Genomic DNA, 90,098 nt, shown 5'->3' on the forward strand with positions numbered 1-90,098 from the left:
GCCTCGCGTGCGACCATCTCGTCCTGCTGGAAGAAGATGTGGTCGATCCGCGAAGGCGCTTGGTAGTAGTGGCGATTGAGCGTACTGACCCCGGCCAGGTCGGTGTTGACATGCACGCTGCCGTAGCTGTCGCCGTAGTGGCTGCGCAGCTCGCTCAGGTCGCCAGCGTCCACCAGCGCATTGAAATCGCCGGCGATCACCACCGGTGCACCGGCCGAGGTTGCAGTGATGAAGCGCAGAAGGTCCTCCACCTGGGTGCGACGGATGCGCTGCCCACTCTCGTCACTGCGCTCGTTCAGATGCGTGGCGTAGACGTTCACCGGCGCGCCGTCGACGTCGATGCGCAGGTGAGCAACGGTGCGGTAGTCGTCCAACGGCTGCAGCAGATGATCCCCCTGGGCGAGGATCGGCCGCCGGGTCAGCAGCGCATTGCCGTAGCGCTTCGGTGCGCCCACCGGATCGGTAGACACGAACACGTACCTGTAGCCGAGTTGGCTGGCCAGCCATTGCGCCTGGTTGCGCACGTTGCGGCGCTGGATCACCTCCTGCAGGGCAACCGCATCCGGCTGCAGACGCTTGAGCTCGGCCAGGATGGTGCGGCGCCGGCTCGGCCAGTCTTCGCGGTCATGATGCAGGTTGAAGGTGACCATGCTCATGCCCGGCGCGCTGGCAACGTCGGCCGCCGCAGTCGTGGCAACCGGTACGGCCGCCATCATCACGCCCGGCAATGCCAATGCCATTGCCAGCCCCAGGGCACGCACGGTCGTGCGCACCCTCTCCCCCTGCTGCTTCATCGTTACTGTCCCTTGCGCTCGGCGCGGCGCACCGCGTTCGGCACTTCGACCTCGACCCGCGCCGGCAGCTGGTGCACGTGCAGTTCCTTGTTGACCCACTCGGCGGCTTCGCCGTTGACCGTCGCCTCGCCCGGATCACCCGCGTACGGCCATGGCAGCACCACGCCACCGGCCGGTGGCACCAGGCCCGGCTGCAGCTCCAGCACCAGCTGCTTGTCGCTGCGCTGCAGGCGGTAGTTGAGCTGGCCCTGCGGCGTACGCAGGCCCTGAACGGCGATGCCCTCGCCCTGCAGCCACGCGGTCGGTACACCGGCGGCCAGCACCAGCGCATCGTCCATGTCGCGGTTGTAGGCGAACATGTCCAGCGCCGAGCGCACGAAGTCCGAAGCCACCCAGGCATGCGGCAGGTCACCGACGAAGAACGGCTTGCGCGGCGTGCGCGAAACCACCTCGGCCCACTGGTTCCAGGCCTGCGGTGCGCGATCCTTGAAGAAGAACTCGGTGGCCTGCCAGGCGCGGTCGCGCCAGCCCAGGCGCACGAACGCGGCCACGTTGCGCCACTCGTACGGGGTGTAGTCCTTCCACTCGCGCTTGCCATCGCGACGCGCCACGAACTCCTTCCAGTAGCGATCGAAGGTAGCCTCCAGTGCCTGCTGCGGCAGCCTGCCCTGCTCCCCGCCCGGCGCCAGCGCGATGGTGGTCGAGGTCGCGTCGAAGTCGCCCAGCTCGGCCGAGCCCGGCAGGTAATCGATCTTGTGCTGCTGCATCGCCGACAGCAGCGAGGCCTGCAGGTCAGCACGGAACTGGTCTCGCGATTCGGCCATCTGCATCGACTCGACCTTGCCCAGCTGGGTCGCCAGCAGCGCCGCGTCCTTGTAGCCGCGCAGCGCCCAGAAGTTGTCCCAGTACGAGTGCATCGGCTTGGCCGAATAGCCTTCGTGGCTGATCGAGGCCGGCATCATGCCGTAGAAGGCCGGATTGCGTGCGCGGTTCTCCTCGGTGCGCTCGCTGGACCGCAGCTGCTCCATGTAGCTGTAGGCGCCCTGCACGTGCGGCCACATCAATTCGACGAAGGTACTGTCGCCGGTGTAGCGCCCGTATTCGGCAATGCTGTAGATCAGCTCGCCATGACTGTCGTTCTCCGGCACCGGGTCGCTGCCACGTGCATCGACACAGCACGGCACCTTGCCGTTCTCGAACTGGTAGGGCGCATACCAGTTGATGTAGTCGCGCACCGCATCGCTGCGGCCCATGCGCAGCAGGCCCTCGGAGATCATCGCGCCATCGCGTATCCAGCTGCGCGCATACGAGCGCGTGCCCGGCTGCAGGCGCGGCCCCACGCGCGAAATCAGCATGTGCGCGACTGCCGTACGCAGGGTGTCGACCAGCGGCCGGCCCGCAGCGGGCACCTGCAGCGAGACCACGCCCAGCTTCTGCCGCCACTGCTCGGCTACCTGCGCCTGCGCCTTGGCCACGTCCAGCGCCTGCGGCGCCCAGCCACCGGTCTGCGGCAGTACTACCGCCACCTCGCGGCTCTGGCCGGGCTCGAGCGTGATCGTATAGATCAACGCGCCCGACGCCATGCCGGTGTTGTCCTTCACTGCAGTGGTGGCCGGATACTTTCCGTCCGCCAGATGCATCGCATCGAGCTTGCCGTCGAACGTACTGGCAAAGCGTGCGTCCGGCACCTGCAGCGGGTAGATGCGTGGCTCACCGTTGACCCGCACGAGCTGCTCGCCCACGTCCAGTGCATCGATGCGGCTGAAGCCACCGACGGTGTTGAGGAACTGGGTGGGCGGATTGACCTGCCACGGACGGATCGCCAGTGCCAGGGTGTACTCGTGCGCGACCTTGTCCGGATTGCTCAGCCGGTAGCGACCGATCAGCTGCGCGCGCTCCGGCGTGCCCTGCACGAAACTCGTCACCGCCAGGCCGGCCTTCTCATGCACCCAGTCGACGTTGGCGATCGGCAGGTAGTGATCCTGCAGCGACTGCGTGATAGCCACCTTCGACCAGTCCAGCAGCTTGCCGTCTAGGCGGATGAACGGCTCGATGCTGAAGCTGCCCTTGGCCGGCTCCAGTGCGCCGTCCTCACTGATCAACGCCTGTTCCTGGCCGCCATCAAGGCCCAGCAGGGTCCAGTACGGCTGTTCGCCCACGTAGGCACGCGGCAACGACCCGCGCGGCAGGTCGGCCGCCACCGAGGACAGGAACGCGTTCGGCGTGGCCGCGAAGGCCAGCGGCTTGAGCGCGATGTCACGGATGCCGTAGCGCCAGTTCGGGCCATCCTGCAGATCGAAGCGCACGTAGCGCGCATCGGTGTCCGGCAGGGCAAGCCAGTCGCGGCCACCCGCACCGCTGGTGACTTCGCGCACGGTACGCCAGTCACGGCCGTCCTCGGAGGTGCGCACGGTGTAGCGACGCGCTTCCAGGTTCGGCAGCCAGTCGATCACCGCACCGCCGATCTCGCGGCTCTTGTGCAGGTCCAGGCTGATGGTCTGCTGCTTGACGCCACCGCTGATCCAGAACGTATCGCTCTTGCCGTCGATCATGCGGTCCTGCAGCGCGGTAGCGGTGTCGGCGATCACCGACGGCATCAGCGCCGAATCATCCTGCGGCGGCAGGCCCTGCAGGGTCAGCTTGTCGAAGCACACCGTGCCGCGGCCGCCGACCTTGCTGTAGATGGTGAATTCGACGGCGGCGCTGCGTGCCATCTCCTTCTCGGGCGAGGGCCCCCATGCCTTGTCGATCTGCCGACGCCGGTACTCGACCGGCGTCCATGCCTTGGGGAAGCTGTAGCCGGGACGGTTGACCCACCAGACGTTGTCGCCGCTGGCGTCGATCAGCTTGAACTGCAGGTCGTTGCCCGGTGAATCACCGCGCAGCTGGAAGCCGAAGCGGTAATTGACCGGGTACTCGACGTTCAGCGCACGACGGATGCCGACGTAGCCGGAGACATCGTGGAAGTCATAGTCCAGGCACAGCGCGCGGCCGCCACCAGCGCCACTGACCGGTCGCAGAGAACCACTGACCTGGTCGGACAGCACCAGCTTCCAGGCCGCGATGTCGTCGAAATCGTCCAGCACCTTCGGTGCCGGCAGCGCCGGAGGTGCGGCGATCGCCAGGGAGGTCCACAACAGGCCCAGTCCAACGGCGATCGCTCGCTTCATCCTTTGACGCTCCCCAACAACAGACCTTGGATGTAGTACCGCTGCAGCACCAGGAACAGCGCCAGCACCGGAACCACGGTGACCACCGCGCCGGCCATCATCATTTCCACGTCCATGATGTGCTCGCGCGAGAGGGTGGCCAGCGCCACCGGCAAAGTGTAGTGCTCCTGATCGGTCAGCACGATCAACGGCCACATGAAATCGTTCCATGCGCCCATGAAAGTGAAGATCGCCAGGGTCACCAGCACCGGCTTGAGCATCGGCAGCACGATCTGGAAGAAGATGCGCAGCTCCCCTGCCCCGTCGATGCGGGCCGCTTCCAGCAGTTCGTCCGGAATCGAACGCGCGTACTGGCGCACCAGGAAGATGCCGAACACGCTGGCCAGCGCCGGCACGATCACGCCGCCGAAGCTGTTGACCAGGCCCAGCTGCTTCATCAGCAGGAACAGGGGCAGCATCGCTACCTGTGCCGGGATCACCAGCGCCGCCATCAACACCTGGAACAGGCGCTCGCGGCCAACGAAGTTCAGCTTGGCGAAGGCGTAGCCGGCCATCGTGTTGAGCAGCAGCGAACCCAGGGTGATGCCGACCGACACCAGCAGGCTGTTGGCGAAGTTGCCGCCCATGCCAGTGCGCGCGAACAACTCATGGTAGTTGCGCGTGGTGATGCTGGACGGCAGCAGCGGCGGCGGGAAGTGGGTCGCCTCGCCCTGCGGCATGAACGAGACCGAGAGCATCCACAGCAACGGCGCCAGGCTGACCAGGGCCAGCACCAGCAACGCACCATTGATCAACCACGGGTACCAGCGCGACTGGCCGATTTCACGACTCATACCAACTGCCTCTTGCGGCCGAAACGCAGCATCACGGTGGTCACCGCCAGGATGATCAGGAACAGCAGGAACGCCACCGCGGAGGCGCGTCCCAGGTTCCACCACTTGAAGCCTTCCTCGAACATGAAATACAGCACGCTGACGGTACTCTGCAGTGGGTCGCCGCGGGTCATCACGTAGGGCTCTGCGAACAGCTGGAAGTAGCCGGACACGGTGATCACGCCGACCACCAGCAGCACCGGGCCGAGCATCGGCAGGGTGATGTGCAGGAACTGCTTCCAGCGCGAGGCACCGTCGATGCGGGCGGCCTCGTACAGGTCATGCGGGATCGCCTGCAGGCCCGCCAGGAAGATCACCATGTTGTAGCCGAAGTTCTTCCACACCGCGAACAGCATGATGGTCGGCATCGCCCAGTTGGGATCGCCCAGCCAGTCGATCGGACTGATGCCCAGATGGCCCAGGCCGTAGTTCACCAGCCCGTAGCTGGTATGGAACAGGTAGCGCCAGATCACCGCCACCGCTACCAGCGTGGTCACCACCGGCGCGAACAGCGCGGTGCGGAACAGCGCCTTGAAACGCGCGGCCGGTGCATTCAGCAGCATCGCTGCGCCCAGCGACACGCCAATCGACAACGGCACGCCGATCAACACGAAGTAAGTGGTATTCCACAACGACTTCCAGAACATCGGTGTCTGCAGCAGATCGATGTAGTTGCCCAGGCCGACAAAGCGCAGGTTGCTGCTGTCAGCCAAGGCATACAGGTCGAAGTCGGTCACGCTCAGCGCCAGCGCCGAAGCCACCGGCAGGCCGAAGAACATGCCCAGCACGATCAGCGAGGGACCGGCAAAAATCCAGCCGGCAAGTGAAGTACGTTTCATTGGGCGCTCCCGGCGGCCACGGCACTGCTCGATTGCGGCGCCGGCACGCGCTGCTGCAGGCGTTGTTGTTCATGCATCCAGCGGCGCTTGGCCAGCACCTTGTCCACGCGCTGGTCCAGCTCTTCCACCGCCTTGTCCTGCGGCAGGCCACCGCGCACCACCTTTTCGGTGACGATGCGCATTTCCTGCACGATGCGCTCCCATTCGAGCACCTTCGGGGTCGGCTTGACCCGCTCCAGCTGGTCACGGAACGCCGCTGCCAGCGGATCATTGGCCAGCGACGGCGCGCTCCAGGTGCTGCGGCGCGGCGGCAGGTCGCCGATGATCGAATGGAATTGCGCCTGGATCCGCGGCCGCGACAGGAACTCGATCAGCTTCCAGGACGCTTCCTTCTGCTGCGACTTGCGGAAGATCACCAGGCTGGTGCCACCGGCGATGCCGGCGCCAGGGCCCTCCGGGCCGGGAAGCGCCGCAGTGCCCCACTGCCCTTCCAGTTCCTTCGGCTGCAGCTTCTTGAACTCACGGATGTTCCAGGGCCCGGAAATGTAGAACACGTTGAAGCCGCGGAAGAACTCATCCCAGACGTTGGAAATCTGTGTCTCCGACATCTTCGGCGCCCAGCCCTGCTCGAACATGTTGGCGTAGAAGGCCAACGTGCGGCGGAACCCCGGGCTGGCGAAATTGCCGCGGGTGTCATCGTCGCGCAGCAGCGGATCGGGCTGCTGCAGCGCCAGCGACAACTGCTGCTCGAACTCGTTGATCGGCATCAGCACCGCATAGCGGTTCGGGCCCTGCATGCGCTTGATCGCCGCCATCTGTTCGTCCCACTCCGCCCACGTGCGCGGCGGGTGGTCGTAGCCGGCCTTGGCCAGCAGATCCTTGCGGTAGTAGATCAGACGCGTGTCGACATACCACGGCACGCCGACCAGCTCGCCATGGATCACATTGGTATCCCAGATGCCCTGGAAGTAGTCCTTCGGGTCGACCACGGCCGAACGCTGCACGAACGGCTGCAGCGGGGTCAGCGCATCCAGCTCGGCGAACTCCGGCACCCAGGTGTTGCCGAGCTGGCACACGTCCGGCAGACCGTCGGCGGCGAACGCGGTCAGCAGCTTTTCGTGCGCAGCGGTCCACGGGATGTTCTGCACATCCACCTTGATGCCCGGGTTCTCGGCTTCGAACTCATGGATCAGTTCGCTGACCACCTCGGCTTCGCGGCCCATCGCCCAGAAGCGCACGGTGGTGGTGCCCGGTTCGGTGCGGGCGCAGCCGGCCACGGCCAGTGCGGCCAGGGCTGGCAGTGTCCAGCGGCGCAGACGGTCGATCCAGTTCGGCATCGGGTTACTTGCCCTGGCCTGTGTTGCGGTTGGCATTGTTCTTCTGTTCCTGCGCGGCAGCCGCGCGTGATTCGGCGATACCCACCGCGCGTGCCGCTGCGGCCTTTTCGTCTTTCTGCAGTTCCAGCGGCTGGAACGAACCTTCCGGCGCCAGCCAGCCGCCACTGAACCCCGCCCGCTCCAGGCCCTTGCGGATGTACGGGTTCTTCTTCATCACTTCCCAGACGAAGTCATTGCGGTAGTTGGCGATCATGGTCAGGATCGGCCCCTGGTCGATGGCGATGTAGTCGCTGGCGACCCAGCCACGATCCGGCACCACGCGGCCGGTCTTGATCGGGATGTCGTAGTTGAAGCTGGGATTGAACGAATCCAGGAAGCCGTAGCTGGAATAGATGTAATCGCCGTAGCGCTTGTGCATCTCCAGCGTGGCCGGGATCACCTGTTCCGGCGCGAACACCACCGACGCGATCGCGGCAGTGGGGGCGATGGTGCCGTCATCGAAATTCTCGCGCAGGCCAGCGCCGCGTGAAGAGTAATGGCGGAACTGGCGCTGCTCGCCGCGATAGTCCTGGGTGGTGTTCTGTGGTCCGTCGCTGGCGGTCAAACCCCACACGTTTTCGCCGTACTCCTTCCACTGCATCGGATTGGCGATGGCATACTCGCGCTGGGCCAGGGCGGCCGAGCGGCTGTTGAGGAAGTAGGTGCTGCCACGCTCGCGCATGTACGCGTCCTGGATGTCGCGGAAGTCGATCCAGACATGGCTGTACTGATGGCCGAACAGCGGACCGAAGGACAGGTACTCCTGGCCTTGGTAGACGCCCCAGTCGTTGTCATAGGTACGCGTCCACACCGTCCACGCATCCGGGCTGACCGGGTGCGTCGGCGAACCCAGGGCGAGGATGTAGACCATCATCGCCTCGTTGTAGCCCATCCAGTCGTGGTCGATGAAGCCGCTCTCGGGGAACCAGCCCATCGAGATCAGCGGCGCGCGCTGCTGCAACCACGGCCAGTCGACCTTCTTGTACAACGTATCGGCGATCTGGCGGATTTCCTTTTCGCGCGGATCGTCACCGTCGTAGTACGACTGCGCGAACAGCACGCCCATCATCAGCAGCGCGGTATCCACCGAGGACAGCTCGACCCAGCTGTCGTAGCGGCGGCCTTCCTGCATGTCCAGGAAGTGGTAGTAGAAGCCCTTGTAGCCGGCCTTGCCGGTGCGCTGCGGGCCCATCGGCACGTCGCGGAAGAACTTCAGGGTGGTCAGGGTGCGGTCGATCGCCTGGTTGCGGCTGACCCAGCCGTTCTCGATGCCGATCGGATAGGCGGTCAGCGCGAAGCCGACCGAGGCGATGCTGGCGAACGGCCGCGACGGGTAGCGGTCCGGGGTCAGGCCGTTGATCTCGTTGGTGGTGTCCCAGAAGAACTGGAAAGTACGGCGCTCGATGTCATCGAACAGCGGCGGCAGCTCCGGCTTCATCGGCCGCGGCGGTGCATCGGCCTCGATCAGGATCACCGGCGGCCGCGGCTTGGCAGGCTCCTGCTGGGCCGGCTGGCAGGCAGCAGCGGCCAGGCTCAACGCCGCGGCGGACAACAGATGGCGTGCCTGCATGGCGCGATTCCTCCGGTGGTCTGATCGATGGGAAAGCATAACGTCCAATGATCTGAAATCGTTTACAAGCTGCGTTCAAAAAAAACCACGAAAAACGTGGTTTGACACCGCGATCATTGCCCACGCCGCTGCCCCCTGCCCGGCAGCGGCGTGGGCAATGGACCGGCACGAAGCCGGCCATTGCCGTTTTCACGCGACCGATGCCGCCGGCGGAGCGGCGGCATCGGGTCGTGCATCTACACCCGGGCTTAGAAGCGGAAGCCCACTTCGGCCTTGATCTGACGCGGCGTACCGATGATGTCGCCGGTCTCGTTGTAGCTGGCCTGCAGCTTGCCGTTGGTCTTGACGTAGTTGTAGGTGGAGAAGTTGTCGAAGTTGAAGACGTTGATGATATCGATACGTGCGTACAGCTCGGTATCGCCCGGCATCTTGAACGTCTTCGTCGCCTGCAGGTCGACCGAACGGTAGCCGAAGATCTTGCCGCCCACCAGGAACTTGCCGGTGGCGTTGGGCACGGCCGCCTGCGGCGTCGGCAGGGTGTAGCCGCTGGCCTGCATCACCGGGTACCAGTCGTTGACGGCGGTCGGGGTGGCCAGGGTGATCTTGCCGCCGAAGGTGATGCCCCAGAAGCCCGCGTACGAACCGGTCACCACCAGGCGGTGGCGCGGTGCGCCGTTGGAGCGGATGGTCGGATAGTCGCCGATCAGACCGCGGTCAAACGCGTACTTCTCGTTGATGTCGCGATTGTGGCGGGCGGTGGTCCAGGTATAGGCGATGGAGGTACCCCAGCCGCTTTCCTTGGTGAACGGCTTCTGCGCCGACAGCAGCACCTGGGTGGCACGGGTCTTGATGCCCTGCTGGCCGATGATCAGGCTGCCGAAGCCCGGCACGTTGCAGCTCCACGCCTGGCTCAGGCCCGGGTCGGTGCCACCGCACAGGCGCGGGTCATCGAAGAACTGGCCGGTCGGGTAACGGTTGCCCAGGGTGAAGGCGAAACCGTCGTAGCTCAGGGTGCGAGCGATGGTGGCATCGGTCAGCCACTCGCCGATCCGGTTGCTCATGCCCAGGCTGAACTGGTCCGAGTACGGCGCCTTCAGCTTGTTGTTCAGCAGGTCCACTTCCAGACCGGCATTGCTGGTCGCGCCGACCAGGGACTGCAGGTTGCCGATGCCGTTGAGCAGGTTCGGGTTCCAGTCATAGCAGGCGGCCTGACCGTTGATGCAGGTGCCGGTGGCCGGGTTGCGGAAGTAGATGGTCGGCTGCGGCAAAGCCAGCTTGGTGGTTTCCAGCTGCAGGTTGTCGAACAGGTCGCGGTCGTAGGACCGGCCGGCACCGCCGTGGATCACGTGCTGCTCGTCGGCATTGATGTCATACGAGAAGCCCAGGCGCGGCTGCCAGGCATCCTTGAACGCCTTGCGGTTGTGGCCGTTGCTGATGTAGTCGCTGATGTCCAGGCCACCCAGTGCCAGCGAATCGGCGTAGGTCTGGCCGGCGGGCGCACGCGGATCCTGCGAATAGATGGCGTCGACCACCTGCTGCGGGGTGACGAAATTCAGGTAGGTCGGGGTCTTTTCGTAGTCCCAGCGCAGGCCGATGTTCAGCTGCAGGTGGTCGTTGACCTGCCAGTCGTCCTGGATGAACACACCGTACTGCTTGGACTTCGAACGCACTTCGCCGGACACGCCCGACACGCCGGTCACCGGCTTGACGAACTGCGCCTTGTACGGAATCGAATCCGGGAAGTCCGGGTCTCCCAGGGAATAGGTGAAGGTCGGGTTGATCTGCGCCGCGTCGGAAGCGTACAGGTCGATCTGCTTGTACTTCACGCCCATCTTGATGGTGTGGTCACCGGCCCACTGAATGCCATCCAGGGTCAGGTTGTCTTCGATCGACCAGCCCTTCTGGCCCTTCACCTGCGAATCCAGAGCCGATGCACCGCCGATCTTCACCACGGTGCGGTCTTCGGGACCGTCCGGCGCGGTGTAGGTGATGCCGTTGGCCAGGGTCAGCGGGGTCGGATTGTTGAACGAATCCTCGTGGGTGACCATCAATTCGTTGTAGTAACGCTCACCGCTGTGGTTCCAGCGCAGGGCGTAGCGACGGTCGGTATTGACCACTTCGCGCCCGGCCTGCGGCGAGGTCTGGCCACTGAACTGCGACTGGGTTTCGTCGCGGTCCTGGAAGGTCAGTTCAATGCGATCGTTGTCGGTCGGCTCGAAGTCGATCTTGCCGAAGATCAGATCCTGCTGGAACGGCTGGCTGGCCGGGCCGAGGCCGGCGGCGCCGGCCGGCGGCAGCAGGCCCGCAGCGCCGGTGACCGCGCCGTCCGGCGCGATGGTGACCGGCAGATCGAAGCGCTTGGCTTCGTAGGTGACAAAGAAGTGCGCCTTGTCCTGGATGATCGGGCCGCCCAGAGCGAAGCCGTATTCCTTCTCGGCCGAGACCATCTTGTCCTTGCCGCCCTGACGCTCGGCCGGGGTCTTGGCACGCATGTCCTCATCGGTGTAGCGGTAGAACGCCTCACCCTTGAACTCATTGGTACCGGACTTGGTCGCAGCAGTCACTGCGGCGCTCGACACCTGGCCATACTCGGCCTTGTAATTGCCGCTGATGACCTTGTATTCACCGATGGCGAGCTGCGGGAACGGGTTGCCGGCGCTGCCGGACTGGCCGGCCACGCCGCCACCCTTGACGTAGCTCTTCTGGCCCACGCCGTCGATGTACACATTGGTGCCATCGGCATTGGTGGCACCGCCGCGCAGCGAGGTATTGCCCTTGGCGTCACGGGTGAAGATCAGGCCCGGCACCGCATCGGCGAACTCCAGGAAGTTGCGCGAGACCTGCGGGGTGGTCTGGATCTGCTGCAGGCTGACGGTCTTGCCGACTTCGGAGGTGCGCACTTCCTGCAGCAGGGTCGGCGCGACGACGTTGACAGTGTCCAGGTTGGTGGCCGCGGTCGAACCCGGAGTGCTGCTGGCAGCGCCGGCAAAGTTCAGGGTAGCGGTCGAGGCCACGGTGACGGTGACCTTCTGCGACTGGCCGTTGGCAACCACGTTGTAGGTGCCCGGGTCCAGGCCCATCAGCGAGTAGCTGCCATCGGCACGCACGGTGCCGCGACGGACGGTACCGGTGGCCACGTTGGTGGCGGTGACTTCGGCGCCGGCCTGGGCGCCGGAAACCTGGCCGCGCAGGCTGGCGTTGGCCGACTGCGCCATGACGTTCGGAGCGGCGGCCAGCATCAGGCAGCTGACCAGTGCGGTGCTCAGCAGCCGGCGTGCCGGCGTGCGGAAGGTGGTGTGCATCATCAAGTCAATCTCCGGGTGGCGGTAACCGCTTGCGCGGTACCTGCGATCAATCAAAAAAGAAGGAACGCCTCTGGCTTCAATGGCCCGATGGCGGAGTGGTGGAATCGCGAACTATCAAGCGGGGAACCAGGGTCTGCTTGTCCCCTGTCCCGTCCGTGGAGGTGCCGTCCATCAACTGCAGCAGGCGCGTCATGGCCCGGTCGCCGAGCTCGGCGATGCTGACCTGCATGGTGGTCAGCGACGGGTGGACGAAACGCGCCAGTGGAATGTCATCGAAACCCGCCAGGGCGACATCGGCCGGAACACGGACCCCTGCCTGCGTGAACGCATACAGGCAGCCCAGGGCCATCATGTCGTTGGCGGCGAACACGGCATCGGGCAGCGCTCCGGCTGCCAGCAACTCCTGACCGGCGCGATGGCCGGAAGCTTCGTCGAAATCACCGGGCAGCTCGATGCCCTCGGCGCCACTGCCAAAAGCCACCAGCGCGTCACGGAAGCCGCGCAGGCGCTCGCGCGCGTCGAAGTTGAGGTCCGGGCCAGAAATGAATGCAATGCGGCGGTGGCCGGCGTCCAGCAGGTGGCGGGTCATCGCCATCGCACCGGCATGGTCGTCAATGCTCAGCACCGGGTGGTCCTGCCCGGGCAGATAGGTGTTGATCAACACCGTCGGCAACGACTGCGGCAGGTTGTCGGTCAGGAAACCGGGGCTCTCGGCATAGGGCGAGAGCACCAGCAGGCCGTCGACGCGACCGCGCATGGCGCGCAGGGCCGCGCCCTGCTGTTCCTGGTCGCCGTGATAGCTGGACACCAGCAAGTGCTGGCGGCGGCTACGGGCGACGTTGTCGATGCCACGCATCAGCTCGGAGAAGAACTCGCCGTACAGATCCGGCAGCACCACGCCCACCGTATTGGTGCGGCGGCTGCTCAGGCTGCGGGCGGCGGCGTGCGGGGTGTAACGCAGCCGTGCGGCGACCTCCAGCACAAGCTGGCGTACCGGTTCGGCGACATTTTCATGCCCGTTGAGCGCGCGGGAAACCGTGGCCACGGAGACCCGGGCTTCGCGAGCGACGTCTTTGATTGTGATAGCTGCCTTGTTCACGAAGCCGCCCTCCACGGCTTGGACCTACCAGCATTGGCGCGGAATGTAAGCGTTTCCATCTGGGCTTGTAAACAGTCCGTTAGGCGAATGTCCCGAAATGGACATGAAAATCTGTCCGTGGCGAGGCTCGTGCGGACCGGCCAGGACAGTGCGGGACAAGGGCTCAGCCCTGTTCTGACGGGGTATGTGCGCGGATGGACAGCGCGTGGATATCGGTCTCCATCATCGACCCCAGTGCGGCGTACACCGCGCGATGCCGGGCCAGCGGGCCCAGTCCGGCGAAGCGTTCACTGACCACATGCACGTTGAAATGGCCGCGACCGTCGCGCGCACCGGCGTGGCCGGCATGCCGATGGCTGTCGTCTTCGATTTCCAGCACGCTGGGGACCAGCGCCTGTTGCAGCGCATCACGCATTCGCGAGATCCGTTCCGCGTTCACGGCAGCACCTTGCGGAACGGACGCACCTGTACGCGGGTGTAGACGCCGGCCGCAACGTAAGGGTCGGCGTCGGCCCAGGCCTGGGCCTGCAGCAGCGATTCGAACTGCGCGATCACCACCGAACCACTGAAACCGGCCGGGCCGGGGTCTTCACTGTCCACCGCCGGGCACGGCCCGGCCAGCAGCAGGCGGCCTTCGTCACGCAGCGCGTGCAGCCGCGCCAGGTGCTCCGACCGCGCCTGCAGCCGCTGCGCCAGCACATCCTGGCCGTCATAGCCTTCAATCACATACCACACGGCATTTCCTCGCTTGCGTTGTCGGGTGCGCAGATTCTAGCCAATGCGGCCCCCGCCCCGGCCCGGCTGGACACTGGCGCGACAAAGGCTTACCCTAGGCTCCATTGCACGTGGCTGGATGCAGCAGCCCGTCGGTTTTTGCGGCCAACGCAGCCCCCGACGACCGTCCCGCTGCTTCAAACCGGTCCACCTGGCCGGGCCACGTAGACGACCTCCCCGTAGTTCCGTCGCTGCCGTTTCCTGCGGCGCGTCCTGCTGTTTGATATGTGTGGAATCGCGCCGATCCCGGCGTGTCTGGTGCCCTGGGGCTCCGTGGCGTTGGCCCGGCGAACCCGGTGCCGCGACTGGTCCGTTGCAATCCTGATGTCCATTAGATGACTTCCGAACTCGCGCTCGACGCGAACCCGCCAACCCGGCCGCCCGCCCCCCAGCAGCAGGAAATGCCGCTGGCCGTGGTGCATGGGCAACCGGTCCTGCAGATTCCGCAGGACCTGTACATTCCGCCGGACGCGCTGGAAGTCATCCTGGATGCCTTCGAAGGCCCACTGGACCTGCTGCTGTACCTGATCCGCCGCCAGAACCTGGATGTCCTGGACATTCCCGTTGCCGAGATCACCCGGCAGTACGTGGAATACATCACCGTGATGCGCGAGCTGCGCTTCGAGCTGGCCGCCGAGTACCTGGTGATGGCGGCGATCCTGGCCGAGGTGAAGTCACGCATGCTGCTGCCGCGCCCGGTCAGCGAGGAAGGCGATGAGGCCGACCCGCGCGCCGAACTGGTGCGCCGGCTGCAGGAGTACGAACGCTTCAAGCAGGCCGCCGAGGACATCGACGCCCTGCCCCGCCAGGATCGCGACACGACGGTGGCGCATGCCTTCATGCCCGAACGCGCCACGGTGAAGCTGCCGCCGCCGGTGGACCTGAAGGAGATGCTGCTGGCGCTGCACGACGTGCTCAAGCGCGCCGAGCTGTTCAGCGGCCACGCCATCAAGCGTGAGGCACTGAGCGTGCGGCAACGCATGGGCGAAGTGCTGGGACGCCTGGAAGATGGCAAGTTCTATCGTTTTGAAGGGTTGTTCACGGCCGAAGAAGGCAAGCTGGGCGTGCTGGTCACGTTCCTGGCGGTGCTGGAGCTGGCCAAGGAACAGCTGCTGGACATCGTCCAGGAAGAACCGCTGGCGCCGATCTACGTGAAATCGCTGGCCGCCGGCAACACCAATGCCCCGCTGCAGTTCAGCAGCGAATTCGACGACAACGACGCCGCCAATGCAGACGAGTGAGCGCTGACTGCCGATGGATCAATTGCTGATCAACCGCATTGTCGAGGGTGCCCTGCTGGCCTCCAGCCAGCCGCTCACCCTGGCCCAGCTGAAGGATCTGTTCCCGGAAGAGGAACCGGCACCTCCGGGTAGCATCGAACGCGCACTGGAACGCCTGCGCGAGGCCTGCGACGGGCGCGGCGTGGAACTGGTCGAGGTCGCCTCCGGCTTCCGCTACCAGGTCACCGGCGAAGTGCATGGCTGGATCAGCCGGCTGTGGACCGAACGCAAGACCCGTTACACCCGCGCCACCCTGGAAACCCTGGCGCTGATCGCCTACCGGCAGCCGATCACCCGCGGCGAGATCGAGCAGGTGCGCGGCGTGGCGGTCAGCAGCAACATCATCCAGGCGCTGGAAGAACGCGAGTGGATCCGCGTGGTCGGCCACCGCGATGTGCCCGGCAAGCCGGCGCTGTTCGGCACCACCAAGGGCTTTCTGGATTATTTCGGCCTGAAGCGATTGGATGAGTTGCCGCCACTGTCGGAACTGAAGGACCTGGGCGAACTGGAACCCCAGCTGTCCCTGGACCGCGATGCGCCGGCAGCAGCGAGCGCCGACGGCCCTGACATCTCGGCCGGCGACGAAGGCGCCGCCGCGAACGATGATGCCGGCCTGGCCGGCAGTGACACCCCCGATTCCGCCGACGCAGCTCCTGCAGCGGCTTCCGATGAGCAAGCACCTTCGCCCCTCGATGATGGGCACCCCGATTCCGCGCCGGGCGAGCGCGCGGTGCCAGTGAACGAACGCGAAGACAACGCCGTCGCGATGACGACCGTGGCTGTTGACCAAGCCGATTCCGAACCAGAGGCCGACCTCGAAACCGTCGGCCGGAGCAAAACTGATGAGTGACACCCCCCGTAACAAGCTCTCGCTGAAGCGCGAAGCCACCTCCGAACAGTTCAAGCTGGAAGAGCGCCTGCACAAGGTGCTGGCCCAGGCCGGCCTCGGCTCGCGCCGCGCGCTGGAACAGCGCATTGCCGAAGGCCTGGTCAAGGTCAACGGTGAAGTCGCGCAGACCGGCATGTCGGTCAAGAGCGGCGACAAGATCGAACTGGATGGCCGTGGCTTCGTCGCCACCGCCCTGGCCGAGCCGTCGCGCGTGCTGGTCTACAACAAGCCGGAAGGCGAAGTGACCACCCGCGATGATCCGGAAGGCCGCCCGACCGTGTTCGAATCGCTGCCGCCGCTGAAGGGCGCGCGCTGGATCGCGATCGGCCGCCTGGACATCAACACCACCGGCCTGCTGCTGGCCACCACCGACGGTGAACTGGCCAACGCCATGATGCACCCGTCGTTCGAGGTCGAGCGCGAGTACGTGGTGCGCGTGCGTGCGCCGGAAGGCGAGGAAAAGGTCTCCGACGCCATCGTCGACCGCCTCACCCGTGGCGTGGCGCTGGAAGACGGCCCGGCCAAGTTCGACGAGATCGAACGCATCGGCGGCACCGATTCGCACGACTGGTTCCGCGTCGTGGTGAAGGAAGGCCGCAACCGCGAAGTGCGCCGCCTGTGGGAATCGCAGGGCTGCCAGGTCAGCCGCCTGAAGCGCACGCGCTATGGCAAGGTGAGCCTGCCGCGCGAACTGGCCCGTGGCCATTCGGTGGAACTGGGCACCGCCCAGGTGGAAGCCCTGCGCGCGCAGCTGAAGCTGGAAGAAGGCGCACCGTCGGCACTGACGCTGCAGCCGGTGATCGGCCAACGCCGCGCCGCCAAGACCACCGTGCGCGTGCGCGAAGGTGGCCGCGGCAATGCCTACGTCAACGGCCACAACACCGCGGACGAAGGCCGCGAGCTGCGTCGTTTCGACAACGTCCGAGAAGACCGCGGCCGTGGTCGCGGCGGCAAGGGTGGCGGCTTCAAGGGCGGCCTGACGGTCAGCGGTGAAGCGGCAGCCAAGCAGTCGCAGAAGCCGTTCAAGCAGCGCGCCCAGAAGAACGATCGTTCGCTGCCGGAAGGCAATCCGGCAGCGTTCCGCACCTGGTACGTGCCGGATGGCGTGAGCACCGGCCCGAGCGGCCATCGCAATGCCGGTCCGGGCGCACGTGGCCCCGGCGCCCGTGGTCCGGGTGCAGGCGGCCAGGGCCGTCCGTACGGCAAGCCGAAGGGTCCGGGCGCAGGCGCCGGTGGCGGCCAGGGCCGTGGCGGTTTCGGCGGCGAAGGCCGTAGCGGCGCAGGCGGCCAGGGCCGTCCGGCCGGTGCAGGCAACCGCTCGCAGGGCCAGGGCAACAAGCACCCGTACGGCCATCCGGGCAATGCCCCGAGCTTCCCGTCCGACCACGCCACCCCGGGCTTCAATCCGTATGGCAGCCCGAAGCCGGCGCAGGGCGCCCGTCCGGGCGGTCGTGGTCCGGGCGGCGGCAACCGTGGTCCGGGCGGTAATCGCGGCCCGGGCGGTCCGGGTGGCAACCGTGGCCCGGGTGGCCCCGGCGGCAACCGCGGTCCGGGCGGCCCGCGCCGAAGCGGCCCGCGCGGCGGCTGATCACCGACCCGACTGAAATGAAAAACCCCGGCTCCGGCCGGGGTTTTTCGCTGAAAAGGGGACGGAGGGGATTAAGTCGTTTTTGCCACTGTGTGTGTCGAAGGGGCGAAAGCGACTTAATCCCCTCCGTCCCCTTTTGCGTGGCGCTGGAACGCGGCGGGCGTGGTGCCGGTCATGCTGCGGAAGAAGGCGATGAACGGGCTCTCGGCGGAGAAGCCGGTGTCCTGGGCCACATGCGCGACGCGACGGCCGAGCAGCAGCAGCTCCATGGCCCGCATCAGGCGCCATTGCTGGCGCCAGGCCTGATAGCTCATGCCGGTATCACGTTGCATCAACCGGCCGACGGTCCGCGCGCTTAGGCCCGTGCGCGCGGCCAGCTCCCCCAGTTCGGGCGGCAGCTGTTCGGCCAGCGGCAGGCAACGTGTGATTCGTGGATCACGCGGTAAAGGCAGGTCCATCGGCGCCACCGGTGCAGCGGCGATTTCCAGCACGCACAACGCCAGTTGATGGTGCGCGCGCGGCGACTGCCAGTCATGGTCGAACGCTGCCTGCGCGATCGGCTCCAGCAAGGCCTGCAGCAGCGGCCCCACGCCGATGATCGCCGGCTGCCGGGGCAGCTGGGCCGACAGGGTGGCGTCGAAGTACAACGAACGGTAGTCGACCGCCTGCCGCATCTGCGCGCGATGGCGCAGCCCACCCGGAATCCACGCGGCGCGCGCGGGCGGCAGCAGGCTGATGCGATCACCGTAGGTCAGGCGCGTACAGCCCTGCCGGGTGTACAGCAGCTGCGCGCGTGCGTGCTGGTGCCAACCCGAGTCGTGATCCGCCAGTGAGGCCGCGATCCCCAGCACCGGAGCGCTCCAGGCGTCGGCGTCGAAGTGCGCGTCCGGCTGCAACCAAGCCATGTCTGATTTCATATATCTGATGACAGGATAGACAGGGTGCGCCATTGCGGACGCGACCACAATGCGCGGCCCTGTTCCTGGAGCGCCCACATGTCGCGCCGCCTGTTGTTGCTCACCATTGCGCTGCTGATGTTTCCGCAGTTGGCACAGACCCTGTACAGCCCGGCCCTGGCCGATCTGGCCGAACGCTTCGCCCTGCCGCCGAGTGCCGCCAGCCAGGCCATGAGCCTGTACCTGTTCGGCTTCGCTGCAGGCGTGCTGCTGTGGGGGCGCCTGGCCGATCGTATCGGTCGTCGCCCCGCCCTTCTCTGTGGCCTCGGCGTCTTCGCAGTGGCTGCACTGGGCGGGCTGATGGCTGGCAGCTTCGGCCAGGTGCTGCTGGCCCAGGCGTCGGCCGCAGTCGGCGCCGCCGCCGCTTCGGTGGTGACCCAGACCGTGCTGCGCGACCATCTGCAGGGGCCAGCGTTGGCCCAGGCATTCTCCTGGATCGGCATGGCCCTGGCCCTGAGCCCGGCCATCGGTCTTGCACTGGGCACGCTGCTGGTCACCGCCCATGGCTATGTCGGCGTACAGTCCGGCCTGCTGCTGATAGCTGCCCTTCTGGCAGTCGCGTGCCTGGCTGGCCTGCGCGAAAGCCGCCCTGCACAGATTCCGCACGCGCCCATGCTGCCGCTGCTGCGTGAACTGCTGCGCGATCGCTGGATCTGGTCACACGCGTTGCTGGTGATGGCCTTCAACGTGGCGATGTACAGCTGGTATGCACTCGGCCCCTTCGTGTTTGCGCGCCTGCACTGGCCAGCCACCTGGTTCGGCGCCAGCGGCGCGGTGCTGGCACTGGGCTCGGCCCTGGGCGCGTGGGGCAATGGCTGCCTGCTGCGTGCAGGCGTTTCCACAACCGCGCGTATCCGCATCGCCGCAGGCCTGGTTCTGACGGGAGGCCTGCTGGCTGCGCTGCTGCATGATCACCCCGCCCTGGTCGCGGCGATGGTGCCGGTAGTGACGGGCTTCGGCCTTGCCATTCCCAATGTGCTCGGCCAGGCCCTGCGTGGCTATCCACACTGTCTCGGCAGCGCAGGCGCGCTGTTCGGCCTGCTCTACTACCTGTTGATCGGTGCGGCGATGGCGCTGGTCGGTGCAGTGCAGCTGCTGGCACCGACCCTCATCGTGTGTGGCCTGCTGGCCTTGTGGCTGCAGCGGCGGCGTCCCGTTGCAGCCTAGGAATTGCTGCAAAAGCAGCGCACTGTGCGCGCCTTCCGGGAATGGCTTTGATTCCGCGGCTATCGTGCGCGCTCTCCCACACAAGACAGATGCCCGTGATCACCATCACCGCCGAACAGGCCCGCGCCAACGCCGATGCTGCCAAGCGCCCGATCGAACTGTTCTACCGCGATCTCGACAACGCTATCCAGATCGGCTCGGAAAATGGCCGCCGCTACATCGTGTTCGGCTTCAACCAGGTGATGGCCAGCGAGCAGCTCGTCGAAGACGTGGTCGCGCAGCTGCTGAAGAATGGTTTCGGTGTCGAACGGTTGTTGAGCGATTCCGAACAGCACTACATCCGCATCAGCTGGGGATCTGCCGAGCCGTCGCGCCTCAGCGCCGGCTGAGGGTGAACGCGGTGCCGTCCACGCCCAGGTCCCAGCCTTTGCCGGTACCGGACAGGGCCAGTGAGATGTCGCCCTTGGTCATCACCTGCGCATTGCTGGATTTCATCGCACCGGCATGTGCACCGACCGACGCGTAGGTGCCCAGCAGCTGATCGATGCTGATCGCGCCGGTGAAGTTGCCGCGCCCATTGGTGATCTTCGACTTGCCCACCGTCAGGCCACCGCCCTTCATCTGGACGTGCACCGGCATGCTGGCGCCGTTGCTGCAGGTGACCGTGCCATTGCCGGAGGCAGTCTTGTAGATCAGCGACCAGCCGGACAGGCTGTAGCGCAACTCGCAGTCGAGATTGCCGGCAGCCTGCGCAGCCGGAGCGAGCGACGCGGCGGCCAGGGCCAGCAGCAGGGCGAAGGGCGATTTCATGGCAGGACTTCCAGTTCGGGCGGTCTGGCGGCGAATCTAGCAGCGCGCGCGTGCAGGTTGAATGCAGGCGCGAGCCCTGGTGCAGCGGCGTTCAGGCCGTCGCTCAGGCCTGCTCGTCCAGGTGGAAGGCATCGGCATCAAGCATGGCCGGGAAGCGCGCGCGATGCGCGGCCAGCGCCTCGGCCGAAATAGTGGTGGTGACCACCTGTTCGCGCTCGCGGATTTCCACCTGCGGCTGGCCGAGGAAATCCAGAACCGCGCTGTCGCCAGCGTAATGGAGCTGGTTGCCATCAATGCCGACGCGGTTCACCGCAGCAACGAAGCACAGGTTCTCGATCGCGCGTGCACGCAGCAGTGTCTTCCACGCATAGGCGCGTGCCGACGGCCAGTTGGCGACGAAGATCTGCAGGTCGAAATCCAGCTGCTGCGGACGCTCCACGTTGTAGCGGTTGCGGCAGAACACCGGGAAACGCAGGTCGTAGCAGACCTGCGGATTGATCCGCCAGCCTTTCCATTCCACGCTCAGGCGCTCACGGCCGGCGGCATAGCGCTCGTGCTCGCCGCCGTAGCGGAACAGGTGGCGCTTGTCGTAGTACTGCAGGTTGCCATCGGGCGTGGCGAACAGCAGGCGGTTGTAGACGCCTTCGCCATCACGCAGCTGCACGCTGCCGATCATCGCTGCGTTCAAGGCTCGGGCCTGCTCGCGCACCCAGGCCACGGTCGGGCCGTCCATGCCTTCGGCCTGGGCAATGGCTTCGTTGGAGAAGCCACTGGTGAAGGTCTCCGGCAGGATCACCAGATCGGTGCTGCCGGCCAGCGGCGCCAGCAGCGCACCGTAATAGGCGCGGTTGCCCGCCGGGTCATGCCAGCGTGTGTCGCCCTGGACGAGGGAAATGCGCAGATCCTGCATGTTCAGCCCTCCGCTCACAGCAGGCGCAGGCGTTCGATCGCCGCGTCCATGGTCGCTTCGTTCTTGGCGAAGCACAGGCGCACCAGGCGCTGGCCGGTCGGCGGATTCTCGTAGAACGGCGACAACGGAATGGCCGTGACGCCCTTCTCGATGGTCAGCCACTTCACGAACTCATGGTCCGGCAGGTCGCTGATGGCCGAATAGTCGACCAGCTGGAAGTAGCCACCCGGCACCGGCAACGCCTTCAGGCGGGTGCCGGCCAGCTGCTCGCGGAAGCGGTCGCGCTTGGCCTGGTAGAACGCGCCCAGCTCCAGGTGGTGCTCGGGCTCGTCACGGATCATCGCGGCGAAGCCGTACTGCGCCGGGCCGAAACTGGTGAAGGTGTTGTACTGGTGCACCTTGCGGAACTCGGCGGTCAGCGCCGGCGGTGCGATCGCATAGCCGATCTTCCAGCCGGTGCAGTGGTAGGTCTTGCCGAAGCTGGAGATCACGAACGCGCGCTCGCGCAGTTCCGGGTAGCGCAGCGCCGATTCATGGCGGCGGCCGTCGTAGATGATGTGTTCGTACACCTCATCGGAGATCAGGTAGATCTGCGTGCCACGCAGCAGCTCGGCCAGTGCCTGCATGTCCTGCGCCGACAGCATCGCGCCGGACGGGTTGTGCGGGGTGTTGACGATCAACATGCGGGTGCGCGGGGTGATCGCCGCACGCACGCGGTCCCAGTCGACGGCGAACGTCTGCGGATCGAGCGACACATGTACGGCCTTGGCACCGGCCAGGTCGATCGCCGGTTCGTAGCAGTCATAGGCCGGGTCGAGCACGATCACTTCCTCGCCGGCACGCACCACGGCGTGGATGGCGTTGAAGATGGCCTCGGTGCCACCGCTGGTGACAGTGATCTCGCTGTCCGCATCGACCTGCGCGCCGTAGCAGTCCAGCGCCTTCTGCGCGATGGCCTGGCGCAGCGGCGCCACGCCGGTCATCGGCGGGTACTGGTTCAGCCCGGCGGCCATCGCCCTGGCGGTCTCGTCGATCAGGCGCTGCGGCGCCGAAAAGTCCGGGAAACCCTGGCCCAGGTTGACCGCGCCGTGTTCGGCGGCGAGCTGGGACATCACGGTGAAGATCGTGGTACCGACCTTGGGCAGCTTGGTGTTCGGTTGCATCGGCCTGGGCTGTGGGGGAACAGACCTGCGAGTTTACGCAATCCGCGCGACGGTAGTGCCGGCCGCTGGCCGGCAACTTCGGCTGGCAGGTGGCGAAATTGCCGGCCAGAGGCCGGCACTACCATCGGCATTCACCGCTACAATTGCCGCCGCACTCCGGCATGAAGACCTTTGCCCCTTGAACACCCCTGCATTGCTGGCTGCCAGCGGCCTGAGCTTCTCCCGCAATGACGAGCCGGTGTTCGGCCCGCTGGACTTCCATGTGGACGCCGGCGAAGCCCTGCTGGTGCAGGGCGGCAACGGCGCCGGCAAGACCACGCTGCTGCGCGTGCTGGCTGGCCTGGCCCGGCCCGGGGCCGGGCAGGTGCGGATCGACGGCAAGCCGGCCAGCAATGCCGAGCGTGCACGCTACGTAGCCTACCTCAGCCACCTGCCGGCACTGAAGCCGGACCTGGACACGCTGGAGAACCTGCACTTCCTGTGCGGCCTGCACGGCCGCCGCGCACGGCAGATGCCGGGCAACGCGCTGGCCATTGTCGGCCTGGCCGGGTATGAGGAAACCCTTGTGCGGCATCTATCGGCCGGGCAGAAGCGGCGGCTGGCACTGGCGCGCATCTGGCTGTCGCCGGCGCCGCTGTGGCTGCTCGACGAACCCTACGCCAACCTCGACCTGGAAGGCATCACTCTGGTCAACCGGATGATTTCCGCGCACCTGCGCGCCGGTGGCGCTGCGCTGGTCACCACCCACGGCGCCTATGCCGCACCGCCGGTGCGGACCCGCCAGCTCGACCTCGGCGGTGCCGCATGATCGCGCCGGGCACCGAACCGGGCCTGTGGCAGACCGCAGGCGCCCTGCTCAAGCGCGACCTGCGCCTGCTCTGGCGCCGCCGCGGCGACGCGCTGCAGCCGCTGCTGTTCGCGGTGCTGGTGGTGGTGCTGTTCGCGCTGGCCCAGGGCCGCGAGCCAAACCTGCTGGCCGCCACCGCAGGCGCAGTGCTGTGGCTTGCTGTGCTGCTGGCCGGGCAGCTGTCGCTGGATTCACTGTTCCGCTCCGATGCCGAAGACGGCTCGCTGGAACAATGGCTGCTGGCGCCGGTGCCGCTGGCCTGGCTGGTGCTGGTGCGCGTGCTGCTGCACTGGGCCACCACCGCCCTGCCGTTGATCGTGGTCAGCCCGCTGCTGGCCGAAATGCTGCATCTGCCGCATGACCAGCTGCCGATGTTGCTGGCATCGTTGCTGCTGGGAACGCCGTTGCTGAGCCTGATCGGTGGCGTGGTCGCCGCGCTGACCGTGGGCATCCGACGCTCTGGTATTCTCGTGGCGTTGCTGTCGCTGCCGCTGTACGTGCCGGTGCTGGTGTTCGGCGCAGGCAGTCTGGTGGCAGCCGGACGCGGGCAGGATCCGGTCGGTGCGCTGCTGATGCTGGGCGCCGGCCTGCTGGTCGCGCTGGTGCTGGCACCGCTGGCCACTGCCGCTGCAATACGTATTTCTCTGAGTTGACCGAGCTGAGAGCCAATCCACCCCTGCTGGATAGCCGCCACGCATGAATCCGATTGTCCGCTGGTTCCACCAACTCGGTTCGCCTCCCACGTTCGACCGCTTCGCTGCCCGCTGGTCGCGGGTGTTCTACCTGGCTGCGGTGCCGGTGCTGCTGGTCGGCATGTGGCAGGCACTGCTGGTGGTGCCGCCGGAAGCCAAGCAGCTGGACAGCTTCCGCATCCTCTACATCCACGTGCCCAGTGCCTGGATGAGCCTGTTCGTATTCGCGCTGATGGCGCTGTATGCCGCCATCGCCCTGATCTGGCGGATCAAGGTCTGCGAGATCCTGGCCATGGCGTGTGCGCCGATGGGTGCCGGCTTCACCCTGATCACCCTGTTGACCGGCAGCATCTGGGGCAAGGGCACCTGGGGCACCTGGTGGGACTGGGACCCGCGCATGACCAGCGAGCTGGTGCTGCTGTTCCTGTACCTGGGCGTGATCGGCCTGTACCACGCCATCGAGGACCGCCGCAGCGCCGCGCGCGCGGCCGGCCTGCTGGCCATCGTCGGTGTCAGCCTGCTGCCGGTGATCCGCTATTCGGTGGACTGGTGGGGCGGCCTGCACCAGCGCCAGTCGATCAGCGTGTTCGGTGAATCGGCGATCAGCAGCACGATGATCGCGCCACTGTGGTGGATGGTGATCGGCACCAAGTTCTGGTTCGCCGGCTCGGTGCTGGCCAAGGCCCGAGCCGACAATCTCGACCGCGAGGCCGGCAAGGCCTGGGTCGGTGGCCGCGTCGATGCCGCACGTGCGGCCGGGGAGGCCCGATCATGACCCACCTGCCCTATGTGATCGGCGCCTACGCCGTGTTCGTACTGGTGCTCGGCGCCGACGCCATCGGTTCGTGGCTGCGCCTGCGTGTGGCACGCCGGTTGGCGCTGGCCCGCCAGCAGCGGCAGCAGACCCGCGCCGTCAAACAGGATGCTGCAGCGCCGCTGTCGACGGAGCTGGAACGATGACGCCGGTACAACGCCGTCGCCTGGCCTGGGTACTGCTGGCCCTGCTCGCCTCCGGGCTGGCCACCGCGCTGGTGGCGATGGCGCTGGAACGCAACATCGCCTACCTCTACACACCTTCGGAAGTGCTCCGCGGGGATGTCGATGCGCAGTCGCGCTTCCGCCTGGGCGGCATGGTGGTGAAAGGTTCCTTCAACCGACCGGTCGGCTCGCTGGAAGCACGATTTGAAGTGACCGACGGCGATGCCCAGCTGGCAGTGACCACGTCGCGGATCCTGCCGGACATGTTTGCCGAAGGCACCGCGGTGGTCGCCACTGGTCGCCTGCAGGACGGCACCTTCGTCGCCGACGAGGTGCTGGCCAAGCACGATGAGAAGTACGTGCCGAAGGAAGTGGCCGACAAGATGGGCGACGCCCATCGCAAGCACGACGTGCCGGTAACGGCACCCGAGGTGCGCTGAGTGCTGCCCGAACTGGGCCAGATCCTGCTGTTGTGCGCGTTGCTGGCCTCGCTGCTGCAGGCCGGCCTGCCACTGGTTGGCGCGCATCGCAGCAACACGGCATGGATGGCGGTGGCACGGCCTGCTGCCTTCGCGCAGCTGCTGCTGCTCGCCGGCGCGTTCGCGGTGCTGACCGCCGCGTTCGTGCAGCAGGATTTCTCGGTGCGCTACGTGGCAGAGAACTCCAATTCGCTGCTGCCGATGATCTACCGCTACTCGGCGGTGTGGGGGGCCCACGAGGGCTCGCTGCTGATGTGGGCGCTGGTGCTGGCCCTATGGACCGGCGCGGTGGCGCTGTTCTCGCGGCACCTGCCGGCACCGGTGCAGGCGCGCGTGCTGGCGGTGATGGGTATCGTCAGCGTCGGCTTCCTCGCCTTCCTGATCTTCACCTCCAATCCGTTCCTGCGCCTGAACCCGGCGCCGCTGGAAGGGCGCGATCTCAACCCACTGCTGCAGGACCCGGGGCTGATCATCCATCCACCGATGCTGTACATCGGTTACGTGGGTTTCGCGGTGCCGTTCGCATTCGCGGTAGCGGCGCTGCTGGAAGGTCGCGTGGATGCGCGCTGGCTGCGCTGGACGCGACCCTGGACCAACGTCGCCTGGGGTTTCCTGACCCTGGGCATCGCGCTGGGCAGCTGGTGGGCCTATTACGAGCTGGGCTGGGGCGGCTGGTGGTTCTGGGACCCGGTGGAGAACGCCAGCTTCATGCCATGGCTGGTCGGTGCGGCACTGATCCACTCGCAGGCCGTCACCGAAAAGCGCGGCACCTTCGGCAGCTGGACGCTGTTGCTGGCGATTGCCGCCTTCGCGCTGTCACTGCTGGGCACCTTCCTGGTGCGCTCCGGCGTGCTGACCAGCGTGCATTCGTTCGCAGCCGATCCCTCGCGCGGCCTGTTCATCCTGGTCTTCCTGTCGGTGCTGGTCGGTGGCAGCCTGCTGCTGTACGCCCTGCGCGCCAGCCAGCTGAGCGTGGACGCCGACGATCCACGCCGAGGCTTCACCGCCACCTCGCGCGAGACCCTGCTGCTGGCCAACAACCTGCTGCTGGCCACGGCCTGCGCGATGGTGCTGCTCGGCACGCTGTATCCGTTGCTGGCCGATGCGCTGTCGCTGGGCAAGATCTCGGTCGGCCCGCCCTACTTCGGCAGCCTGTTCCTGCTGCTGATGGCACCGATGATCCTGCTGCTGCCGTTCGGCCCGCTGGTGAAATGGCAGCGTGACCAGCCCTCGCGCGCCTTCGCGCTGCTGGCACCGTGGCTGGGCCTGGCGCTGCTGCTGGGCGCGCTGGCCTGGTGGCAGGCGCCGCAGAACGGCTGGAAGGCCGGCATCGGCGTGGCCGCTGCGGCCTGGGTCGCACTCGGTACCGCACGCTTCGTCTGGCAGCGACTGCGCGGCAACGGCCGCTTCACCGCCGAAATGCTCGGCATGATCGTTGCCCACGCCGGCATCGCCGTGTTCCTGGCCGGCGCGCTGCTGGTGGAAGCCTTGAACGTGCAGCGCGAAGTGGCGCTGGCCCCGGGCCAGCAGCTGGTGGTCGGTCGCTACGAAGTGCGCTTCGAAGGCGTGGACCATCGCGAAGGCCCCAATTTCATCGCTGACCGCGGTCACCTGCGGGTGTTCCACGACGGCCGCGAACTGGCCCTTCTGCACCCGGAGAAGCGCCAGTACGCCAGCGGCGGCCAGGTGATGACCGAGGCCGGCATCGATGCACGCTTCGACGGCGATGTCTACGTGGCATTGGGCGAGCCGCTGGGCAACAATGCATGGGCGGTACGGGTGCACATCAAGCCGTTCGTGCGCTGGATCTGGCTGGGCGCGCTGCTGATGGCCCTGGGCGGATTCATCGCCGCCGCCGACCGCCGTTTCCGTCGTCCGTAGGAGTTTCCATGTCCGAGTCCCCCGCCCCGCGCCCCTCCCGCCCGCTGCCGCCGGTAGCCATCGTGATCGGCGTGCTGTTCTTCTTCGGCCTGCTCGGGCTGATGATCTACGGGGTGATGAAATCAGGTGACCCGCAGCGCGACGTGCTGCCATCGGCGCTGATCGACAAGCCGGCGCCGGCGTTCGCCCTGCCGGTGCTGCACGACCCGGAAATGATCGTGCACAGCGACGACCTGCGCGGCGCGCCCTATCTGCTGAATGTGTGGGGTAGCTGGTGCGCGGCCTGCCGCGAGGAACACCCGGTGCTGACCCGCTTCGCCGAGAGCAAGCGCGTGCGCGTGATCGGCTACAACTGGAAGGACGACCCGACCGATGCACTGCACTGGCTGGAACAGCTGGGCAACCCGTTCATGGTCGTGCTCAGCGACGTCGAGGGCCGCACCGCGATCGACTGGGGTGTGACCGCCGCACCGGAGACCTTCCTTGTGGACGGCAGCGGTATCGTGCGCTGGAAGTACAGCGGTGCGATGTCCCAGCGCGTGGTCGACGAGAAGCTGATTCCGGCGCTGGAAAAGATCGAGAAGGCCCAGGGCAATGCCGGCAGCACGCTGCACACGGCGCCCTGAGCCCATGCGCTGGCTGCTGGCGCTGCTGCTTCTGATGCTGCCGCTGGCCGCGGTGGCACAGCAGCCGCTGCACGATCCGCAGCCGCTGCAGTTCCGCGATGGCGCCGAAGAACGCCGCTTTCACGACCTGGCCGCGCAGCTGCGCTGCGTGCAGTGCCAGAACCAGTCGCTGGCCGATTCCAACGCGCAGATCGCGCAGGACCTGCGCCGCGAAGTGCTGCAGCTGATGCAGCAGGGCCACGACGACGCGCAGATCAAGCAGTTCCTGGTCGCGCGCTACGGGGAGTTCGTGCTCTACCAGCCACCATTGCAGCCGGGTACCTGGCTGCTGTGGGGCGGTCCCCTGCTGATGCTCGGTGCGGGTGCTCTGGTGGTGCTGGGCATCGTCCGCCGCCGTGGCCGTACGGTTGGCGCCGCAGCGGCCGGCAAGGCCGATGAAGGAGACGGATGGTGAGCCATTGGCTGCCGGTGCTGGCCGGTCTGGTTGCTGCGTTGATAGCAGTGCTGGTGCTGTGGCCGCTGCGCCACTCTGGCCGCCGCGGCTTCGTGGTCGGCGTGTTCGCACTGGGCGTGGCCGGTGCCTGCCTGTATCTGCTGGTCGGTGATCCGCGTGCAGCACAGGTGCAACCGACGCCTTCGGTAGCCACCCTGCGCGATGGCGTGCAGGCCCTGCAGGATGCACTGAAGCGTGACCCGCAGCGGGCCGATGGCTGGGCGCTGCTGGGCCGGTCGCAGGCCGAACTGGGCAATGCCTCGGCTGCGGCGGACGCGTTCGCGCGGGCCGCCACTCTCGCCCCGGAAGACCCCGGCGTGCTGGTGGAAGCGGCGCAGGCACGTGCGCAGGCCGATGCCGGCAAGCAGTTCGATGACACCGCAATGGCCTGGTTGCAGCAGGCGCGTGCACAGGCGCCCGATGCCGAGCGCGCCAGCTGGCTGCTGGGTATCGCCCTGCGCCAGCGCGGAAAGAATGCCGAGGCTGCCGACGTCTGGAGCGGCTTGCTGCCGCGCCTGGAACCCGGGGCCGCACAGGCGCTGCAGGCGCAGATCGCCATCGCCCGTGAAGCCGCCGGCCAGACGCCTGATACTGCCCCTGCGGCGCCACCGGCGCTGCTGCAGGTCCGCGTGCAGCTGCCTTCGCTGAAGAACGCCGAGTGGCCCGCCAGCACCCAGGTGTTCGTACTGGCGCGGGCCGTGGGTGGACCGCCGATGCCGGTGGCCGCTCGCAAGCTGCCCTTGGCCGGCCTCCCGGCCACGGTCGGGCTGGGCGACGGAGACAGTCCGATGCCGACCGCGCCGTTGTCCGCACATCGCGAAGTGGAAGTGCTGGCACGCATCTCGCGCACCGGCAGCGCCAACCGCAGCGAGGATGACCTGCAGAGCGTTCCGGTGAAGGTGAGCCTGCCGCATGAGGGCGTGGTGGAGCTGCGGTTCCCTTGACCCGTAGAGCCGAGCCATGCTCGGCTGCGGAATGCTGGGAAACCAACGGCAGCCGAGCATGGGCTCGGCTCTACAGTAGATCCGCGCCATGCGTGAATGTGACGATCCGGTCCGGGTGCATCGCCGATGGAAACCAGCGTGTCGCCAGCTCCACATGCGGCCCCGCTAGAATGCCTGCATGACCGAATTCATCCCGCCCGGCACCCGCTTCCACGCCCTGCCCTCGCCCTTCCCGTTCAAGCGCGGCGGCGCCCTGCACGGCGCGCGCGTGGCCTATGAAACCTGGGGAACACTGGCGGCCGACGCCAGTAACGCGATCCTGATCGTGACCGGCCTGTCACCGGATGCACACGCGGCAGCCAACGACGCCAACCCGGCAGCGGGCTGGTGGGAAGGGATGGTGGGCCCCGGCAAGGCGATCGATACCGACCGCTGGTTCGTGGTCTGCGTGAACTCGCTGGGCAGCTGCAAGGGCTCGACCGGTCCGGCCTCGATCAACCCGGCCACCGGCCAACCGTATCGTCTCGACTTCCCCGAACTGTCGATCGAAGACGGCGCGCGCGCCGCGATCGACGTCGTGCGCGCCCTGGGCATCGAACAGCTGGCCTGCGTGGTCGGCAATTCAATGGGCGGCATGACCGCGCTCGCCGTGCTGATGCTGCACCCGGGCATCGCGCGCAGCCACGTCAACATTTCCGGTAGTGCGCAGGCGCTGCCGTTCTCCATCGCGATCCGCTCGCTGCAGCGCGAAGCGATCCGCCTTGATCCACGCTGGAATGGCGGCCACTACGACGATGCCGAATACCCCGAGTCCGGCATGCGCATGGCGCGCAAGCTGGGCGTGATCACCTATCGCTCGGCCCTGGAGTGGGATGGCCGCTTCGGTCGCGTGCGGCTGGATTCCGACCAGGCCGACGATGATCCGTTCGGGCTGGAATTCCAGGTGGAAAGCTATCTGGAAGGCCACGCACGGCGCTTTGTACGCTTCTTCGATCCGAACTGCTACCTCTACCTGAGCCGCTCGATGGACTGGTTCGACCTGGCCGAGTACGCCGACGGCGACGTGCTGGCCGGGCTGGCGAAGATCCGGGTGGAGAAAGCGCTGGCGATCGGCGCCAACACCGACATCCTGTTCCCCGTGCAGCAGCAGCAACAGGTCGCCGACGGCCTTCGTGGCGGCGGCGCCGATGCGCGCTTCATCGGCCTGGATTCGCCGCAGGGCCATGACGCCTTCCTCGTCGATTTCGAGCGTTTCGGCCCGGCCGTGCGCGGCTTCCTCGACGCGCTGTAAGTGGCATGGCGGCGTAATCTCGCGCTGGCCGCGTTCGGCGCGTTGATCGCGCTGATGGTCAGCGGCGTGCTGCCACTCTGGCTGGGTGGCTGGTGCCTGCTGGCCAGCGCGGTGTCGTTCGGCCTCTACGGCCACGACAAGCGCGCGGCGCAACGAAAGCAGTGGCGTATTCCCGAGCGTACATTGCAGTTGCTGGCCTTTGCCGGCGGTTGGCCCGGCGCGCTGCTGGGCCAGGCGATGTTCCGCCACAAGCACCGCAAGGCCGCGTTCCAGTGGGTGTTCTGGCTGTGCGTGCTGGCCAACGTGGCCTCGATCGCGGTGATGCTGCGCGAGTTTTCCCATTGACCGGCTCGGCTGACTTGCTTCCGAAGCCGAGCATGGGCTCGGCTCTACAGTAGATCCACGCCATGCGTGGATGTGCCGACCAAGGTCGGCATCTACCGAAGCACTTCGCGCACCAACACGCCATCACGCAACCGGTACTGCGCATCGACCACGCCTTCGGGCAGGTCGTCGTGGGTGATGATCAGCAGGCTGCGTCCGTCCAGCAACCCGGAAAGGTCCTGCAGCAACGCACGTGCGGTATCCACGTCCAGGCCTTCGGTCGGTTCGTCCAGCAGCAGAATCGGCGCATTACGCAGCAGTGCGCGCGCGAGCGCCAGACGTCGTGCCTGGCCGGCCGACATCGTCGCGCCGTTCTCGCCCACCCAGGTCTGCAGGCCGCCGTTGCGCTCGGCCCATTCGCCCAGGCGCACGCGACGCAGCACCGCCCACAACGCTGCGTCACTGGCATCGGGATCACCCAACCGCAGGTTCCCGGCCACAGTGCCGGCAAACACCGTCGCGTTCTGCGGCAGCCACGCCAGTTGCCGGTGCCAGTCGGCCTGGGCGAAATCACGCAGATCGCGGCCACCGTAGGTCAGCCGTCCCTGCTGCGGATCCCACAGCCGCAGCAGCAGGCTCGACAGCGTGGTCTTGCCACTGCCGCTGTCACCGCGAATCGCGATGCGCTCGCCCGGCGCCAGGGTCAGCTGCAGACCGCACAACACCGGCCGCGCAGCACCCGGCCACTGGAAATGCACGTCATCCCAATGCACGCGCGCGGACTGTGGCACCGCCTGCGGTGCCAGCGGATCGTCCACCGTCGGCGGTTGCTCGACGATGGCCTGCAGGCGACCGGCGGCGATGCGCCCGGACTGCAGCGACTGCCAGGCCAGGCCCATGCCCGCCCACAGCTCGATCAGCGCCACAGTGAGGAACACCAGCCCCGCCGCCATTTCCGGCGCGATGCGCTGCTGTTCGGCCGCATGCAGGGCCAATGCCAGCATCGCCACCAGGCCCATCCCGGCCACCAGGCCATGCAGGGTCGAGGCCGCGATCAGGCGCCAGCGCCGACGACGATCCCGCGAAGCCAGTTGCTTGGCGGCCACGCGTACCTTCAGCTGCCACGCCGCATCGGCGTGCAGCGCAGCCAGATCACCCGCGCCTTCCAGTCCTTCGAAGGCCGCGGTACGCAGGGCAGCGCGGTGCGCGGCGCGGTCGGCCTCCTCATCGTCACGACCACGCACGCCCAGCCACGGCACACCGAAGGCGATCAGCAGCGCCAGCACCGCCAGCAGTACCGCTGCCGAGGGCAGGATCAGCGCTGCCGAGGCGACCGCCACCAGTGACAGCGCGCCCAGCGCCACCAGCGGCCCGATCGCACGCACCAGCAGCCCATCCACTTCGCCGATGTCCCCCAGCAGGCGCGCCAGCAGCTCGCCGGTGCGCGTAGCACCCAGCCGTGCCGGCGCCAGCGGCAGCGCGCGGCGGAAGAACCACACACGCAGGTCGCGGGCGATGCGCAAGGTAGCGTCGTGGCCGACCAGCTTTTCGAAGTAGCGCGACACGATGCGCGCCATGGTCAGGCCACGGATGCCGGCCGAGGGCGAGAAGAAATTGAAGCCTTGGCCGAGCCCCGCAGCACCTGCCAGCGCGGCCGCAGTAAGGAAACCACCGGACAGGCCCAGCAGGGCGGTGCCGGCCAGCATCGTGATCCACAGCAGCAGCACGGTCAGCAGCAGGCGCGGACGATGGCGCAGGAACACCGCGCGCAGCGAATCAGGCGAGCGACTCATGCGCGCACCGCCTGTGCCGGTTCCACCAGCCGGCCTTCCGGCAACAGCAGGCAACGGTCGGCCCAGGCGATCACCGCCGGGCTGTGGGTGGCAACCACTACGCTGCGTCCACGTGCATAGGCTGCCAGGCTGCGCAGCAGCGCCGCTTCGGTATCGGCATCGAGGAACGCGGTGGGTTCGTCCAGCAGCAGCACCTGCGGGTCGCGCAGCAACAGGCGGGCCAGGCCGATACGGCGCGCTTCGCCACCGGACAGGCCAAAGCCGCGTTCGCCGATCACCGTATCCAGGCCCTGCGGCAGGCGCTGCGCGAACTGCAGCACCTGCGAGGCCTCGGCCACCGCGCGCAGGCGCGCATCGCTGGCACCGGGATCGGCCAGGCGCAGGTTGTCGGCGATGCTGCCATGGAACAGGTACGGTCGCTGGCTCGCATAGGCCACCTGCACGCCGGGCCGCAACTGCAGCTTGCCGGCACGCGGCGGCAACCAACCGGCCAGTGCTTCCAGCAGCGTGCTTTTGCCGGATCCGCTGGGACCGACCAGGGCCAGCCGCTGGCCCGGTTCCAGCAGTACATCCAGATCCTGCAGCACATCGTGGGGGGCGCCCAATGGGCGCAGTACCAGCCCCTGCGCCCGCAACGGCGGCAAGGCGGCCTCGGCCGGCTCCACCGCCAGCGGTGCAACCTCGTTCTCGATCAGGCCCTGCTCGTCCGGCAACGACTGCAGCAGACGCTCAACCTCGGCCGCCGCTGCCAGTGCATTGGCGCGGTCATGGTAGTGCGCAGCCAAACGCCGCAGCGGCGCATAGAACTCCGGCGCCAGCAGCAGGCAGAACAGGCCCGCGCCCAGGGTCGGCACCGTCGAGTGCAGCGACATCATGCCCAGGTAGCTCAGGCCCAGGTACAGCGCGACCATCGCCACGCTCACCGAGGCGAAGAATTCCAGCACCGTGGACGACAGGAAGGCGATGCGCAGCACCTTCAGGGTGCGCACGCGTACGCCTTCTGCAGCCGCCTCGATACCTTCCAGTTCGGCCTCGCCACGGCCATACAGGCGTAGCAGGCCCAGGCCCTTGATGCGGTCGGCGAAGTGGCCGCTCATCCGCGCCAGCTCGCCCAGTTGCGCACGGCCGGCGGCTTCGGCGCCCCAGCCCACCAGCATCATGAAGAACGGCACCAGCGGTGCGGTGAACAGCAGGATCAACGCCACCACCCAGTCCACCCAGGCTACCGCGGCCAGGATCAGCAGGGGCACCACCACCACTTCGGTGCGCACCGGCAGGAAGCCGCTGTAGTAGCTTTCAATCGCGTCGCCGTGATGCAGCATCAGCTCGCCCAGCTCGCCGGTGCGGCGCTGGCGCAGCCACAGCGGCCCATGGCCGAGCAGACGCGCGAACACACGCTCGCGCAACGCCAATCGCGCGGCATCGGCCACATCACCGGCAGCCGCCTGGCTGGTACTGCCCAGCAGCGTGCGCAGCACCAGGATCACAGCCAATCCAGCGAGCACCGGCAGACCCGACGCCAGCGGTGCGCGCTCCACCAGCACCGTCTGCACCAACCAGGCAATGGCCGCAGCCTGCCCGACCAGCAACCCGCCGGACAGGCTGATGCACACCGCCGCCAGCCGCTGGCGGCTCCGGGCGGACCGTGCCAGATCGGCCAGCCAGGCCGTACGAACACGCCGCTGGCGGGCGGTTTCAGCTTCCGGGGGAAGGCCGTCAGGGGTCGTTTCGGCAGCGCTCAAGGGGTCTTCACGGGCAACGGGGGAGACACGGCATTGTAGGCGCAGGCAACAGCCCGCCCCTGCGGCCGGCGGTCGCAGTCTTCATCAGGTTGGCATACGATCAACCGGGGCACCTGTTCATACATTGATCTGGATCAAGGCTGTTTGAAGTAGTCGGTCACATCATTCACGTCGTAGACCACCCTTCCCGCCACCTGCAACGGCACTATCCAACGAGGTAGCCAGGCCATGATTGATCAGACAGTCGTAGAACTGTCGCGGCTGCAATTCGCTCTGACCGCGATGTACCACTTCCTATTCGTCCCGCTCACGCTTGGCCTGTCGTTCATGGTGGCCATCATGGAGAGCGTGTATGTGATGACCGGCAAGGAGATCTGGCGCAGGATGACCCTGTTCTGGGGCGTCCTGTTCGGCATCAACTTCGCCATGGGCGTTGCCACCGGCATCGTCATGGAATTCCAGTTCGGCATGAACTGGTCCTACTACAGCCACTACGTGGGTGACATCTTCGGTGCGCCGCTGGCGATCGAAGGCCTGATGGCGTTCTTCCTGGAAGCCACCTTCGTCGGCCTGTTCTTCTTCGGCTGGAACCGCCTGAGCAAGGTCAAGCACCTGATGGTGACCTGGCTGATGGCGCTGGGCACCAATCTGTCGGCGATCTGGATCCTGATCGCCAACGGCTGGATGCAGAACCCGACCGGCGCGGTGTTCAACCCGGAAACCATGCGCATGGAAGTCGTCGACTTCATGGCCGTGGTGTTCAACCCGGTGGCGCAGGCCAAGTTCGTGCATACCGTCAGCGCCGGGTACGTGACCGGCGCGGTGTTCGTGATGGCGATCAGCGCCCTGTTCCTGCTGCGCAACAAGCACAAGGACCTGGCCCGTCGTTCGTTCGCGGTGGCCGCAGCCTTCGGCCTGCTGTCGTCGCTGTCGGTGGTGGTGCTGGGTGACGAGAGCGGTTACGCCGCCAGCGAACACCAGAAGATGAAGCTGGCCGCGATTGAAGCGATGTGGGAGACCGAGCGTGCACCGGCCGACTTCACCGCCTTCGGCATCCCGAACCAGGAAACCCACCAGAACGACTACGCGGTGAAAATCCCGTACCTGATGGGCCTGATCGCCACCCGTTCGTTGAACCAGCCGATCCCGGGCATCCTGGAACTGGTCGAGCGCGCCGAGCACCGCGTGCGCGGCGGCCAGCTGGCCTACGGTGCGCTGGAACGCCTGCGTGCCAACAAGAACGACGTCGAAGCGCGCGAGATGTTCGACCGCCATTGGCAGGACCTGGGCCACGGCCTGCTGCTCAAGCGCTACCGCGATGACATCCTCAACGCCACCCCGCAGGAGATCTCGCAGGCGGCGATGGACACCGTGCCGCGGGTGATGCCGCTGTTCTGGACCTTCCGCGTGATGGCCGGCCTGGGCTTCTACCTGATCGCCTTCTTCGCCCTGGCCTTCTACTACTCCTGCCGCAACAACTTCCAGGACAAGCGCTGGTTCCTGCGCCTGGCCCTGTGGACGCTGCCGGCACCGTGGATCGCGATCGAATGCGGCTGGTTCGTGGCCGAGTATGGTCGCCAGCCGTGGGCGGTCGATGGCGTGCTGCCGACCTTCTATGCGGCATCGGGCCTGGCCCTGCATGAAATCGTGCTGACCCTGGCCGGCTTCACCGCGATCTACACCGCACTGATCGTGGTCGAGATCAAGCTGATGCTCAAGGCGATCCGCAAGGGTCCGGACGAGGTGCTGCCGTCGCTGCAGTCGCCCCAGCCACATGCTTCCCACAATGCCTCGGCGCCGGCCGCCGGCCAGGCCTGAGGCAGGAGAACCAAGATGGATTTCATTCTTCTGGACTACACCACGCTGCGCGTGATCTGGTGGCTGCTGCTCGGCATCCTGCTGATCGGTTTTGCCGTGATGGATGGTTTCGACCTGGGCGTGGGCACCCTGCTGCCCTTCGTGGCCCGCAACGATGCCGAGCGCCGGCTGGTGATCAACACCATCGGCCCGGTCTGGGAAGGCAACCAGGTGTGGCTGGTGCTCGGTGGCGGTGCGATCTTTGCTGCCTGGCCGCCGCTGTATGCGGTCAGTTTCTCCGGGTTCTACCTGGCGATGTTCGTGATCCTGTTCGCCCTGATCCTGCGCCCGGTCGGCTTCAAGTTCCGCAGCAAGATGCCCAGTGAGCGCTGGCGCAACACCTGGGACTGGGCGCTGTTCATCGGTGGCTTCATTCCGGCACTGATCATGGGCGTTGCGGTGGGCAACGTGGTGCTGGGTGTGCCGTTCCACTTCGATGACAGCATGCGCATCTTCTACACCGGCTCGTTCTTCGGCCTGCTGATGCCCTTCGCACTGCTGGCCGGCCTGCTCAGCGTGTCGATGCTGGTCGCCCACGGTGCCGCCATGCTGGTGCTGAAGACCGATGGCCCGGTGGCCGAGCGTTCGGCCCGCTTCGGCAGCATCGCAGCGATCATCGCCTTCGTGCTGTTCGCCGTCGGTGGCGCCTGGGTGGCCTTCGGCCTGCCGGGTTACCAGATCACCTCGCAGGTGGTCACCGATGGCGCCACCAATCCGCTGCTGAAGACCGCTGAACTGGGCGCCTCCGGTGGCTGGATGCGCAACTACAGCGCGATGCCCGCCACGATCCTGGCCCCGCTGCTCGGCCTGGCGGGCCTGCTCGCCAGTGCAGTGCTGCTGCGTGCCCGTCGCGGCGGCTTGGCCTTCATCGCCTCCGGTGCGGCCATCGCCGGCATCATCCTGACCGTCGGCTTCGCCATCTTCCCGTTCCTGCTGCCGTCCTCGAGCCAGCCCACGTCCAGCCTGACCGTGTGGGATGCCTCGTCCAGCCATCTGACCCTGTGGATCATGCTGCTGGCCACGGCGGTGTTCCTGCCGATCATCATCGGTTACACCACCTGGGTGTACCGCGTACTGAAGGGCAAGACCACCACCGAAGAGATGGGCAACAACCCGAACGCTTACTGATTGCCGGTGTGCCGGCCCACGGTCGGCACACTCTTGAACAAAGGAGATTGACCATGTGGTATTTCGCCTGGATTCTCGGCGCCGGCCTCGCCTCGACGGTGGCCATCCTCAACGGCATGTGGTTCGAAGCCCGCGAGCAGAACCGCATCGAGAAAGAAAATCGTCGCTGAGCTGTAAAAAAACCTTGCCGCCTGGGCCTTCACACGGTATCTTAGGCGGCTCCTTCGGGGTGTAGCTCAGTCTGGTAGAGCGCTACGTTCGGGACGTAGAGGTCGCAGGTTCGAATCCTGTCTCCCCGACCACTCACGTGGTCGCATTGAAGCCTGGTGAAGTCGTCCAGGCTTTTTTGTTCCCTGAAGTGGCACTGCTTCGGCAGTGTGAAGAAAACAGCATTCACCCCTTGCCGCCATCGGGGTGAATCGCTAGAATAGGCGGCTCCCTTCGGGGTGTAGCTCAGTCTGGTAGAGCGCTACGTTCGGGACGTAGAGGTCGCAGGTTCGAATCCTGTCTCCCCGACCACTTCGGTGGTCACCAAGAAGCCTGGAAGACGACAGTCCTCCGGGTTTTTTTGTATCCGGCGCCCGGCACGCCCGCATGACGGGACCTTGCCGGACCGCACACGTACAATGGGCCGCGCTGCCGGCCTGCACGCAGCCACTCCCCCACCTGCCGCTTCGGCGTAGACCGATGCCGGCGCTGCATGCCGTTGCTGCGGCATGCGACACCTGCAAGGACCACCGATGAGTTCCTCCACTTCCGATTCGCCGTCGCTGCTGCACGGACGCGTGCTGGCGTTCGCCGCCATCCTGCTTGCGGCGATCAACCTGCGTACCGCAGTCACCTCGATCACCCCGCTACTCGACGTACTGGGCCAGCAGTTCGGCTTCGGCACCACCATGACCGGCGTGCTGGGCATGCTGCCGACCGCCTCGTTCGCACTGTTCGGCGTGGCCACGCCGGCGCTGGCGCGGCGCCTTGGCCTGGAACGCACCACCCTGCTGGCGATGGTGATGGCGATGGCCGGCCTGCTGCTGCGCTCCAGCGCCGGCAACGTCGGCACGCTGCTGCTCGGTTCGGTGGTGGCACTTGCCGGCATGGGCATCGGCAACGTAGTGGTGCCGCCGCTGGTGAAGCGTTACTTCGCCAACAAGGTCGGCACCATGAGCACGCTGTACATCAGCGTGCTGCAGCTGGGCACGATGCTGCCGGCCCTGCTTGCGGTGCCAGTGGCCAACGCTGCAGGCTGGCGCGTGTCGCTGGGCATGTGGGCGCTGCTGGCGCTGGCCGCCGCGCTGCCGTGGCTGCTGCTGGCCAGGCGTGCGCCGAAGCCGCAGGCGGATGCCACCGGTCCCGCTGCGCAGCCGCACGGCAAGGTCTGGCGCACGTCGCTGGGCTGGAGCATGACGCTGATGTTCGGCATGACCTCGCTGATGACCTATTCGATGTTCACCTGGCTGCCGCGCATCGTGGTCGAGGCCGGTGGCACACCCGCGTTCGGCGGTGTGATGGTGGCCGTGTTCTCGGCCTTGGGCCTGCTGCCGTCGCTGGTCATTCCGTCGATGGCGGTGCGCCTGCAGAACCCGTTCCCGCTGGTGCTGATTGGCTTCTTCTCGTTCGTGATCGCCTTCACCGGCCTGCTGCTCGCCCCCATGAAGGCGCCGCTGTTGTGGGCCTGCCTGCTCGGCGTCGGTCCGTCCACCTTCCCGCTGGCGCTGACCCTGATCAACCTGCGCACCCGCACCCCCACCGGCTCGGCGGCGCTGTCCGGGTTCATGCAGGGCGTGGGCTACAGCTTCAGCTGCCTGGGCCCGTTCCTGGTCGGCTGGCTGCACACGGTCAGCGACGGCTGGACCCTCCCGTTCAGCTTCCTGTTCGGCTGCGCCACCCTGATGCTGTGCGCCTCGTGGGTGGCCTGCAAGCCGCGGAAACTGGAAGATCTCTGGTAACCGGCCGGAGCCACTAGGCCGCCCCGCCTACCGCTCGTCAGCCACCCTGGGAATTTTGACGCCGGACTGACAATTCCGGGCGGATAGTGCCGGTGAATGCCCATCCTTGCCGCGTGACGGCATCGGGCATGGGGGCGGCATCGCCGCCCAGGCCACCACTCGGTGTGCGGGGGACTCTCGTTTCAGACAAGACATTGCAGGTCGCTGTCCGGGTTGTATCCGTCCTGATGGGACGGGCATGCACGAAGGGAGTGACGCGGGCCACGGCCACGCCAAAAGCTGGCATGTGATGTGCGTCACATTTTTCAGGTTGTCTGGTTTGGAAGCCAAGGGGGTCCCCAATGGTTGTCCACCGTCGGCTGGCGCTCTGCGTCGGCCTTGCCTGTACCGCGCTGGCCTGGGCCAGCAGCGCTGCCCCGCCCGACCGCGAGGCGGCCCTGGCCGAGATCGGTCACTACCGCGACCAGGCGCGCTGGCTGGATGCCCTGGGCGCGATCGAGCGCGCCAGCCAGCAACAACCGGATGACGACCTGCTGTTCAAGCTGCGCGTGCTGACCCTGGGCGACATCGGCAACGCCTGGCGCGCGTGGGAGCTTTACCAGCAGCGCCCGCAGCTGTTCGACGCCGCGCAGAAGCAGCGCTTGGAAGGCGACTACCTGGCCAAGCTGGTGGTCTGGAGCCTGGCCTACAGCAGCAGCGAGGACAGCCGCCTCGAAGAGGCCGAATCGACCCTGGCACGCATGCAGCGCTACCTTGGCGGCGAAGGCACCCCATCCTCGCAGGCACCACTGCGTATCCGCATGGACCGGCTGATCCTGCTCAACCGCCTGGGCCGCCATGCGCAGGTGCGCGAGGAAGCCCGCGCACTTCAGGCCGAAGGCCATGCCCTGCCCGACTATGTGCTGCCTGCGGTCGGCGATTCGCTGATGGGCACCCTGCATCCGGAAGAAGCCATACCGGTGCTGCAGGCGGCAGTGGCCGGCGACCCGACACGCGATGCCTCGCATTCGGAACTGGCCTATGCCTACCTGGAGAGCGAGCAGCAGGAAAAGGCGATCGACCTGCTGCAGGGCTGGCGTGACAAGGCGCCGGCGTGGCGCTGGAGCAACGGCAAATCACCTTACGCGAACTGGTCACGTTACGAGGCCGACCTGAATCTGGCGATGGTGCGCGCCTACAGCGGCGACCTGGGTACCGCGCAGCACGACCTGGAATCGATGGTGGACATCGCGCCGGGCAACGGCGGCCTGCAGAGTGCACTGGGCAGCGTCTACATGATGCGTGGCTGGCCACGCCGGGCGCTGCAGCGCCAGCAGATGGCCCACGCGTTGGACCCGCGTGACATCGAACCTCGGCTGGGAATGGAGGAGGCCTACGTCGCCCTGCAGCGCGACGACCTGGCGCGGCCGCTGCACGACGACCTGATCGCGCGCTACCCCACGCAACCGGCGGTCGAACGCATGGACCAGGCTTGGCGCGCGCATCGCGGTTGGCAGCTGAAGGCATGGACCGACATCGGACGCAGTTCCGGTGGCGGTGGCACCTCGCCGTTGGGAAACAACGATCGCCACTACGGCGTGGAAGTGGAGACACCGATCCTCGACGACCGCTGGCGGTTGTTCGCCCTCGCCGACCGGCGCTCCACCGATTTCCAGGACCAGCGCATCGATCCGCTGTGGCTGGGCGCAGGCGTACGCTACCGCTTCGGCCAACTGGATGCGGAAGCAGCGGTATTGCGCGCCAACGACCACATTGGCGATACCGGCCTGCGCGTCGGCGTCGGCTGGCAGTTCAACGACCACTGGCATGCCGGCGTGGTGGCCGCACGCAATGATCCGGAGGCATCGATGCAGGCACGCTCGGCCGGCATCACCGCCGACAGCGTAAGCGCACAGGTGGACTACCGGCGCAGCGAACGCACGCACTGGATGTTCGGCGCCAGCCGCTTCCGCTATGACGATGGCAACCATCGCGAACTGTTCGGCACCCGCCTCGAACAGCGCCTGCTGACCCGCCCCCGCTGGTTGGTCGATGGCCTGGCCAGTGCCTACACCAGTCGTGGCAGCCGCGACGATGCGCCCTACTTCAACCCGAAGCGCGACCGGATGGTCGAGATCGGCCTGCGCATCGACCAGCAGCTGTGGCGCCATTACGAGCGCCACTTCCGGCACCGGCTGGCCGTCTCGCTGGGCGACTACTGGCAGGACGGCTTCGGCAGTGCGTTGGTGCCGTCGGTGTCCTACATGCACGAGTGGCAGCTGGGCCCCGGTCGCGTGTTCGAGTATGGCGTGCGCTGGTCGCGGCCGGTGTACGACGGCCATCGCGAGCGCCATATCGGCTTCGAAGCTGCACTGCGCTGGGGAGACTGACATGACCCGCTTCCTGCGACTGATCGTGCTCCTGCTGCTGGCCTGCGTGCCACCGGCGTTCGCGCAGCAGGCCGTGCATCTTGATGCGATCGACAACGGTCTGCTGATCCTCAGCTACCACGACATCCGCGACCAGGTGGCCGCCAAGGGCGATGCCGATACCTATGCGGTGAGCACGCAGAACTTCGCCGCGCACCTGGACTGGCTGGGCGCGCATGGATACCACCCGGTTTCGCTGTCACAGCTGATCGAGGCCTCGCAGGGCCGTGCGACGCTGCCTCCGAAACCGGTGCTGCTGACCTTCGACGATGGCCTGCGCAGCGTCTACGACAAAGCCTTTCCGCTGCTGCGGGCCTACCACTACCCGGCCCTGGTAGCGGTGATCACCGACTATGTGGACATGGCACCGGGCCGCACCATCGACTACGGCTACCGCCCATTCGGCCACGACGACTTCGTCACCTGGGCGCAGTTGAAGCAGATGCATGACAGCGGTCTGATCGAAGTGGCCAGCCATACCGACGACCTGCACCACGGCGTGCTTGCCAATCCACAGGGCAATTCGACGCCCGCCGTGGTCACCCGCATCTACACCCCAGCCACGCGAAGCTACGAGAGCGAGGCGCAATACGAGCAGCGACTTCGCGCCGATCTCTCGCGCAGCGTGCAGCGCATCGAGCAGCACCTGGGCGTGCGCCCGCGCGCCATTGTCTGGCCATACGCGGCCTACAACCGGTTGAGCAACGAGATCGCCGAACAGCTGGGCATGCCGGTCTCATTCGACCTGGAAGGGCGCAGCACCCCGGTGGCCAGTGACCTGCACGGGTTGGCGCGGTTGCTGGTGAGCGACAACCCGACCGTGGAAGGGCTGGCCTACGAACTGCGCCGTGATGTCGCGCTCGACGGCATCCGCGCTCTGCAGATCGACCTCGATGATGTGTACGACCCGGATCCGGCGCAGCAGGCACGCAATCTGGATGCGCTGATCGAGCGGGTCAAGCGCATCGCACCGACACACGTCTACCTGCAGGCGTTCGCCGATCCGGACGGCAACAACACCGCCGATGCACTGTACTTCCCCAACCGCCACATGCCGATGCGCGCGGACCTGTTCAGCCGCGTCGCCTGGCAGCTGAAATCCCGAGCGGGCGTGAAGGTCTACGCGTGGCTGCCGGTGCTCGGCTTCGAGCTGCCGGACCCGGTGCAGCGAAAGGCGCTGGCGATCCGCAACGGTGATGCCGACGGCATGTACCGCCTGGATTTCACCAACCCGAAGGCCAGGCAGATCATGCTCGACATCTACGAGGATCTGGCGGTCAATTCCTACTTTGAAGGTCTGCTGTTCCATGACGACGGCTACCTGCGCGACACCGAGCTGCCCACTCTGGCGGCCGGTGAAGATGGCAGCGCACGTACCCAGGCACTGATCGCCTTCACCCTGGCCCTGCGCGACAGTGCGCAGCGTTGGCGGCCGAAGCTGGCCACGGTACGCAACCTGTATGCCGAGCCGGTACTGCGCCCGCAGAGTGAGGCCTGGTTCGCGCAGCGCCTGGACCTGTTCAACAAGGCCTACGACCAGACCGCACTGATGGCGATGCCATGGATGGAAGGCAGCAAGCACCCCGAACGCTGGCTCGACCAGTTGCTGGCGGCAGTGCGCGCGCACGATCCCCAACTGCAACACACGCTGTTCGAACTGCAGACCGTCGATTGGCACAATGGAAAGCCGATTCCCGCCGAGCGCCTGCGTGCACAGATCCGCCAGCTGCAGGCGCAGGGCGTGCACCACTTCGCCTGGTATCCGGACGACTTCATCGCCGACCAGCCCTCCACCCGCGATGCCCGCGCGGCGATGTCCGCCGGCAACTTCCCGTACCCGGAGAAGTGACATGGACATGCATCCGCTGCTGCAGGTCCTGTTCCAGTTCGCCTTCTACTACCCGATGGTGATGGCGTTCTTCTGGATGTCCGGCGGCCTGTACTACTACTTCCGGCGCGAGCGCCACTCGCGCCCGCGCAACGATCCGCCGTTGATGCTCGATCCCCCCTTCGCAACCGTGCTGGTGCCCTGCCACAACGAAGCGGAGAACCTGGACGATACGCTCACTGCGGTGCTGGCCCAGCGCTATCCCGCCGACTACGAAGTGATCGCCATCGATGATGGCAGCAGCGATGACACCGGCGCGCGACTGGACGCACTGGCAGCGCAGCATCCGCGGCTGCGCGTACTGCACCTGGACCGCAACCTGGGCAAGGCCAATGCGCTGCGCATGGGTGCGCTGGCCGCGCGCTCGGAATACCTGGTGTGCATTGATGGCGATGCAATGCTGGAAGAGCATGCGCTGCACTGGATGGTCTGGCACCTGGTCAGCGGCAACCGGGTTGGTGCAGTGACCGGCAACCCGCGCATCCGCAACCGCTCCACCCTGCTCGGACGCCTTCAGGTGGCGGAGTTTTCCTCGATCATCGGCATGATCAAGCGCGCGCAGCGCGTGTACGGGCGCATCTTCACCATCTCCGGGGTGATCGCCGGCTTCCGACGCACCGCCCTGCATCAGGTCGGCTGGTGGTCGGACGACATGGTCACTGAGGACATCGACATCAGCTGGCGCCTGCAGCGCGCGCACTGGGACATCCGCTACGAACCCAATGCGCTGTGCTTCATCCTGATGCCGGAAACGCTGAAGGGCCTGTGGCGGCAGCGGCTGCGCTGGGCGCAGGGCGGCGTGGAGGTGATGCTGCGCCACGCCGGTTCGCTGCTGCACTGGAAGGAGCGGCGCATGTGGGGCGTACTGCTGGAGTACGTGCTGAGCGTGATCTGGGCCTACACGATGTTGTTCATCGTGCTGCTGTGGGCACTGGGCAAGTTCATCGAACTGCCACCAGAGCTGCACATCGCCAGCCTGCTTCCGGAGTGGCATGGCGTGATCCTGGCCCTGGTCTGCCTGCTGCAGTTCGCCAGCAGTCTGATCATCGACCGGCGTTACGAAACACAGATTGGACGCAATTATTTCTGGGTCATCTGGTACCCGATGGCGTACTGGCTGATCAGCCTTTCCACCACCCTGGTGGCGCTTCCCAAGACCCTGCTGCGCCGTCGCAGCAAGCGCGCCACCTGGACCAGCCCCGACCGGGGGATCCGATGAACGCACAACACCCGTCCAACCGCTTCGACTCGCGGATGATCCGCAAGCCACACCATCAACCGCGCTTCCAGCGCACTGCCTGGGGATTCGTCACCCTGGCGTTCTGGGGCTTCTACTTCTACCTGTGGGCACCACTGGTGACCCTGGTGTCGTGGCTGATCGGCGGACAGCTGGCCTGGCAGCAGCTGTACGAACGGCAAAGCCAGTTCGACCCCTATGTGCTGGTGGCGCTGCCACTGATGCTGCTGTGCGCCAGCGTGCTGCTGATCGGCTGGGCCGAGTACAACCGCGCGCGCTTCCGTGGCCACGACCGGCGCCTGCCGCGGCCATTGGCCAGCCTCAATGAAGTGGCCGCTGACCTCGGGGCCAGCACCGGGCTGGCCGAGCGTCTGCTGGGCTGCAAGGCCGCCACGCTGCACATGGACGATCACGCGCGACCGATCGGCATCCGTCGCGAGGTGGTGTGACCCAGCGACCCGGTGGGTGCCGACCTTGGTCGGCGCTTGGGCCTGGTGGGTGCCGACCTTGGTCGGCACCGGGGTCTACCGCGAAGAGCATCCACGCATGGCGTGGATCTACTTGCGCGTCTGCCCTTCACCGCGCACGACAAATCGTTCGACGGTGAGTGCCTCCAGGCCCATTGGGCCGTACGCGTGCAGGCGCGTGGTGGAAATGCCGATCTCGCTGCCCAGGCCCAGCTGGCCACCGTCGGAGAAGCGCGATGAGGCATTGACCATCACCACCGCCGAGTGCAGTGCGTTGACGAAGCGCTCGGCGTGGCCGGCGTCTTCGGTGGCGATCACTTCGGTATGGTCGGAGGTATAGCGGCGGATGTGCGCGATGGCCGCCTCGAGGTCATCAACCACGCGCACGGCCAGCACCAGGTCGAGGAACTCGGCAGCGTAGTCCTCCTCGGTCGCCGCCGTGCTGCCCGGCAGCAGCGGTTGCGCCTGCGCATCGGCGCGCAGCTGCACGCCACGCTCGCCGAGCGCCTGGGCCACGCGCGGCAGGAACGCCTCGGCCACATCGCGGTGCACCAGCAGGGTCTCCAGCGAATTGCAGGCCGACGGACGACTGCACTTTCCGTCCACCAGCAGATCGATGGCTTTGCCGAGGTCGGCGCTGGCATCCACGAACAGGTGGCAGACACCCTTGTAGTGCTTGATCACCGGCACCCGCGCATGCTCGGCAACGAAGCGGATCAGGCCTTCGCCGCCGCGCGGAATCGCCAGATCGATCAGCTCATGCAGCTGCAGCAGTTCCAGCATTGCTTCGCGACGCAGGTCGGTCAGCACGGTCACCGCTGCCGGCGGTACGCCATTGGCCTGCAAGGCACCCGCCAGCGCCTGGGCGATGGCGGTGTTGGAGTGGATCGCCTCGGAGCCACCGCGCAGGATCACGCCATTGCCGGCCTTCAGGCACAGCGCGGCCGCTTCGGCGGTCACGTTCGGGCGCGCCTCGTAGATCATTGCGATCACGCCCAGAGGCACGCGTACCTTCTGCACGCGGATGCCGTTTGGACGCACATCGTCGCGGGTGATCTGGCCGACCGGATCGGGCAGCGCAGCCACCTCACGCACGGCTTCGGCCATCGCGAACAGGCGTGCCGGGTCCAGCGCCAAGCGGTCGAGCATGGCACTGCCAACGCCCTTGTCGCGCGCGGCGGCGAGGTCACGCGCATTACCGGCCAGGATCAGCCCGGCATTCACTTCCAGTGCCTGGGCCATCGCCAGCAGCAGCGTGCGGCGCGTCGCACTGTCGAGGCCGGCAACGGTCTGGGCCGCGTCACGGCAGGCACGCGCCTGCGCTTCGATTTCGCTCATCGGGGAGTCCTTCAAACCGGTCATGGCAGCACCAGATCGTCGCGATGGACGACACTGCCACCGTAGTTGTAGCCCAGCACGGCCTCGATGTCGCGCGAATGGCGGCCGGCGATCCGGCGCACATCATCGGCCGCGTACTGGCTGACGCCGCGCGCCACGCAGACGCGGCCCTGTGGCGCGTTCCAGCACACCTGCACCATGTCGCCACGGCGGAACATGCCCTCCGCGCCGGTGATGCCGCCGGGCAGCAGCGAGGCGCCCTTCTCGCGCATCGCCTGCGCCGCGCCGGCATCGATCACGATCGCACCCTCGACCAGCGGCGCGTGCCGCAGCCAGTGCTTGCGGGCCGCCTCACGGCTGCGCGCGGCGTGGATACGGGTACCGAACAGGCGGTCCTGGGCCAGCGCGCGTACCACGTCACCGCTGCGGCCATTGAACAGATAGGTTTCGATGCCGAGACGACCCGCCTTGGCCGCCGCTTCCAGCTTGGTGCGCATGCCGCCGGTACCGGCGCGCGAGCCGGCGCCGCCGGCCATTGCCAGCACCTCGTCACTCAGTTCCGGCACGTCGTGCAGCGGCCGTGCGTCGGCCACGGTGCGCGGGTCGGCGCTGTACAGGCCATCGATATCGGTGGCGATGAACAGCGCATCGGCATCGACCAGCGCCGCCACCGTCGCCGCCAGGTTGTCGTTGTCGCCAAGCTTGAGCTCGTCCACCGACACGGTGTCGTTCTCGTTGACCACCGGCAGTGCTCCCAGCCGCAGCAGTTCGCTCAGCGTGGCCCGGGCGTTGAGGTAGCGGCGGCGGTTGCGCAGGTCGTCATGGGTCAGCAGCACCTGCGCCACCGGGCGCTCGAAGAAGCGTTGCCAGAGCCCGATCAGCTGGGCCTGGCCGAGCGCGGCCAGTGCCTGCCGCGCCGCCATCGCCGCACCGGGCTCATCGGCCCGCGGCAGGATCGCGCGCCCCGCCGCAACCGCACCGGACGACACGATCACCACCTCGCGCCCGGCCAGTACATTGGCCGAGACGAACTGGGCCAGGCCCAGCGCGTGGCGCGGCGACAGGCCACCGCCATCAGCCGCCAGCAGGCTGCTGCCGACCTTCAGCACCGCACGCCGCCATGGCGGCAGCGCTTGTTCGGGGAACGGCGAGGCGACGTGGGCAGCGTGCTGGATCATCGGTCAGGCTCTCAGCGGGTATTCCATTCGTGCACGGTCAGGTCGGAGGCCTGCATCGTCACCAGCGGATCGGTGGCGATGATGGCCTGCGCCTGCGCCAGGCTGTCCACGTTGCACAGCACATAGGCACCACCGCTGCCATCGGCGAAACCACCGGTCAACTGCAGCTTGCCCTGTGCCTGCAACGCGTCGAGGAATTCGCGGTGCGGCTGCACCGCTGCGTCGTTGAAGTCCGGCCGGCGCATGGCCATCACCAGGTAGACGGTGCCCGCCATCAGGACAGCGCCTGCCAGCGCGCGTGCAGCTCGTCCAGGCGCAGATCGGCGGCCGAACCCGGCGACACACGCGCGGCCAGGCTGCCTTCCGGCGTGCGTCCTTGCCCTGCGCTGTCGGCACCGGCTGCAGCGGCCTTGTAGGCCTCACGGAACGGTACACCGGCCACGGCTGCTTCCACGGCGACGTCGGTGGCATACATGCCCGAGTCGATCGCTGCGCGCAGCCGGTCGTCACGCCATTCCAGATTGGCCAGCAGCGCCGGCAGCAGCTCCAGTGCGGCGAGGCCACGGCCGAAACCGTGGAAGATGGCGCCCTTGGACGACTGCAGGTCGCGGTGGTAGCCCGACGGCAACGACAGCAGCTGCTCGATCTCGGTGCGCGCAGCGGCCACGCTGGCGTGGGTGGCACGCATCAGCTCGATCACGTCCGGGTTGCGCTTGTTCGGCATGATCGAACTGCCGGTGGTGTACTGCGCCGGCAGCGCGACGAAACCGAACTCGGCGCTGGTGAACAGCGACAGGTCCCAGGCGATGCGGCGCAGGTCCAGGGTCGCGCCACCCAGTGCTTCCAGTGCGGCCAGCTCGAATTTGCCGCGCGACAGCTGTGCATAGATCGGCGAGATCTGCATGCGCGCGAAACCGAGCGCGGCCGTGGTGTGTTCGCGGTCCAGCGGCAGGTTCACGCCGTAGCCAGCGGCGGTGCCAAGCGGATTGGCGTCAACCAGTGCATGGGTGTCGCGCGCGCGGATGGCGTTGTCGATGAACGCCTCGGCCCAGCCGGCCCACCACATGCCGGCCGAGGACACCACGGCACGCTGGATGTGGGTGTAGCCGGGAACCGGCAGGTCTTTCTCGGCCTGTGCGCGGTCCAGCGCGACCTTGGCCACCTCGGCGCTGAGCTGCGCCACGCGCTGCAGCTTCTCCTTCAACCACAGGCGGGTGGCGACCAGGATCTGGTCGTTGCGGCTGCGGCCGGTGTGGATCTTGCGGCCGGCATCGCCGAGGCGTTCGGTCAGGCGCGCTTCGATCGCCGAGTGGCCATCTTCGTACTGCGTATCCAGCACGAAACGGCCTTCGCGGAAGTCCTGCGCCAGGATCTCCAGTTCGCGCAACAGGCCTTCCAGCTCGTCGGCGCTGAGGATGCCGATGTGCTGCAGGCCCTGCGCATGCGCGGCGCTGGCGGCGATGTCATGCAGGAAGAACTCGCGGTCGAGGATCACGTCATCGCCAGCGAGGAAGGTCTGGATCTGGGCGTCGACAGCAACGCCGGGCTTCTGCCAAAGAAGGTCTGCCATGGGGGCTCCGGAATACGTGTTCAGTGCGGGATCGACGTCAGTTCGTCGATGCCCAGCGCGAGGTTGAGGTTCTGCATGGCCTGGGTGGCCGCGCCCTTGAGCAGGTTGTCCAGGGTCGCCACCACGACGACCCGCTTGCCGCCCGGGGCCAGGGTGAAGCCACCGACCTGGGCACCGTGGCGGCCGGCGATGCGGCTGACCCACGGCGCTTCATCCACCACTTCGATCAGGGGTTCGCCGGCGTAGGCCTGCTGGAAGCGCTCGACGATCTGTTCGCGGGTCTGCACGTGGTTCAGCCACAGGTTGGCGGTAAGCGTGATGCCACGGAAATGCGGCGCAACATGCGGCATGAATTCAACCGCCACGCCCAGCTGCACCGACACCTCGCGCTCATGCACGTGGTTGGTCAGCGCGTACGGCATCAGGTTGTCGGCCAGCAGTTCGACGTTGTTCTTGTCCGACGGCGTGGTACCGGCACCGGAATAGCCGGAGACACCGAAGCACTGCGGCGGACCGGCCAGCAGGTCCAGCAGCGGATGCACCGCCAGCTGCATCGCCGTGGCATAGCAGCCCGGGTTGCTGATGTGTTTCTGTCCGTTGTAGCGGCCGCGGGTCAGCTCCGGCAAGCCGTAGTACCAGCTGTTGTCGAAACGGTAGTCGGCGGAGAGGTCGACGATGACGGTGTCCGGTTTCGCGGTTTCAAGCGCGGCCACGAACGGTGCGGCCAGGCCATTGGGCAGGGCCAGGATCACCGCGTCTACGCCCTTGGCCGCCACCGCGTCGGCGTCCAGGTTTTCGTACTGCAGCTCGCCCTGGAATTCCGGGTGGTGGTCGGACAGGCGCTGCCCGGCGCGCTCGCGCGAGGAGACGAAAGCCAGTTTCAGCCGTGGGTGGGCGGCCACCAGCTTGATCAGCTCGGCGCCGGTATGGCCGCGGGCACCGACGATGCCCAGGGTGAAAGTCGAATCGTTCATGCGTGACTGTCCAGGCGGTACTGCAGGTGGCGCTTCACGCCCTGCCATTCCGCATCGATGATGGAGAAGATGACGGTGTCGCGCGGCGTGCCGTCGGCATGCCGCTTGTGGTTGCGCAGCACGCCGTCCTGCTTGGCGCCGAGGCGGGCGATGGCAGTGCGCGAGGTGGCGTTGAACCAGCTGGTTTCCAGCACCACGCTGATGCAGCCCAGCGTTTCGAAGGCGTGCTGCAGCAGCAACAGCTTGGCTTCGGTGTTGGCGCCGGTACGCTGCACGCGCGGCGCATACCAGGTGTAGCCGAGGCTGAGTTTCGGCACACCGGCATCCATGTCATAGAAACGGGTACTGCCGACGATTCCGCCAGCCGCATCACGGATCACGAACGGCAGCACCTTGCCTTCGCTCTGCGCCTGCAGCGCGGCCCGCACATAGGTCTCGGCCTGTTCCGGCGACGGCACCTGGGTGTACCAGAGCTGGTCCAGGCCGCTGCCTTCAAGCGCATCGCGCAGGCCGGGCACGTGTTCCATCTGCAGCGGCTGCAGGGTTACGTGCTGGCCGCGCAGGGTAGGAACCGTGTTCCAGGCATCGAGGTTGCTCATTGCTCAGCCCTGCAGGCTCGGGGTGCGCTGCGCGCAATGATCGACATAGGTCTTGATCCGGTCGATGCCATCGGCACCGAACCAGAACACCTTCCACTGATCCTGCTTGTAGCAGCCATCGGACTCGGCGTAGTAGAAGTGATTGATCGGGTTGCCATGGCGCGAGCGCCAGAACAGCTGCGGCGTTTCTTCCAGCATCACGTTCCAGACCGCACGGCCGAGGCCTTCGCCCTGTGCGTCGTCGAGCACGGCGAACTTGTCGAGGTACACGCCTTCAGCTTCATCAGTGAGGATGACCGCGGTGCGGTAGTTCTCGCTGACGTAGGCGCGCAGCAGCCTGGTCTTCTGGAAATAGTCCGGCACCAGGGTGCGGCCGAAGCTGGATTCGATCAGGCCCTTCAGGCGCGGCAGGTCCAGTTCGTCCCAAGCGGTGGCGCGCAGCACTTTTTCGCCCTTGCGCACCAGCGTGCCCGAGCCCTTGTGGGTGAACAGTTCCTTGGCCAGGTCGGCCGGACGCGTGATCGACACCGACGATTCCAGCGGCAGGCGATCGAGCAGATCCTTGATCTGTTCGATCTTCACCTTCATGCCGCCGTGGATCCACGGCTGCGCGATCAGGTGGTCGTACTCGGTGGACAGGTTGATCGAATCGATCACGTTGCCCTGCTCGTCCAGCAGGCCGCCGGTACCGGTCAGGAAGATGATCTTGTATGGCTGCAGTTCCTGCACCAGTTCGTTGGCGGCGAAGTCGGCGTTGACGTTGAGGATCTGGCCGCCTGCGGTCTCACCCAGGCTGGTGATGACCGGGATCGAACCGGCGCGCAGGCTGGCTTCGATCGGCGCCAGGTTGACCTTCTTCACCTCACCGACCAGGCCGTAGGTGTCCACGTCCAGGTACTCGGCCTCGAACACACCACCGGTGATGGAGGTGGCACGCGCACCGTTCTGCTGCAGCGCCTCGACCAGGCGCAGGTTGGACTGCTGGAACACCCGGCGCACGATCGCCAGCGCTTCCGGCGAAGTCACGCGCAGGCCGTTGACGGTCTGCTTCTCGATACCGGCGGCCGACAGTTCGGCATCCAGCTGCGGGCCGGCGCCGTGCAGCACGATCGGGGTCAGCCCGACTTCCTGCAGGAACGACAGCGAAGAGGTCAGCGCGTCGAGGTCGTCGCGCAGCACCGCGCCGCCGACCTTGACCACGGCGAAGCGCTTGGCATCCAGCTGCGAAAAGCGCTTGAGGTACTGGCTGATCTCCTTCGCGCTGGCCATGCTGGAGAGCAGGCGCACGATGGTCTGGCGGGTCTGGCGGTGGGGCTGGAGGGCAGGAGACATTTCGGTTTCGTCACAGGCGGCGGTCGCCGCGTTGCAGTTCCACCCGGCCAGGGCCGGGCGGCGTTGTGGGGTCGATCAGGCGCCGGCGGCGATGATGCGGTGCACGGCGTCGGTGTAGCGCTGCAGCTGGTCCAGCGTCACGAACTCATCGGCGGTGTGGGCCTGGGCGATGTCACCCGGGCCGAACACCAGCGTGGTGTAGCCACCGGCCGAGAACAGCGAAGCTTCGGTCCAGAAGTCCACCGCGTTGCCGATCGGCAGGTCCAGTGCATCGGCCACGTCGCGCGCCAGCAGGCGGCGATTCTCGGCTTCGGCGATGTCACCGGCCGGCAGGCTGGGGCCACGGAAGGTTTCGGTGAACAACGCCGCTTCCGGTTCGGCGAAACCGGCGAAGGTCGCCAGCAGGCCATCGATGTCCATCGACGGCAACGGGCGGAAGCCGAACCGTACTTCGGCAGCCGGTGCGATCATGTTGGCCTTGATCCCACCTTCGACGCGACCGATGTTGAAGCGCAGGCCGGTCAGCCCGCCGAAGCGCGCCGAAGCCAGCGATTCCACGTGGTCCAGCGCACGGTTGCCCCAGCGCATGGCCTGATGCAGCGCACTGGCGGCCGCATCCTGCTTGCCCGAAGCATGCCCGGCACGGCCGGCAAACTGCATCAGCACCGAGCTGATGCCACGGTGGGCCAGCACGGCCTCGCTCATGGTCGGCTCGGCCACCAGCACCGCTTCGTATGGCAGGCCACGGGCCAGGAACGCGGCGATGCAGCGCGGATCGTTGGCTTCTTCGTCGCTGGAGAACAGGAAGGCGGCATCGCCATCGCTGGCGTTGGCCGCCGCCACCAGCGCAGCGGCCGCGCCCTTGATGTCACACACGCCCAGACCGACCACACGGTCGTCCAGGCGGCGCATCACAAGAGGGTCGGCACTCCAGTGCGGCGAGTCCGGCACGGTATCCAGGTGCACGTTGAACAGGTACTTCGGCGTCCCGCGCACGGCGTACAGGCTGACTGCGCCCGCGCCATGGTCGATCACCTCGACGTTGAAGCCGGGCAGGTTCGCGCGCAGGTAATCGAAGATGCCACCGGTGGTGATCGCACGCGGCGGGTTGCGGGTATCGAAGGACACCAGGGCCTGCAGGTGATCGAGCGTCTGTTCAAGCATGAAACAAAGATCCTGTGGAATTCCGCCGGGCATGGCCCGGCGCTACCGTGATGCGTCTGGTGGAGAGCCCCCTTCTTGTTGAAGGGGGCGCGCCAACGGCGCAGGGTTAAGGTGGAATGCGCGGGAGACGCGCGCGCAATTCAATCGCTCAGCGATTGACTTGCGCGTAAAGCGTCGAACTCATGCCGAACAGCTTGATGAAGCCTTCGGCCTCCTCCACGCCCCAGTCGGCCGACTGCGCGTAGGTGGCGCCCTTGGTGTTGAGCAGATGCGGCGACTTCACCGCCACTGCATCGACGCGGCCACCACGGGTTTCCAGCACCACTTCGCCGTTGACCTTGGCCTGCGAGGACTTCAGGAAGGCTTCGATGTCGGTCTTCAGCGGGTCGTGGTAGAAGCCTTCGTACACCAGCTCCACCCACTTGCGTGCCACGTCCGGCTTGAAGCGGTTCTGCTGCTTGGTCAGGACCGCATCTTCCAGCGCGCGGTGCGCGGCCAGCAGCGAAACCAGGCCCGGAGCCTCGAAGACGATGCGGCCCTTCAGGCCGATCACGGTATCGCCGGTGTAGACGCCGCGGCCAACGCCGTACGGGGCGAACAGCTTGTTGAGCTGAGCCAGGATCTGGTCACCCGGCAGCGCCTTGCCGTTCAGTTCGACGGCTTCGCCTTCGACGAACTTCAGGGTGACGGTCAGCGCCTGTTCCGGCCACTCGCTGCGCGGCGCGCACCAGCCACGGGCGCCCTCGCCCGGGGCTTCCCAGCGGTCGATCTCGCCGCCAGACATGGTCAGACCCAGCAGGTTCTCGTTGATGGTGTAGGCCTGCTGCTTGGCGCGCACGCCGAAACCACGCTCTTCCAGGTACTTCTGCTCGTAGGCGCGGGTCTGGGTGTGTTCCTTCTGGATCTCGCGGATCGGCGCGATGATCTGGTAGTCACCCAGCGCCTTCACGGCCAGGTCGAAGCGGACCTGGTCGTTGCCCATGCCGGTGCAGCCGTGGGCGATGATGTTGGTGCCCAGTTCGGCGGCACGCTTCAGCGCGGCATCGACGATCAGGTAGCGGTCCGAGACCAGCAGCGGGTACTGGCCCTGGTAGCCTTCGCCGGCCCATACGAACGGCTTGACGAAGCCTTCCCAGATGGCCGGGCCACCGTTGACGGTGACGTGGCTGGTCACGCCCAGCTCGGCGGCACGCTTCTCGATGAAATCGCGCTCTTCATCATCCACGCCGCCGGTATCGGCGAACACGGTGTGCACGTTGTAGCCGCGCTCCTGCAGATACGGCACGCAGAAGCTGGTATCCAGGCCGCCGGAGAAGGCGAGAACGACGTCTTTGTTGCTCATGGGGGTCAGGTCCACTTGGGGGATGAGAATTCGGTAGAGCCGACCGTCGGTCGGCTGGAATGTTGGATGCGCCGCTGCGGGAGCAGCCGACCAACGGTCGGCTCTACCCCCTTGTTCGATCTAGCGCCCGGCAACCGCCGCCATGATCGCCTTCTGCACATGCAGGCGGTTCTCGGCTTCGTTGATGGCGATGCACTGCGGCGAATCCATCACCGCGTCGGTGGCCTTTACATTGCGGCGCAGCGGCAGGCAGTGGCTGAACACACCGTTGTTGGTCAGCGCCATCTTCCGCTCGTCCACGATGAAGTGCTTGAACTGGTCGCGGATCGGCTTTTCCGGCTCCCAGTTGCCGAAAAACGGCAGCGCGCCCCAGCTCTTGGCGTAGACCACATCGGCACCGGCATAGGCGCTGTCGATGTCATGGCTGATCTTCAGCGAACCGCCGCTCTCGGCCACGTTCTGCTCGGCCCAGCCCATGTAGCGGTCGTCGAGGATGTAGTCGGCGGTCGGGCACAGCAGGGTCACGTCCATGCCCATGCGGGTGGCGATGGTCAGCGCCGAGTTGGCCACGGCAGTGTTCAGCGGCTTGGGGTGATAGGTCCAGGTCAGCACATACTTCTTGCCACGCAGGTCCTGGGTGCCGAAGTGCTCCTGCAGGGCCATGATGTGGGCCAGCTCCTGGCACGGGTGGGTGATGGTCTCCATGTTGATGACCGGCACCGGCGAGTACTTGGCGAAGCTGTTGAGGACGATGTCCTGGCGGTCGTAGGCCCAGTCGATGAACTTGGGGAACGCGCGCACGGCGATGATGTCGCAGTAACGGCCCAGCACCTTGGCCACTTCAGCGATGTGCTCTTCGGTGTCGCCGTCCATCACCGTGCCGAGGTTGAACTCGATCGGCCACGCATCCTTGCCCGGCTGCAGCACCACCGCGTGGGCGCCGAGCTGGAACGCGCCCAGTTCGAAGCTGGTGCGGGTGCGCATGGACGGGTTGAAGAACACCAGCGCGATCGACTTGCCCTTGAGCTGGTCGCCGAGCTTGTTGCGCTTGAACAGCGCGGCCTGGGTCAGCAGCGCGTCGAGATCGCTGCGGCTCCAGTCCTGGGTGTTCAGGAAGTGCTTGGGGGACATCATCTTTCCTTGCGTGGCGGCGCCGGGTTCGACGCGGTGGAAGGGAAAACAGGAAGCAAAGGTGGAACGAAAAGGTTGCAGTTGCAGCTTTCAGAACGCAGAAACGAAAAAACCCAGCCGGGCGGCTGGGTTTTTTCGGACGAACAGCAAAAAGCTCCGGTTACCCAGCGAGGATGTGGGGTTCCGGTCGACGCGCACGCGAGGTCATGCCCGACGCCTGTCGGGCTGCGCTGCTGTCGTGCTGGAAGTCGGTGAGCTTCATGGTCAATTATCTTTGCATGCGGCCGGGGCCGGCGCAAGGGGCCGGGGTCGCAGAATCAGGGGTTGCTGGCTGTGCCCTGCTCGGGGCCGACCCAGGGGGTGATCGACACCCGGATCTTGAGCCGGTTGCCGGGGTCTTCCGGCAGCCGCGAGCGGTACTTGGTGCCCTTGTAGACGTAATCCACGTCGTAGGCGATGGGCCTGCGGAATTCACGCCCCACCGGCACGATGCGGCAGTCGCGGGTCAGCATCGGGCCGTTGTTGGCCGGTGCCGGCGCCGGGGCCGGTGACTCGGCGGCGGAGTCCTCGGAGACCTCTTCATCGCTGCGCTTGAACATCGAGCGCACCGAGTCCCAGAAGCGGCTGATCCGGCCCTTGTCCTCGACCGGCTCCTCGCCGGTGACATTGACCGGCGCCAGGGTCCGGGTCGAGACCGGCTCGCAGTGCTCTTCGGTACGGGTCGCGCGCAGGGTCTGGAACACGGGCTCGACGTTCAGCACCTGCGCGTAGTCGAACTTCACGTTCTCCACGATCACCACCCGGTTGCGGGGCTCGGCCTCCTGCGCCTGGGCCACGGCGGCCAGCGCCGACAGGCAGGCCAGGGTCAGCAACGCGGTGGATTTCATTGGCGAAGGGGGCAAGGACACGGCAATAGTGTAGGCAGTGGCGAGCGCAAGGGGCTGAACATTACCCGTCCACGCTGCTCCTGCCCACCCCACCTTGGGCGGACCCGGCGTCCACCGGTGGCAGGCGGTGCCCCCAAAGGGGGCCGACACGTTCTAAAATCACAGGCTTGTCCCCCAGCCACAGCCCCATGACCCTGCGCCTGCACAACAACCTGACTCGCCAGCTCGAACCGTTCACTCCGCTCGACCCGGCCTGTCCGACCCTGTATGTGTGCGGCCCGACGGTCTACAACTACGTGCACATCGGCAACGCCCGTGGCCCGGTGGTGTTCGGGGTGCTGGCCGACCTGCTGCGGCGCCGTTTCGGTGGCCTGCGCTACGCGCGCAACATCACCGACGTGGACGACAAGATCAACACCGCTGCACGTGAGCAGGGGGTGCCGATCAGCACCATCACCGACAGGTTCGCCGCCGCCTACCGTGAAGACATGGCCGCGCTGGGCGTGGTGCCGCCGGACATCGAGCCGGAAGTGACCGCGCACATGCCGCAGATCATCACCATGATCGAACAGCTGATCGCCAATGGTCATGCCTACGCCGCCGAAGGCCATGTGCTGTTCGCGGTGGCCAGCTTCGAGAGCTACGGCAAGCTCTCGCGCCGCGACCCGGATGAAATGCTGGCGGGCGCCCGCGTCGACGTGGCCCCGTACAAGCGCGACCCGGGCGACTTCGTGCTGTGGAAGCCGTCCAGCGACGACCTGCCCGGCTGGGAATCGCCGTGGGGCCGTGGCCGCCCGGGCTGGCATATCGAATGCTCGGCGATGGCCGCCGCCCATCTGGGCGAGACCATCGACATCCACGCCGGCGGCGTCGACCTGCAGTTCCCGCACCACGAAAACGAGATCGCGCAGAGCGAATGCGCCCACGGCGGCAAGATCTTCGCCCGCTTCTGGCTGCACAACGGCATGCTCAACTTCGGCGGCGCCAAGATGAGCAAGTCGCTGGGCAACATCGAGCGCGTGCACGATCTGGTGCGCCAGCATCCGCCGGAAGCGCTGCGCCTGGCCCTGCTGTCGGCCCATTACCGGCAGCCGCTGGACTGGTCCGACGGCCTGATCGAACAATCGGTGCGCACCCTGGACCGCCTGTACGGCACCCTGCGCGAACTGGCATCGGTCGACGCGGTCGTGGCGATCCCGTCCACCGTCGAGGCGACCCTGGACGACGACCTGAACACCCCACAGGCGCTGGCCGAAGTGGCCCGCATCGCCGCCGATGCACGCCGGGCCACCGACCCGGCCGAACAGGCACGCCTGAAGGGCGAGCTTCTTGGTGCGGGCCTGGCGCTGGGCCTGCTGCAGGCCGACCCGGCACAGTGGTTCGGCACTGCGGCCAGCGACGGCGGCGACGATGCCCGCATCCAGGGCCTGATCGACGAGCGTGCCGCCGCCAAGAAGGCCCGCGACTTCGCCCGTTCCGATGCCATCCGCGACCAGTTGGCCGCCGAAGGCATCGTGCTGGAAGACACCCCGCAGGGCGTGCGCTGGTCGCGCAAGCGCGGCTGACCTGCCCTGCCCCGTGGCCGGTCCGCCGGCCACGCCCCACCGTAGAGACCGTTGTGACCGACTCCCCGTTCCCGCTTGAACCCACCGCCGCCGAGGCACAGACCGCCATCGCCGAGGAATTCGGCTTCTTCGGCGACTGGTCCGAGCGCTACCAGTACCTGATCGACCTCGGCCGCAAGCTGCCGGCCTTCCCGGAAGAATGGAAGACCGAAGAGCATCGCCTGCTCGGCTGCCAGTCGATGGTCTGGATCGTGCCGGAAGGCAACGCGCAGTCGCTGCGCTTCCATGCCATCAGTGATTCGGCCATCGTTTCCGGCCTGATCTTCCTGGCCCTGCGTGTGTACTCCGGGCGCTCGGCGCAGGAGATCCTCGCCACCGAACCGAGCTACATCCAGGACATTGGCCTGGCCCGCCACCTCTCCCCCACCCGCAGCAACGGTGTGGCGGCCATGCTGGCCTTCATCCGCGAGACCGCGCAGGCGCAGCTGCAGCGCGATCCGTCGTGAGCGAGCCTGCCACAGCCGAAGACACCGCGCTGGGCCTGCTGTCCCGGCCCGGCTTCGCCAAGCTGCTGGCCTACCGCATCTTCGCGATGCTGTCCTACCAGGTGGTGGCGGTCACCGTCGGCTGGCATATCTACGAAGTCACCCGCAATCCGTTCTCGCTGGGACTGATCGGCCTGGCCGAGGTACTGCCGTTCTTCTGCGTGGCGCCATTCGCCGGCTATCTGGTCGACCACCTGCCGCGGCGCCGGTTGGGCATGGCGGCCTGCTCCGGACTGATCGCCACCGCGCTGGTGCTGACCAGCGTGGCCAAGGGCTGGCTGCCGTTCGAAGGCGTGTGGCCCATCTATGCGGCCATCGCCCTGACCGGCATGGTCCGCGCCTTCCTGTCGCCGATCTACAACGCGTTGTTCGCCCGCGTACTGGCCCGCGACCAGTTCGCGCGCGGCGCCGGCCTCGGCGCGGTGGTGTTCCAGGCCGGCATGGTTGCCGGTCCGGCACTGGGCGGCGTGCTGGTCGGCTTCGGTGGCAAGGGCCTGTCCTACGCGGTGGCAACAGCCTTTGCGCTGGTGGCGATGGCCTGCCTGGCTACGTTGAAGGTGGAAGAACCGGTGCACACCGGTCCTGCCGCGCCCATCTTCAAGAGCATCGCCGAAGGCGCGCGCTTCGTGGTCGGCAACCGGATCATGGTCGGGGCGATGGCGCTGGACATGTTCTCGGTTCTGCTGGGCGGCGTGGTGGCGATGCTGCCGGCCTTCCTGCACGAGATCCTGCACCACGGTCCGGAGGGCCTGGGCATCCTGCGCGCGATGCCGGCACTCGGTTCGGTGTGCGTGGGCCTGTGGCTGGCCCGCCACCCGCTGCATCGCAATGCAGGCCGCGTGCTGCTGTTCGCGGTGGGTGGGTTCGGCCTGTGCGTGATCGGCTTCGGCCTGTCGCAGCACTTCTGGCTGTCGGCGCTGATCCTGCTGTTCTATGGGGCCTTCGATGGCGTCTCGGTGGTGATCCGCTCGACCATCCTGCAGTTGGCCACGCCGGAAGAGATGCGCGGACGGGTGTCGTCGATCAACGGCATCTTCATCAGTTCGTCCAACGAGCTGGGCGCGTTCTATGCCGGCACGATGGCGAAGCTGCTCGGCCTGGTGCCGGCCGTGGTGCTGGGTGGATTCGCCGTGCTCAGCGTGGCCGGGATCACCGCATGGAAGAACCCGACGCTGCGGAAACTGAATTTGCGTGATCTGCAGTAGCGTCGGCTCGTCGTTTCCGCGACAGCCGCTTTACGTGCGCCGACGCATTGGTAGCGCCGGGCCATGCCCGGCGGCCCTTTTCCGCGACCGCGGCGGGGTGTCACTTTCTTTTCGCGAAAAGAAAGTAACCAAAGAAACGCTCCGCCATCCGCGAGCCGGCGCTGCGCGCCGGTGCCCTGTGCTCCTCGGTGAATCAGGGGACGGCGCCGAACTCGCTGCGCTCAAACAGCGGCGCCTCTTCGCCCCTGATTCCCCTGCGGTGCTCGGCTCGCTACAAGGCGGACTCAACAGCCGCGAGCGCACGCATGACCGCTCATGCTAGAGCCAACCCATGCTTGGCTTCTTTTGCTTTTGCTTTTGCTTTTGCTTTTGCTCTTCCTTGCCCTCCGGCTTCAGCCTGAGCCGAGCGTGGGCTCGGCTCTACATCGGCCGCGCACGCAGGCTCCCTCCGATACCCGGAAGCCGCCGTTCTACCCAGCCAACCACCCCCAACAAAAAACCCGGCCAAAGCCGGGTTTTCTGCATGACCAGACAACGATCAGGAATCAGTCGCCCTGCTGCTTCTGCAAGTGCTCCCAACGCTCCTGGGCGTCGATGGTGCGTTCGGCGGTGAGGCGCGCTTCCAGGCGCTCCAGGCCGATTTCCTCTCCGGTGTCGACGCAGTAACCGTAGTCACCCGCTTCCAGGCGCTTCAGGGTGCTGTCGATCTTGCCGATCAGCTTGCGATAGCGGTCGCGGGTACGCAGTTCCAGCGAGTTCTCGGTCTCGCGGGTCGCGCGTTCGGCTTCGTCGCCGATGTCACGCACTTCCTCGCGAAGATTCTCGATGGTCTGCTTGGACTCTTCGACCAGGTCCGCGCGCCAGTTCTGCAGGCGCTGACGGAAGTACTCCTGCTGCAGCGGGCTCATGTATTCCTCTTCCGAGGACGGCTTGTAGCCAGCCGGCAGGATCGGGCGGCCGGTGGCCTCGTCGGTCTTGTACTCGACCACCTTGTACTTGCTGCGCGGGGCCGGTGCCGCCGAGCGGGCGGCGACGGCCACGGCAACCTTGCCGACAGGGCGCGACACGGTCTTCGGGGCGGAATCGGATTTCACGGCGGTTTTGGCAGGCGATTTCGAAACGGGCACGGGATTCTTGGATTGCGGGGCCTTCGAAGCGGCAGGAGCGGCGGCCGGGGCCGGCTTGGAGGCCGGTTGGGCTGCTGCCACTGCCACGGTCTTGGCCGGGACAGGCTTGGCCGGAGCCGGCTTGGAAGCAGGCTTCGGTGCGGACTTCACTACTGGGGCCGGGGTCGGCTTGACGGCCGGCACGGCAACATTCTTGGCAACCTTCTTTACAGCGGCAGGCGTGGCAACCGGTTTAGCTGCAGCGACCTTCTTTGCCGCAGGCTTGGCGATCGGCTTGGCTGCAGCCTTCTTCACCACCGCCTTCGGCGCCGGCTTGGCTGCTGCCTTCTTCGCTACCGGCTTGGCGGCGGCCTTCTTCATCGGCGCGGCCTTGCTGGCGGCCTTCTTCACCACCGGCGCCTTCTTGCTGGCAGCGGCAGGCTTGGCCTTGGCGGGCGCAGCGGCCTTCTTCGCCACCGGCTTGGTTGCCTTGACAGGCGTTTTCTTTGCGGTGGCCTTCCTGGCCGCCGGTTGCGAGGACGCTGCCTTGGTCGCCGGCTTGCTGGCCGGCTTCTTGGCAACGGGCTTTGCCGCCAACTTCTTCACAACAGGCTTGGCGGTTTTCTTGGCGGCCGTTGCGGCCTTCTTTGCAGTTTTTTTAGCAGCCACGAAACGCTCTTCCTTGGATTCCCCGGGGCCCGGGAAAGCGGGCCTTTATAGCCTACCCGACCCGCAGCAGCAACCTCGACCCCCTGCTCCATTCAGTCCTGGAGTCAAGGCGCCCTTGGAGGCGGTCCGACGAACACGGACCGCCTTGCGCGGTACGGAACCTGGCCAACACCCGAAGGTGCTGGTACCGGTCGCAGGCCATCGGCGACATGCGACCAACGGCCCATCCTGCACAAATGCGGCCTTCATGCCAACTGGCATAAGATGACTGGGTGATCTCGCGCCTGCTCATCGCCCTGCTGCGCTTCTACAAGCGCTTCATCAGCCCCTTGCTGGGGCCACGCTGCCGTTTCGTGCCGAGCTGTTCTGAATACGCGATGGAAGCGATCGCGCGGCACGGCCCGCTGCGCGGAAGCTGGCTGGCTGCGCGCCGGCTGGGCCGCTGCCATCCGTTCCATCCCGGCGGCGTCGACCCCGTGCCCGAGTCCCCCAACGCCCCCTCTTGCCGTTGCACAGGAAAACACTGACATGTCCTCCACCCTCATCACCAATGCCCGCATGGTCAACGAAGGCCGCACCTTCGACGGCGATCTGCGCATCGAGAACGGCCGCATCGCGCAGATCGGCAATGGGCTGGCGCCGCGCGTCGGCGAGCAGGTGGTGGATGCGGCCGGACGCTGGCTGCTGCCCGGCATGATCGATGACCAGGTGCACTTCCGCGAGCCGGGCCTGACCCACAAGGGTGACATCGCCAGCGAATCGGCGGCGGCCGTGGCCGGTGGCCTGACCAGCTTCATGGACATGCCCAACACCAATCCGCCGACGCTGGATTCGACCATTCTGGAAGCCAAGTACGAGCTCGCGCGCGGCCGCGCCTGGGCCAACTACGGCTTCTACCACGGCGCCAGCAATGACAACCTGGACGCGATCCGCGCTCTGGACCCGAAGAAGGCCCCGGGCGTGAAGGTATTCATGGGTGCGTCGACCGGCAACATGCTGGTCGACAACCCGGAAACGCTGGATGCGATCTTCCGCGAATGCCCGACCCCGATCATCACGCACTGCGAAGACACGCCGATGATCGATGCCAACCTGAAGGCCTTCCAGGAAAAGTACGGCGATGCGCTGACCCCGGACATGCACCCGGACATCCGCTCACGCGAGGCCTGCATCAAGTCGACCCGCCTGGCGATGTCGCTGGCGCGCAAGCACGGCACCCGCCTGCATGTGCTGCACATCTCCACCGCCGACGAGCTGGCGCTGTTCGAGAAGGGGCCGCTGATCCGCGCCGACGGCAGCCGCAAGCAGATCACCGCTGAAACCTGCGTGCACTTCCTGCACTTCGCGCGCCCGGACTATGCGACCAAGGGCAACCTGATCAAGTGCAACCCGGCGATCAAGGACGTATCCGACCGCGAGGCAATCACCGCTGCGCTGGCCGACGACGTGCTGGACGTGCTGGCCACCGACCACGCCCCGCACACCTGGGAAGAGAAGCAGAAGCCCTACGCGCAGGCGCCGTCGGGCCTGCCGCTGGTGCAGTACGCGCTGGTGGCCGCGCTGGAGCGCGTGCACGAAGGCAAGCTGACCCGCGAGCAGGTGGTGCAGAAGTTCGCGCATGCGCCGGCGCAGCTGTTCGACGTCGAGGAGCGCGGCTTCCTGCGCGAAGGCTACTTCGCCGATCTTGTCCTGGTCGAAGACGTGCCGTTCACGGTCAAGCGCGAGGACGTGCTGTCCAAGTGCGGCTGGTCGCCGTTTGAAGGCACCACCTTCCGTTCGCGCGTCGCCTCCACCTGGGTCAACGGCCAACTGGTGTGGGACGGCAGCAAACTGGTGGGCGAGCCCGCCGGCCAGCGCATGACCTACGACCGCTGATGCGTTCGGCACTGATGATCGGGGCGCTGCTGCTGGCCGCGCCCCTACTCACCGCACCGGCGGCCCAGGCGCAGGATGGCATCGGCAGCCTGATCGACAGCCGCGTGGTGTTCCCGGCCAGTGCGTCGCAGGGCGCACTGGTGATCGGCAAGGTGCCCGCCGGCAGCCGCGTGCAATACGCCGGCCGCCAGCTGCGGGTGAGCGGCTATGGCAGCGTGGTGTTCGGCATTGGCCGCGACGAGAAGGGTCCGCTGCGCGTGCAGGTGCAGCGCCCCGATGGTGGCAGCGAGACTGCGACCATTGCGGTGACGCCGCGCGACTGGCCCACCGAGCGGGTCAACGGCGTGCCACCGAAGACGGTCAACCCGCCGCCGGCGATTGCCGAGCGGATCAAGCGCGAACAGGCGCAGGTGACTGCCGCGCGTGCCCGCGATGACGACCGTACCGACTTCACCCAGACCTTCATCTGGCCAGTGCAGGGCCGCATCAGCGGCCGCTTCGGCAACGCGCGCGTGTACAACGGCCAGCCCGGTGCCGGTCATTCCGGCATGGACATCGCCGTGCCTACCGGCACCCCGGTGAAGGCTCCGGCCGCCGGCATCGTGACCTTTGCCGGCCCGGACCTGTACCTGACCGGCGGCACCCTGCTGCTCGACCACGGTTTCGGGGTCAGTTCCAATTTCCTGCACCTGTCGCGCATCGACGTGAAGGTTGGCGACCGTGTGGAACAGGGCCAGGTGATCGCCGCGGTCGGCGCCACCGGTCGTGCCACCGGCCCGCACCTGCACTGGGGCATGAACTGGTTCGATACCCGTATCGACCCGTTGCTGGTGCTGGAGCGTAAATAACGCGTGCAATGCGCCTTGGTGGGTGCCGACCTTGGTCGGCACAATCCCTCAGAGCGTGCGGACCAAGGTCCGCACCCACCAGAAGCTGTCCGCAGGGCCGATCGATCAACCGCGCGCGGCCCACCACACGCGCAGCAGGGTGCGCACCGGAGTAGCTTCAATCGGCTTGCCTGCGGCCTGCGCGGCAACGCGGGCGCGCGCCAGACTGGACCACACGCGTCGCGGGCGCGGGCCAGGCACGCGGGTGCCCCACCCCTTCAACAGATGCTGCGCCCAGCGCTGCGCGGCGCTGCTGGCATCACCGTCCAGCAGGCTGCGCGGCACACCGGCCACGCCGGCATCCTGCAGGCGCTGGGCCAGGGTCTGCAGCTGCACCGCACGACCGGCGCCGGTGCGCGGCTTGTCCGCGAACAAGACCGCCTCCACCGCGGCTACGGCCTCGGCGTAGTTGGCCAGCGAACGCTCGGCTCCGGCCGCATCCAGTGCGACAGTGCGCGCTTCAACCAGATCCGGCAGCGCTTCGGCCAACTGGGCCCACGGCGCACGCACCGGCTCCAGCAGACGTCCCAGCGGATGGCGCGAACGATGCGCGGCCCAGCTGCGCAGCTCCTCGCCCCACCACGCCAGCTTGGCGTCGGCCGGCAGCGGATCGCCGCCGGTGTTGAGCATGTCGTCGAACTCCTGCAGCAGCGCGAACCACGCCACGGCAAGCTCGCGTTGCGATTCGGCCACGAACGGGGCGGCCACCGACCATTCCGGCCAACGGCTGCGCCACTTGTCGAGGAAACTGTCCAGCGCGGTACTGCTCACTACGTGATTCCTTACGGCTGGGCCGGGGCTGCCGGCCGGGTCGGCCAGAGACTGGCCAGTTGCAGAAGTTCAGCATTCTCGACCAGCACGTCGGCCTGCCAGGCCAACGGGTCGTCGCTGTGCAGGCGGTAGCCCCACAGCGCCGCCACCGACGGCATGGCGGCAGCGCGTGCGGCGATGATGTCGCGCTCGTCGTCACCCACGTACACGCAGTCTTCGGCGGCGATGCCGATCGCCTGCGCGGCGTGCAGCAGCGGCAGCGGGTGCGGCTTGCGCTCGGCCAGGCTGTCACCACCGACCAGCACCGCGCAGCGCTGCTGCCAGCCGTATTGCGGCACGATCAAGCGCGCCAGGTACTCCGGCTTGTTGGTGACGATGCCCCACACCGTACCCGCCTCATCCAGCGCGGCGAGCATGCCGGCCACGCCATCGAACAGCACCGCGTGCTGGCCGATCATCGCTTCGTAGCGCTGCAGGAATTCCGGGATCAGTGCATCGCGCGCAGCGGCATCCAAGTCCGGGAAAGCGGCCCCGACCATCGCGCGCGAGCCCTTGGAGACCACCGGTCGCAGCTGTGCCGGATCGACCGGCGCGCGTCCACGCTCGGCCAGCATCGCATCGCAGGTGGCGACGAAGTCCGGCGCGCTGTCCAGCAGGGTGCCGTCCAGATCGAACAGCACCGCGCGCGGGAAGCGTGCAGAGGTCATGCCGGCTTGACCGCGTAGGCCAGGTAGTTGATGTCGGTGCGGCTGCTCAGGCGGGCGTGGTTGCGCCACGGCTCGTAGGCCATGCCACTGACATCCACCAGCTGCACGTCAGCCTCGCGCAGCCAGCGCGCCAGCTCGGCCGGCTTGATGAATTCCTGGTAGTGGTGCGTGCCCTTGGGCAGCAGCCGCGCCACGTACTCGGCGCCGACAATCGCCACCGCGAACGCGGCAGCGGTGCGGTTGATGGTCGACAGGAACAGGTGGCCACCCGGCTTCAGCAGGCGCTTGCAGGCCTCGATGATTGCGCCGGGATCGGGCACGTGCTCGAGCATTTCCATGCAGGTGACTACGTCGAAGCTGCCCGGCTGCTCGGCGGCAAGGTCTTCGGCGGCCTGCACGCGGTAGTCAACCTTGGCGCCACTTTCCAGCGCATGCAGCCGCGCGACCTTGACCAGCTCCGGGGCCAGGTCGATGGCGGTGACATCGGCGCCGGCCTGGGCCAGCGCTTCACTCAACAGGCCGCCACCGCAACCGATGTCGAGCACGCGTGCGCCGCGCAGCGGCACGCGCTCGGCCACGTACTTCAGTCGCACCGGATTCAGTGCGTGCAGCGGCTTCTGCGGGCCATCAGCGTCCCACCAGCGGTTGGCCAGCGCGGCGAACTTGTCCAGCTCGGCCTGATCGAAATTGGAGGAAGCGTGGGGGGCAGTCATGAGGAGTCCTTGCGGCGCCAGGGATCAGGCGCGGATATGACGGATGCGCTCGCGCCACTGGCGCGCGTTGGCGATGATGCCCGGCAGGTCCATGCCGACCAGCTCGCGCTGCACCAGCTTCGGCTTGCCGGCAATCCAGACGTCGCTGACCTGCTGGCGGCCGGTGGCGTACACCAGCTGCGACAGCACGTTGTGCAGCGGCTGGGTTTCCAGCGCCGACAGGTCAACGCAGACCAGGTCGGCCTGCTTGCCGACTTCGATCGAGCCGATGCGCTCGCCGAAGCCCAACGCGCGGGCACCGCCCAGGGTGGAAGCGCGCAGCGTGGTGGCCGCGTCCAGCGCGGTGGCATCGTCGGCCACGGCCTTGGCCAGGATCGCTGCGGTGCGGTTCTCGCTGAACATGTCCAGGTCGTTGTTGCTGGCGCAGCCGTCGGTGCCGATCGCCAGGTTCACGCCAGCACGCTGCAGGGCGCAGGCCGGGCAGAAACCGGAGGCCAGCTTGAGGTTCGATTCCGGGCAGTGCACCACGCTGACGCCACGTTCGGCGCACAGGTGGATTTCCGCGTCGGTCAGCTGGGTCATGTGCACCGCGATCAGGCGGTCGTTGACCAGGCCGAGCCGATCCAGTCGCGCCAGCGGGCGCTGGCCGTGCAGCTTGATCGAATCGTTGATCTCCTGCGCGGTCTCGTGGGTGTGCAGGTGCACCTGCATGTCGAGCTGGTCGGACAGCATCCGCACCCGCTCGAAATTGGCATCGTTGACCGTATACGGCGCATGCGGCGCGAATGCGGTGCCGATCAGCGGATCGGTGCGCCACTGGTCGTGCAGTTCACCGGCCTTGGCGAAGTACTCGTCGTCGGTCTTGGCCCAGGCGGTGGGAAAATCGATGATGACCGCGCCGACCAGCGCGCGGAAACCGTGCTTCTTGTAGACGGCGGCCTGCACGTCGCCGAAGAAGTAGTTCTCGTTGGCACAGGTGGTACCGCCGCGCAGCATCTCGGCGATGGCCAGGGTGGTGCCGTCGGCAACGAACTCGGGGCCGATCACCGCCGCTTCCACCGGCCAGATGTGCTGCTGCAGCCAGGTCATCAGCGGCAGGTCGTCGGCGACGCCGCGCAGCAGGGTCATCGGGTTGTGCGTGTGCGCGTTGACCAGGCCCGGCATCAGCGCGGCCTCAGGACGGCTGACCACCTGGGTGGCGCGGAACCGCGCGCGCGCCTCGGCACGCGGCAGGATGGCCACGATCTCGCTGCCACGCACGGCAACGGCATGGTCTTCCAGCACCACCGCATGCGGCTCGATCGGAACGACGTAACCGGCTTCGATGAGCAGGTCGCAGGCTTCGGGGAGGTGCGGGCTATCGCTCATGCGGGCTCACTTGGCTGTGGGGGCGGCGAGATACTTCTGGGGACACGCCCCTGAGTCAGGGGCTGCCGCGAAGCGGCGGGGTCTGGAGACCCGTGAAGCGGGGCCCATGATCTGCCGAAGCAGATCATGGGAGCGCCAGCGCGAATGCGATGGCGCGTACCCGAGCATGGCTCGGCTCTACCGTAAGGTCGGCCTATGGCCGGAACCTTACTTGACGCGTGCGGAGTATTCGCCCGAACGGGTGTCGACGCGGATCACCTCATCCTGGTTGACGAACAGCGGCACGCGGACCACGGCGCCGGTTTCCAGGGTGGCCGGCTTGCCGCCGCCGCCCGAGGTGTCACCGCGGACGCCCGGATCGGTTTCGGTGATCTTCAGTTCAACGAAGTTCGGCGGCTGCACGAAGATCGGCTCACCGTTCCACAGGGTGACCACGCAGGACTCTTCGCCCTTCAGCCACTTCTCGGCGCCGCCCATGCCGGCCTTGGTGGCCTGGACCTGCTCGAAGGATTCCGGGTCCATGAAGTGCCAGTACTCGCCGTCGCTGTACATGAAGTTCATGTCGGTATCGACGACGTCGGCTGCATCCAGCGAGTCGGTCGACTTCATGGTGACTTCCTGGGTACGGCCGTCCTTGATCAGGCGGTACTTCACGCGGGTGAAGGCCTGGCCCTTGCCCGGCTTGACGTATTCGGTGTCGATGATGACGGCCGGTTGGTTGTTGACCAGGATCTTCATCCCGTTCTTGACGTCGTTCATGCCGTAGCTGGCCATGCGTAAACTCCTGAGTGGCAAAAACGCCGCGGGTGCGGCGAGCCGTTAGAATGGAAAGCCCACCGGATGCCGGTGGGCGACTGTTTTTCTGCCCACATGATAACCGCAGGCCCCCTCTCCATGCAGCTTTCCGCCTTCCCCCGGCCCCAGTCGCCCGGTGCGCCCGCGCGCTGGCAGCAGCTCTGGCGCCAGGCGCTGCGCGACCCGCACGCGCTGCTGGCCCGGCTGCAGCTGGACCCGGCCGCGCTGGGCGTCTCGGAGGCGGCCATGGCCCAGTTCGCGCTGCGCGTGCCGGAGGGCTTCGTGGCCCGCATGCGTTCTGGCGATGCGGCCGACCCGCTGCTGCGCCAGGTGCTGCCGATCGACGAGGAAATGCGGCCGGCGCCCGGGTTCAGCTTCGATGCGGTGGGCGATGGCGCCGCCAGGAAGGCCACTGGCGTCATCCAGAAGTACCGCGGTCGCGCCCTGTTGGTCGCCACCGGCAGCTGCGCGATCAACTGCCGCTACTGCTTCCGTCGCCACTTCGACTACGGCGCGGAGAACGCCGCCAAGGGAGGCTGGCAGGAGGCGGTGGCCGCCATCGCGGGCGATCCGGACATCGACGAGGTGATCCTGTCTGGCGGTGACCCGCTGTCACTTGCCACGCACAAGCTGGTCGAGCTGACCGACGCCCTGCGCGCGATCCCGCATATCCGCCGCCTGCGCATCCATACCCGGCTGCCGATCGTGCTGCCGGAGCGCGTGGACGATGAACTGGTCTCCTGGCTGGACAGCCTGCCCTGGCCGCTGGCGATCGTGGTCCACGCCAACCACGCCAATGAGTTCGACGCCAGCGTGGACGCAGCGATGGCTCGCCTGCGCGGCATCGGTGCCCAGCTGCTGAACCAGGCGGTACTGCTGCGCGGGGTCAATGACAGCGTGCAGGCCCTGCAGGACCTGAGCGAGCGCAGCTTCGCCGCCGGCGTACTGCCCTACTACCTGCACCAGCTGGACCGGGTCGAGGGCGTGGCCCACTTCGAAGTGGACGATGCCCGGGCCAAGGCGCTGATTGCCGGCCTCACCGCACGCCTGTCCGGTTATCTGATCCCGAAACTGGTGCGCGAACTGCCCGGCGACCCGAGCAAGCGCCCGCTGTAACAAAAAAGGGGACGGGGGGAATTAAGTCGCTTATGCATTTGCGACTTAATTCCCCCCGTCCCCTTTTTTGGGGTCAGACGCCCGACTCGATCATCCGCACCACTTCGGTGGCGGTCACCGGATGGCTCAGCCAGTAGCCCTGGCCGAGGTCGCAGCCGCGCTGGGCCAGCAGCTCGTACTGCGCCTGCTGCTCGATGCCCTCGGCCACTACCGTGATGCCCAGTGCGTGGGCCATGGCGATGATCGCCGTGGTCAGCGCCAGGTCGTCCGGATCGCGCTGCATGTCGGCCACGAAGCTCTTGTCGATCTTCACGCCGTCCACCGGCACCTGGCGAAGATGGCTGAGACCGGAGAAGCCGGTGCCGAAATCGTCCAGCCAGACCTTCACACCGGTGCGGTGCAGCTTGTCCAGCAGCTGCGCGGCAACCATCTCGTCGCCGATCACGGCGGTTTCGGTCAGCTCCAGGTGCAGCCGCGAGGCCGGCAGCCCGGATTCATGCAGGCACTGCGCGACCAGTGTCGGCAGTTCACCACCGCGCAGCTGCCGCGGCGACACGTTCACCGACACGAACAGATCATCGCCACCGGCCCCACGTGGCCACTGCGAGGCTTCCATGCAGGCCGCACGAAGCACCTTCGGGCCGATGATCTCGATCAGCCCGCTCTGCTCGGCCACTTCGATGAACACTGACGGCGGAATCGTACCCAGGGTCGGATGCTGCCAGCGCAGCAGCACTTCGACGCCGACCATGCGGCGGTCGCGCATGCGGAAGATCGGCTGGTAGGCCAGGCGCAGCTCGCCGCGCTCCCAGGCCCCGCGGAGTTCCTGCTCCATGTGCACGCGGCGCTCGACCGCATGGTCCATCGCCCGGCTGTAGTAGCGATAACAGTTCTTGCCGGCCATCTTCGCCTGGTACATGGCGATGTCGCCGTTCTTCAGCAGCGTGGTCGCATCGGCGGCATCGTCCGGGAACAGGGTCACGCCGATCGAGGTCCCCAGGAACAGCTCCCTGCCCTGCACCACCAGCGGCTTGCCCAGCTCGCGCACCAGCACCTCGGCCAGCAGCCGCGCGTTCGCGGCCACGTCACCATCACCGACCAGGATCACGAACTCGTCACCGCCGAAGCGGGCCAGCAGGGCCTCATCGCCACCGGCCTCGGTGACTGCACGGCCGATGCGCTGCGCGAACTGCAACAGCGCTTCGTCACCGGCCTCATGGCCGAGGGTATCGTTGACGCGCTTGAAGTCGTCGATATCGGCGAACAACAGGCCCAAGCGGTGATTGGCGGCACGGGCAGCCATCAACCGATGATCAAGCGCCTCGCGGAATGCCAGCCGGTTGGTCAGCCCGGTCAGCGCGTCGGTATAGGCCATGCGCCGCACTTCGCGGTCATGGCGGGCGATCGCATCACGCATCCGGGCGAAACCGCGTACCAGTTCGCCGACCTCGTCATCGCGGGTGTTCTCGGCCAGGGGCGTCTGGTAGTCACCGGCCTCGATGCGGCGGGCGGCGACGGCAAGATCACGGATCGGCGCCACCAGGGTGCGCTGCACGTACAGGATCACCACCACGCCGATCACCACCAGCAGGCCGAGCATCAGCAGCAGCCAGCCCAGGTGGCGGCTGCCGACCTGCTGCAGGCGCTCGCCCAGGGTGGCATTGGCGGCCTGTTCACGCTGCTGCACCTCGTCCAGCGCCATGCCAACGCGGACGCCGCCAATGCGCTGGTTGCCGATCATGATCGGCATCGTGTTGTCGAGCACCTTCGGCGATTCCTGCACCACCAGCGCCTGTGCGGCGGCAGCCTTGGGTGCCAGCGGATCGGCCATGGGCTGGCCGAAACCGGATACCTCGATCGAGCCGTCATGCACCAGCCGGCCACGTTCGTCGAACACCAGCACATAGCGCACCACCGGTTGCCGCGCAGTGCCCCGTACCAGTGCGCCGACCTGGTCCAGATCGCGGTAGTACAGGGGATTGGCCAGTGAATCGGACAACTCGCGCGCCATCGCTTCGCCGCGGCTGCGCACGCTGCGGTCGAACAGTTCATGGATGACGCCACCACTGAGGCTGCGCACCTCGCCCTGCATGGCGGTCTGGCGCCCCAGCAGCACTGCCAGGATCGCCACCACCACCACCATTGCTCCGCCCATCGCCAGCAGGAACCGGGCCTGCATCCCCGAGCCGAGCCACTTCATTCCACTTCCATCCGCACGCGCGTCAATCCTTGTTTCAATTCATCCAACCGCTGCTGCGCATGCGCATCGACGCGGTGGAAACCGGAGGTGCCAAAAAACCGATGCAACGCTCCCTGCGCCTGTGGGTCGCTGGCCGCCTGCAGCAGCACTTCCTGCAAGCGATCCCGCACCCGCGGGTCAAGGTCGGCGCGGACCATTTCCACCGCGCGGGGGTAGGGTTCGGTACGCAGCAGTTCGCGGAAGTCGTGGCGGAACGCAGGCGGCATCCGGCGCTGGTCATTCCAGTCCACGCTGCTCACCGCCCCCACATCGACCACGCCCTTGTGCACGAACGTTGCAATGTTCAACTCGCTGCGCGCGAACACATACCCCACACTGTCCCGCCCCGGCATGTCCCACGTACCCGCCAGGATCTGCGGCGACAACCCTTCCTGCAGCAGGGTCATCACCGGCACCAGATAGGCGCTGGTCGACGCCGTGTTCTGCAGCGCCAAGCGGTGCCCGCGCAGATCCTGCACGCGCTGGATCGGGCTGTCGCTGCGCACGAAGAACACTGTCTGGTACTCGCGCACGCCATTGCGCTCGGTCAGCAGCAACGGCCGTGCACCACTGCGCTGGCCCAGCGCCACCGCCGTACCCGAGGTTTCGGTGACCCAGTCGACCCTGCCCCGCCGCAGATAGCTGGCCATCTGCTGCGGGTCGCGCGCCATCAGGATCCTCCCTTCCTTGATGCCAACGTCGTGCATGCGCGCCACCACATAGTCCAGCAAGGGCTGCAGCTGCTCGTAGTGGGCTTTGGGATCATCGCTGATCCGGCCCAGCACCAGCACCGGGTCCGGTGCTGCATGCACCGTCCCGGCCATCAGGACCATGGCCAGGCTCAGCAGTCCCCCCTGCATTGCCTTTCGCAGACCCGACACAGGCTTCATCCCCCCTGGGTATCCAGACAGACTACCCGAAAAAATGAGAACGTCGTCAGCTGTCCTTGCCGCCTGCCTGGGCCAGCCGCGCCATGCGCTGGGTGTCGGCGAGGATGCCGCGCAGCAGGCGCACTTCCTGCTCGCTGGGCTCGCTGCGCAGGAACAGGCGGCGCAGCTTGCGCATCGCCGATTCCGGGGCGCGGCCCTTGTGGAAATCGATCTCGTCCAGCGTGTCACCCAGCTGGGCGAAGAAGCTCTCCATCTGCTCGTGGCTGGCCGCCTGTTCGCGGAATCCGGGCTCGGCGTCGGACGCAGGCTGCGCACCCAGCAGCTGCATGCGCGTTTCATAGGCCAGCACCTGCACGGCGGCAGCCAGGTTGAGCGAGCTGAACTCCGGGTCGGACGGGATGTGCACCGCTGCATGGCAGAGCTGCAGTTCCTCGTTGGTCAGGCCGGTGCGCTCACGGCCGAACACCAGCGCCACTTCGGCACCCTCGCCGGCCTTGGCCACCGCGCGGGCAGCGGCATCGGCCGGCAGGTACTCCTCCAGCTGGACGCGGCGGGCACGGGCGGTGCAGCCCAGCACCAGGCGGCAGTCAGCCACGGCCTCGGCCAGGGTGGCCACCACCGGGGCGTCCCCCAGCACGTCTTCGGCACCGGCCGAGCGGCGGAAGGCCTCCTCGTCCAGCGGCTTTTCGGGGGCGACCAGGACCAAGCGGGCAAGGCCCATGGTCTTCAGGGCACGGGCGGCGGCCCCCATGTTGCCGGGGTGCTGGGTACCGACCAGGACGAATCGGAGACGGGTGGCGGCGGGAAACTGGGACATGAACAGGGAAAAGGTCGAGCTGGACGATGACCAATGGTAAACTGTGCGGCCGGCCACTGCGCCGGACCCGCTCTTTTCCCCCGCCAGTCCATCTCTTCTGCCTTTCCGGGAGCCCACGCCATGCAGAAACCCGCCGTAACCGTCATGGTCAAGGCCGCCCGCCTCGCCGGCAACGTCCTGTTGCGCAACATCAACAAGCTCGAGGCACTGAACGTGGTGCAGAAGGGCCGGATGGACTACGCAAGCGAAGTGGATGCGGACGCGGAAAAGGTCATCGTCAAGGAACTCAAGCGCGCCTACCCGGACTACGGCATCTTCGGTGAAGAAGGTGGCGTGCAGGGCGAGCGCCGCCAGATGTGGGTCATCGACCCGCTGGACGGCACCAGCAACTACCTGCGCGGCGTGCCGCACTACTGCGTGTCGATCGCGCTGGTCGAGAACGGCGAGCCGACCGATGCGGTCATCTTCGATCCGCTGCGCAATGAACTGTTCACCGCCAGCCGTGGCGCGGGTGCCGTGCTGAACGACCGCCGCATCCGCGTGGCCGACCGCAAGGACCTGGAAGGCACCATGATCCACACCGGCTTCGCGCCGCGCGAGCGCAGCCGCGCCAGCGCCCAGCTGAAGGCGGTGGACGCCCTGCTGGTGCACGGCGAGGACATCCGCCGCACCGGCTCGGCGGCACTGGACCTGGCCTACGTGGCCTGCGGCCGCGCCGACGCCTACTTCGAAGCCGGCGTGAAGGCCTGGGACATCGCTGCCGGCCTGCTGCTGGTCCGCGAGGCCGGCGGCAAGGTCTGCGACTTCAAGGGCGCGACCCTGGGCCGGATGGACAACCGCGGTCCGGACACCCATCAGATCGTGGCCGGCAACCTGAAGGTGGCCGAGTCGCTGCAGAAGGTGCTGGTGAACACCGGCTACGCGGCGGAGTTCGACGCGAAGTTCTGAGGTTCCGTGTAAAGCGGTTCATGGGGACGGCACCTGCGAGGGTGCCGTTTTCGTTTGTGCGCCGACGCATTGGCGCGCCAGGCGATGCCTGGGGATCATTTCCGCGACCGCAGAGGGGTGTCACTTTCTTTGCGCGTGCACCGCGCTGCAGGAGCAGCGTGGAACGGCGTAGCCGGCCCGTAGGGTGGTGCACATGGATGTGCGCCATCAAGAAAGTAACCAAAGAAACGCTCCGCCGGCCGCGAGCCGACGTGCTGCGCACGCCGGTGCCCTGCGCTCCTCGGCCCGTCGAGGGACGGCGCGGGAACTCGCTGCGCTCAGACACCCGCACCTCTTCGCCCTCGCCGGACCTGCGGTGCTCGGCTCGCTTGAAGGCGGACTGGAAGGTCAAGATCAAGAGCAACAGCATCCACGCATGGCGTGAATCTACGGGGTGCAGCTGTAGCATTTGACCTTGGGTCCGCCTTGAGCGAGCCGAGCATCGCAGGGGAATCAGGGGCGAAGAGGCGCCGATGTTTGAGCGAAGCGAGTTCGGCGCCGCCCCCTGATTGGCCGAGAAGCGCAGGGAACCGTCGCGTAGCGACGGCTCGCGCCCTGGCGGCGTGTTTCTTTGGTTACTTTCTTTGCACGAGCAAAGAAAGTGACACCCCTCCGCAGTCGCGGAAATGACTCTCGCCGAGTCGTACCCGGCGCCACCAATGCGTGCGCGCATACAAAAACGCCCGGCGCGGGGCCGGGCGTTCCTGCACTGCCGTGGAAGCGGAGGCTTACGCCACCGTCGACGCCCGCAGGGCGGCAATGCGCTCTTCCAGCGGCGGGTGGCTCATGAACAGCTTCTTCGCGGTCGAACCGGCAATACCGAAGGCTGCGATCTGGGTCGGCAGCGTGCTCTGGCCGTGGTTGAGCTGCAGGCGCTCCAGCGCAGCGATCATCTTCTGGCGGCCGGCCAGCGAGGCACCGCCAGCGTCGGCGCGGAACTCGCGGTGGCGCGAGAACCACATCGAGATCATGGTAGCGAACAGGCCGAACACCATCTCCAGCACGAACACGATGATGTAGTAGGCGAAGCCGCGGCCGCCGCCTTCGCGGTTGCCCGACAGCGCGCTGTCGATGATGCCGCCGACCACGCGGGCCAGCACGATCACGAAGGTGTTCAACACGCCCTGCAGCAGGGCCATGGTGATCATGTCACCGTTGGCGACGTGGGCGATCTCGTGGCCCAGCACCGCTTCGGCCTCGTCTTCGCTCATGTTGTGCAGCAGGCCGGTGGACACCGCGACCAGCGCGTTGTTGCGGTTGGCGCCGGTGGCGAAGGCATTGATGTCCGGGCCTTCGTACACGGCCACTTCGGGCATGCCGATGCCGGCCGCCTTGGCCTGGCGCTCGACGGTGGCCAGCAGCCAGCGCTCGGTCTGGTTGCGCGGCTCGGTGATCACCACCGCACCGGTGGAGCGCTTGGCCATCCACTTGGACAGCAGCAGCGAGATGAAGGAGCCACCGAAGCCGAAGATCGCGGCCATGACCAGCAGGCCGCTCATCTGGCTTGGATTGACCCCGAGCAACGACATCACGATGCTGGCGAGGATCAGGACCGCGAAGTTGGTCGCCAGGAACAGGGCAATGCGGGTAAACATGGGAAAATCCGGCTCGGAAGGGGTCGATACCGGTCAATTTGCGGTGTGGTCAGCTTGAATTCAAGCGCCAACCTGACCGACGATTCAGCCAGCATGACCTCCCCCATTCCCTGCGGTCGTTTCGCGCCCTCGCCGACCGGCCTGCTCCATCCCGGATCCCTGCTCGCCGCCTTCGGCAGCTGGCTGCTCGCACGCCATCACGGCGGCGTGTGGCGGCTGCGCATCGAAGACGTCGACCCACCGCGCACCGTGCCCGGTGCCGCCGAGTCACAACTGCAGGCACTGGCGGCGTTCGGCCTGGCCCACGACGGTCCGATCTTCTGGCAGAGCGCCCGCGGCGAGGCCTACCAGGCCGCGCTCGACGTGCTGCTGGCCAGCGACCAAGCCTTCGTCTGCCATTGCAGCCGCAGCGACCTGGCCGCCAGCGGCGGCATCCACCATCGCTGCGTCGCCCGGCAACCCCGACCGGATCCCGCCGTCCGTTTCCGCGTGCCGCCGGGCAGCCTCGTGCACTTCGACGATGGCCTGCGCGGCCCGCAGCAGCAGGACGTGCATGCCGAGGTCGGCGACTTCGTGCTGCGCCGCGCCGATGGCTGCTGGGCCTACCAGTTGGCGGTGGTGGTCGATGACGCCGCGCAGGGGGTGACCGAAGTGGTGCGCGGTGCCGACCTGCTCGACTCTACCGCGCGGCAGATCCTGCTGCAGCAGGCGTTGGGGCTGGCGGTGCCGCGCTACTGGCACCTGCCGCTGCTGCTCGATGCCCCGGGCCACAAGCTGTCCAAGTCGCTGTCAGCGCTGCCGGTGGATAGTTCGCGCCCGCTGCCCGTGCTACGCCAGCTCTGGCAGCTGCTCGGCCAGGCACCTGAAGCGCTGGAACCTGCGCACGACCTGGACACGCTGCTGGCCACCGCTCGGCAGGCATTCGACCCAGCGCGGCTGCCGCGTGGTGACATCCTGATTGGAGCAGGCCTGCCGCCAGCCGGCGCACTTTCCACGCCGATGTTGCAGAATCCCACTTCCCCCACCTGATACCCGGACAACACTCCATGACATCTCGCGTCGCACTGGTCACCGGCGGAACCGGCGGCATCGGTACCGCCATCTGCCAACGCCTGGCCGACCAGGGCCACCGGGTCGCCACCAACTACCGCGACGAGGCCAAGGCCCGCGCCTGGCAGCAGGCGATGACCGAACGCGGCTACAGCGTGTCGATCTTCCCGGGCGATGTCTCCGATCCGGGCAGCGCCGAAGCGCTGGTGCGCGCCGTCGAGGCCGAGCTGGGCCCGGTTGAGATCCTGGTCAACAACGCCGGCATCACCCGCGACACCACGTTCCATCGCATGCGCGCGGACCAGTGGCACGATGTGATCAACACCAACCTCAACTCGGTGTTCAACGTCACCCGCCCGGTCATCGAGGGCATGCGCCGCCGCGGCTGGGGCCGGGTCATCCAGATCAGCTCGATCAACGGCCTGAAGGGCCAGTACGGCCAGGCCAACTACGCGGCAGCCAAGGCCGGCATGCACGGCTTCACCATCTCGCTGGCCCGCGAGAACGCCGGCTTCGGCATCACCGTGAACACCATTTCGCCCGGCTACGTCGCCACCGACATGGTGATGGCGGTGCCGGAGGACGTACGCGCCAAGATCATCGCCGACATCCCCACCGGGCGCCTCGGCAAGCCGGAGGAAATCGCCTACGGCGTCTCGTTCCTGGTCGCCGACGAAGCCTCGTGGATCACCGGTAGCAACCTGGACATCAACGGCGGCCACCACATGGGTTGGTAAGCCGCGCAGCGGGCCCTCGCGGCGGCCGCCGCCGGACCCGGCCAAGCGTCATGCTGCGCAGCACGCAAACCCTTGTTGCGCAACATGATCGCCGCCGAAAGCCAAGCCTGGCGGGGGCTGAGGCGGTTGCAACGGCTGCTGCACTGCGCCATGCTGCGCGTCTACTGTGACGAGTACCGCTTCATGGCTGCGACCCGCATCATCAAGAAGTATCCGAACCGCCGTCTCTACGACACCGAGATCTCCAGCTACATCACCATCGAGGACGTGCGCCAACTGATCCTGGACGGTGAAGACTTCGAAGTCCGCGACGCCAAGAGCGGCGACGACCTCACGCGATCGGTCCTGCTGCAGATCATCGCCGACCAGGAACAGGACGGCGAACCGATGCTGTCCACCCAGCTGCTGAGCCAGCTGATCCGCTTCTACGGCGATTCCCTGCAGGGCTTCATGGGCAATTACCTGGAGCGCAGCATGCAGGTCTTCCTCGACCAGCAGCAGCAGTTCCGCCAGCAGATGGGCAACCTGCTGGGCCAGACCCCGTGGGCGATGATGAACCAGCTGACCGAGCGCAACCTGGAGCTGTGGCAGGAATTCCAGCGCAACATGGGCAGTGGCTTCGGCGGCCCGCGCCCGGGCGGCACCGGAACGGGAACCGGCGCAGGTACCGGCAACAAACCGAACGAACCGGGCACCGGCACCGGCGGCAAGACCCGCCGCTGAGCTGCGGCATCTGCTGAGACGAAAACGGCGCGCCCCTGGCGCGCCGTTCTGTTTGGCATCGCGCCAACGTCAGGTCAGCGTTTCGCCTTGCACCCCGTGCATACGCGTTCGACCTTGTAACCCTTCGCCTTCAGCTTCTCGACCACGCCATCGTTGCCCAGCAGGTGCAGCGTGCCGACCACCACCAGCGTGCCGCCCTGCCCGGCCTGCAGGTACGGCAGCAGCTTCGGCACCCAGGCGTCATTGCGGCCGGTATTGATGCGCTGGTAAAGCTGCGGATACTGCTGGCGCATTTCCGCCGCCATCCGGGTCCACAGCAGGCGCTCGTCACCCCGGCGCCATGCATCGTGCAGCTGGCGTGCCTGCTCGTCGGCCTTGCCGGCCTGGTCCAGCGCTTCGGCCAGCATCTGCCGCTGTTCCTGCAGCGTCATTCCGTCGAGCATGCCGATCTGGGTGTCGATGTCTTCAAGTCCCGCGGTCTTGCGGCCGGTCTTCTGCGCACGCTCCATGAAGTGGCGGTCCAGGCCCAGTGCCGGGTCCAGGCCCAGCTTCTGCATCTGCCCGACCGAAATGCTCAGGCCGACAAACCACGGCTTCATGCCCTGCATCTGCGCCAGCGGCAGCTTGTTCTCGGCAGCGAACACCTGCAGCTTCTGCCAGGTCGCAGCATCCAGATCACGCTTGAGCTCGCTGCCATCGCTGCGGACCGCTGCCTGCACCATGCGGCTGGCCAGCTGCGGCGACTGCATGTCTTCCGGCGACAGTTCGAACACGACCCGCTGCGAGGCCGCGAACGCCTGTTCGACATCGGGCGACAACGGGTAGTCCTGCGGCTTCAGCAGGTGGAAGGAACCGAGCAGGTAGAGGCGCGAGTCGCCCGGGCCGGTGACTTTCCACAGCAACGGTACCGGCGGCTTGGCCGCCGCTGCGCCAGCGGTGTCGGCTTGCACGGTACGCGCTGCAACCAGCGGTGCCAGCGCACAGGCCGCCAACAGAACGGCGGCACGCAACAGGGTTCTGATCGGCATTTCAGCCTTCTCCTTCAGGCAGGTGGTAAGCCTTCTCGCCCGCTTCCACGCGCAGGTCCAGCCGGTTTTCCGGCGGCGCCAACGGGCAGGTCGCGTAGGCAGTGAACGCACAGGGCGGGTTGTAGGCATGGTTGAAATCGATGCGCACCGTGCCATCGGCTGCCGGCGCGTCGGTGTCCAGGTAACGCCCGGCCGGATAGCTGCCGCGGCCACTGGTGCGATCGGCAAAGATCAGGAACAGCGGCTGCCCCGGCGCACCGATCGCCTCCAGCCGCCAGCTGCGGCCATCGCGCTGGAACTCGACCGCGCCTGCGTTCGGCATTTCGGTGGTCAGGCCGGTGATGTCGACGATGGGCAGGGTCTTGCCCGCCGGATGCGGGATGAAACGTGCCTGCACCTGCCAGTCCGGGCCACCCGGCCAGTATTCCAGGTCGGCGAAATCACGGCGTGCTGGCGCGTCGGCGTGCTTGACCCGCAGCGCATCGCGCGGGCCGCGGCGGATGATGCTGAGCTGCCCCTTGCCACCATCAAAGGCCAGCAGCGTCGGCTGCGGATCCTTGTCGGTGTCGACACGGATGCGGCCGCGTACCGGCTGCCCGTCATGACTGACGTCAACGCCGGTCTCCGGTGTGAACCACCATTGGCTGCCTTCGCGGCGCAGCAGGCCCAGCTTGTCCGGTCCAACCGCCAGGCGGATCCCGTTGGTCGCGCCGCTGCCGACGAAGTGCGATTTGTTCTGCAGCCAGTGCAGGCCGACCAACGCTGTCCAACCATCCGGCCGGGTCAGGTCCTGGTAGCGCGCTACCCGCCACTGCTGCTGCGTGGCCGCATAGGCCGGATCTTCAGCAACCGTCGGCGCCGGCGGTGTCGCCGGACTGCAGGCGGCCAACACCAAAGCGGCCAGCAGGCCGCCCATTCCCCGATAACGCATCGATGCTCCCCTCAACGTCCGCGCAGGAACCAGCGGTCGATCTCCGCCAGCGAAAAACGGGCCCAGGTCGGCCGGCCGTGGTTGCACTGGCCCGACCGCTCGGTGATTTCCATGTCGCGCAGCAGTGCGTTCATTTCCGGCACGGTCAGCCGTCGGTTGGCGCGCACCGCGCCGTGGCAGGCCATGGTCGACAGCAGCTCATCGCGCGCACTCGCCACACGCCGGCTCTGGCCGTGTTCGCGCAGGTCGGTCAGCACGTCGCGCAGCAAGCCTTCCGGTTCGGCGTGTGCCAGCAGCGCTGGAATGCTGCGCACGTGCAGCGCACCGGGGCCGGCACGGGTCACTTCGAAGCCGAGTGCGGCCAGCGTTTCTGCTTCGCTTTCGGCGGTATCCGCTTCGCGCTCGCCCACCGCGAGCGTGATCGGCACCAGCAATGGCTGCGACTGCAGGCCGATGCCATCGTGCGCGTTCTTCAGCCGCTCGTAGCCGATGCGCTCGTGCGCCGCATGCATGTCGACCACGATCAGGCCTTCGGCGTTCTCGGCCAGGATGTAGATGCCATGCAGCTGCGCGATCGCGTAGCCCAGCGGCGGCACGCCAGCGTCAGCACTGGTCACCGGCAGTCCGTTCTCGGTCGGCATCGGCGGCAGGGCAGCACCGCGTTCGGCACCGGCCGGCGCGGCATACAGCGCGGCATAGGCAGCCGGTGCATCGGCCACCTGCAATCCCAGCGGTTGCTGCGGGCGCCAGCCCGAGAATCCACCACCGCCACCACTCGATCCGGCACCCGGTGCGGCACCGCGTACCAGACCGAAACCGGAGGCGCCCGCACTGGAGACCATCGGTGCCGAACCTGCATCCGCCGGATGCGCAGAGCCGGCACCGATGTCCTGCGCCGACACGCCGGCACGGGTATCGGCCAGCGCATCCTTCAACGTGCGATAGACGAAATCATGGACCAGCCGCGAATCGCGGAAGCGCACCTCATGCTTGGCAGGGTGCACGTTGACGTCGACGCGGGTCGGATCCAGTTCCAGGAACAGCACGTAGGCCGGCTGGCGGCCGTGGTACAGCACATCGCCGTACGCCATCTTCACCGCATGGGCGACACTGCGGTCGCGCACCGAACGGCCGTTGACGTACAGGTACTGCTGGTCGGCGCTGGCGCGCGAATAATGCGGCTGCGCGATCCAGCCGTGCAGGCGCAGGCCGGCACCGCTGTGGTCGACGCGCACGGCCTGGTTGGCGAAATCCTCGCCCAGCGTTTCGGCCAATCGCGCATCGGAATACAGATCACCCGGCTTGTAGCGGCGCGAGGCCTTGCCGTTGTGCGACACGCGCAGTTCGACATCCGGCCGCGCCAGCGCCAGCGAACGCAGCCATTCTTCGATATGGCCCAGCTCGGTGCGCTCGGCGCGCAGGAACTTGCGCCGCGCCGGTACGTTGTAGAACAGCTCGCGCACTTCCACCGTGGTGCCCGGCGCATGCGCGCGCGGCGTCACCTCGCCGATCTTGCCGCCTTCGATCTGCAGCGCCGAACCGTGTTCGTCATGTGCGCGACGCGAGGACAGGGTGAAACGGCTGACCGAAGCGATCGACGGCAATGCTTCGCCACGGAAACCGAGCGTGGCCACCGATTCAAGATCGTCCAGATCGGCGATCTTGCTGGTGGCGTGGCGCGATACCGCCAGCGGCAGCTGTTCCGGCGCGATGCCACTGCCGTTGTCGCGGATGCGGATCAGGCGTACACCGCCCTCTTCAAGATCGATATCAACGCGACTGGCGCCGGCATCGATTGCGTTCTCGACCAGCTCCTTGACCACCGACGCAGGACGTTCGACCACTTCGCCGGCGGCGATCTGGTTGATCAGGATCTCCGGCAACGGCCGGATCGGGCGCGGATGGGTAGCAGACGTCATGCGGGGATGATAACGGAGGCTGCGCATGTAGAGTCGACTGTCAGTCGACTGCTCTTCGCCGGGCACCGAAACCCCCACACTGCGCGCGCAGTCGACTGACGGTCGACTCTACAGAAAGCAGTAACCCGCCTTCGGCGGGTTACTTGCTGCCGCCGGCCATGGTGCCGGCTGCGTCGATCTCGGCCTGGGCGCGGGCGGCATACAGCGTCCCCGGCGGCGGCTGGCGGCTGAAGAAGGTATGTACACCGTCCAGCACCGCACCGGCGATCTTGCGCTGGTAGGCCGGGTCGATCAGGCGGCGTTCTTCATCCGGGTTGGAGATGAACGCGGTTTCCACCAGCATCGCCGGCATGTCCGAGGTGCGCAGAACCGCGAAGTTGGCGCGCTCGATGTTCGGCTTGTGGTTGTTACCGATCCGCTTCAGGCCGCCCAGCACGTGGCCGGCCGCGTCTTCGGATGCCTTCATGTAGCCGCTCTGGGCCAGGTCCAGCAACACGTTGGCGAGCGTGCCTTCGGTCTGCTGAAGGCGCACGCCACCGACCAGGTCGGCCGCGTTTTCCTTGTCCGCCAGCCAGCGGGCGCGCTGCGAAGAAGCACCCTTGGTCGACAGCACGTACACCGACGAACCGGTGGCAGAACGGTTTTCGGCCGCGTCGGCATGGATCGAAATGAAGATGTCGGCCTTGTTCGCACGCGCCTTCTGCGCGCGCATCGGCAGCGGGATGAACACGTCGCTGTCGCGGGTCAGGTAGGCCTTCAGGCCCGGCGTCGCATTGACCTGGCGGGCCAGTTCACGCGCCACGGCCAGAGTCACATCCTTTTCGCGCTTGCCGGTCGGGCCGATCGCACCCGGATCCTGGCCGCCATGGCCCGGATCGATGGCCACCACCAGATGGCGCATGCCGGCCTGCATGCGGATGCGCGACGCATCGCTGGGCATGGCCGGGCGCGGCGGTTCCACCGGCGTCGGTGCCGGTGCGGGCACCGTGGCCGGTGGCGTGGTCACCACCGCTGCGGTGCGCTGCCCAGCAAGGATCGCGGCCGGCGAGGAAGAAGGCGAACTGCTGGCCACGGTACCGGCCGCCGCGACCTGGGCCGGTGCGGTGGACGGCGCCGGGGTGGGCGTGGCCGGCGCGGCGGCAGTGGCACTGGCCTGCTGGCGCACCTGGGCAGTCAGCAGCGCGGTCGCACGCGCCGCATCGGAACGTGACTGCGCGCTCTCCGCCGGCGTCGGCGCCGGTGTGGGCGTGTTGACCTGTGCCTGCGGCTGCACCGCCGGCGCCACTGCGGGACGGCTGGCGGCCACGGCCGGGCCGTCGCCCGGCCATTCGATCACCAGCTTGGATTCATTGCCCTCGCGTTGCATCTGCGGGCGGAACGGCGCCACCGATTCAGCGAGGTCGAAAACGACACGGAAGGTGCCTGGCACCGGCTGTCCAGTACGCACCGCCGTGACCACGCCCTGTGCAGCCGGCATCTTCAGGTTGCGTATGGCGCTGGAGTCCGGGAAGTCGACTACCAGACGGTTCGGACCGGCCAGAGAAAGCGTCTTGTAGCCGCCACTGCCGACCAGCGAGATCTCGGCACGGGTGCCGGTGGCGCCGGTATTCAGCAGGACCTGGCGGACTTCACCGGCCCACGCACTGACGCTCGCCAGACCCAGTCCGACGGCGGCACAGATAGCGATGAGACGGTTCCCCGGGCGCATGGCTCAGGATTCAATCACCGCGCTGAACGGAATGCAACACCTTTTTCCTTAATAATCCGTAACCTGCCGGTCTTTGTTCTCGTCAGCCGACAGAAATGGCCTGCAAGTCGCCCCCTTGGGGAAGCCGTTTCAGCCATTCATGTCCGACGTCGCTGGCTCCAGTGAGACGGACGCGACGCCCCTGCCCCTCGATCTCCAGCGCCACCACCAGGTCGGTCGGCGGCAGCGCGCCCGCGCCGCGTTCCGGCCATTCCACCAGCCACAGCACCGCGCTGCCCTCGTCCAGGCCCAGGAAATCGAGTTCACCGGCCTGGCCGATCCGGTACAGGTCCAGGTGCCAGGCCTCGCCACCGCTGGCCAGCGGATAGCGCTCGACCAGGGTGTAGGTCGGGCTGCGGATCGCGCCCTGCACGCCCAGTGCGCGCAGCAGTGCGCGTGCGGTCGTGGATTTGCCGGCGCCCAGGTCGCCGCGCAGTTCGACCAGCGCCTGCGGCGGCCGGGTGGCCGCCAGCCATTGCCCGAGCAGTTCGGTGGCATCGCTGTCGGCAAGGAAGAAATCGATCATCGGGAGAGTTCCGGGTTGGCCAGTCGCCGCAACGGCGACAGCAGATCAGTAGGAAGCAGGCCGCGCGCGCCGTCGGCGGCAGCGACATCGCCCGCGAGCGCATGCAGCAGCGCACCGGTTGCAGCAGCGTCGAAGGCTGCCAGGCCCTGCGCGCGCAGGCTGGCGATGATGCCGGTGAGCAGGTCCCCCATGCCACCCACGGCCATGCCGGGGTTGCCTGCGGCAATCAGCCGTGGCCGTTGCCCGGGCCCTGCGACGATGCTGCCGGCGCCCTTCAGCACCACCACGGCGTGGAAACGCTCGGCCAGTGCCTGCGCGCAGGCATAGCGGTCGGCCTGGATGTCAGCGGTGCTGCAGCCGAGCAGGCGCGCGGCCTCGCCCGGATGCGGCGTGAGGATGGCGTCAGGCAGCGCGCGCGGATCCTGCGCCAGCAGGTTCAGGGCATCGGCATCGACCACCAGTGGCCTGGCGCAGGCCAGCACCCGCGCAAACAGTGCGCGCGCCCATTCGTCCTGGCCCAGACCGGGGCCGATCGCCACCACCCTGGCCTTGTCCAGCAGCGCTGGCAGCACATCGCCGTCTTCCAGCGCGTGGGTCATCGCCTCCGGCAGGCGCGCCAGCAACGGGCCGACATGATCGCGGCGGGTGCCCAGGCTCAACAATCCCGCGCCCGCACGCAACGCGGCCTCGGCGGCCATTGCGATGGCGCCGCCGCTGCCATGGTTGCCGCCGACGCACAGCACGTACCCGGATTCGCCCTTGTGAGTGTTGGCGCGACGTGGCGGCAGCAGTGCCGGCAAGCGAGCCTGGGTCCAGTGCTCTGCGGCGGGTGACACGCCCTGCCATGCGGCCGCAGGCAGCTGCAGCGGTGCCAGGACTTTCTGCCCGCAATGATCCAGCGCATCGCCGGTATACAGCCCACGATGCGGCACGATGAACTGCAGGGTCAAAGCGGCCTTCACGGCCACGCCCGGTACGGCACCGCGGTCGGCATCGACGCCACTGGGCACGTCCAACGCCAATACCGGTGCCGCCTGCGCGTTGAGCGCGACGATCAGCGCCTGCGCCACGCCTTCCGGCGCGCGATCGAAGCCCAGACCGAACAGGGCATCGACCCAGATGTCGGCCTCGGGCAGCATGCCGTCGAAATCGGTGATGGTGCCGCCACCGGACTTGAATTCAGATGCTGCATGCCGTGCCAGCACGGTTGACGGCGACTTCCCCGGCAAGGCGATCACTGTCACCTCGCGCCCGGCCTGCAGCGCGTGACGGGCCAGCACATGGCCATCGCCGCCGTTGTTGCCCGCACCGACCACCACGCCGATCCGCCGCGCCTGCGGCCAATGCTGCAGCAGGCACTGCCAGGCGGCCTGACCGGCCTGCGCCATCAGGCCCCAACCGCCCTCGGCGGCCAGCGCTGAGGCCTGCGCATCAAGCGCACGCGCGGCAGCGGAATCGAACAGATCGGCAAGGTTGGCCATGCAGGGATTTTATACTGGTGCGCATGTCCCCCGTCCCCACCCCTGTCGATCCGGCCCAGGCCGTGCAGCGCATCCGCGAACTGGCCCGTGCGCATGGCTTCCAGCGCTGTGGCATCGCCGGCATCGAGCTGGGCGAGGATGAAGCGCACCTGGCCGACTGGCTGGGCCAGGGCCTGTACGGCACGATGGATTGGATGGCGCGCCATGGCACCCTGCGCGCGCGCCCGGCCGAGCTGCTGCCCGGCACCGTACGGGTGATCTCGGTGGGCATGGACTACAGCCACAAGGACGACACCGAGGCCTGGGCAACCCTGGCCGACCCGGGCCGCGCCTACGTGGCCCGTTACGCATTGGGCCGCGACTACCACAAGCTGATGCGCAACCGCCTGCAGAAGCTGGCCACGCAGATCAACGATGAAGTGGCACCGCTGGGCTACCGCGTATTCGTCGATTCGGCGCCGGTGCTCGAACGCGCACTGGCCCGCAATGCGGGGCTCGGCTGGATCGGCAAGCACACCTGCCTGATCGACCGCCACGGCGGCTCCTGGTTCTTCATCGGCGAGATCTACATCGATGTCCCGCTGCCGATCGATACGCCGGCCACGGCACACTGCGGTACCTGCACGCGCTGCATCGATGTCTGCCCGACCCAGGCCATCACCGGCCCGCAGCGGCTGGATGCGCGACGCTGTATCTCCTACCTGACCATCGAGCACGACGGTGCCATTCCCGAAGACATGCGGCCGTTGATCGGCAACCGCATCTACGGCTGCGACGACTGCCAGCTGGTCTGCCCCTGGAACAAGTTCGCCAAGCGTACCGACGAAGCCGATTTCCGCGCGCGCAACAACCTCGATACCGCGCGGCTGGACCAGCTGTTCGCCTGGGATGAAGCCGAGTTCCTGCGCCGTACCGAAGGCAGCCCGATCCGCCGCAGTGGCCATGAGCGCTGGCTGCGCAACATCGCCGTGGCACTGGGCAATGCACCGACCTCGGCCGAAGCGTTGGCCGCGTTGCAGACCCGCGTCGATGATCCCTCGCCGCTGGTGCGTGAACACGTGCAGTGGGCGCTGGGCCAGCATACGGTGCGCTGACGTGCGATCCTGAGCCCCCGTTCCACCCGCAGCACGCCGTTCCCATGCAGCCACGCAACAACGACATCTTCACCCCCAGCCAGCTCAATACCCTGGCCCGCGACCTGCTGGAAGGCAGCTTCCCGGCGATCTGGGTCGAGGCCGAGCTGGGCAGCGTGGCGCGCCCTTCTTCAGGACACCTGTATTTCACCCTGAAGGACGCACGTGCGCAGCTGCGCGCGGCGATGTTCCGGATGAAGGCGCAGTACCTGAAGTTCGTGCCGCGCGAAGGCATGCGCGTGCTGGTGCGCGGCAAGGTGACCCTGTACGACGCCCGTGGCGAGTACCAGATGGTGCTGGACCACATGGAAGAAGCGGGCGAAGGCGCGCTGCGCCGAGCATTTGAAGAGCTGAAGGCACGGCTGGAGGCCGAAGGCCTGTTCGACCCGGCACGCAAGCGACCGATGCCGGCGCACGTGCAGCGCCTGGCAGTGATCACCTCGCCCACCGGCGCCGCCGTGCGTGACGTGCTGAGCGTGCTGGCCCGCCGCTTCCCGCTGCTGGAAGTGGACCTGCTGCCGACCCTGGTACAGGGCAGCAGCGCCGCCGCGCAGATCACCCGCCTGCTGCAGGCCGCCGATGCCAGTGGCCGCTATGACGTGATCCTGCTGACCCGCGGTGGCGGTTCGCTGGAAGACCTGTGGGCGTTCAACGATGAAGCGCTGGCCCGCGCGATCGCCGCCAGTCACACCCCGGTGGTGTCGGCGGTGGGCCATGAAACCGACTTCAGCCTCAGCGATTTTGCCGCCGACCTGCGTGCACCGACGCCGTCGGTGGCCGCCGAGCTGCTGGTGCCGGACCAGCGCGAACTGGCCCTGCGCCTGCGCCGCACGGCCGCACGCATGGTGCAGCTGCAGCGGCACACGATGCAGCAGGCGATGCAGCGTGCCGACCGTGCACTGCTGCGTCTGAACGCGCAGAGCCCACAGGCGCGGCTGGATCTGCTGCGTCGCCGCCAGCTGGACCTGGGCCGGCGCCTGCATGCGGCGTTCAACCAGCAGCAGGAACGCCGTGCCGCGCGCCTGCGCCATGCCGCGGCGGTGTTGCGCGGGCACCATCCGCAGCGCCAGCTGGACACGATGCAGCGCCGCCTGGCTGCCCTGCGCGGGCGCCCGCAGATTGCGATGCAGCGTCTGCTGGAGCGCGATGCACTGCGCCTGCGCGGGCTGGCGCGTTCACTGGAAGCGGTCAGCCCGCTGGCGACCGTGGCCCGTGGCTACAGCATCCTCACCCGCAGCGACGATGGCACGCTGGTACGCCAGATCGATCAGGTACAGCCGGGTGACGCACTGCAGGCCCGCGTCGGCGACGGCGTGATCGACGTGCAGGTCAAGTAGAGGGGTGTTCGGCAGGGCTGCGCCCCGCACCTGCAGAGGCTTCAAGCAACGGCCGAAGCAACAGCCAAAGCGGCTCTGGATTGCTGATGGTTTGGCGGGGCGGTGTGGCTGTGCAGGACACGCCGTAAATCCCGCTCCGCGGTCCGGCCCAGCCGCTGGCGGCTGTGCGTTCGGGCGCTTGCGAAGCAGTGCTTCGCAAACGAAGCGCCCTCACCCCTGGGGGCTCGATGGCGCCATCCATGGCACCAACGGTCCTGCACAGCCACACCGCCCCACCCTCGACAGTTTCCCGATGACGGTCGGTAGATCCACGCCATGCGTGGATGAATCTCTGTCAGATATCGAATCAATTCGGGGTCAGATCCGTTTTCCGTAGGAAAACGGATCTGACCCCACGCCATTCCGACAGATCGCGAGAATCTGTCGAAGGCGGGGTGGGTCCGGTTGCGGGGGACGCTGCAAGTACGTCCATGTAAGCTCGGTCGCCGCATCCATGCGGCTCACGCCCCCGCAACCGGACCCACCCCGCCTTCGACAG

The 90,098-nt window shown here is 67.1% G+C and carries 80 protein-coding genes and 2 tRNA genes (1 of these 82 only partly in view); 39 read left to right on the plus strand and 43 right to left on the minus strand.

Annotated elements, in window-relative coordinates; genetic code table 11:
• The 10 genes from HLA98_RS16560 to HLA98_RS16605 form a co-directional block, all read right to left on the minus strand.
• A protein-coding gene (locus HLA98_RS16560; RefSeq protein WP_057500216.1) for an endonuclease/exonuclease/phosphatase family protein crosses the window boundary here: on the minus strand, window positions 1-794 show its 5' portion. 94 nt of this gene lie to the left of the window's left edge; 794 of the gene's 888 nt are visible here — the first part of the coding sequence; the start codon lies at window positions 792-794; the stop codon falls past the left edge of the window.
• Window positions 795-796: 2 nt separating this feature from the next.
• The gene (locus HLA98_RS16565; protein ID WP_057500215.1) at window positions 797-3,964 is read right to left on the minus strand and encodes a discoidin domain-containing protein; all 3,168 of its coding nucleotides are present in this window, start codon (window positions 3,962-3,964) and stop codon (window positions 797-799) included.
• A complete protein-coding gene (locus tag HLA98_RS16570; RefSeq protein ID WP_006378064.1) occupies window positions 3,961-4,797 on the minus strand; it encodes a carbohydrate ABC transporter permease in 837 nt (278 codons plus the stop codon). Before HLA98_RS16570 ends, HLA98_RS16565 begins: the two co-directional genes overlap by 4 nt.
• On the minus strand, window positions 4,794-5,675 hold the full coding sequence (locus HLA98_RS16575) for a carbohydrate ABC transporter permease (RefSeq protein ID WP_006378065.1): 882 nt from the start codon (window positions 5,673-5,675) through the stop codon (window positions 4,794-4,796). Before HLA98_RS16575 ends, HLA98_RS16570 begins: the two co-directional genes overlap by 4 nt.
• The gene (locus tag HLA98_RS16580) at window positions 5,672-7,012 is read right to left on the minus strand and encodes a sugar ABC transporter substrate-binding protein (protein WP_057500214.1); all 1,341 of its coding nucleotides are present in this window, start codon (window positions 7,010-7,012) and stop codon (window positions 5,672-5,674) included. Before HLA98_RS16580 ends, HLA98_RS16575 begins: the two co-directional genes overlap by 4 nt.
• Before the next feature lie 4 nt (window positions 7,013-7,016).
• Complete coding sequence (locus tag HLA98_RS16585) at window positions 7,017-8,621, minus strand: glucoamylase family protein (protein WP_049447376.1); 1,605 nt, start codon at window positions 8,619-8,621, stop codon at window positions 7,017-7,019.
• 248 nt (window positions 8,622-8,869) lie between these two features.
• Window positions 8,870-11,926: a TonB-dependent receptor gene (locus HLA98_RS16590; RefSeq protein ID WP_057500213.1), complete on the minus strand. Its 3,057-nt coding sequence runs from the start codon at window positions 11,924-11,926 to the stop codon at window positions 8,870-8,872.
• A 76-nt stretch (window positions 11,927-12,002) separates the two neighbouring features.
• On the minus strand, window positions 12,003-13,040 hold the full coding sequence (locus tag HLA98_RS16595) for a LacI family DNA-binding transcriptional regulator (RefSeq protein WP_049447374.1): 1,038 nt from the start codon (window positions 13,038-13,040) through the stop codon (window positions 12,003-12,005).
• A 148-nt stretch (window positions 13,041-13,188) separates the two neighbouring features.
• Entirely contained in the window at window positions 13,189-13,464 is a 276-nt protein-coding gene (locus tag HLA98_RS16600) for a BolA family protein (protein WP_435369327.1), read from the minus strand.
• Window positions 13,461-13,760 (minus strand): YciI family protein, encoded by a 300-nt coding sequence (locus tag HLA98_RS16605; RefSeq protein WP_057500211.1) that lies wholly within the window; start codon window positions 13,758-13,760, stop codon window positions 13,461-13,463. Before HLA98_RS16605 ends, HLA98_RS16600 begins: the two co-directional genes overlap by 4 nt.
• Window positions 13,761-14,134: 374 nt before the next feature.
• Between HLA98_RS16605 and HLA98_RS16610 the strand changes: the two genes are divergently transcribed.
• From HLA98_RS16610 to HLA98_RS16620, 3 genes are read left to right on the plus strand one after another with little or no spacing between them, the layout of a single operon-like run.
• Window positions 14,135-15,040: a segregation and condensation protein A gene (locus HLA98_RS16610; protein WP_010486714.1), complete on the plus strand. Its 906-nt coding sequence runs from the start codon at window positions 14,135-14,137 to the stop codon at window positions 15,038-15,040.
• 13 nt (window positions 15,041-15,053) lie between these two features.
• Window positions 15,054-15,929 carry an SMC-Scp complex subunit ScpB gene (gene scpB / locus HLA98_RS16615; protein WP_057500210.1) on the plus strand — a complete coding sequence of 292 codons (876 nt, stop codon included), beginning with the start codon at window positions 15,054-15,056 and terminating at the stop codon, window positions 15,927-15,929.
• A complete protein-coding gene (locus tag HLA98_RS16620; protein WP_049447371.1) occupies window positions 15,922-17,556 on the plus strand; it encodes a pseudouridine synthase in 1,635 nt (544 codons plus the stop codon). Before scpB ends, HLA98_RS16620 begins: the two co-directional genes overlap by 8 nt.
• Before the next feature lie 116 nt (window positions 17,557-17,672).
• Here HLA98_RS16620 and HLA98_RS16625 read toward each other — a convergent pair whose 3' ends face one another.
• Complete coding sequence (locus tag HLA98_RS16625) at window positions 17,673-18,461, minus strand: AraC family transcriptional regulator (protein WP_057500209.1); 789 nt, start codon at window positions 18,459-18,461, stop codon at window positions 17,673-17,675.
• 90 nt (window positions 18,462-18,551) lie between these two features.
• Between HLA98_RS16625 and HLA98_RS16630 the strand changes: the two genes are divergently transcribed.
• Both HLA98_RS16630 and HLA98_RS16635 read left to right on the plus strand, forming a co-directional pair.
• Window positions 18,552-19,679, plus strand: coding sequence for an MFS transporter (locus tag HLA98_RS16630; RefSeq protein ID WP_057500208.1), 1,128 nt, complete (start codon window positions 18,552-18,554; stop codon window positions 19,677-19,679).
• An 89-nt stretch (window positions 19,680-19,768) separates the two neighbouring features.
• On the plus strand, window positions 19,769-20,068 hold the full coding sequence (locus tag HLA98_RS16635; protein WP_212757613.1) for a hypothetical protein: 300 nt from the start codon (window positions 19,769-19,771) through the stop codon (window positions 20,066-20,068).
• Here the strand turns inward: HLA98_RS16635 and HLA98_RS16640 are convergent.
• The 3 genes from HLA98_RS16640 to HLA98_RS16650 form a co-directional block, all read right to left on the minus strand.
• Complete coding sequence (locus HLA98_RS16640; RefSeq protein WP_057500207.1) at window positions 20,055-20,489, minus strand: hypothetical protein; 435 nt, start codon at window positions 20,487-20,489, stop codon at window positions 20,055-20,057. The two genes, HLA98_RS16635 and HLA98_RS16640, sit on opposite strands and share 14 nt — an antisense overlap.
• 103 nt (window positions 20,490-20,592) lie before the next feature.
• On the minus strand, window positions 20,593-21,399 hold the full coding sequence (locus HLA98_RS16645) for an amidohydrolase (RefSeq protein WP_057500206.1): 807 nt from the start codon (window positions 21,397-21,399) through the stop codon (window positions 20,593-20,595).
• 14 nt (window positions 21,400-21,413) lie between these two features.
• Complete coding sequence (locus HLA98_RS16650; protein WP_057500205.1) at window positions 21,414-22,562, minus strand: pyridoxal phosphate-dependent aminotransferase; 1,149 nt, start codon at window positions 22,560-22,562, stop codon at window positions 21,414-21,416.
• 238 nt (window positions 22,563-22,800) lie between these two features.
• On the opposite strand from HLA98_RS16650, the gene ccmA reads away from it, so the two are divergent.
• From ccmA to HLA98_RS16705, 11 genes are all read left to right on the plus strand, one after another.
• A complete protein-coding gene (gene ccmA / locus HLA98_RS16655; RefSeq protein WP_425515719.1) occupies window positions 22,801-23,370 on the plus strand; it encodes a heme ABC exporter ATP-binding protein CcmA in 570 nt (189 codons plus the stop codon).
• Entirely contained in the window at window positions 23,367-24,062 is a 696-nt protein-coding gene (gene ccmB, locus HLA98_RS16660) for a heme exporter protein CcmB (protein ID WP_049447364.1), read from the plus strand. Before ccmA ends, ccmB begins: the two co-directional genes overlap by 4 nt.
• Window positions 24,063-24,105: 43 nt before the next feature.
• Window positions 24,106-24,876: a heme ABC transporter permease CcmC gene (ccmC, locus tag HLA98_RS16665; RefSeq protein WP_057500203.1), complete on the plus strand. Its 771-nt coding sequence runs from the start codon at window positions 24,106-24,108 to the stop codon at window positions 24,874-24,876.
• On the plus strand, window positions 24,873-25,061 hold the full coding sequence (locus tag HLA98_RS16670; protein ID WP_032129786.1) for a heme exporter protein CcmD: 189 nt from the start codon (window positions 24,873-24,875) through the stop codon (window positions 25,059-25,061). Before ccmC ends, HLA98_RS16670 begins: the two co-directional genes overlap by 4 nt.
• Entirely contained in the window at window positions 25,058-25,519 is a 462-nt protein-coding gene (gene ccmE / locus HLA98_RS16675) for a cytochrome c maturation protein CcmE (RefSeq protein WP_049447362.1), read from the plus strand. Before HLA98_RS16670 ends, ccmE begins: the two co-directional genes overlap by 4 nt.
• Window positions 25,520-27,439, plus strand: a complete 1,920-nt coding sequence (locus tag HLA98_RS16680) for a heme lyase CcmF/NrfE family subunit (RefSeq protein ID WP_057500202.1) — start codon at window positions 25,520-25,522, stop codon at window positions 27,437-27,439.
• A gap of 8 nt (window positions 27,440-27,447) precedes the next feature.
• Window positions 27,448-28,065, plus strand: coding sequence for a DsbE family thiol:disulfide interchange protein (locus tag HLA98_RS16685; RefSeq protein ID WP_057500201.1), 618 nt, complete (start codon window positions 27,448-27,450; stop codon window positions 28,063-28,065).
• A 4-nt stretch (window positions 28,066-28,069) separates the two neighbouring features.
• A complete protein-coding gene (locus HLA98_RS16690) occupies window positions 28,070-28,519 on the plus strand; it encodes a cytochrome c-type biogenesis protein (RefSeq protein ID WP_057500200.1) in 450 nt (149 codons plus the stop codon).
• The gene (locus HLA98_RS16695; RefSeq protein WP_057500199.1) at window positions 28,513-29,502 is read left to right on the plus strand and encodes a tetratricopeptide repeat protein; all 990 of its coding nucleotides are present in this window, start codon (window positions 28,513-28,515) and stop codon (window positions 29,500-29,502) included. Before HLA98_RS16690 ends, HLA98_RS16695 begins: the two co-directional genes overlap by 7 nt.
• Before the next feature lie 178 nt (window positions 29,503-29,680).
• Complete coding sequence (gene metX, locus HLA98_RS16700) at window positions 29,681-30,793, plus strand: homoserine O-acetyltransferase MetX (protein ID WP_057500198.1); 1,113 nt, start codon at window positions 29,681-29,683, stop codon at window positions 30,791-30,793.
• A complete protein-coding gene (locus HLA98_RS16705; RefSeq protein ID WP_057500197.1) occupies window positions 30,794-31,138 on the plus strand; it encodes a DUF1294 domain-containing protein in 345 nt (114 codons plus the stop codon).
• A 92-nt stretch (window positions 31,139-31,230) separates the two neighbouring features.
• Here HLA98_RS16705 and cydC read toward each other — a convergent pair whose 3' ends face one another.
• Complete coding sequence (cydC, locus tag HLA98_RS16710; protein ID WP_057500196.1) at window positions 31,231-32,910, minus strand: thiol reductant ABC exporter subunit CydC; 1,680 nt, start codon at window positions 32,908-32,910, stop codon at window positions 31,231-31,233.
• Complete coding sequence (cydD, locus tag HLA98_RS16715; protein ID WP_057500195.1) at window positions 32,907-34,652, minus strand: thiol reductant ABC exporter subunit CydD; 1,746 nt, start codon at window positions 34,650-34,652, stop codon at window positions 32,907-32,909. Before cydD ends, cydC begins: the two co-directional genes overlap by 4 nt.
• Window positions 34,653-34,880: 228 nt before the next feature.
• On the opposite strand from cydD, the gene HLA98_RS16720 reads away from it, so the two are divergent.
• The 10 genes from HLA98_RS16720 (at window position 34,881) to pgaD (ending at window position 45,565) form a co-directional block, all read left to right on the plus strand.
• Window positions 34,881-36,470, plus strand: a complete 1,590-nt coding sequence (locus HLA98_RS16720) for a cytochrome ubiquinol oxidase subunit I (RefSeq protein WP_049443555.1) — start codon at window positions 34,881-34,883, stop codon at window positions 36,468-36,470.
• 15 nt (window positions 36,471-36,485) lie between these two features.
• Entirely contained in the window at window positions 36,486-37,637 is a 1,152-nt protein-coding gene (cydB, locus tag HLA98_RS16725; RefSeq protein ID WP_057500194.1) for a cytochrome d ubiquinol oxidase subunit II, read from the plus strand.
• 53 nt (window positions 37,638-37,690) lie between these two features.
• Entirely contained in the window at window positions 37,691-37,807 is a 117-nt protein-coding gene (gene cydX, locus HLA98_RS16730; protein WP_005410354.1) for a cytochrome bd-I oxidase subunit CydX, read from the plus strand.
• A gap of 55 nt (window positions 37,808-37,862) precedes the next feature.
• Window positions 37,863-37,939 (plus strand) — tRNA-Pro (locus tag HLA98_RS16735).
• A 140-nt stretch (window positions 37,940-38,079) separates the two neighbouring features.
• Window positions 38,080-38,156: transfer RNA gene (locus tag HLA98_RS16740), tRNA-Pro, on the plus strand.
• Between the two features lie 221 nt (window positions 38,157-38,377).
• Window positions 38,378-39,583 carry a CynX/NimT family MFS transporter gene (locus HLA98_RS16745; RefSeq protein ID WP_057500193.1) on the plus strand — a complete coding sequence of 402 codons (1,206 nt, stop codon included), beginning with the start codon at window positions 38,378-38,380 and terminating at the stop codon, window positions 39,581-39,583.
• Between the two features lie 341 nt (window positions 39,584-39,924).
• Complete coding sequence (gene pgaA, locus HLA98_RS16750) at window positions 39,925-41,952, plus strand: poly-beta-1,6 N-acetyl-D-glucosamine export porin PgaA (protein ID WP_057500192.1); 2,028 nt, start codon at window positions 39,925-39,927, stop codon at window positions 41,950-41,952.
• A 1-nt stretch (window position 41,953) separates the two neighbouring features.
• Complete coding sequence (pgaB, locus tag HLA98_RS16755) at window positions 41,954-43,840, plus strand: poly-beta-1,6-N-acetyl-D-glucosamine N-deacetylase PgaB (RefSeq protein ID WP_057500191.1); 1,887 nt, start codon at window positions 41,954-41,956, stop codon at window positions 43,838-43,840.
• A 1-nt stretch (window position 43,841) separates the two neighbouring features.
• The gene (pgaC, locus tag HLA98_RS16760; RefSeq protein ID WP_057500190.1) at window positions 43,842-45,098 is read left to right on the plus strand and encodes a poly-beta-1,6-N-acetyl-D-glucosamine synthase; all 1,257 of its coding nucleotides are present in this window, start codon (window positions 43,842-43,844) and stop codon (window positions 45,096-45,098) included.
• Window positions 45,095-45,565, plus strand: a complete 471-nt coding sequence (gene pgaD, locus HLA98_RS16765; RefSeq protein ID WP_057500189.1) for a poly-beta-1,6-N-acetyl-D-glucosamine biosynthesis protein PgaD — start codon at window positions 45,095-45,097, stop codon at window positions 45,563-45,565. Before pgaC ends, pgaD begins: the two co-directional genes overlap by 4 nt.
• A 108-nt stretch (window positions 45,566-45,673) precedes the next feature.
• Here the strand turns inward: pgaD and HLA98_RS16770 are convergent, their stop codons facing one another.
• From HLA98_RS16770 to HLA98_RS16820, 11 genes are all read right to left on the minus strand, one after another.
• The gene (locus HLA98_RS16770) at window positions 45,674-46,945 is read right to left on the minus strand and encodes a glutamate-5-semialdehyde dehydrogenase (RefSeq protein ID WP_057500188.1); all 1,272 of its coding nucleotides are present in this window, start codon (window positions 46,943-46,945) and stop codon (window positions 45,674-45,676) included.
• The gene (gene proB, locus HLA98_RS16775) at window positions 46,942-48,099 is read right to left on the minus strand and encodes a glutamate 5-kinase (RefSeq protein WP_057500187.1); all 1,158 of its coding nucleotides are present in this window, start codon (window positions 48,097-48,099) and stop codon (window positions 46,942-46,944) included. Before proB ends, HLA98_RS16770 begins: the two co-directional genes overlap by 4 nt.
• 11 nt (window positions 48,100-48,110) lie before the next feature.
• Window positions 48,111-48,374, minus strand: coding sequence for a YciI family protein (locus HLA98_RS16780; protein WP_049447890.1), 264 nt, complete (start codon window positions 48,372-48,374; stop codon window positions 48,111-48,113).
• Entirely contained in the window at window positions 48,374-49,669 is a 1,296-nt protein-coding gene (gene argH, locus HLA98_RS16785) for an argininosuccinate lyase (protein WP_049447891.1), read from the minus strand. Before argH ends, HLA98_RS16780 begins: the two co-directional genes overlap by 1 nt.
• Before the next feature lie 20 nt (window positions 49,670-49,689).
• Window positions 49,690-50,643 carry an N-acetyl-gamma-glutamyl-phosphate reductase gene (argC, locus tag HLA98_RS16790; protein WP_057500186.1) on the minus strand — a complete coding sequence of 318 codons (954 nt, stop codon included), beginning with the start codon at window positions 50,641-50,643 and terminating at the stop codon, window positions 49,690-49,692.
• Window positions 50,640-51,242: a GNAT family N-acetyltransferase gene (locus HLA98_RS16795; protein ID WP_049418141.1), complete on the minus strand. Its 603-nt coding sequence runs from the start codon at window positions 51,240-51,242 to the stop codon at window positions 50,640-50,642. The genes argC and HLA98_RS16795 overlap by 4 nt, the downstream gene beginning before the upstream one ends.
• Window positions 51,243-51,245: 3 nt before the next feature.
• Window positions 51,246-52,574 carry an acetylglutamate kinase gene (locus HLA98_RS16800; RefSeq protein ID WP_049447893.1) on the minus strand — a complete coding sequence of 443 codons (1,329 nt, stop codon included), beginning with the start codon at window positions 52,572-52,574 and terminating at the stop codon, window positions 51,246-51,248.
• 75 nt (window positions 52,575-52,649) lie between these two features.
• Window positions 52,650-53,738 carry an acetylornithine deacetylase gene (locus HLA98_RS16805; RefSeq protein WP_057500185.1) on the minus strand — a complete coding sequence of 363 codons (1,089 nt, stop codon included), beginning with the start codon at window positions 53,736-53,738 and terminating at the stop codon, window positions 52,650-52,652.
• 148 nt (window positions 53,739-53,886) lie between these two features.
• Window positions 53,887-55,080, minus strand: coding sequence for an argininosuccinate synthase (locus tag HLA98_RS16810; RefSeq protein ID WP_049447895.1), 1,194 nt, complete (start codon window positions 55,078-55,080; stop codon window positions 53,887-53,889).
• A 120-nt stretch (window positions 55,081-55,200) separates the two neighbouring features.
• Entirely contained in the window at window positions 55,201-56,211 is a 1,011-nt protein-coding gene (locus HLA98_RS16815; RefSeq protein WP_014037861.1) for an N-acetylornithine carbamoyltransferase, read from the minus strand.
• Between the two features lie 317 nt (window positions 56,212-56,528).
• Complete coding sequence (locus HLA98_RS16820; protein ID WP_057500184.1) at window positions 56,529-57,098, minus strand: glycine zipper 2TM domain-containing protein; 570 nt, start codon at window positions 57,096-57,098, stop codon at window positions 56,529-56,531.
• Between the two features lie 188 nt (window positions 57,099-57,286).
• Between HLA98_RS16820 and cysS the strand changes: the two genes are divergently transcribed.
• Genes cysS through HLA98_RS16835 form a run of 3 tightly spaced genes read left to right on the plus strand, consistent with a single transcriptional unit; the run spans window position 57,287 to window position 60,413 of the window.
• The gene (cysS, locus tag HLA98_RS16825) at window positions 57,287-58,663 is read left to right on the plus strand and encodes a cysteine--tRNA ligase (protein WP_057500183.1); all 1,377 of its coding nucleotides are present in this window, start codon (window positions 57,287-57,289) and stop codon (window positions 58,661-58,663) included.
• Window positions 58,664-58,716: 53 nt separating this feature from the next.
• A complete protein-coding gene (locus HLA98_RS16830) occupies window positions 58,717-59,169 on the plus strand; it encodes a SufE family protein (protein ID WP_010486631.1) in 453 nt (150 codons plus the stop codon).
• Window positions 59,166-60,413 (plus strand): MFS transporter, encoded by a 1,248-nt coding sequence (locus HLA98_RS16835; RefSeq protein ID WP_049447588.1) that lies wholly within the window; start codon window positions 59,166-59,168, stop codon window positions 60,411-60,413. The genes HLA98_RS16830 and HLA98_RS16835 overlap by 4 nt, the downstream gene beginning before the upstream one ends.
• Before the next feature lie 545 nt (window positions 60,414-60,958).
• On the opposite strand, the gene dksA is transcribed toward HLA98_RS16835, so the two are convergent.
• Window positions 60,959-62,188: an RNA polymerase-binding protein DksA gene (gene dksA, locus HLA98_RS16840; RefSeq protein WP_057500182.1), complete on the minus strand. Its 1,230-nt coding sequence runs from the start codon at window positions 62,186-62,188 to the stop codon at window positions 60,959-60,961.
• A 272-nt stretch (window positions 62,189-62,460) separates the two neighbouring features.
• Here dksA and yidD point away from each other — a divergent pair, with 272 nt between their 5' ends.
• From yidD to HLA98_RS16855, 3 genes are read left to right on the plus strand one after another with little or no spacing between them, the layout of a single operon-like run.
• Window positions 62,461-62,715: a membrane protein insertion efficiency factor YidD gene (gene yidD / locus HLA98_RS16845; RefSeq protein WP_049444809.1), complete on the plus strand. Its 255-nt coding sequence runs from the start codon at window positions 62,461-62,463 to the stop codon at window positions 62,713-62,715.
• A 1-nt stretch (window position 62,716) separates the two neighbouring features.
• The gene (locus HLA98_RS16850; RefSeq protein WP_057500181.1) at window positions 62,717-64,063 is read left to right on the plus strand and encodes a dihydroorotase; all 1,347 of its coding nucleotides are present in this window, start codon (window positions 62,717-62,719) and stop codon (window positions 64,061-64,063) included.
• Window positions 64,063-64,911, plus strand: a complete 849-nt coding sequence (locus tag HLA98_RS16855; RefSeq protein WP_049444813.1) for a M23 family metallopeptidase — start codon at window positions 64,063-64,065, stop codon at window positions 64,909-64,911. The genes HLA98_RS16850 and HLA98_RS16855 overlap by 1 nt, the downstream gene beginning before the upstream one ends.
• 105 nt (window positions 64,912-65,016) lie before the next feature.
• Here HLA98_RS16855 and HLA98_RS16860 read toward each other — a convergent pair whose 3' ends face one another.
• The 5 genes from HLA98_RS16860 to efp all read right to left on the minus strand — a co-directional run bounded on the left by HLA98_RS16860 (window position 65,017) and on the right by efp (window position 69,283).
• Window positions 65,017-65,721 (minus strand): squalene/phytoene synthase family protein, encoded by a 705-nt coding sequence (locus tag HLA98_RS16860; RefSeq protein WP_057500180.1) that lies wholly within the window; start codon window positions 65,719-65,721, stop codon window positions 65,017-65,019.
• An 11-nt stretch (window positions 65,722-65,732) separates the two neighbouring features.
• A complete protein-coding gene (locus tag HLA98_RS16865; RefSeq protein WP_057500179.1) occupies window positions 65,733-66,428 on the minus strand; it encodes a phosphoglycolate phosphatase in 696 nt (231 codons plus the stop codon).
• Window positions 66,425-67,141 carry a bifunctional 2-polyprenyl-6-hydroxyphenol methylase/3-demethylubiquinol 3-O-methyltransferase UbiG gene (ubiG, locus tag HLA98_RS16870; RefSeq protein ID WP_057500178.1) on the minus strand — a complete coding sequence of 239 codons (717 nt, stop codon included), beginning with the start codon at window positions 67,139-67,141 and terminating at the stop codon, window positions 66,425-66,427. The genes HLA98_RS16865 and ubiG overlap by 4 nt, the downstream gene beginning before the upstream one ends.
• Before the next feature lie 24 nt (window positions 67,142-67,165).
• A complete protein-coding gene (locus HLA98_RS16875) occupies window positions 67,166-68,509 on the minus strand; it encodes a TRZ/ATZ family hydrolase (protein ID WP_005410380.1) in 1,344 nt (447 codons plus the stop codon).
• Between the two features lie 207 nt (window positions 68,510-68,716).
• Window positions 68,717-69,283 carry an elongation factor P gene (gene efp / locus HLA98_RS16880; protein WP_005410381.1) on the minus strand — a complete coding sequence of 189 codons (567 nt, stop codon included), beginning with the start codon at window positions 69,281-69,283 and terminating at the stop codon, window positions 68,717-68,719.
• Window positions 69,284-69,379: 96 nt separating this feature from the next.
• Here efp and epmB point away from each other — a divergent pair, with 96 nt between their 5' ends.
• Window positions 69,380-70,420: an EF-P beta-lysylation protein EpmB gene (gene epmB / locus HLA98_RS16885; protein WP_129550505.1), complete on the plus strand. Its 1,041-nt coding sequence runs from the start codon at window positions 69,380-69,382 to the stop codon at window positions 70,418-70,420.
• A 73-nt stretch (window positions 70,421-70,493) separates the two neighbouring features.
• Here epmB and HLA98_RS16890 read toward each other — a convergent pair whose 3' ends face one another.
• From HLA98_RS16890 to HLA98_RS16900, 3 genes are read right to left on the minus strand one after another with little or no spacing between them, the layout of a single operon-like run.
• Complete coding sequence (locus HLA98_RS16890; protein ID WP_057500176.1) at window positions 70,494-72,620, minus strand: putative bifunctional diguanylate cyclase/phosphodiesterase; 2,127 nt, start codon at window positions 72,618-72,620, stop codon at window positions 70,494-70,496.
• Window positions 72,617-73,549, minus strand: a complete 933-nt coding sequence (locus HLA98_RS16895; RefSeq protein WP_057500175.1) for a phosphate/phosphite/phosphonate ABC transporter substrate-binding protein — start codon at window positions 73,547-73,549, stop codon at window positions 72,617-72,619. The genes HLA98_RS16890 and HLA98_RS16895 overlap by 4 nt, the downstream gene beginning before the upstream one ends.
• Window positions 73,550-73,595: 46 nt before the next feature.
• Entirely contained in the window at window positions 73,596-74,366 is a 771-nt protein-coding gene (locus tag HLA98_RS16900) for an RNA methyltransferase (protein WP_049444830.1), read from the minus strand.
• A gap of 120 nt (window positions 74,367-74,486) precedes the next feature.
• On the opposite strand from HLA98_RS16900, the gene HLA98_RS16905 reads away from it, so the two are divergent.
• Window positions 74,487-75,314, plus strand: a complete 828-nt coding sequence (locus HLA98_RS16905) for an inositol monophosphatase family protein (RefSeq protein WP_049435104.1) — start codon at window positions 74,487-74,489, stop codon at window positions 75,312-75,314.
• A gap of 767 nt (window positions 75,315-76,081) precedes the next feature.
• Here the strand turns inward: HLA98_RS16905 and htpX are convergent.
• Window positions 76,082-76,948 (minus strand): protease HtpX, encoded by an 867-nt coding sequence (htpX, locus tag HLA98_RS16910; RefSeq protein ID WP_057500174.1) that lies wholly within the window; start codon window positions 76,946-76,948, stop codon window positions 76,082-76,084.
• 93 nt (window positions 76,949-77,041) lie between these two features.
• Here htpX and gluQRS point away from each other — a divergent pair, with 93 nt between their 5' ends.
• From gluQRS to phaR, 3 genes are all read left to right on the plus strand, one after another.
• Entirely contained in the window at window positions 77,042-77,977 is a 936-nt protein-coding gene (gene gluQRS, locus HLA98_RS16915; protein WP_057500173.1) for a tRNA glutamyl-Q(34) synthetase GluQRS, read from the plus strand.
• Window positions 77,978-77,994: 17 nt separating this feature from the next.
• Window positions 77,995-78,735 (plus strand): acetoacetyl-CoA reductase, encoded by a 741-nt coding sequence (gene phbB / locus HLA98_RS16920; RefSeq protein WP_049447742.1) that lies wholly within the window; start codon window positions 77,995-77,997, stop codon window positions 78,733-78,735.
• Window positions 78,736-78,918: 183 nt separating this feature from the next.
• Window positions 78,919-79,458: a polyhydroxyalkanoate synthesis repressor PhaR gene (gene phaR, locus HLA98_RS16925; RefSeq protein WP_049447744.1), complete on the plus strand. Its 540-nt coding sequence runs from the start codon at window positions 78,919-78,921 to the stop codon at window positions 79,456-79,458.
• 74 nt (window positions 79,459-79,532) lie between these two features.
• Here the strand turns inward: phaR and HLA98_RS16930 are convergent, their stop codons facing one another.
• From HLA98_RS16930 to HLA98_RS16955, 6 genes are all read right to left on the minus strand, one after another.
• Window positions 79,533-80,486 carry a TraB/GumN family protein gene (locus HLA98_RS16930; RefSeq protein WP_057500172.1) on the minus strand — a complete coding sequence of 318 codons (954 nt, stop codon included), beginning with the start codon at window positions 80,484-80,486 and terminating at the stop codon, window positions 79,533-79,535.
• A 1-nt stretch (window position 80,487) separates the two neighbouring features.
• Complete coding sequence (locus tag HLA98_RS16935; RefSeq protein ID WP_057500171.1) at window positions 80,488-81,417, minus strand: DUF1684 domain-containing protein; 930 nt, start codon at window positions 81,415-81,417, stop codon at window positions 80,488-80,490.
• 11 nt (window positions 81,418-81,428) lie between these two features.
• Window positions 81,429-83,336: a DNA mismatch repair endonuclease MutL gene (gene mutL, locus HLA98_RS16940; protein WP_049447739.1), complete on the minus strand. Its 1,908-nt coding sequence runs from the start codon at window positions 83,334-83,336 to the stop codon at window positions 81,429-81,431.
• A 139-nt stretch (window positions 83,337-83,475) separates the two neighbouring features.
• Window positions 83,476-85,044 carry an N-acetylmuramoyl-L-alanine amidase gene (locus tag HLA98_RS16945; RefSeq protein WP_057500170.1) on the minus strand — a complete coding sequence of 523 codons (1,569 nt, stop codon included), beginning with the start codon at window positions 85,042-85,044 and terminating at the stop codon, window positions 83,476-83,478.
• Window positions 85,045-85,126: 82 nt separating this feature from the next.
• Window positions 85,127-85,609 carry a tRNA (adenosine(37)-N6)-threonylcarbamoyltransferase complex ATPase subunit type 1 TsaE gene (tsaE, locus tag HLA98_RS16950; protein ID WP_012511659.1) on the minus strand — a complete coding sequence of 161 codons (483 nt, stop codon included), beginning with the start codon at window positions 85,607-85,609 and terminating at the stop codon, window positions 85,127-85,129.
• On the minus strand, window positions 85,606-87,090 hold the full coding sequence (locus HLA98_RS16955; RefSeq protein ID WP_057500169.1) for a bifunctional ADP-dependent NAD(P)H-hydrate dehydratase/NAD(P)H-hydrate epimerase: 1,485 nt from the start codon (window positions 87,088-87,090) through the stop codon (window positions 85,606-85,608). Before HLA98_RS16955 ends, tsaE begins: the two co-directional genes overlap by 4 nt.
• A 23-nt stretch (window positions 87,091-87,113) precedes the next feature.
• On the opposite strand from HLA98_RS16955, the gene queG reads away from it, so the two are divergent.
• Both queG and xseA read left to right on the plus strand, forming a co-directional pair.
• Complete coding sequence (queG, locus tag HLA98_RS16960; protein WP_057500168.1) at window positions 87,114-88,184, plus strand: tRNA epoxyqueuosine(34) reductase QueG; 1,071 nt, start codon at window positions 87,114-87,116, stop codon at window positions 88,182-88,184.
• Window positions 88,185-88,228: 44 nt separating this feature from the next.
• Window positions 88,229-89,560: an exodeoxyribonuclease VII large subunit gene (gene xseA, locus HLA98_RS16965; protein WP_057500167.1), complete on the plus strand. Its 1,332-nt coding sequence runs from the start codon at window positions 88,229-88,231 to the stop codon at window positions 89,558-89,560.
• The last annotated feature ends 538 nt before the right edge of the window (window positions 89,561-90,098 follow it).

This window comes from Stenotrophomonas africana, from assembly GCF_013004645.1.
Classification (GTDB): domain Bacteria; phylum Pseudomonadota; class Gammaproteobacteria; order Xanthomonadales; family Xanthomonadaceae; genus Stenotrophomonas; species Stenotrophomonas africana.

Bases quoted from the DNA above. Each gene is read 5' to 3' on its own strand.
- HLA98_RS16955 (WP_057500169.1), bottom strand. From the start codon at position 87,090: ATGGCCAACCTTGCCGATCTGTTCGATTCCGCTGCCGCGCGTGCGCTT.
- HLA98_RS16590 (WP_057500213.1), bottom strand. From the start codon at position 11,926: ATGATGCACACCACCTTCCGCACGCCGGCACGCCGGCTGCTGAGCACC.
- HLA98_RS16850 (WP_057500181.1), top strand. From the start codon at position 62,717: ATGTCCTCCACCCTCATCACCAATGCCCGCATGGTCAACGAAGGCCGC.
- cysS (WP_057500183.1), top strand. From the start codon at position 57,287: ATGACCCTGCGCCTGCACAACAACCTGACTCGCCAGCTCGAACCGTTC.
- HLA98_RS16645 (WP_057500206.1), bottom strand. From the start codon at position 21,399: ATGCAGGATCTGCGCATTTCCCTCGTCCAGGGCGACACACGCTGGCAT.
- HLA98_RS16570 (WP_006378064.1), bottom strand. From the start codon at position 4,797: ATGAGTCGTGAAATCGGCCAGTCGCGCTGGTACCCGTGGTTGATCAAT.
- cydB (WP_057500194.1), top strand. From the start codon at position 36,486: ATGGATTTCATTCTTCTGGACTACACCACGCTGCGCGTGATCTGGTGG.
- pgaA (WP_057500192.1), top strand. From the start codon at position 39,925: ATGGTTGTCCACCGTCGGCTGGCGCTCTGCGTCGGCCTTGCCTGTACC.
- HLA98_RS16900 (WP_049444830.1), bottom strand. From the start codon at position 74,366: ATGTCCCAGTTTCCCGCCGCCACCCGTCTCCGATTCGTCCTGGTCGGT.
- cydC (WP_057500196.1), bottom strand. From the start codon at position 32,910: ATGAGTCGCTCGCCTGATTCGCTGCGCGCGGTGTTCCTGCGCCATCGT.
- tsaE (WP_012511659.1), bottom strand. From the start codon at position 85,609: ATGATCGATTTCTTCCTTGCCGACAGCGATGCCACCGAACTGCTCGGG.
- HLA98_RS16630 (WP_057500208.1), top strand. From the start codon at position 18,552: ATGTCGCGCCGCCTGTTGTTGCTCACCATTGCGCTGCTGATGTTTCCG.
- HLA98_RS16640 (WP_057500207.1), bottom strand. From the start codon at position 20,489: ATGAAATCGCCCTTCGCCCTGCTGCTGGCCCTGGCCGCCGCGTCGCTC.
- queG (WP_057500168.1), top strand. From the start codon at position 87,114: ATGTCCCCCGTCCCCACCCCTGTCGATCCGGCCCAGGCCGTGCAGCGC.
- proB (WP_057500187.1), bottom strand. From the start codon at position 48,099: ATGATCCAGCACGCTGCCCACGTCGCCTCGCCGTTCCCCGAACAAGCG.
- HLA98_RS16580 (WP_057500214.1), bottom strand. From the start codon at position 7,012: ATGCCGAACTGGATCGACCGTCTGCGCCGCTGGACACTGCCAGCCCTG.
- HLA98_RS16820 (WP_057500184.1), bottom strand. From the start codon at position 57,098: ATGAAATCCACCGCGTTGCTGACCCTGGCCTGCCTGTCGGCGCTGGCC.
- phbB (WP_049447742.1), top strand. From the start codon at position 77,995: ATGACATCTCGCGTCGCACTGGTCACCGGCGGAACCGGCGGCATCGGT.
- pgaD (WP_057500189.1), top strand. From the start codon at position 45,095: ATGAACGCACAACACCCGTCCAACCGCTTCGACTCGCGGATGATCCGC.
- HLA98_RS16670 (WP_032129786.1), top strand. From the start codon at position 24,873: ATGACCCACCTGCCCTATGTGATCGGCGCCTACGCCGTGTTCGTACTG.
- HLA98_RS16800 (WP_049447893.1), bottom strand. From the start codon at position 52,574: ATGTCTCCTGCCCTCCAGCCCCACCGCCAGACCCGCCAGACCATCGTG.
- HLA98_RS16855 (WP_049444813.1), top strand. From the start codon at position 64,063: ATGCGTTCGGCACTGATGATCGGGGCGCTGCTGCTGGCCGCGCCCCTA.
- efp (WP_005410381.1), bottom strand. From the start codon at position 69,283: ATGGCCAGCTACGGCATGAACGACGTCAAGAACGGGATGAAGATCCTG.
- HLA98_RS16865 (WP_057500179.1), bottom strand. From the start codon at position 66,428: ATGACCTCTGCACGCTTCCCGCGCGCGGTGCTGTTCGATCTGGACGGC.
- mutL (WP_049447739.1), bottom strand. From the start codon at position 83,336: ATGACGTCTGCTACCCATCCGCGCCCGATCCGGCCGTTGCCGGAGATC.
- HLA98_RS16575 (WP_006378065.1), bottom strand. From the start codon at position 5,675: ATGAAACGTACTTCACTTGCCGGCTGGATTTTTGCCGGTCCCTCGCTG.
- ubiG (WP_057500178.1), bottom strand. From the start codon at position 67,141: ATGACTGCCCCCCACGCTTCCTCCAATTTCGATCAGGCCGAGCTGGAC.
- HLA98_RS16585 (WP_049447376.1), bottom strand. From the start codon at position 8,621: ATGCAGGCACGCCATCTGTTGTCCGCCGCGGCGTTGAGCCTGGCCGCT.
- ccmE (WP_049447362.1), top strand. From the start codon at position 25,058: ATGACGCCGGTACAACGCCGTCGCCTGGCCTGGGTACTGCTGGCCCTG.
- HLA98_RS16805 (WP_057500185.1), bottom strand. From the start codon at position 53,738: ATGCTTGAACAGACGCTCGATCACCTGCAGGCCCTGGTGTCCTTCGAT.
- scpB (WP_057500210.1), top strand. From the start codon at position 15,054: ATGGATCAATTGCTGATCAACCGCATTGTCGAGGGTGCCCTGCTGGCC.
- HLA98_RS16780 (WP_049447890.1), bottom strand. From the start codon at position 48,374: ATGGCGGGCACCGTCTACCTGGTGATGGCCATGCGCCGGCCGGACTTC.
- htpX (WP_057500174.1), bottom strand. From the start codon at position 76,948: ATGTTTACCCGCATTGCCCTGTTCCTGGCGACCAACTTCGCGGTCCTG.
- HLA98_RS16895 (WP_057500175.1), bottom strand. From the start codon at position 73,549: ATGAAGCCTGTGTCGGGTCTGCGAAAGGCAATGCAGGGGGGACTGCTG.
- pgaB (WP_057500191.1), top strand. From the start codon at position 41,954: ATGACCCGCTTCCTGCGACTGATCGTGCTCCTGCTGCTGGCCTGCGTG.
- ccmC (WP_057500203.1), top strand. From the start codon at position 24,106: ATGAATCCGATTGTCCGCTGGTTCCACCAACTCGGTTCGCCTCCCACG.
- HLA98_RS16930 (WP_057500172.1), bottom strand. From the start codon at position 80,486: ATGCCGATCAGAACCCTGTTGCGTGCCGCCGTTCTGTTGGCGGCCTGT.
- HLA98_RS16945 (WP_057500170.1), bottom strand. From the start codon at position 85,044: ATGCGCCCGGGGAACCGTCTCATCGCTATCTGTGCCGCCGTCGGACTG.
- HLA98_RS16795 (WP_049418141.1), bottom strand. From the start codon at position 51,242: ATGAGCAACCTCGATGCCTGGAACACGGTTCCTACCCTGCGCGGCCAG.
- HLA98_RS16745 (WP_057500193.1), top strand. From the start codon at position 38,378: ATGAGTTCCTCCACTTCCGATTCGCCGTCGCTGCTGCACGGACGCGTG.
- HLA98_RS16610 (WP_010486714.1), top strand. From the start codon at position 14,135: ATGACTTCCGAACTCGCGCTCGACGCGAACCCGCCAACCCGGCCGCCC.
- HLA98_RS16890 (WP_057500176.1), bottom strand. From the start codon at position 72,620: ATGAAGTGGCTCGGCTCGGGGATGCAGGCCCGGTTCCTGCTGGCGATG.
- HLA98_RS16620 (WP_049447371.1), top strand. From the start codon at position 15,922: ATGAGTGACACCCCCCGTAACAAGCTCTCGCTGAAGCGCGAAGCCACC.
- HLA98_RS16875 (WP_005410380.1), bottom strand. From the start codon at position 68,509: ATGAGCGATAGCCCGCACCTCCCCGAAGCCTGCGACCTGCTCATCGAA.
- HLA98_RS16635 (WP_212757613.1), top strand. From the start codon at position 19,769: ATGCCCGTGATCACCATCACCGCCGAACAGGCCCGCGCCAACGCCGAT.
- ccmB (WP_049447364.1), top strand. From the start codon at position 23,367: ATGATCGCGCCGGGCACCGAACCGGGCCTGTGGCAGACCGCAGGCGCC.
- metX (WP_057500198.1), top strand. From the start codon at position 29,681: ATGACCGAATTCATCCCGCCCGGCACCCGCTTCCACGCCCTGCCCTCG.
- HLA98_RS16905 (WP_049435104.1), top strand. From the start codon at position 74,487: ATGCAGAAACCCGCCGTAACCGTCATGGTCAAGGCCGCCCGCCTCGCC.
- xseA (WP_057500167.1), top strand. From the start codon at position 88,229: ATGCAGCCACGCAACAACGACATCTTCACCCCCAGCCAGCTCAATACC.
- HLA98_RS16565 (WP_057500215.1), bottom strand. From the start codon at position 3,964: ATGAAGCGAGCGATCGCCGTTGGACTGGGCCTGTTGTGGACCTCCCTG.
- HLA98_RS16815 (WP_014037861.1), bottom strand. From the start codon at position 56,211: ATGTCCCCCAAGCACTTCCTGAACACCCAGGACTGGAGCCGCAGCGAT.
- HLA98_RS16720 (WP_049443555.1), top strand. From the start codon at position 34,881: ATGATTGATCAGACAGTCGTAGAACTGTCGCGGCTGCAATTCGCTCTG.
- HLA98_RS16695 (WP_057500199.1), top strand. From the start codon at position 28,513: ATGGTGAGCCATTGGCTGCCGGTGCTGGCCGGTCTGGTTGCTGCGTTG.
- HLA98_RS16625 (WP_057500209.1), bottom strand. From the start codon at position 18,461: ATGGCTTGGTTGCAGCCGGACGCGCACTTCGACGCCGACGCCTGGAGC.
- HLA98_RS16650 (WP_057500205.1), bottom strand. From the start codon at position 22,562: ATGCAACCGAACACCAAGCTGCCCAAGGTCGGTACCACGATCTTCACC.
- phaR (WP_049447744.1), top strand. From the start codon at position 78,919: ATGGCTGCGACCCGCATCATCAAGAAGTATCCGAACCGCCGTCTCTAC.
- argH (WP_049447891.1), bottom strand. From the start codon at position 49,669: ATGGCAGACCTTCTTTGGCAGAAGCCCGGCGTTGCTGTCGACGCCCAG.
- cydX (WP_005410354.1), top strand. From the start codon at position 37,691: ATGTGGTATTTCGCCTGGATTCTCGGCGCCGGCCTCGCCTCGACGGTG.
- epmB (WP_129550505.1), top strand. From the start codon at position 69,380: ATGATAACCGCAGGCCCCCTCTCCATGCAGCTTTCCGCCTTCCCCCGG.
- pgaC (WP_057500190.1), top strand. From the start codon at position 43,842: ATGGACATGCATCCGCTGCTGCAGGTCCTGTTCCAGTTCGCCTTCTAC.
- HLA98_RS16935 (WP_057500171.1), bottom strand. From the start codon at position 81,417: ATGCGTTATCGGGGAATGGGCGGCCTGCTGGCCGCTTTGGTGTTGGCC.
- HLA98_RS16810 (WP_049447895.1), bottom strand. From the start codon at position 55,080: ATGAGCAACAAAGACGTCGTTCTCGCCTTCTCCGGCGGCCTGGATACC.
- HLA98_RS16690 (WP_057500200.1), top strand. From the start codon at position 28,070: ATGCGCTGGCTGCTGGCGCTGCTGCTTCTGATGCTGCCGCTGGCCGCG.
- gluQRS (WP_057500173.1), top strand. From the start codon at position 77,042: ATGACCTCCCCCATTCCCTGCGGTCGTTTCGCGCCCTCGCCGACCGGC.
- argC (WP_057500186.1), bottom strand. From the start codon at position 50,643: ATGAACGATTCGACTTTCACCCTGGGCATCGTCGGTGCCCGCGGCCAT.
- HLA98_RS16685 (WP_057500201.1), top strand. From the start codon at position 27,448: ATGTCCGAGTCCCCCGCCCCGCGCCCCTCCCGCCCGCTGCCGCCGGTA.
- HLA98_RS16770 (WP_057500188.1), bottom strand. From the start codon at position 46,945: ATGACCGGTTTGAAGGACTCCCCGATGAGCGAAATCGAAGCGCAGGCG.